The sequence below is a fragment of the Enterococcus sp. 1001283B150225_161107_E12 genome, assembly GCF_015556925.1.
GTDB lineage: Bacteria > Bacillota > Bacilli > Lactobacillales > Enterococcaceae > Enterococcus_B > Enterococcus_B mundtii.
In genome coordinates this window covers 1-81,859 of record NZ_JADNNI010000018.1, presented here as the reverse complement: position 1 = coordinate 81,859, position 81,859 = coordinate 1, and the positions used below count along the sequence as shown (strand labels likewise).

The window sequence follows — 81,859 nt, the reverse complement described above, 5'->3', positions numbered from 1 at the left end:
GGTTTAGGATTGTTTATCGTACAACAACTTTTTGAAAAATATGGCTGGGAGTATTCATTCAAGTCAACTGCTAATTCTAGGATGTGTTTTTCTGTCATTTTTAGTGGAAGAAGCCTAAATTGATCGATGGCATCGCTAAAGGATAAACGATCTGTCGCCACAAGATTTATTGGATATTTTTGTGATAGTAGCGAAGCTAATAGCCAAATTGCACAACTGCTATTTGCCAGGGACTTTGATTTTTTATTTTTACACACTCAACTGGAATGTACAAAACCACACTATACCATACCACTAAATAGTAAGAACAAAATGATCAAAAAACTCACAACGTACTAGAAACTCTTGTAGAAAATTTAGTCCCTGGTAAGTAGCAGTTGTGCAATCAGGTTGTGATAGATTGAAAGAAGTCAGGACTACGTTCGCGCAGTCCTGACTTCTTTTTGTATAGTTTCTTATCATTTTCTGAACACTCTTTTTCCCAATTTAATTATACATATTCTATTACTCAATTTTTAATTTGCTCAACATATCTGGCCAGCAAGAACGGTTTATATTTTTCATCTAGAATAAAGTCCAACAGTGTATAGTCTATTGAACTCCTAATAATGATTCAACGAGTCTAGTTGAGTTTGCTTTTGAACGAAAAAAGCCTTTAACAAAAAAATATTCCTTCGCATTTTAAACAAAATGTTAAAAAGGAAAAACAATTTTTCGCTACCCTATGAAAAAATGGTTTTTTTTTTAAAAGACATAAAATGTTATTATTGCTGAAGTAAGAGATTTCCTTATAGGATTATCCTTGCGTGTTTATTCTAGAAAACCATGATTTTTGAGCCACTTCATATAAAGGAGGAAGGAAATGAAGAGGAAAATTTGGATCGTCATTAGCTGTTTGTTGGGGATCCTAATGGTGGCTATAACATCTACTTCCAGTTATGCATCATCAGTTCAGTCTACAGAGACCGATGGAACAATTCGGTTTACGGGACGCTATGAACCAGAAGGAACACCAGATCCACCACCGACCGGCATTGCCAAGCCGCTTGCTGGCGACAGGATGCCTCAGACTAATACGGTGAATCAACACCATTGGGTATGGCTAGGCTGGTTGGTAATTGGTTTAGTTGCCACCGTCGATGCCAAAAAGAAATACCAAGAACACAAAAAATAGAAAACGAAAGAAGTAATTCTTAATGAAATTTATCCGATTAGTAATAGTTGCAGCTTTGTCTACCACTATTTTAGCAGGAGGCGCTCAAGCGTTTGCTGAAGAAGAATCAAAAGAAGTACGCAATACAACTACAGAAGGTCAAATCACCTTCACACCAGGGGATGACGACACAGTGGTTGCCCCAGGAGAAACTGGTCCAGACGTAGAGATCCCAGCAGTCGTTAATCCAGATGGCAATAACAAAGGACCTTTGACTATTACCTATGTACCAACGATGAACTTTGGTTCCCAAGTTATCTCTACTACTGATGAAACATATAACATGGTAGCTGAAAAGTTTCAATTGACTGGGACTGAAGGCGAAGAAAACATGGTTCCTTATGTGAGTTTGGCACAAGTACAAGATACTCGTGGAACAAATGAAGGATGGGACTTAAGCGTGAGCTTGTCTGAATTCCAAGCAACAAAAGCGACACAAAACGATGTATTAAAAGGAGCGCGCATCAGCTTACACGATCCGCAGATTACTTACAGCATTGATGATGCAGCACAAATGCCAGAAGCACATGAAAACGGCATGGAGTTGATTCCAAATACCACTGCGGTTTCAGTTATGACAGCTGCAGCGGAAAAAGGAGCAGGAACCTCTTCTGTTGTTTGGGGAGATCACGATACACTTGCACAACAAATTGAAGATGGCGCAGAAGTCATAGAAAATGCGGCAATCAAACTATTTGTTCCTGGTTTAACTGCGAAAGATGCGGTGACGTATCAATCTACACTGACGTGGGAATTAAACCTCACACCAGAAAACGAACTTTAAGAAGCATAAAAAACCTTTTTCCTTGTCACTCGTAGTATGGGCAGCGTTGCAGAAACTTGTAGCGCTGCTTTTTTTAAGAAAGGATCATGAATGATGAAGTACAAGAAACACCAGAAACACCAGAAACGAACGCATACCCTTATTTGGTTGTTGGCAGTGAGCTTCTTTTTTCTACCACTCTCTGCACACGCTCAGGAACAAGCATTCAATATCTATGCCATCCCACTTTTTCCGGCGAGTCAAGTCGATGAAGGAAAAGGGTACTATGATTTAAATTTAGCACCGAATCAAAAAGAAATCTTACGTCTTGAAGTCGGTAATACCAGTGCCGAACCCATAAGGGTTCAGGTGACGCCTCATACAGCTTACACCAATGTCTTAGGCAAAGTGGAATACGGGAAGGACGCGATCGAAGCGGATCCGTCATTGAAGTATTTGTTGGCGGATTTAATGGAACCTTCTGAGATGATTGAGTTAGCCGGTAATGAAACAAGAATCGTTGAGATACCTTTACAAATGCCATCAGAAGCCTTTGAAGGATTTTTGGCCGGTGGCTTACGCATTGCTGAATTCAAAGATGAAGTAGAAAAAAGTGACGAATCAGAAGGCGTAGCCATCAAAAATGAATTTGCTTATGTACTCGGTGTTGTTATCAGCAATTCTCGCGACTCTGTCCAGCCGGATTTGGAACTACTAGATGTCTTTGCGGACCAGTTGAACTATCGTAATGTGATCAGTGCTACTTTGCAAAATTTCACGCCGACCTTTGTCAATCGCTTGGCGGTGGAAGCCACGGTGAAACATGTAGGAGAGAACGACGTTCTTTATGAAACCAGCCAAGAAATGATGCAGATGGCACCCAATTCGAATTTCCATTTTCCGATTTCTTTAGAAGGGGATCGATTCCGCAGTGGAGAGTATGTCTTAGAATTAACAGCAACTTCAGGAGAAAATGAATGGTCTTGGACGCGTGAATTTACAATTGAGGCGGATGAAGCACGCAACTTGAACCGAGAAGATGTGACGGTTGATACAAGTATCAATTGGTGGATGGTCGGATCAATCATTTTAACTGTTCTTTTACTGGGGATCGTTGTTTACCTACTTATTAAAAAAAAAGAAATCAAGAGAAAATGAGCAAGAGAAGTGAGAAGGAGTGAATGGAATGCCCAATAGATTAAGAAGACCGATGCTTGTGTTAGGGACGACCATCTTGATCATGCAAGCCGTATTAATGCCTGTTGGCATGGTCTACACAGAGGCAACGATGGACACTGATGAACAAGAATTAGTGGAACTACCAGCAATGAAAAACTATCTTGAAGAAGTACATGCTAGTAACCCGCACTTTTTCTTTACTCGTTCTCGGTTGCAAGGAATGACAGAAGAACCTGTGCAGGTCACATTCTTTTCTGATCAAAAAGTGTCAGAGGCACGAGTATTTTTACCCGAAGAAGCAACACTCTTGAAAGATCAATTAGCAACGGGGATTTCAATTGAGGAAGGAGAGCAGTCTCTTGAATGGATTGTCCACTCAAAGCGTGCGCAAAATACCTTTGTCCTTCCTTTAGTATTTGAAAAATCGGGAAACTATGAACTGTCGGTGGGAGACACGACGGCCCATTTAGAAATTAGTGAGGAAGTTCCGGGTGAAGAAACAGAATCTTCAAATGAGGATCTATTAGCGAAAAAAGATGTAAAAGAAGAAATTGCAGGTTATGGAATTTTAAAAAATCAACTATCAGATATCCCATTTCCACCTCCGCTTGAAATAGGTCATGCTGATAAACCTATGGATCAATTTGACAGATGGGTGTCACTTGATTCTTCAGGGGATATAGAATCTGGCTGGGAAAATATACCTGCTACTACTATATATAGCGCTACTAGCGGCAGTTCTCGCACACTTATAAACGGTAATCCAGTCAGTCACGCTTCAGCTGTCGATTCTATGGGGCCTATAATAACACCAGGTGACATTATAATATTCGAAAATGTAGGAACTGGAGTTGACGACAAGCCATTTCATGCGAGATTTGAAGTGATCAGAACAAGAAATTCAACGGGAATCAATAATGTTATGCGTCTAAATTCTATTGGGTTTAATAACAGAACTGGCGAAGGGACTGCAGATTTTTCAGCAGTTACTTCATTTGTATATAACGATGGAACCAATGTAGATGGAGACGTCCTTCTGAGTTTAGATGGTTCAGCAACAACTAACCATGGGAGTTTTTATATTACGTTATTAAATGAAAATATAAAAGCTGTTCTAGGACAACCAAATAGTCAAAACGGTTGGGGGGAGACGGATGGGATAACTACAACCATTAAGCCAGGTGCATCCCTTAATATAATTGTTCCAGGTGCCCCACATGTTCAGGTTTTTTCACGTGCTGTCAGAAACTCAGTTGTCTTATTTGAACAACAAGGGCCAAGCTTGGATATTTCTTATGATGAACTGAGTGTAAAGGGGGCAATTAATGATGAACGATTTATAAGTGAATTTAATATAATACAGAGAATACCTAAAAATCGTAGAGAAGAGTTAGAAATATATTTAAATGCACCAGATATTTTAAATAAAGATGGGTTAAATATAAGATCTATTATCAATACAGATGGAGATAATTTGATAGAGGATGTAGATGTATATTTTAATGACGAGAGTAATGAATGGATAATTTATTTTTCTCAGGAAATAATTGATAAACAAGCAGGAAAAAACATAAATTTAGCATTAAATTTTACAATTGATAAGGATAACAATCCAGAAAATTATTTGGAAGAAGATTACTTAGAAATTGGCATTGAAGTAATGAATAGTCTCAGTTCAACTATTGCTGCTGACACAGCCTTTACTTGGGCAAGACCATGGGGAGATCCTGTGCCACAAGAGGTTGGGGCGGGGATTTCCACGACTGATTTAGATTCAAAGAAGTTTGTTGATAATCTTTCCAATAAGCTTGAAGGTGATGCTCCATTTGTTGTTGGTTTTTCGGAAGAACAATCATTTTATATCTTAGGCAATACATTTGCTGATGTAATCATCGAATCTGAAATAAGTGGAATTCAAAATATAATAGAAGTACCAGTGACGGTTGTTGAAAAGAACGGTAGTGTATTTGTTCACTACTTAGATAGAGATGGAAATCTATTGGCAGATCCTGATGAATTAGTAGGGAAAATTGGCGAAGTCTATGAAACACATGCCAAGGAAATCCAGAACTATCACGTCGTAATGGAGCCGGATAATGCAACTGGCATTTATGAAGAAAATCAGATTAAGGTAACCTACATTTATGATATTACTCCCATTTCCCCGTTAGATCCTTTGGATCCAGAAGTCGAAGTTGACCCAGAAAATCAGCCTGGGCTTCCAGAAGACCAAGGACTACTGAGTATTGACTTCATTTCATCCTTCAATTTTGGTTCACAAGGCATTTCAGTTCAGGATCAATGGTATTATGCACAACCACAACGATTATTGAATCCGGACGGAACCATAAACGAGGGCGAAGAACGACCAAATTATATCCAAATCAGTGACCGCCGTTCAGAAAACGACCGACATAGCTGGCAGCTGGCAGTGACACAAAATAGTCAATTTACGAACCTTGACGAACATGAATTGGCAGGTGCCCGTTTGCACTTAACGAACCAACAGTTTGCCACAGCACAAGACGGTGTAGAACCAGTCATTCGTCACCAAGAAGGAGTCGTTTTAATTCCTGAGCATAGAACGGAACTTATCACCGCCAAAAACGAACAAGGAACCGGTACATGGATTTATCGCTTTGGTGATGGGACAAGTGCGGGAGAAAGTGTGGCATTAGAAGTTCCCCAAACTGCTTTACCAAGGGCCACCACTTATCAAACAACGCTTACTTGGGAGCTTAGTGCGGTACCAGAAAACGAATAATTGAAAAAAGGGAAAGGACTTCGGTTCTTTTCCTTTTTCACAAAAAGGAGAGGCCGTATTCATGAATTCTTTGTTTAGGCAGTTGATTTATAAGACAAGGACTCGTCGCTGGTTTGAGCTATTGACCTTGTTGGAACAAAAAGAGCACGTGATGGTCAAAGAGTTTGTGGACCAGATGCGCTATACACGACGAACAATACTACAAGATATCAAATAACTTAAGACCTATTTTGGCTTTTCAATCTTTTGGATCGGTGACGAAAACGGCTACCACTTCTCATTACAAGATCCCTATATTTATGAACAGAAAAAACAAAGACTATTGGCAGAGGAACGACTTTTTTGTTCTTTGATCACCTGGCAAACGAAAACCCGTTAGATAATGGCCAATTAGCACAGTTCTTGGACGTTTCGCTTGCCAGCTTTACCCGTTTGAAGCACCAACTCCAAGGAATCTTACGAAAAGACTGTCGGCTCAAATTGGATGCAAAGACCAATCTATTGGTGGGAGAAGAGGCAGATATCCGTCAAGTATTGTACGAGTTTTATTTTACCTTGTCGGTGTATCCAGAAGGATTTTGGAAAAAAGTGAAAGAACTGTGTCAGAATCAAACGTCCGTTCCGGCTGGCAATTGGCAGCTAAACAACACTTGGATGAACCAGTGGTTTCACATTGCAAAGATACGAGTGACCAAAGGAAAGTTTTTGCCAGAAAATAATACAGAGCTTTGTCTACAAGAAACGTTAATTCAGTCATTCGATCGTCAAGTAACGGTGTCACTACCCGACCATCTGTAGTTGGTATGATGCTTCGTTCGACCAAATGATACATCTTAATGAGTGAACCTGACCTTAGAATGCTCGTATGAACACGTTTTTTTAACGTTATTAAAATTCCTCTCTATTAACTAAGGAATAACGTTCACTTCGATAAATGTTGTTTTTTAATATACTCCAATACCTCTAATTCTGCTAAAACCTTACCAACATCTTTTTTATATATACGATAGCTAATAACAGCACAACATGTTGTAAAAATATACCAAGCTAAATAGTAAATCGTGCCTATTATACTAGTGAATTGAACATCTACAAAAAGAAAGTTAGGCAATACTAACGCAAATCCAGAAATAAAAATCACAAGAACTAAATTAAAAAAATTTCTTCTATCGTCTAATTTTATTCTTTTTAATGCAATTAACCAATCTAGATCCACTTCATCTTTTTTTTTATTTTTTCATAATACTCTTTCATTTCCTTTTCATTCATAATAACCATCCTATAAATATTATTTAATCATCTAGTCGACATAACCCTAAATTATATCTAGTTATCATCATTGAATTTTATCAAGCAAAGGTTTAGCCATTTTATCTTCTAGTCCCACGACAGAACCATCTATATATGCACTAGAATCAATAGAAGTAGTATCTATTTTTTCTTGAAATAAATATGTTTTAAATGGACTTTCTTTTAAAACATAAGAAAAAATAAAATATTTATTGTTATCAAGATTGTTGATATAAATTTCATATTCGTAACGCTGACCTTTTGGATAATATTTCATATTAGTTTTTTTTATTTTCTCTTTAGGAATACCTTGTTGGATTGCATAAGAAAACATTCCATCTTCTAACTTTGTTTCGTATGCTTTCTTTCTAATAAAATAAAAAGTAATAGAAAAGAATATGATACATAAAAATACTACCAAAATTTTAAGTTTCTTTTTATCCATATAAATACCGCCTTTTTAAAGTTTACTAATTTTATCATAGTTATATTAACAATTAGTAAACCATATTAAATTTAACATTTAACATGATATAGAATTTTTTCTAGTCCCCTTTTTAATTGGGATACATGGAACATCCGTATGAAATAGTGCGGTATAAAAACGATACAAATAAGGGGGGGCGTTGTAAAATTTGGGTGCACTTAAAATTAACACTTCTTAGCTCAATACACGATATGTTATCGTTATTTATAAACTATATAGTGTATCTAAGGAGAGGAATATGATAGATATACAAGATAATGATCTGATTGATAACTGTTACTGAAGCCAGTCAAAGATGAGGATGCGATTCTGGGTATGTGAGATAAATGAAGAAAAAGTATCCTAAGATAATACCTGAAGGAGAAATTAGATTATTTAGAAATTCGCTATAAATTTTACTTTAAATATATGTGGAGATCAAATAAAGAAAAAAGGTTATATGCGTGTATAAAACACGCATATAACCTTTTTCTTTTATGTGTTTAAAAAACTTTCGCGTACTTATTTTTTGATCTATATAGATCAAAAAAATGACCTAAACACTTTTATATTTAGAAAAATGTATTAAATGGCTCATTCTGTTGAACTGTAAAGATCATGATGGTATTGTTGAATCAAGAAATAGAAAACGATTTCAATAAAAGGGGTGTTCAATGATGGAAATTAAAGAGATGATTGATCCCAAGTTAATTTTATTTGATGAACGAATTAATACTAAAGAAGAGTTATTTGATCAAGCAGCAAGATTATTTAATTCTGTCGGGATCGTAGAAAATATCAAAAAGTATAAAAAGGATTTATTTATTAGGGAAAACCAAACCTCCACAGGGATTGAAGACAGTTTAGGAATTCCACATGCCAAAAGTCAAGCGGTCACAAGACCAGCGATAGCTTTTATCAAATCTGGACCTATTTCAGATTACAAAGCTATGGATGGAACAACAGTCGAATATTCGTTTTTGATTGCGGCTCCAACTAAAGGTTCGGATGAACATTTAATGATTTTAAGCAGTTTAGCAAGACTCCTCATGCATGAGGAGTTTCGAAATAAATTAAAAGAGGCAGTAACCCCAAAAGATATTATAGATATTATAAAAACAAACTACTAGGAGAAGAGGGAATATTATGAAAATTGTAGGTATTTCTGCTTGCCCCACAGGAATTGCACATACGTATATGGCTGCGGAAAAATTGGAAAAGACGGCTAAGGAAATGGGGCATTTTGTTAAAATCGAAACACAAGGTGTAAAGATTGAAAATATATTGACCGCAGATGAAATCGAAGAGGCTGATGTTGTTATCTTAGCAGTGGATAAGAAAGTTGGTACTAATCGTTTTATAGGGAAGAAAGTAAAACAAGTGTCGACAGCTAGAGCAATTAGAGAACCAAAAAAAGTTATTCAAGAAGCATTGGATGGAGAAGATGTTAAAGTTATTTCGCAAAAATTCTCTAAGCCAAATAGTTCAGAAAAAAAATCTGGTATATATAATCATTTTATGAATGGTGTTAACTACATGTTACCTTTAGTGATTGCTGGAGGGATATTAATTGCCTTTAGTTTTGCATTTGGAATCAATGCAGCAGATCCTACCGACCCTACTTATAATCAGTTTGCAGAAGTATTAAGTATAGTTGGAGGTGGAACAGCATTTGCATTAATGGTTCCAGCATTATCCGCAGGTATTGCTACCTCCATTGCTGGTCGACCAGGTTTTGCCGCAGGTTTGGTAGCAGGTACAATGGCTGCAAGTGGTGGGTCTGGGTTTTTAGGGGGAATGATTGGAGGGTTACTGGCTGGATATGCAACTCATTTTTTAGCGAATAAGGTAACGATTATTAAATCCTTCGCGTCATTATATCAACTGATTGTGGTGCCCTTAGTATCAGTAGCATTGACTGGTTTTGCAATGTTTTATTTAATTGATAAACCCATTTCCCTGATTCTTGATGGCCTAACTAGTTGGTTAAATGGGTTAGGTTCTACTAGTGGCGTGTTATTTGGTTTGTTAATAGGAGTTATGATGGCAAGTGATATGGGCGGGCCAATAAATAAAGCTATTTCTACTTTTAGTATCGGGCTTATGTCAGCTGGTGTAAATGCCCCAATTGCAGCTTGTATGGCAGCTGGGATGACACCACCGCTTGGAATCGCACTAGCTTCTCTTTTGTTTAAACGTAAATTTACACAAGAAGAGCGTACTTCCGCTCAGTCTTGTTGGGTTCTTGGCTTATCCTATATTACTGAAGGAGCTATTCCTTTTGCAGTAGCTGATCCAATTCGTGTAATACCTAGCTTGATGGCAGGATCTGCAACAGCTGCAGCAATATCAATGGGAGCGGGTGTTACTTCTCTGGCTCCACATGGAGGTATATGGATTCTTCCAATACCTAATGTATTAAATAAACCGTTAATGTATGTTGTGGCCATAGGATGTGGGATGCTCGTCACAGCAATGATGTTAGGATTTTTAAAAAAACCGGTATCTGAAGAAAATGGGATATCAACAACAAGTGAGACAGATCTACTATAAAAATTGTGGGGGAAGTGTCCTTGCAATAGATTATTATTGTTGCAAGGACTCTTTAAAGATAAAAAATTAAATGGAAAGAGGGAAATAATATGTTATATACAATGAAAGATTTGCTTGCAGTAGCTAAGGAAAATAAATTTGCTATTCCAGCATTTAATATTTGCAGTTTTGATATGTTAAAAGCAATTATGGAAGAAGCTGAAGAGCAAAATGCGCCTGTGATTTTAGAAATTCACCCAAATGAAATTAGTTATCTAGGTGATAATTTTATTGCAACTATTCAAGAATATGCAATAAGAAGTAGTGTACCAGTAGTCATCCATCTTGACCATGGTGGGACACTTTATGATGTCATGCGTGCTATTCGTAACGGTTATACTTCTGTTATGATCGATGCCTCATTAGAAGATTATGAAGATAATAAAAAAATCACCCAGAAGGTTGTTGAGTTAGCACACGAAGTTGGAGTAAGTGTTGAAGCGGAAATTGGAACAATAGGAAATAACGGTTCCGCTGAAGGCGGTACTTCTCAAATCATTTATACAGATGTTGATCAAGCAGCAGATTTTGTGAATACTACCGGAATAGACACACTAGCGATTGCGATCGGTACAGCACACGGGTTATATCCGAAGGATGTTACGCCAAAATTAAATATTGAGTTATTAAAAGAATTGAACAAACGGATTGATATTCCATTTGTGTTACATGGTGGATCTGGAAATCCTGATGATGAAGTCCATGAATCTATAAATCATGGAGTTTGTAAAGTGAATTTAAGTTCAGACTTGAAATCAGTTTTCTTTAATTCATTAAGAAAAGTGCTAAAAGAATATCCGGATATGTATGAGCCAAATGAAGTCTATATCCGGCCCATCGAAGATGTAAAATCTGTTGTTCGTCATAAACTGACTCTGTTGAAAACGGTTGACAAAGCGAGCTTCTACCAGTGATAATGAAAAAAATGAATTGTGACAGTAATTCGTTACACTAACTATCATTGAGAGATTATTTTTAATAACGGTGATCGTTGGTCATATTGAAGAATAGTTGTATATTAATAGATTATTGTTTTTCTTTATTTATTGTCGCTTTTTTTTCAAAAGGAGTTTTGTCATGGCAACAGCAAAAGATGATCGAAAAAAGAAAATCATGGTATATCTGAACAAAAACAAATTTGCTTCTTTAGGGGAATTGGTTGAATTTGTACATTATAGTAGTGCTACTGTCAAAAGAGATTTAATTGAACTAGAGAACGAGGAACAAATCAGACGTACCAGAGGGGGAGCAATATTAATTGATGCTGAAAAAGTTGACGCTGTCTATCTTACAAAAGTGGAAAATTATGTAAACGATGAAGAAAAGCGATCGATTGCTGAAAAAACCATAACATATATAGAAGATTATATGACTATTTTCATTGATAGTTCTAGTACAGCACTCCACCTAATTCCTTATCTAAACAGATTTCATGGTCTACGGGTAGTAACAAATAGCGTTTTAACAGCAACACTTCTCTCCGAACACACAAATGTTGAAGTGACCGTTATTGGGGGAACGGTCACTAAAAAAAAATTTACAGTAAATTCAGTTACAGCAATAAACCAGTTAAACATCTATCAATTTGATCTTGCATTATTGTCTTGTAGGGGATTTGATGAAGACAAAGGAGCAAGCGAAATTTCTGAAGGAGAAGCAATTTTAAAACAATGCTTAAAGGAGTGTACAGATAAAATAATATTAATGGTATTACAATCAAAAAAAAATAAAGTTTATTTTTATAAGAGTTTGTTGCCAGATAATATATATAGAGTTATTGAGAATTTGTGAGTTGATTAGAATAAACTACGTTCATTGCGACAGTATAAAATGGATGTAGTTTATTTTATTTTTCATTGTGCATCCATATACGGATTTAAATATCATTGAAAACTTTTAAATTCACATGATAAAGTGATATTATTAAACTGTTATTGTTATATGTATGATATTTACGGCTGAATTATCGAAAATCTCATACGAAATAGAGAGAATTAGAGATAGCAAATTAAATTCAATATCAAAGGAAAAATAGTAGGAAAGGGTGATTTTCAATGGAAGAATCAGTTTTTTTTAACAGAGGCAATGCTGTAGCACATAATGTGGATTTAAAAGTTATTTATGAAGAAGTTCAGCTAGCTAAGGATAAAAATGGTGAAAAGAAACAATATGTAATCGTCAAGAAAACAGAAGGTTTTGAATATATTTTATATGACAAGAATAGTTTTGAAACAATAGAGAATAAATCAGATTATGAAATAATAGAGTATGTCTAATTATCTGAGATTTTAGTCGATTTATTTATTGATTCTAAGAATCCAATTGTTATTAGATCTACTAACTCGAATTGCTGTGGGGTATATTGATGCCTGAAATTCAAAATCTGTACGATATTGCATTCAAAAAGAACTTTTGGTTATATATAGGATAATACAGATAATTCAGTTGGTTTAAGTATGACCGAATTAAAATTATTTGAGGATTTCTAATTCCAGCTTATTTTTTCACTAAATTTAATGGAAGTGTCCCTTATATGACAGCAAGATCCTATTATCTTTATCTTGCTAAAAAATCCTTGAGTATTAGCTCGCTATAGGAACGAATTTTTTTATTCAAAAAAATGTAGTTTATAGGAGCATTTTTAAGGTAAGGTTCACCCATTGAGACGTATCATTGGTTGAATGCAGTATTCTACCTGCTACGGATAGAAATTTTTTAGGAAGGGAGAAAGCATGTGCAAGAAAAACAAGTAGGCTATACTTTCTGGGGTCGTCCATTATATGGCTTAGAACGAAGAACGGCTGTATCAATTGATTGTGCTTGTGGTGAATTGATTCAACTCAATATTCAAACGAAACAATATCATTGTAAAAATTGTGGTAATTGTTACCAATTTATTGATCAAGACTTCCAACTATTAAACGAAAAAAATAAATAGGTTTATTATAGTCAGACAGTTGTCTGGCTATTTTTTTGTTTAGAGAAGATCCTCGCTGCGAATGCAAACGTACGTTTACGATATGTGAAGTGGGGGAGAAAAACATGCTTGATTACTCAAAAGAGCTAGTCAATGGTTCTACCAAAAAGCTCTTCATATCGTTAAAATATGATTGTTCAGGTCATATTGATAACGAAAGGAAGGGATAAGAAATGGCTAATAAAGCCAATAGTTTAGCCTATACAAAATAGCTATGTAAATACCACATTGTATACACACTAAAGTATAGAAGAAAAATCATAGATAATTAATATCGAGCAAGTATTCAAGAGATTATTAAATGGTTACGTAAATATAAGAGGGAGGAAATATTAGAATGACATGTGGTGCCAGATGACGTTCATCTGTTATGGAGGATTCCACTGATAAAACGTGACTTTCCACGAGTTAAACAGTTTCTTTGGAAAGAAATCTTTTGGTCTAAAAGTGTTTGCCTTTTGATAACTGTTGTCGCACCTATCAATGTCATCAAGAAGTATATTCAAAGTCAGGGAAATAATCTCAAATAGAGAGTAGGTGAATCTTATGGACCGACTAAAAGCTTATGAAGAAACTAAGAATGATTCCTCTAAAAAAAATGAGTATTCCAACGCCTGTAAAATACAAGCAAGATTTTCCGTTCTTGAAAGAAGTGGATAGTCTCGCTTTAGCGAATGCACAACTCAATCTAGATAAGGTGTACAAGAATTTCTTTCGTGATAAATCCGTCGGATTTTCCCATTTCAAAAGCAAGAAAAATCCGGTTCAAAGTTACACAACCAACAATCATAATGGGACAATCGCTTTGGTTGAGAATCAATTCGTCAAACTTCCTAAGTTGAAATCGTTAGTTAAAATTACGCTTCATAGATAACCTAAAGGTTTGATCAAATCTGCTATAATATCACGTTATTCTAGTGGTAAATACTATATTTCTCTGTTGTGTAAAGAAGAAATTAGTGAACTGCCTAAAGCTAATTTTGATATTGATTTAGGTATTACAGATTTCGCAATTCTTTCTGACAGTCAAAAAATTGATAATAATAAATTTACTTCTAAGATGGAGAAAAAACTAAAACGTGAACAACGTAAGTTGTCAAGGTGTGCGTTGTTAGCTAAAAAGAAAGGCATAGAACTTTGTGAAGCTAAGAATTATCAAAAGCAAAAACGAAAAATAGCATGCTTGCATGAAAAAGTAATGAACCAACATACTGATTTTCTGAATAAGTTGAGTACAGAAATGATCAAAAATCACGATATCATTTGTATTGAAGACTTAAATACAAAAGGTATGTTGCGTAATCATAAACTAGCGAAAAGTATTTCGGATGTTTCTTGGTCTAGTTTTGTGACTAAATTACACTACAAAGCTGAATGGTACGGTCGGAAAATCATCAAAGTGGATAAGTGGTTTCCATCTAGTCAAATCTGTTCGTAATGCGGACATAAAGACGGCAAGAAATCTCTCGAAATGCGAGAATGGACTGCCCTATTTGTCATACTCATCATGAACGAGATATCAACGCTAGTATCAATATTCTGACCGAAGGTCTAAGGCTACATTCTGTGGGAATGGCTTAGATCAAATAAACAAGAACCGTAGGAACTACGGGGGTAGCTTGGTCAATAAGTGACACCGCTGTTAGTAACGAAATAAGCTATCAAGTATGCTCTTTTCCCAAGAACCTCCCACTTCAAGCGTTAAGAACCGTCATGTTTAGCTAAGTGGTGAGTAGTTCACTAAAAAAACATATGTAATTAGGAATAAAAAAAACTGGAACAGAACTTATTTTGCTCTGTCCTAGTTAAAATTTTTATTCCTAGAAAAATTTGTATAAATCTCATATTATTTCCCATAAATAATTGAAATAACAAAGTTTATGAAATAGAGATCTTACTTTAATTGGAACATTTTTTTTAATCCCTTAACAACAAATGTCACAATGATTGCAGTTGTTAAGATGATTAACCATGTTGAAGCTTGAATAGGAGTAGTACCTAGTAAATCGTTCATAAAAGGTACGTACACGGCAATTAATTGAAGACCAATAGATATAAGTATTGCAAAAATCAATATTTTATTTTTAAAAAATGATTTATCCAACCCAAAACCACTATTTTTACGAACATTAAATATATGCATTAGTTGTGCAACGGCCATAAAAGTAAATGTTGCTGTTTGTGCATACTCAAGAGTGTGATTAGTGTGTAATAGAATATTAAAAAATCCAAATGCAACTATTCCGATAACGATCCCACTTAATATAATACGTCCTAGGAATTTTTTATTCACCAAACTATCAAATCTGCTTCTTGGTTGTCGTTTCATTATGTCGTCTTCAGCTGGTTCAAAAGCTAAAGCCATTGCTGGACCAATATCAATGACTAGATTTAGAAATAAAACATGAAGGGGAAGAATTGGCATTGGTAATAAAAAAATAACACTTAAAAATATTGTTATAATTTCTACCATGTTACACGAGAAAAGGAATGAAACATATTTTTTTATATTATCAAAAATAATACGACCCTCTTTGATAGCATCGATAATTGTACCGAATCGATCATCTGTCAAAATCATATCTGAAGCTTCCTTAGCAACTTCAGTTCCACGAACTCCCATAGCAATTCCAATATCAGCACCATTTAAAGCTGGTGCATCATTAACTCCGTCGCCAGTCATAGAAACAATATTTCCTGCTTCTTTTAGAGCCTTTACTAATTGTAGTTTGTTTTCTGGAGATACACGAGCAAAAACTGCAGTATCTGCTATGTGCTCTTTGAGTTTCCCGTCTTTGTAAAATCGGTCGATTTCTATACCTGTCATAGTATTAGCATAACCGTTTAATCCTATTTCACGCGCTATCATCGATGCAGTTTGAGGATGATCGCCCGTAATCATTTTGACTTGAATACCTGCTTCTTGAGCTATCTTGATTGATTCTTTAACATCTTTCCGTGGTGGATCAACAATTCCAAAAAAGCCTTGTATCTTAAGGCCATTAAAAGAGTGTATCAACTCATCTTCTGTTAATCCACCTGTATAGTCTTTAATCTGTGCCACAGCCATTACTCTCTGCCCACTTGACGCCAATTCGTGATTGATATGAAAGAATTTTTCTTTTTCTTGTTTCTCAGGGTGAGCAAGCTCGATTAAGACATCTGGTGCTCCCTTTATGATAAGAGTCCTCTTTGCATCTTTTTCGTAAACACTAATCATAAATTTGTTGTCTGAATTGAAAGGTAATTCTCCAATTTTCACAGTGCCTTTTTCTAGTAAATTTTGTCGACTAATTCCTTCTTTTTGACCCAAAACCACAAATGCACCATCAGTTGGATCTCCTAGAATTTCGAAATGTCCATTATCTTCTTTTAAAGTCGATGTAGTACATAATGCTCCATTTAGAATAATTTCAGCTAAATCGGGATGATCATTCACACTAATAATTTTGCCATTTTCCATAAAACTGCCACTGGGTTCATAACCATTACCAGTAACTGTATACTTTTCACCGCTGCTTAAAGTAATTGCAGTCACAGTCATTTGGTTTTCAGTTAATGTACCTGTTTTATCACTAGCGATAATACTAGTAGCACCTAATGTCTCTACAGCAGAAAGGCTTTTAACCAATGCCTTATGCTCAGCCATGATTTTCATCCCACGTGACAAAGTGATTGTTGAAACTGCCGGCATAGCTTCAGGAATAGCTGCTACAGCTAAAATGATTGCAATATGTGCCATTTCAATAAATTGTTGATCTGTTAGTATTCCTGCAATCAAAACAGCAAAAGCCGCAACTAATGCTGCAATAATAATTGCCTTACCTAATTTATCTAACTCAACATCTAATGGTGTTTTACTGTTTTTATCACCAGTCAACATATTACTAATCTTACCAACTTCTGTCTGCATACCTGTTTCAGTAACGATAGCATATCCATTCCCACGGGTAACTGCTGTTCCAGCAAAAATGACATTATATCGATCACCGAGTGGAGTTTCTTCCGTATATATATCTTCTGCATTTTTGTCAGTTGACTCTGCTTCTCCTGTAAGCGCAGATTCTATACAAGCAAGATTCTTACTTTCAATCAAACGGGCATCTGCAACTACTGCATCCCCCTCTTCTAAAAATAAAATATCTCCTGGAACAACCGTAGAAGATTCTACTTCCATAAGGTGTCCATTACGAATAACCTTAGCAGTTGTAAAAATCATTTTTTGCAAAGAATCAATTGATTTTTGAGCGCGTAATTCAGTAATGAAACCAGTAGCTACAGCAATTAATACAGCAATTAATACAGCAATTCCTTCTGTAATTTCTCCCATTGTAAAAGAGAGTACTGCCGCAGCAAATAATAAATAAACAATCAAATTATTCAAATTATGCCACAATAACTTCCATGCCGATGGTGATTTTTGTTGCCGTATTGAATTTTCTCCATATTTCTCTAAATTCTCTTTTACTTTTTCGTCGGTAAGTCCTTGTTTTTGATTTGTTTTAAAGAACTTTGATGTTTCCTTTATTGTTCGTTGATAAAATTTTTCCATATCATTCCTCCTATAATTCCCAGGTAGCTATACTCATAGCTTAGAAACCATATAATCATTTTCAGTTATTTTAATCTGGTTGTTACATTGTATTCTTCGAGTAAGCAGTGAGGTTAAGAAACTTCAATTTTTTTCAATAATTAATTATCCGAATAGAATCCTTCCTGAAATTTCTGTAAACGCAAAGCACATTTATTTACTAACTTAAGGTTACTCTAACACAAAACTATGATGATTCTTAGAAGATAGAGAAATTTATCTGATATTTTGCTTAGCATTTACTTTCGGCATATTCAGAGAAGAAACATTGATGTAGTGATACTAAGGTCCTTGTTTCATATAAAATATAAAGGTTTCTATATTTAAACTTTGAAATGACAATAATGATTTTTATTAAATGTACTATTCAGGTAAAGTAGTAGATGTATAATACACAATGATCAGTGCTCCAATTATTCGATTCCATTTATCAAAATCCATGAATTATGAGCCACTCCATAAAGAGGAGGAGGGGAATGAAAAGAAAAATTTGGATTGTCACTGTCTGTTTATGGGGGGCCTGATCCTAGGAATGCGGCTATGCGTCATCGGTTCAATCTACAGAGACGGAGGGAACGATTCGGTTTACGGTACTCCATGAACCAGAAGAAATACCGAGTCCACCACCATCCAATCCATCTGATAGCCGAGAAATGCCTCAAACCAATACGGCATGCCAATGACACTGGCTTCGGATAGGAGCGCTATTCGTTACCCTAGCAGCCATCGTCGGTGTCAGAAGAAACACCCAGAATACAAAAAATAGAAAACAAAAGAAGAAATTATACATGAAATTTCTTCTTTTAAAAACTGTTACTGCATTATCTACTACCATTTTAGCTGGAGGCGTTCAAGCTTTTGCTGATGGGGGAATCGGAATAAACAAGCGAAGTCCATCAGATGACAACCGAGGATCAAATCACATTCACCCCAGGAGAAGATAAGAATGAAAAAGATTAGTTTAGTAGTAGGTTTAGCAACAATAGGTGTATTGGGATTAGGACAATCAGTGCATGCGGAAGAAACCACAGCTTCTGTATTAGTTAAATCTGGAGGGATTAAAATCTCTGACACTAAAAATATTAATTTCAATGATGTAACCGTAAAAAAAGGTGGAACAACAGCGACAGAAAAAGATAAATCAAGTATTACCATTGAAGACTTACATGGTTCAAGTAGTAAAGGGTGGACATTAACAGCTAAATTAAAGGATGAAAACTTTAAAGGAATGGGATTAAATGTTACAACAAAGATTGAATCAAATGCCACAGTAGCTAAACCTGGATCAGCTGCTTATTTAAATTCTCAGCCACAGATGATTGCAACAGTTGCAGATGCTGACATTAAGAAAACAGACTTTGATACAAATGTTAGTCTGAATGCTAAGTTAACAGTTCCAGAAAAACAATTAGCTACTACTTATACAACGACTATCGTATGGAATTTGGCTGAAGGGTCAGGAACCAAATAAAGTATAAATCATAAAGGGCCTCCATAACAGGAGGCTTTTTATTACAGAGGAGAAAATGATGAGAATATTAATAAAGAAATTTGCATTAGTCCTTATGTTTGTTTTCTCAACTTTCAGTTTTGAACAACTAGCATTAGCTGATAGCAATGATTTCTCTGTTGTACCTGTATTAACAGAAAATCAGAATCCTGATGTTCTAAGCTATTTTGAATTAACTGTCACACCAAATCAAAAACAAACGCTCAAAATAAGAATTAAGAATAACTCTAATGAAAGTGTGAAATACAACCTATATGTAAATACAGCAACTACCAATCAAAAAGGAATTATCGATTACTCTATCACTGATTTTGAAAAAGATGAGTCATTGAAACTATCTTTATAAGATTGTTTAACATTAAAGGAACAATATGTTGACGTTCCTGCAAATAGTGAAAAAGAAGTTTCTCTTAAACTATCTATTCCATAAATCCCATTTGAAGGCATAGCTCTAGGCGGGATTACTGTAGAACCCACTACAGAAGAGGGATCTGAAGGGGTAAACAATGTATTTACACGAACATTAGCAATTCAGCTTGCGGAAACAGCTAAAGACATTGTTCCAAAATTAGAAGGAGGAGAAGTAATAATCTCTCAAGAAAACTTGAGAAATAATGTTAATTTTGAATTAAGAAACATTACACCAACCATCATCTCAAACGTAAAATCAGAAATATCTATAAAAAACGAGGAGAAGAAAACTCCTATTCTTGAACAAACAAAAGATCAATTGAGTTTTGCTCCCAATTCTAAATTTAATCTTATGACAGAGTGGAATAAGCAATTTAATCCTGGAAAATATACTTATAATATTAATCTAACTGATGGAAAAGGAAATAAATGGTCATTTGCGAAAAACTTTAAAATTAAAGCAGAAGTAGCCGAGAAATTGAATAAGTCCTCTGTTTATAAAAAAGAAAAATTCATTGAAAAGTATTTTATGTATATCGTTACTATACTGACTATTCTATTTATTGTGCTTCTATGGTTGATTGTAAGTAGATTTTTTAAAAAAAGTAAATAGATTTATTCGACTCTTGAGAGTATTGTATTTTATGTAATGGTTATGGTGAAAGACTTCGATTGATTATTTTTTGTTCTGAATTGTTTTTGTTAAACTAAGTTCTGAATCAAGCAAAAATACTACGGAAATTTAGAAAGTTACGGTATCCATAAGCGACTCGTTAGATGTTTTTTTATTACAGTAGTAATTTTTACAGTTAAGTCATTGTATAATTGTCTCTACTCATATCTATTCTATAAATATATTATTGATAATTATGAGTTTTTTATTAGATAACTTATTGGAGGAATTATATGACTAGAAAAATTTACGGCTATGCTCGGGTTTCAACTAAACAACAAGATCTTTCGCGGCAATTAGATTTATTAGAAACTTATCACTGTGAAAAAATCTATACTGAAAAAATTAGTGGTGTCCGTGCAAGTCGTCCTGAACTAAATAAACTAAAAAAACGTGTAAAGTCCGGTGATCAAATAGTCATTGAGAGCTTCTCACGGTTTGGACGTAGCACAAAAGATTTAATTAACCTTGTTTATTTTTTTGAGAAAAAAGAAGTTAAAATAATCAGTATAAAAGAAAATTTTGATACTCAAACTCCCCAGGGGAAATTAATGATCACTGTTTTCCAAGCTTTTAGTCAATTTGAACGAGATATTATTGTTGAAAGGACCCTTGAAGGATTAAACTCTGCACGAGCAAGAGGTAAGGTTGGTGGACGGCCAAAAGTAAATCAAGAGGTTCTTCAAGAATCACTCTCATTACATCTTATAAAAGGATTATCTGTCTCAGAAGTTTGTAAAAAAACTGGGATTAAACAATCAACTTTTTATCGCTATTTAAAACAAGAGAGGAATCTTTCTTAATAGAGTTAATGCTCATGGCAAGTATCTATTTAGTGACCAAATAAATATATCACTTTATTTTTAAAAATATTTCTGGTATAGTATAATATAAGTGAAATCAATATATAATAGCTATTGGATTGATTTTATTTCTCAAAAATCTTCGTTTTTAGTAATTTTAATTTGTTATTTATATATAAATAACAAAACCTAATTTAATCACTTTTTCAAGACATCTGATGCGATCGGATGTCTTTTTTTGTCGTCTCCTAAAAAACGAAGATTTTTGAGATATCTAACAAAAGTTATAGGGGGAGGGATATGAAACACAAAAAACGATACATTCTAAGTATAGGGATCTTACTCATTCAAGTGTATGCACCACTAGGTGTTTATGGGACAGAAGTACGTTCGGTGGAAACTGAAGGAACAATTGGTTTCACTGGGGTATATGAAACACCTGGACTGCCAGAGCCCGCACCCGAAGTTGAGGTAAAAACAATTTTTCCCAAAGAAATCGCTCAATCACCATTAGAAGTGAGAAAGAGTAGGCACAAAAGATTACCGCAAACGAATGAGAATCATATGAATATTTTGAAAATGTTGGGGCTTCTGATCACCGTAGTCACACTTAGCTTTTGGTTTTGGAAAAAACAAAAAGAAAAAATAAACAAAGAAAGTAGGATTTAAATATATGAAATTCGTTAGATTAGCAACCATTGCAGCATTATCAACTACTATTTTCGCCGTAGGAGCGGCTTCTGTGTTTGCCGACGAGACTCGTCAAGTGACGACCAACGGAAATATCGAATTTACACCTAGTACAGACGAACCAGAAATCGTTGTTCCACCAGTAGAAGAACCGGATGTAGAGATTGAACCAGAAGTTCCTGGAACCACGGGTCCTTTGTCAATTGTAAAGGCTGCGACAATGAATTTTGGTTCACAAGTGATTTCAAATCAAGATCAAACGTACAATATTATTGCAGAAAGACAACAGAAGACCGGAACGACTGGTGATGAGAATAAAGTTCCTTATGTCAGTTTTGCACAAGTTTCTGATACTAGAGGAAGCAATGCAGGTTGGGATTTGAAAGTCAGTCTAAGTGACTTTCAAGCGGAAAATACGCAAAATGCTATCTTGCGAGGAGCCAAAGTTACTTTAAAGGATCCACAAATTCAATACACGGGGAATAATCAAGAGTTAGCTCCAGCTGCACATGCAAATAATTTGGAATTGGTGCCTAATAGTGGTGCTGTTTCAGTTATGACCGCTGAATCAAACAAAGGAGCGGGACGCTCATCTGTTGTTTGGGGAAATCAAGCAGACTTAGATGCCCAAGTTGAGGCAAATGCAAGTGCGCCTGTGACAAACAATGCCATTCAATTATCTGTACCTGGCGCGTCAGCCAAAGACGCGACCACTTATACCTCAACATTGACATGGGAATTAACGACTACACCAGGTAGCGATGTAGGAGCCTAATAGATTTATGTATCTAATGATGGATTAGGGCGTAAGTCGCACATGACTAAAGTAGCGTTACATAATGTGTAGCGCTGCTTTTTTGAATGAAACATCGAAGGAGTGTGTTTGATGATAAAAAGTACGACATATCAAATAAAGAGGAGGTTTCAATGGGGGGGGCTATTACTTATTATGTTATCGTTTTTGTACTCTCCAATTCTTGTTTCTGCAGAAGAAAATTTAAGTTTTTATGTCACACCAGAGTTTCCAGACAGTCAAGTAGAAGGAAGTGGCCGTTACTTCGACCTTAACAGTGAACCTGGAAGTACAGAGGAATTGACACTGAAAATTCAAAATGCCAATGATCAAGCAAAGACGATTGAAATCACGGCTCATACGGCATTTACTAATGTCCAAGGAGTGGTGGAATATGGTAAAGATGCCGAAAAGGCAGACCCAACATTACCCTATTCTTTAGCAGACTTAATTGAACCCCCGACGCCTATTGAATTGGCCGGAAACGAAACGAAGACTGTCAAAGTAACGCTAAATATGCCTAAAGAAGCATTTTCAGGATTTTTAGCGGGTGGCTTAAGAATCGCAGAGGTGAGCGAAGAGCCACAGGAAACAGAAACAAGTGGAGAAGGTGTGGCGATTAAAAATGAATTTGCCTATGTCGTAGGAGTGGTGGCAAGTAATGACCGCTCTGCCGTAAAGCCTGATTTAGATTTATTGGATGTCTTTGCCGATCAACTCAACTATCGCAATGTGATCAGTGCGAACTTACAGAACTTTACACCTACCTTTGTCAATCACTTAGAAGTAGAAGCAACGGTGCAAAAAGAGGGGGAGAACGATATTCTCTATCGAGCCAAGCAAGAACAGATGCAAATGGCACCTAATTCTAATTTCAACTTTCCAATCTCTTTAGAAGGTGATCGCTTTCGAAGTGGCGAGTATCTGTTGAAAATGATGGCACGTTCAGGAGAAGAGGAATGGCAATGGGAACGGCAATTTACTATTGAAGCAGATGAAGCCCGAGCATTGAATCAGCAAGATGTCACGATTGATACGAGTATCAATTGGTGGCTCGTTGCCGCGGTCATCCTGATTCTTTTCTTGTTGTTGATTATTGTTTGGTTACTTATTAAGAAGCAAAGAGCTAAAAATAAGGAGGACCAGCGAGATGAAAATTAAAAAGGTCTTGGTCATGGCAAGTGTTAGTCTTCTTTGTTTTCCTTCGCTCTTTTTCCCAGTGATTTCAACGAGTATTCCTGTGTCTGCCATTGAGAATTCTGTGGAACTATCGAGAGAATCAGAATTGATAAATCCACTGACCAGTACAACAGAAACAAAGGCGCCTATTTTTTCATTCGAAGAAAATCAAGAGCCACCTATAGCAAATAAACAGTTTCAATTAGTCGTACGTTCCAGTCAAAATGTTTCCGAGTTTGTGTTGAATCTCCCAGAGGGAGTCAGTATCGTAGAAGACAAGCAATCTGCTGATAGTAAGTTCAATAATATAGAAGGAAACCAGTGGCAAGTACGGACGAATTCTCCACAAATGACCTTTTCCATTCCACTAGTTGTAGAAAAAGCAGGAGCATATGAGATAGCTGTCGGAGAATCAAAAATAACGCTTAACATTCAAGCAGAGGAGAGCCAAGAAACAAGTGAACAAGGAGTCACTTCCTCGGAAGAAAAAGAAATAGCGAAGACCGAAGAATCAACAGTCGAAGAAGAAGCGAGTGTATCAAGTGATGAAAAATCATCACCCACAGATACTTCGCAAAATGATCCAGAACAAGTAACAGAAAGCGCTCGGTCAACAAAAGAAGCAAGTGTCCAAGATGTGGCGAATTGGGAAGAGTTCATCCGTGCATTTGTAGATCCGTCAATAACAACGATTAATGTTATTTCTGATTTACAAACACCAGATAATCCTCGACTCAATCTAACGGATATTACGACAGGTGGAACGAATAACCCTAATGGTGGAACAGCATTTGTTTATCTTAATGTAGCTAATATCTCTAGAAATCTAACGGTCGAAGGAAATGGCCATCAAATTGATTTTCGCGCAATCACTTTATGTTTTAACAATATTACGGCTAATTCTTCAACTCCTTGGAATATCGCGTTAAAAGATTTAGAGATATACCACGGAAACTATTATGGACCGTTGACTTTCAATGATTTGAACGTTACGAATCAAACTGCTAGTCAGATCACTTACCATAATATTACGAACTACGGAAATCAACTGATTCATTCACCTTACAGTAGTATTAAAATCTCAGGTAAATCAAGTAGTAAACAAGTATCAGAGTATACTTCCTCTTTTGGTACGTGGCGCATCAATGCACTAGATCAAACGAATATCTATGCTTCAAATTTAACGATAGTTGAAGATGCTGAGGTTGAATTAGAAACAATTAGCGCAGGTAATTTAGATTTAGGAGGAGTAGTACACCCCAATAACAACTTTAGAATGGAAAAAAATTCATCTTTAAATGCTGTATCAAAAGGAAATGCTGGCGAAGCTGATGGAACAAGTTTACTCGTTCGAAGAGGCAGTGTTGAAATAGATGAGGGTGCAAAGCTGAACTTAGTGCCACAAAATCTAAGATCAGCAATTTCTTTACGTACTGTGAACTCATCGCTCAGAATAAAAGAAAAAGGTGTTCTTACCATCGATTCTAAAGGAACAAAGGCGAATGCCAATGGGGCTCTATATAATATTATTTGGATGGCGGCAGGAAGCAATCTACTAGTAGAAAGTGGGAGTATATTGAATATTGTTGCCACTGAAATGGCTGCCTCACCATCAAATATTGTACATGTTAATGGGAATGCGACGGTATCCATCGGCAAAGATGCTACCTTGAATATAAAAAGTGACAGTACTTCAAACGCTCAAAATTTGATGTACTTCGCTTCTGCGGGTTCAACCTTTGAATTTTCTGATGCTCAAGAAGTCAATCTAGAACGAACTGGAACGATCGCCGGAACGTCGACCGCCAACGGATTGATTAATATCGCAGGAAGCACCGGGTTATTAGATATCGATGTCCAATCACTGAAACAATGGGCAAGAGGGAATTTTGAAGCGACACCCGATCATTCATGGACTCCGATCTTTAATTTGAATCTACGCTATACAGGAGTAGTTCCTCGTATTGAGACTGTTTCTTCGATTTCACAAGAAACGGCAGATAGTTTTAAGCAATATTTCACTACGCAAAATGTCCAACGGATTTTATTTGAAAAAATTCCAGATGTCGAAGTCACAATTGATCCGTTAACAGAAGATCCGAATGAATTGAATTCTCATACGATTACTGGAAAGGCGAATCCTAATAGTGTGATCCGCTTCTCAGGCGATCCAGCGATTCCTTCAGGCTCTATTACTTCACCTGATATTTCTGAAAGTGAAAAGTATCATACAACGGCAGATGAGAATGGAGATTATCGCTATGAATTACCGGAAGATCGACGGTTTACTGCTGGGAATACCGTGACAGCCTATGCTTTTTTAAATGGAAAAAATGATACTGCTAGTACAATTGTAGAGGAAAAAATTGTGGTGGCACCAGTGGACCCATTAGATCCTGAAACGGAAATTGCCCCAGAGAATAAGCCTGAAATACCAGAAGATCAAGGACGTTTGAGTCTAGATTTTGTGTCTCAATTTAACTTTGATACGCAAAAAATATCTGTTAGTGATCAAACGTATTATGCACAACCGCAACGATTATTAAATGAAGATGGAACAGTGAATGAAAGCGAGGAAAGACCAAACTTTGTGCAGATCAGTGATCGTCGTGCCGGCAATGAACGCAGTGGTTGGCAGTTATCAGTTACTCAAAATGAACAATTCCGTAATGAAAGCGGACATGAATTAATTGGCTCTGAAATACAGTTATTCAATCAAGAATTAGTGACTGCACAAGGTGGAATGGCGCCTACGTTACAAGAAGAAACTACTCAAAGAATCATACCAAATACAAAAAAAATCTTGTTACAAGCAGATGAAGAATCTGGGACGGGAACATGGATCTATCGTTTAGGGAATCAACAAACGGCAAATAAAAGTGTCGGTCTCTATGTACCGAGAGGAACGAATCCAGAAGCAACTAGTTATTCGACAACGCTGACATGGGAATTAAGTGCAGTTCCTGGTAATTAAAGGAAAGAGAATCGTTCTCTTTCCTTTCTTTGTATAGGAGTAAATTCAGGGAAACTCGTTTTAGTTTTTTTAGAAGGATCAAGTTTGAACTTACATAAATTATTAATATATATAATTTTTACTTAGTAGGATAATTCATATTTAATGAATGAAATTTTGAGTAAGATACGATTATGCTCTAAAAAGAACACTTTATGAAAAAAATAGTTTATCCTTTTATATTCATATTATAATTTTCTTAAAGGAAGGAAATAAAGAAAATAGTGTAAATAGGTTAAAAGAAAAACATATCATTTAAACTGCTGGAATTTCTACTCGATAAAGATAAGATGATGTAAAAAAGTTGATAGAAAGTGATTAAATAATAGAAAGGAATTTCTCAAACATGAATTATTTAAAAGATTATCGTTTATGGTTATGTCTTGTAGGAATCGTTGGGTTAGGATTTTTATCAAGTATTTTTAGTGGCAACCCAGGAGACTATTACTATTCTTTACAATTACCACCATTTGCACCGCCTAGCTGGATATTCGGACCGATGTGGACCCTCCTATATATTATGATGGGGGGCGCGTTGTATTTAATAATAAATCTGCCTTCTACAAAAATGAAAGGCAAATTATTAATCTTATTTACGATTCAGTTTGTTTGTAATTTTTTATGGACGATACTATTCTTTAATTTAAAGAATAGTTTTATTGCAGCTATTGATATCAGTTTACTTTTAATTTTCTTAACGATTTTACTCTATCAATTGTGGGTGAATAGGCGTAACGCCGTGCTATTGATGATTCCCTACTATCTATGGGTAATATTTGCTACTATATTAAATTATTCAATTTATTTTTTGAATTAATTCGCAATAATTCACGTGGAATATACCAACATTAGTCTCTAAATAATAAAATTTTTTGTTGAGTAGAGTATCTTTTGTTGAAATTACTAATACCACACAGACTGAATGATAACTTCAGTTTGTGTGGTATTTTATATAAATAGCCACTTAAATTTAATTTTCAAGTAATTAGTTTTTTCAGACCACGAATGGATACTGGAATAATGTCCCCATTTTCTAAAGTGACTTCCCGTATCTTTTTATTAATCATTTGAATATTCTGGGTATTTACTACAAATGATTTATGGCAACGAATAAAGTGATGGTTTCTATCTTCAATCTCTTTTATGTTGCCATAGAACTGTAATTGACTATAAGGGAGATGTACCTCTAATTTATGAGGTACACCAGGAGAAGTAGAAAAGTATTGGATATCTTTAACAGGTAAAAATTTGATTTCATCGTTGAATTCGATTTTAAACATCTCTTTTTCTAAAGGAGCTATTTGAAGATCTTTAAATAGCTTGCTTAAAATACGTTCGATATTATCTTTTAAATGTAAAATATCTTCCTTGATAATATAATCAGTAGGTTCAATATTATTTTTTAAAATAATCAACGAAAGATCAGTATAGGAAGTGACATAAATTATTTTACCAGATGGATCAAGATCACGAATTTTTTTACCGAGTTCAATCCCATTCAATTCACTGTCTTTTAATTCGATATCTAAAAAATAAATACCGAAAGGAGATGTATTTATTTGAACACTTGTGAGTAAATCTTGGGAATTTGAAGTGACGAAATGGATATAGCAGCCTAAGTTTTCGATCATGATTCGATTCTTTATGACAGTAGTTATCAACTCCAGTTGTTTCGGATCATCTTCACATAGATATATTGGAATCATTAAAAAGCTCCTTTTAATGTGTTTGTATATAAATTGTTTGAGAAAAACGCTGATTTTCAATTGAAGTTTCAATCAATAGATAAGGGTTCGTTTTTGCCAACTCATCCAGGATATGCAGACCTAGGCCTTCATTTTTAGGATTGCTCTTCGTAGAAAAACCCTTTTGTTTTAATTGGTTAAGTGGCAGTGTATTGATAGTTGTATTAACTATTCGAATAACTAACGAATTCTTCTTCTTTAAAATTAACAATTCGATTTTTTTCTTTTTTGTCACAGCAGCTCCTTCTGTTGCGTTATCTAAGACAATACCAAGTATACGAACTAAATTGACCGCATGCTTGGAATCAATTTTGACTTCTTCAGGTATGGTTATCTGTAGAGAGATACCTTTCTCTATTGCCATCATTAATTTTAATGACAATACACTTCTTATTTCCGGTACATTTATTTTATCCAATAAACTAAGATTTGCTGGGGAAAGATTCATTATCTCACGTGTAGGCAATATATTTTGATCGTAATATTTTTTTAGCCCTTCCAGATCCCCTTCAATAATATAACTATTCATCGAAAATAATAGATTCTGATAGTCATGTTTGAATTCCCTAAGTTCTTGATAATTTTTCTCAATATCTCTTATATAATCTTGTTGTAGCTGGATACGTTGCTCCAATAGTTGTTCTTCCATTTTTGCATTTGAAATTTTCCAATAATAAATAAAAATAATTAAACCAATACATAAATATAGAATAAAAAAAGTAGTATTTAACGCAAGTACTTCCGGATTTCCTCCCGAAAAACGAGTATATAAGATAATAATATAATAAGTTGAAAGAATAAATACACCGATTGTACCGATTATTTGGTAATCAATTGCATAAGACCAATTATCAAGGGCTTTTCTAAAACTATAAGCAAGGATAAAAGACAAAAGAGCTGAAAGTGCAATATGAAAGTACTGCGAGGCGTCTCCGGGTTCGATCACGGAAGAACCAAGTACTATAAAGTCTCCTATACTTGCTAGATGATCTCCTAGCAGAGAAGATAATAATCCCAAAGTTAAAGCATAAACTAATTGTCGATGTGATGAAGATAAAAAATGGAATATCATAGCTAACATAAAAATTGCTATTAGTGTAGAAAAAATACCAAATATTGGGTACAAGAAACTTAATAAGATAGCATTTAAGCAAGTAACAATTAGAAAAAGAGATTTATGTACTATTTGATGATTAATGAGTAATATACAAATGGTATAAATGAAATATTGTAAGGCTATAGGCCACAAAAACATAGAATACATCTCCTAATGTGTTTTCTAAAATTATAGCATAAAGCTTATAATATAGTTTTTTAGTAATTAATTTAACCTTTTTAATTGTATAGAAAATTACCGTTTTCTATACAGTTGGATGTTTTACAAGTTATATGGAGTTTAATAAGAGTTTTTCTTTTAGTCATGGTATGTTTTATTTTGATGGTTTATCAATATATATATAGAATGGTATAATATTTATGCTGTCTGCTACCCCGGCCTATTCTGGCAAGGGGAGGAGGTTGTATTATGAATTACCTTTTCGATATGTTTTTTGCAATCGTAGCAGAAGTAACCGCGCATTACATCTGTAAATGGCTTGATTGCAAAATTATTGCCAAAAAAGACAGTAAGCCTACCCGTTAATCTGAATAGAACGTAAAAGAAAACCACTAGCCCGCCAGCTAGTGGTTTTTGGTGTATCATGAATTACCTTTTCGTTAAAACAATTATACCATATCTACTAAAAAATACAATTATTAGATAATAGACGAATTATCATTACCACTTTGATGAAAAAAAACGAATAATCATTTATCAACAAGCTCTTGAAAGGCAGGATCGTACTTTGTTGATGCTTGAGGTATTACTATATCCATCTTATCAATTAAGTTTTTTTGAATTACTGCTTGAATTTTTTTCTTATCTAAAAATCTAAAAAAATGTATCTCCAGGATGTAACCCATTTTCTTTAAGAAACTCCTTTGAAATTGTTAATACTACTGAATCCCCCCATTTCTCTGAATTTTCTTTCTTCAATTGCTATAGTCTTCTCCCTCCCCTTTTCTTTTTGTATATACCGTATATACACTTGTTGATATTAAATCAATCGTACTGTCTCTTATGTCTAATTATATAGAAAGATGAGTCTTTCTTTATAGTTATAGATATAATATTTCTTTTGTAAAAAGGTACTTTATTTGTTGACATACATCGCTTTAATTGGTATAGTCCAATTATAAGTAACTTCCCTACCCTACTTATAAAGAAAGGTTGATTTTAATGAATTATAAAGACACGTATAAAAAAATCGATGAATTATTAAGTCATATGCCAGATTATATAAAAGATTTTGTACAGGCTCGTGATGACCAAGATCAATCCCCACAAACTACACTGGAATATTTAAAAAATTATAAATTATTTTTTAAATGGTTAATTAGTGAAGCTGTTCTAGCAGATACTTCTATTCATTCATTGAGAGAATTGACTCCTTATGAGTTAAATTTATATAAATCATATCTAAAACGACGTTCCAAAGAGAATATAAAAAAAGTATCTACGAAACACTATTTACAAGATAGTAATAATTTAGGATTGTCTATTGCAACGATCAACCGAAATATTACTGCTCTGAAGGTTTTATTCAAGTATCTATCCTCTAGCTCAAATAATCCTAATGGCGTGCCCTATCTAAATACTAACCCTATGGAACATGTTGCGACAATAGCAGACAGAACGACACTTGCAGCTCGAGCAAATGCAATCGAGAAAAAATTATTTTTAGACGAAGATACTCAAAACTATTTAGACTATATAGAGTTTGAATACAAAAATTCTTTGAGTTCTAAGGCTATCTCCTATTATTCGAGGGATGTTGAACGAGATCTTGCTATTAATGCATTGATTTTAGGTTCTGGATTACGGTTATCTGAAGTAGTAAATATAAATGTGGACGATCTATCTTTAGATAAGAATAAAGTTGTGGTGATTAGAAAAGGAAATAAAAGAGATGCTGTAAATATTGCAGCTTTTGCCATGGAGTATTTAGCAAACTATCTAGAGATTCGTAGCAGCCGCTATAAGGCTACTGATAGTGAGAAAGCAATGTTCTTGACTATTTATAAAGGTGAGTCCAAAAGAATGACAGGCATAGCAATTGAGCGTATGGTAGCGAAATATTCAAAGGGGTTCAAAGTACAAGTTAGTCCTCATAAGCTACGCCATACGTTAGCCACAAGGTTATATAAACAAACTAATTCACTAGTTCTTACAGCTCAGCAATTAGGGCATACTAATACTACTACCACGACTTTGTATACGCATATTGATAATGCTGCTACAATTGATGCGTTGAATGCTTTATAAGTAATCGAATTAATTATAAAAATAGTATTGAAGCGGATATTCAAATAAAAGTATTTATAATAGTAATTTATTATGTTACTACTATATTACTATTAAGTTATTTCATGTAAAAATTGCTTAGGAAGAATATATTATATTCTACTACCTTAATTGAATATAAGTGTAGTCCTAGTGTTACTTGTAGAAACGTTGGTGCGATAGTAATAAGAAAGTATATTATATACTACTATTATTATCCGTGTAAAAAGTTACTACCGGAACTAATAATTATAGTAGTAAATAATATAGATAACTTGATATCGTCTATTGATTCAATCTAAAGTTGTCTATAGGTTACAATAGTTGTTTGTGTTAGCTATAAAATTATATAATAAAATAAATTAAGCCCTTAGAGAGTAGGAATTCTCTAAGGGTGTTTTTGTATCTATAGACCGTTTTTATTTTCAATTATGATTTGTTCTAATTCTGGCATTTCATTTGTTACATACTTTCTTGCAAATTCTAAGTTATTAAGCCATTCATTTATCGAGGATCTTTCTATAATTAATGGCATACGATCATGTACTGGAGCTACTGAAGTATTTGGTCTGGTCGTCATTATAATTGATTCTGTTTCAAATCCTGTTTCAGTTTAATGGATACGATAAAAGCCACCAATAAATAAAGTACTGTTCTCCTTTATTTTAAAGAAAAATTTTTGCTTGTTGAGATCCCACTCATAAAAACCAGACATCGGGAAAATACAGCGAGAGTCTCTAAAAGCTTTCGAGAATATTTTCTTTTCTTCTACTGTTTCTGACCGTGCATTGATCATCAGCTGTCCTTTTTTAAATCCCTCAAATCCCCAACGTGTGATACCAGGAACAACTTCAGATTCTTTGTTGATTCCTAGCGTCACTACATGATTTGAAGGAAATACTTCATTGGTAGCAAGTCGTATATCTTTGTCAGCTACTTTTGATTCTACTTGATCGTAATATCTTTTAAGTTTATCATACTCTAAATCAAAAAAATATCGTCCGCACATAGTATTCACCTCCAATAAGATAATTACTTAGTTAAAACTATAGATTTAGTCTATTTCATATGAAAATTGAAAATGATATTAATATTTTATTTTTCTACTATTACAGTTTATCTGAATTATCCTTTCCTAGAAACAAATTAGGCTTCAACAACTTTGTTTTTTGTTTATTATGGTATATTTCTTATTAAGAAGGAAAAATTACTTGATTAAAAAAGCACGAACACACATGTACGAATATATGTGTATATATATATTCGTAAACATAGACATAAATATAAACACGAATATGAAATGAAGCATGAGCAAATGTGTATACTTCTTATAGTTATTATTAATTGGCAATGACGAGTAAAATTCGCATTGATTCCAATTTGTGTCAGTAAGTTACTACCTTAATTCGAAGAGCGGAATATTTTTATTGAAACGTATAAAAAGAAAGACATATACTGGGCATTTGAAACTGTATTATGTACTACTATTATTTTGAATAAAAAGATACTACCATAATTTATAAATTATGGTAGTATCTTTTTATTGTTTATAATTCATTCCCCAGTTGTTACGTATAATCGTATTAGTTTCTGCCTCGATTTCATCAACTGTTCGAATCACAGTACCATCTATATCAGTTTCAGGAATAGTAGGTTTTTTCTTTCTGAACATTTCTACTTCTCTCATAACATTATTAAAAAGGTCTTGTTTATCTTCTTGAGTTAGATGTTGTTTGATGTATTCATCAAGAGCTTTTCTCAATAACTCGTCTCTAGTTAAGTTAGTTTCATATTTTTCAACCATGACTCTAGAGGTTGCGTTTAAAATAGGAGATAGTTTTAAAGGCATTTGTGCAGAAAAAGAACGATCGAACTTTCTTACTGGAGCCCCTACCCCTTTTACCTTCTTTGATGCATCGGATTTTCTCTTAGATTGAATAGCTTTCTTTTCCGTACTTTTAGTAGGACTTATCTGAGATTTTTGAATAGATTCCTTGGTATGATTGCTTTCTACTACTGCTATATTTTTATCTGTATCTTTAGATTGAGTTTCAGATTGTATTTTTTTTATATTTTTTCTAGTTGAGGCACCTGCTCTAATTTTATCTAGCCCCTTATTATTTTTGAAAATACCTAGATCTTTTATATCAGCCATTTAAGTGACCTCCTACTCATACCAGGCTTCATGTTCAAGCAACTCGTCATATATATTGATAAACAGATGATGACAGCGTCTATCCCACTGTTTTAGTTTTCCTGCTTTAGTTAATTCCATCGTAATTCCAGATCCGTCATATCGCTTTAAGCGTGCATTCTTTAATACAACATTCTTCAACAAATGATCGCCATATATTTGTTGTGCTTGTGCATACATTTCTTGATCGACAGCGTCCCCACTCTCTAACATAAAAGGAATCACCCCTGCAACTTTTAGAGACGTATCAAACCCGTCAACAAAGAAATCCATATATTCTAAATACTGCATGGCATTTCTCATCGATTTAACCTGAGTCTGAAGAACAACAATCGCAAAATCGGCTATATACATCGCAGACTTACTATAAATAGAAATTGATGGTGGTACGTCCAGGTATACAACGTCAAATTCATCAAGTAACGGTCCTAATCTTTTTTGCATATAAACAAGCTTATCAGCGGAATCCGAGAATTGATCTTTGATCCAATCGTCGTAAAGTTCAAAACTCATATCTGCGGGTAAGATATATAAATTATCTACTACCTTATATACAGCATCTTTAGGGTCAACTCGAGTGTCATTATCTACTACCTTATTCCAGTCAACTTCCCCATCCGACTCAAGATTTAAATCAATAGGTTCTTTTCCAATTAGTACATCGGTTATTGTATTTTCATAATCAAGAGGTTCTCCGTCTCCCCCACCCTCTTCAGCAGAAAAGTTCATATGGGTTAAACTCATTACGTCAGAAGTATTTCCTTGCATATCTAGATCAACGATCAGAGTTCTTTGTTTTTTTGCTACAGCTGCTTCGAATCCTAACATTTGCGCACATGTACTCTTCCCTACTCCACCTTTGAAGTTTCCTATAACGAATTTCTTTGACAAGTTAAGTCACTCCTTACATTATCTACTACCTTTTTAATAATATTAACATACTACCATAAATAAAGCTATAAAAATTTAATTACCTACTACCTATGAAAATACTGATATAACAGTATTTTTAAAATATATAAATAGCTCCTATTTTAAATTCTATAATTATTAACTACCATACTTCGATGAGCATTAAAATATTTTTTGAGAGTACTGCTTTTACTTAAGCTATTATGTACATAAGTCATTTAGATCAAAACAAATGTAAACTTTTTTGGAACATATAGGCGGGTAGTAATTAAAGAAGGTATAAAGTGTAATATGGTAGTAAGTAATTTGTAGTTTAGGTAGTATTTAATATAAAATATAAGCAATAAAGGTAGTATGTAACAAATGTATAGGGTAGTACATATATAGTATTAAAGTAGTCAATAATAGATTATGAAGGTAGTAATTAATATAAATATTTTAGATAGTATATAATTAAATACTATTTAAAGTAGTATTTAATTATAATATGGTAGTAGATAATTTATAAACTGAAATTCAATTAATTAAACTTGGGTTTTTTAAAAAAATATATTATCTACTACTATAAATATCTGTTTAGATACTACCTTAAACATATTAATGATAAAGGTAGTATCTAAATATCAATAAAAGTAGTACATAATATTAAAATTTAGATTAAAAGGTAGTAGATAATATTTAATTTAAGTAGTATATAATTATAAGTATTTAAAATTAAGGTAGTATATAATCGTTGATAAAGGTAGTATATAATAATAGTTTAGTTCTACTTAAGGTAGTATGTAATATATTTTAGGAGATTTAGTACTTGAACTAAAAGTGGTTATCAGATATTCTTACTTATGAAACCTAAAGCAGAAAAAAAGGGACGGAAAAATAAGTGAGTTGGACCTCACCTATTCTTTTGAATCACATACAGCAACTATGTGTTCACGCTCGTCTCATGATTGTGTAAGTAGGTATATATTTAGTGTTCTAGATCCAATAGTTATGTTCTATTAACGGAAAATCATATCTCTTATTTAGAACCCACTTGTTTAGGTTGCGAAAAGGTTGATATGTAGGCATTCTTTCTTATAGCAGATGTTTTTCCATTAAACTTGCTATTTACAGATTTAAGATTTATGCGGTAAGATATATTAGAAAATTACATAAAAAAAGAGACGGAAATAAAAGATTCTACCAAAATCTATTATTTCTGAATCACATGACCATACTTCATGTGTTCACGCTCGTCTCAAGAATATGTAAGTAGCTACCAACTACTTATATTTAAAAGGATTCGGAAATCAATTCCGATTACCTTTATTTTAACAAAAAAAGGCGAGCAACTCAACATAAAAACGTTTATTTGATGTGCTTTTTAAGAGTATATTAATCAACATTGATGAGAGAACACATAGTATAGCTGTTTCGGCAGATATTCGATGTGTTCTCTTTTAATTTGTGGGAAGGACGTAAAGTTGATGTTGATTAATTTATATACAACGCTTTTGAAAAGTGGTATTAGAACATATAAATATCGAAATAGCACCATTAAGCCTATTCAGTATGAAAATACGAGTAGGAATGGTGCTATCTTTGCGTACCGTACGAAACAATTAATGAATGCTGGACGTGGGATGGTGATCACATCTGAAGAAGCGATTCTTGAAAACGAAAATAAACTGACACATTGGACTCCTAATGTGTATCGATATGGAACGTATGCTGACGAGAATCGATCCGTGGTTAAGGGACATTCTGAAAATAATTTAAGCCAAATCAATACTTTTGTTGTAGATATCGATACAAAAGTTAGTCACGAAGGGGAGATCGTTCTTGCTTGTTTAGATCAGATTGGTTATATGCCAACAATGATTTTAGAGTCTGATCATGGCTATCAAGTGTATTTCGTATTAAATAGCCCAGCTTACGTAACGAAAAAGAGCAACTTCAAGGTAGTCGAAGTTGCAAAACGTATTTCTACAACGATTCGTAAGCAATTAGCAAAGCAATTACCTGGAATCGATGTGGGCTGTAATCACTTTGGAATTGCACGTTTTCCAAACAAAAAAAATATAGTTTTTTACGAGGAAGCTTATCAATACGCATTTTCAGAATGGTTGAATTGGTCAATGAAAACAGCTTCTAGTCAAAAAACTGAAGCGGAACGAGAAGCTAAAATTGTTGTTTTCCCTGAGAAAAAAGAGTATCGACAAGTGGATGAACCCTGGTTCGATCTATTATTACGTAAAGCAGATATTATCGGTGGAGAGGGCCGTTTAGGTCGAAACAATGTGATTTTCACATTGGCTCTTGCTTATTTCTCTTCGGGATATGAGCTGGAAACATGTGAATATAACATGTTCGAGTTTAATGAGCGACTAAATGAACCTTTGGCTGAAAGGGAAGTAAGAAAAATCGTTATGAGCGCTTATTCTGGAATGTACCAGGCAGCGCAACGTGATTTTGTTTTAGAGCTGTGCCAGCAATGGATCTTTGCAGGACTGCAAGAGAAAGATTTGTTTATTCAACGTCGTGGTTGGTGGAAATTTAAAAAGCCAAGAGAACAAAGAAAATATAGTCATAAAAAAGAATGGAAAGAAGATCTATTGGCTTATCTAAGCGAAAAAAGTCATGCTAGTGAGCCTTATTTGAATATGTCTAAAAAAGAGTTGGCTTCAGAACTCACGATGCCCAAGCGAACACTTGATAAGATCTTAACCGAGTTAAGGCATGAGAATAAGGTTTTCTACAAGGTAACACGAGGAAGAAATGGCGGAATGATCATTGCTTCAGTCAAAATGTTGTTCATGAAGGTCATTCAATTAAGAAAAGAAAAAAGATTAGCTTATTCAACAAGGATCACAGAGGTATTTGAATTAAACGGGAGCTTGGTAGAAGAGACATTTAAACAATTATCAGCTACCTTGCCTGCCCTTAAAGAAGTGAATCTTTTTGAATTAGATACAGGATAAAAAATAAAAGATGCAAATTGCCTTTTACAATATATCTTTGATACTGTTTCTTTTTTGCTTGGAGGTTTATAGTTGTCCGCTACTTGCTTTGTTCTACGAAGAGGGGTACTATTATCGCATGTGCAATAATATATCTTGAAGGAGGACTTACTGACCATGAGTGTCAATACTTATGTTTATCCTTATCCTATCAATGTTTTTATTATCGGTGGCTTAGGGATGACTGTAGAACAATTTTGTGAGATTCATGATTATAGACAGTCTACTGTGGCAAGTTGGGTGACCCGAAATCGTTCTGTAGCAACGTTACCTTGCGATTTTTTGTACTGTTTAAGTTTATCATCAGGGCAGTCTATGGGGAGTGTTTATGATGAACTATTAGCCTTGGAGGATAAGTTTTTAAAAGGATTAAATCCAAAAAAGAAAAAGGAAAATATCGATTAATTTTTGATTGATTTTGAAGAAAAAGGTGGAAAATTTCTTTTTTCTTTTCTTGCTATGTATCATTTACAAAAGTGATACAAGTATGTTGAGGTATCAAATGTCAGAGTTTATTATAAGCTAAAAGAAATATATAGGGAAAAATACTATCAAAAGCCAAAGCAGAAAATGAAACTAGTACGGTAGTTATTTTTGAAGATATAGGGAATTACGGAATCAACGCAGCTAATGAATTATATAAAACAATCCTAAAAGCATACCAAAAGCAAAAAACAGAAAAAGTTGATAATATTCAAAACCTTATTTTTGTCTATGTTAAGAACTGGTTTATTGAATATCCGATCGCAATTAAGAAATTTGTAGAATCAACTGAAGGATTACCAGAAGTACCAATGCATAATTGGGTCGAGGGAATTGACTAGATAAATTTGTATGTCTTAGATCTATGTGTGTCTCCGCGAAGCTGTAGTGTCTGTTTTGACTGATGATCAATTAAAAACCTATTTGTCTAATCTATAAAATAGGCTACTTCACCAGGTGTTCCAAAAGTGATTAAATTATTCAGACTGTACAAAGCAATATCAGCAGTAGTTTTAATTTTATTCCTATGATAGTCTGTCATGTTAACAATAAATTCTACTTCTTTTTTGTAATTTTTGGCTTTTTGTAGGGCTACTTCCTTGTCCGCTGGAGTTAATGCTTTGTAGTACTCAATTCTAATTCTGAACAAGGTGAATAATAAGCTGAAATTAAATATTGGCCGAGAGTCTAATATTTCCCCAAGCTTGTTGCAGGCTTCTTCTGCTTTGGCTAATAGATCAAAATCAATATTATTTGGATCTAAAACAGCATGATCGATAAACGAATCGGTTATGTTAGAGATTGCAGAAGGGAGTACGTGTAAGTACTGACAATCAATTGAACTGATACTTTCTACTTCGTAATTTTTTAAGGTTTCTAAGAAAAACTCTAAGTGGGTAATTTTGAACGTTGGAGTAAAATCTGCGATAAGTTGAAGATAATAATTTGTTAAATAGTTTTTGCTTTGTATCTCAGAAAAGAGTGTATCTATTTCTTCGGACGTAATAGGTTCAATAAATTCCGCAATATTTTTAAATTGGTGTTTGACATATAGGTAGCTACGATAGGATCTTAAAGATTTGTCTTTCTCCAATTTAGCAATTTCATATAAATCTTTTAATTCGTCTAAATTTAATTCATTGTCAATTGATTTTTGTGTGACTTCTCTAATCTTTGCTGCGACAGCATTTTCCATGTTTTCGATATCATTGAGATCTGTAATATGCGCATTAAGCCTGTTCATGATTAATTCTAATTCTGTAGAAGTTAAGGCACGTTCGCCTTTTTCAAATCTTGAATAAGCTGAAGTGTCCATAATGTCTTTAGCAATTTCAGATTGCTTCACACCCTGTTTCATTCGTAGTCTTCGTATAAGTAAATGAATGTTCATACCATGTCCTTTCTGTAATGTCAATAAAAAAATGTCCATTTGTGAAATTCACAAGTCAGCAGATTTTTGGAGATTTTTGTAAAAACTTGTTGTATGATTTATATGACGTCAATATTAAAAGCTGTACAGTAATAAAAAAAAGGAGGAGAAACAGTATGTTTCCATTTCCAATTGATCCACGCGACGCACAAGTAACACGTCCTTAGAAAGTTATTTTTATACCAAATAAACGAATAGACCAATTTATTTAAAGATTCATGTGAAACTTTTTATTATCTTTTTTTTAAGTAAATTGTCTAAATTTAGTATAAATTAGAATAACTATTAAAACAAATTATATCTAGTTAGAAAACCTGTAGGTATGCGTTTCTTTCTTAAATTAAATAAGGAATTAGCGGGATTTATCAAAGGATGTTTTTCTTTAAATGAGATAGAATCTGAATAAATTTAGGATAATTTATTGTTGCCAGAGGGATAAGAGCATGTTATCGTTAAAAGGAATTAAACAAAGAACTAGATTTTGTTCGCCGAAAAGGAACTAGACATTTTAGGGTCTGGTCTTGAAATGAAGGCAAACAAAAAGGAGCACCTTTAGCTCTCTCGCTCCAAACTGATTGGCGTCAGTTTGAAGGTCGTTGAGAGTCAAAGGATCCAAACAACATCTTACCCATGTTGCTGGATTGCTCCTTGATAATTGTAGACGAAGTCTACAACGTTGCTAATTATAACAAACATCTGAGTGGTATTCATTCGTTTTTACTTAATTTTTAAAATCTTTTTTTATGAAACATTCCTAAAAGAGATTTACAGAAGGTGAGTAAGGTCGTTTGTGTACTGGTTTAGACTAATACGATTCGTTTTTTTACATGTTTGATTCAGTGGGGGAGTGCGTGTAAAACGAACGATCAAATTAGCTGTTATGGGGCGTTGTCGACAACTACAGTCATTAAGGGGGAATTTCACACATGTGGAATTCCTCCTTTTTGTTTGCCTTTGTTTTCTGATGTTCGCACGAGCAAGCTAGTGAAGGAGTGGTAAAAAATGAATAAGTCTGCACGAATGAAGCCCTGTTCTCCTCGATTGATTTTACAACGAGCGATTACGGTTCGTTTAATTGATGGCAGTATATGGGCAAATCTTGGAAATGGAAAATTTGTTCATCAAACAGATCTAACGGTTAAAGAAATAGAGGTGCTTTATCCCAAAATTAAAACAGTCGTTGAAAGTGGCGGAAAAATTATGGCGAAGAAAAAGCATTCGGCTCAATCACTGGTCATACTTGAACCACCAATGAAAGTGAAGGACTGGGCTTGAAAGATCGTTAAACGAAAGACATAGCTGTTTGTAAAGAACGTTTTTCGTTGTTTACATGATCCTTGAAAACTGGATAGTATCGGACGTTTATCCAGGGCGTAGTGTTTGGCTTTGGAATCAAACGAGAAAGGTCTTGCTGTTTTCTGTCTGGCGAGATAGATACATTCAAAAATGACAGACTGCTTGACTTGGTAACTCAAGCAGAAGATCGTGTCTCTGGCATGTAGCGAGAAAAGTAGCGCAGTTGAACGCCTTAAAAACCAGCTGTTTATTCTGAAAAGAAATACTTTGGACCTCTCAAAATGATGAAGAGAGACAGGTTGTCCGTAATCTTAAAACGGTCAGGTTCCCACTTATCCGAAAAGTGTTGTACCATTTTTACTACTTGTTTGCGGTTCTTTGTGAACAGGTATGTCTTTAGAGCATAAGAAATAGGAGTGAGTTGAATGACTGAAATACAAGTATTACTTACTTTTATGCGGCAGTCTAAGCGTAAGGCAATCAAGCGTCGTAGTTTAGATAGTTGGTTTGAAACGAATGATTACTGGATAAAAGAAAGACAACTCAAACTGTTCCAACAGCTACAGCGTAGCAAGGTATTACGAGTCATGGGAACTGGTGAAATCATTCGAGTCGAGGCAATGCAGGAGTATTTAGCGTTGTTTGATTATATGCAAAATAAAAGAAAGTCACAATTATCGCATGATCACTTTTCTCGATGGTTGACCGATCAATCAGCCTGGCATGCGAAAAAAACGGAACGACTGATTAGACAGTTACAATGCACAGAGACAATGAAAATAACTGAATTTGGTGTGATCATTTCACACGAGAAACAAAAGAGAGGGGAAAATGGATGGCAAAAGGTACAGCAAAAAAAAGTATAAAAGGCAAAAAGAAGCGATTTTTCCAATTGGAGGAACTATTGTTAAAGGAGCAGGACTTGGAGTTTATGATCGGACAAGAAGATTTGTTTGCGAATAATATCCAGTTCAAACATGATGAAGTATTACCTGGAGAACGGGCCTATATTGTCACGCATAAAGTCGTCCAGTCTACCCCCTTATACAAGAAGCAGTTGATCCATTTACGTTACATCCATTCGTTGAGAGTCGTGAACAATTTGGAAGAAGGACGACTGGTGAAGGAAGTCCCAGTAGCAAAAATTATTCGTTCGAAAACAGGGATTTATTTTATCGTCGATCGAGAAAGAGTCACACAGTCGTATTATCAACGAAAACAGCGTAATCAACTTCCAGGAGTCATTGCCGAAGAAACGTTTCGGAACTACTAAAAGATAGAATCACTCTGTCTGATTTATTAAATATGGTGGGATGTTTCTTTTAAATAGATTAACGATATTCTTAAAAAGATAGAGATTGTGGAATGAGAAGAAATAGTGGAAAGGCGAAGTTATGGAAACTTTGAAAGAAGCTTTAAAAAGAAGAAAGATTGAATGCAGAGTTGAAACACCTGACTTTTTCTATTGTGGTTTTGCTAGTGATTTGTTAGAAGAAATTTCGGAAAAAGAGTTGAGTCTAGAAGTGAAAAGAAAAAGACTAGAATATCTCTACGGTGATAAACGTTGGGATATTGAAGTTAATGAAAGACAGAGATAACGGAATAGGGGGGGATAGAAAATTGATGATGAATGCAGAAGAAAGAGTTTGGGAAAGAAAAGAAGAAACATTAACTAGATATAGAAGTTTTGAAAAAGGCTTGGCAGTTGATACAGGTTACGATACTAAGAAACTTGCGAAAGTTTGCGAAGAAGAAGGTATCACCCTAGATAAATTTACCGAATATGCTCAAAAAAGAGTCGGAACTTTTAACAAGTAATTCCACTATTCATTAAAATTAAGAACTAAGAAAAAGAGGTTTTAAATTGCAAGATAAAGAAGATAAAGTATTACTTATTCTTGGAGAAACAGGGACTTTCTTAGTGGTATTAGTTCTTAAGTTCGCAGGAATAATTTACGGCGGATTTGTTACCATGAAGCTTTGGAATGGGATCATTTCACCAACTTTTAGTTTCGATCAGCTGAATTTTTTTCAGGGGTTAGGGTTAGATCTCTTTGTAAGTTATCTCTTTTATAACAGCGGAATCTCTGGAAAATATAAAAGTGAATCGATTTTTGCTCCGATTATTGAGTCGACGATATCTACCACTTTGTTTTGGAGTGTTGGATCACTCATTATGTTTTTTATCTAAAAGTAACTGCTGTTTTCTTGTCGTGGACTTCGAAACAGAAGAAACTCAAAATTTCAGATTAGAGAAGGATAATTAAACGCACACGTAAGAATAAATCAGGAGGATAGAAATGTTTATATTGAAATACAAGTATGAGGTGTTGTTAAAAGTAGTTGTTCATGTGATTGTGTTTATTGGGATTTTATCGATGGCAATGAAAGTACAAACGCAACAGTCAAATTTTGATAATTCGATAAATACTGTCCATTTCTCTCGAAAGTTAGCTTATGACTCAAATCATGAACTTAAAGAATATGTAGATAAAAATTATGTTCAGCAAATTATTTGGAAAACACACCCACTTCTAGGATATCCCGAAAGCATTTCAAGCAGGATTTTGTTCAAAAGAGAAGCAAATCAAAAAAGTATTGATGAGGCGTGGCAAGATGTAATGAGCCTTGTTGAAGATTATGAACAAAAAGAAACTGAATTAGGGCTTCTAAGGGAGAAGTGAACAATCGGTCAATAGGTGAAAGCAATAGAAGTACCAGAAGGAGAGTGTCGCAAATTATGCTTTCAAATGAATGGACATTAGAATACGAACAGCGACTTGAAAAACTGGCAATGTGGTTTTGGCGAATCTTTATCAGTGGATTTTTTACTTTAATTTTAGGATCAGTAGTTTATTGGAATTATTATTTTTTCGGAATTCTGTGGTTTCCGCTAGTCCTATTACTTTTGTGGTACTTTGTTGTGCTTGGTTTTTTAGTGATTTCATTGAAGTTGATTTGATAGTGAAAATAGTTACTGTAGCAGTCATTTTTACATGTAGTTTTAGTACCTAAATTTTTTTTTTAGACTCCTACCGTGCATTTTCCTATGGATGACTCCCATAAACCTCAAAATGTGAATACTTTTACAAAAAAAGGATATTGTAATTAATTATAAAATAAAAATGTTATCTATACTAAAATGGTTGAAAAATATTTTTAAATAAACGCAATATTAAATCGTTTTTGTTGAAGAAAAATAAAATTGGTCTATATTAATAAATAGTTTTATTAAAATTGTATGAAAAGACACAAGATATCATTTGGCGAAATTTATCAGGTTTGATATGCTTAATTTATAGTTATTATAAATAAGTGAATCCTATCTTAATAGTTGCCAGGGAGATCTTTTCAATCCAAATTCTATGTTTAGGTTTTTCCTTTTTAAAGTCTCAAAGAATACTTTACTCTTGAAATATTTCAACGCTAGGCGCCCTTTTCGTGAAGGACGTCCTCCCTGGTAACTACTAAGCTAGGATTCATTCGTTTTCCAATGAATGATAGTTCTTTTGATTATTCATTTTTTCAATTTATTCTTTCTAAGTGCGACTTGCTTTGCATAAGCTTCAATCTCACTTTTTAAGTATAAACGCACTACTGGGGACTCATTGTATTCAACAAAAGGAGTGACCATGTTCGTTCTTACTGCTTGTTGAAAGGCAGGTCCGGACTGACCCGTAATTTTCATAGCACCTTGCTTTGTAACAAGATTATCTAAGATCCATTCTCGCATTTCTTTTGAATCGGTATCTTTCATGTTAACACCCCCTAAGTATCTATAGAAGTAGTATAGATGAAAAAAAGAAAAAAATCCACGATATAATTGTTGACCTATCATTATATGTATATTATGATATTGATATAATACAAAAAGGAAAGAAGGAAGAATAAATGAAAATGTTAAAAGTGTTAGCAATCGGTGTAACCGTTGGAGGAGTAGCGTTAGCTATTCAGACGGAAAAAGCAGAGGCCGCAGAATGGACGCCTCGATCAGTTGAACAAATCAAAGCTGAAATTTCTGGCAATGAATACACGATAAAGTGGGGCGATACTCTAAGCGCCATTAGCGGAGCGACAAATATTTCAGTTCAAAAATTAGCTGAATGGAATAGCATTGGGAATGTAGATGTCATTTTCGAGGGAAATAAGTTAGTATTTGAAGGAAACATTGCTTCTGTACAAGATCAAAGTGGGAACACTATTAGCCAAGCGGTAATCAATGAAAATGACAAAGTAAATCCAGGTCAACCGATCGGACAAGCGCCAGCAACCGGTTCTAGTAATGACCAAGGTTCACCAGCAGCGACAGTTCCTGTCCCTCCTGCAACAGAAGGAAGTGGGGCAACGGATGCTGGAAACACAGTAACACCGCCAACAGGTGCGGATAATGGATCAACAGGCGGAGGAAACACCGTGACACCACCAACAGGGGGAGACAATGGATCAACAGGCGGCGGCAATACAGTGACACCGCCAACAGAAGGCGATAACGGTTCTACTGGCGATGGAAATGAAACTACCCCTCCAGGTGGAGGCGATAATGGTAACGGTGGAGACAATGGCTCTGAAGGCAATGAAACTGATAATATTCCTGTTAATATTGGAAACAGCGGCATTTTTGCAGCTACTCAAGAAGAGGCTAGCGCACAAGCATATGCATTATGGGCTGAGGATAAATTTGTAGAGTTTACTAGATTCCTAATAAATCCTGCCTTAAATGCTAAAGGCGATATAATCGGATGGACAGTTGTATTTTATAATTAAAAAATAATGTAAAAAAGAGGTAAAGCTGAAAAGCTTGCCTTTTTTTTATGTGCTGAGGTGATAAAAGTGAATAATAGATGCCGAAGCCCGTCATATTCGGGAATTGTTGTAAAGGACTAATGAGCTTATCATTGGTCTTTTTTTGTTGCTAAAAGGCTTATGAGGAGACGATTATGAAATATAAGAAAATGAAAAAAGTGATCAGCTTGTTCTTGCTGACTGTTTTGCTCACAACAGGTTTGCCGATAAATAGTATGGCAACGGTACTGTTGGATCAATCTACTAGTCTCAAAATCAATGATGATTCCGATACGAAAGAAATAAATAGCGATAAAGAAACTAATAAACCTATTAGTACTCCAGTTTTGCTACCATTAATGAATAATCGAGATTTTGTTGGATCTATCCAAACCGGAGAGAGCCAACTAGCTAATGACGGACCGGAGTTAATAACTAAAGAAGTACCTGATAATATGAAAGAATTCTTTATCGGAGAAAAAGATCTTCATGAATTGGGATCGTATTCAGAGCAACAGGAATTAGCTGCACAATCAGATGAATGGCAAAAACTTAAAGAAGAGAAAATGACAAGAAGTTCTTCTTATCGTTTGTCTGAAAATGGTCGCTTAGATGTCAATGTCGCACGTTATACACCTTCTGGTCTACATTATACGCATGACAAGATTATTCGTTGGCAAATTGATGGCGACGACGTCTTCTGTATTCAAGAAGGGGTATTTACGGAGTCGGGCATTTTATACGATCAAAAATTAGATCTTAATGATGTTATATCACCAGAAAGTCGCTCAAAAAGACTTCGTTTTATCGGATATTTTGGTTACTATAACCAGCGTAGCATGGAAAATTATGCACTAACACAAATGCTAGTTTGGGATGAAATGGGAGGAAGCTTTATCAACTATGGAACATTTGGTAAAGCAAAATATGATTCGTTCAAAGCTGCTGTCGATAAAAGGATTGCTGAACATGATCTAAATCCTTCTTGGCACAACACTACTGTAACAGTTAAAGCTGGTGAAGAAATACGCGTTCGAGATACTCATAACCGTTTTTCTTCTTGGAATGGTACTGTTTCAACTAATACGGCTGGTGTGAGTGTACGAAAAGATGGAAATGATTTAGTCATTGCTGCTTCTGCAAATTCTAATGATTCAGGAGTAGTTCGACTAACAAAATATGACCCTAATGGATCGGGGATAGGAACCACGTTTGCTTACACGAATGGGACAACACAAGATCTTTCTCGTCTACATTTACCCGATCCAGGAATTGCTGCATTAAATGTTAAAGTTGAAAAACAAGGTCATGCAGCTGTTCGTAAATTAGATGAAACTACTGGAAAACCTTTAGCAGGAGCAGTTTTCCGTTTTACAACAAATGATGGAAAAACGAAAGAAATCACAACGAACAATCAAGGAATTGGTGAATGGCGTGATTTAATCCATGATCAAAAGGTGACAATGGAAGAGATTCAATCACCGAATGGTTATGTGATTAACAGCAAGCCACAAACAATTACAATCAAAGTAAATGAAACAGTCACGGCAACTTTTGATAATAAGCCTCAAAAAGGACAACTAGAGCTTTCTAAAACAGTTGAAACAGGTGTTTCTACAGTTGTAAATGAAAGTGATCATGGCGACTACACGACGATTGAATTCGAACAACGAAATGGGGATGGATTTGGCTTTAAGATTCGCCCAACAGAAGATGTCGTGACCGGTGACGGTACACTGCGTTATGAAGCAGGAAAATTCTTACAAGCAGATGGTGAAGATATCGTTTGGACTACAGGCGAAGATGGTAAATTTACGACAGATCCACTACTGTTTATCGGTAAGTACGAAGTCGTTGAAGTTTCTGCACCCGCAGGTGTTGTTCTTTTAGACGAACCAATTCCGTTCTCAATCGATTATGCAGGACAAACGGTTGATATCACGTCCTCTTCTTTAGAAGTAGAAAACTTCCTACAAGACCTAAATATCTATGGTCTAAAAATGCAAGAAGTTCTAACTGGTTGGGAAGATGGTAAAGCGGTTGTTGAATTAGAAAATGCGAAAAACGGGCAAGTATTTGCCCTACGATTAGCAGAAGAACTACTTGTTGGAGAAGAAGAATTAGCTGCTGATACTACGTTAGGCTATTCAGTAGTCGAAGAAGGCAAAATTGCTTTTGAAGGGCTGAAATTGCCAAATCAAACAATTCCTATGTATATCCAAGAACTCTATGCAGGTCCCGATCATGTAATGGATGACACGAAGCACCATTTTGTATACGATCCAGAGAACAACGATGTTTCTTTTGATATTCAAGTAGAAGCAAGTCAAGACGAAGCTGAAGGTGACGAAGCTGAAGAAGACCCTGACGCTGATTCTGAGGAGGACGAAGCAGAAGGAGTGACAACTAATGCCAATTTAGATGCTGAAACTCCTAGTACTGAAGAGGATATAGATCTGGAGGAAGAACCAGAAGAGGACCTGACAGGCGCAATTATTAATCGTTTAGCTCGTGCAGGTGTTCAAGTTATTAAAACCGATGGAATGGATCAAAAACCGCTAGAAGGCGTTGCTTTTGATTTATACCGAGTGCCAGCACCAGAAATTGATCCTGAAGAAGATAGCGAGGAAGCGCCTGAAGAAAGTGAAGACGTGGAAGAAGATACTGACACTGAAGAGAACGAAGACGCTGTAAAGACAACCAATTCTGATGAAATCGATACCGATGATTCAACTGATTCAGAAGACTCAACGGATCTAGAAGGTGAAGATGAAATCGATGAGGAAACTCTTGAAGAAGCTGTTCTTATTGGAACGTTCTTGACAGATGAAAATGGTGAGATCAATATCGATGGATTGCCAACTGGACATTATTTGTTGGTAGAATCCCAAGAACTACCTTGGTATCATGCAAACGAAGAAGAGTATACGTTTGAAGTTTCACCAGAAAATGATGGTGAAGTTATTGTCTTTGAAGTAGAAAATCACCGTTTAGATTTAGAAGTGGAGACGCTATTTGTGGAAACTGAAACTGGAAGTAAAGTTTTAGATCCAACAAAAGACAATCATTTAACCGACTTTACTTGGATTCGTGGGGGGAAAGAAGACCATGAATATTATATGCTTACGCAATACATTAAAGTCAATAAAGACACAAAAGAGCAAGTAGCAGTTGTTTCCGAAGATACTTCATCGTTTGTATCCACTGGTGACGAAGAACACGAATTACCAATTACATTAGATTTGCCAGCAAACACAATGGAGAGCGGATATGAATTGGTAGCGACTCATATGATCTATGATGATCCTGAAATGGAGAATCTGGTAAATGAGCATTTCGACTTAGAAAATGAGGATCAAACAGTTCTCTTCTTAACTCCAGAAGAAGAACCTGAATTACCAGTTATACCAAAAGATCTAAAGACACCACAAGTTCCGTCAATCCCACAAGCAGGAAATGCAAGTATTTTGGAAGAGCTTAAGGCTGTTTTTTCGAACCTATTTTAAAATCAAAATAGATGATTAAGAAGAGACGAAGGAAGAAATTCCTTGTCTCTTTTTTAGTAAGTTTGATCCAAAAAACGAAAAATTATTTTGGTTCATTTATCTCCGAAGGAAAGGAGCAATGCATTGAAGGAATTACAAATAAAGCTTAGAAGGATTCGATTAAAATTTAAGCAGCACCCGCACAAAAAGAAAATTATTCTTGGGATAGTGAGTGTGGTTTTACTAATAGGAACGATTATCGGCATGATGCACTATCGACAGAGACAGTTTGACCAACAAATTTCAAATCTACAACAAGCTGGACTAAGCGAAATGAGTGGAAAAACGCCATATAGAAGAGTTATTGGTGATTATTCAGGAGAAGATGTTGAAGATTTACGCCCCCAAAATCTTTCGATCGATTCGAAGGATTTGATTCAAAAATATGGGGTGGGAATTATACGGATACCAACGATAGGGTTGGAATTACCAATTCTGGAAGGTATGACACAGGCCAATCTTAGTATTGGAGCAGGAACTGTGAAACCGAATCAACGAATCGGACGAGGAAACTTTGCCCTATTAGGCCATTATATGACCAATAACGGACTATTGTTTGGTGGGTTGAAGAATGTTTCTATTGGTGACGAAGTAGAAATTACTTTCTATGGAAAAACAGCTACGTATGAAGTACAAGAGACACGAATTATCCACCAAAGTGAAGGGCAGTATATGTTGGATAATCCGGAAGAGCCACATTATTTGACCTTGCTGACATGTGATGGAAGTCGGGCTGGTACGGACTATCGATTGATGGTTCGAGCAACAATGACAGAGTGACAGACATGATCAAAATTTAGGAGGTATTTTCAATGGTAATGGATTTATCACAAAACCAACCAGACCAAGAAAAAAAGAATCCAAATGTATTATTTGAGAAGGTAGAAGAGATTGCTATTCTCAATCGTACAAAATGGGGGACGACAGTTGAACTAAATAAAGTTTCTTATAATGGCCGTAAGGCTGTTTATGATTTACGTAATTGGACGCCTGAAGGGGAAATGCGAAAGGGTATCACACTTACTGATCAAACGTTGGCTAACCTCTTAATAGCCTTAAAGAATCATTTAGAAGGCGACTTATCAAAAGATGAATCAGAACACTTGGCAGATTCAGATATTACAGCGCACCTTCCTAATGATTTTTGAAGAAGGAGGCTAGAGTATGAGTCAATCACAACAAGAAGCCTATCAAGTTATTTGTAAGGGGACGCCACAAAAGTTATATCAAGTGTTTCGCTTACTATCTATGTTGAAGCAAGCAGCTAAAAGTAAAGAAATGAAGCAACAAGCAGAACAACTTACAGCGGACAATTGGGAAAAGTTTCAAAAACTTAGAGAACAGCTTGGTCTTCCTGAAAAACCGGAATTAGAATTCAAATTTAAACAATTGCCGAGAGAGAAACAAATGGAATTGATTCGAGACTGTGAGAAAAAATTACTTGTACAAGCTGGAGAAAAAGATTATGAGTTCTTATTATCCTCGAATAAAATGCTAGCAGAGCCACAAATTCTAGATCAAGCAGTAAATTTGGACCAATTAAAAAATATGATGACAGAGTACGGTTTACAATTCCACGTAAAAGAATTTCCTGACATGACGTCAGAAATGTACTTTTATGCCAAAGATGCTAACATTGCTGCTCGTGCGCTTGAGAGGACTGTAGAAACAATCATAAACGATCCAGAAACTGTTACAAAACCAACACTTGAAGCGCTAATTGAAGAGGCGAAAGGAAAGACGAAAGAAAAAGTTGCGGCAGTCGAAGAGGCCAAAGAATCAAGTGTCACTGCTATTAAAGATGGAACAAAAAATGCAGTAGATACCACAAAAGAGGCCAAAGAAAGCCTAGATGCTTTGTCTCTATTTGATGATATAAGCGGAGGGATCGATCTATGACAAAAAAACAGTCAATTATTCCTTACGCGCTTTTTGGTGGTGTCGGAGGTTTTGTAGCCAATCGTGCAACGGAGCTTGCTATGCATGCACCAGAAGGGGAGAAGCTCTTAGCAGCACTTCAGGTGAATAAAGAAATATTTTATAACCCATTCCATTTTTCATTAGAAAATTCTTCCTTACTTGCTTGTGGCGCTGTTTTAACGTTAGCGTCTTTAACCTATCTTGGACGAGATACAAGAGAGTATGAGCCAGGGAAAGAATACGGAAGCGGTCGCTGGGGAACAAAGAAAGAAATGAAGAAGTTCAGGAATAAAAAGAATTTTTCAGACAATATCATTCTAGGGGACGGTTGCTATAAGAATTTCTATGAGGGAAGAAATCCTCGATTAAATCGAAACAACAATGTAATGGTCATTGGAGGTTCCGGATCGTGGAAGACGACATCTTATATCATGTCGAATATTGCTCAAATGAAGTCTAGTTTTGTTCTGACAGATCCAAAAGGGAGAACAGTCAATCGAGTAGGGAAAATGTTAGAACGTAGAGGGTATAAGATCAAAGTTGTTGATTTTGATACGTTGACAAATACCGATCATTTCAACCCGTTTGCTTATGTTAAAGACGAGATCACACTCAAAAAAGTGATCAGTGCATTGATTGATGCGACAAATGCGGATCACGAGAAAAAAGGAGAACCTTTTTGGGACAAAGCTGAAGAGTTGTTGATTACCTCCTTATTTGCTTATCTATATTACCGTTACCGTGGGGGAAGAAAAGGAAATGAAGAAGTGAAAGGGGATGGCATTATGCCTAGCCTGGATCAAATCGGCACCTTGATTCGACTTTTAAATCGTGAGAATAAAGACGTAGAAAGTCCCCTTGAATTTATGTTTAAAAATTTTGCGGAAGAATTTGGCGAAGAAAATTATGCCTACCTCCAATGGCAAAACTTCCTCCGAAACTTTGAAGGAAAGACTAGGGACAGTGTCTTGGCTATTTCGATCACTCGCTTCTCCTTATTTGATTTACAACAAGTCAAAGACTTTATCAAAGAGGATAATCTAGAGATTGAAAAATGGGTTGAGGAGAAGACAGCGGTCTTTTTGAAGATACCGGATATGGACGAGACGTTTAATTTCTTACCCCTCCTTATTTTTATACTTTCTTTTCGAACACTTGAACACAAAATTGATAATGAAATGGGCGGAGAAGCAGATATCCCTATAGAATTTTTAATGGACGAATTTGCCAATCTCGGAAAAGTACCAAATATCAAGCAGGCCTTGTCTGTATTTAGAAGTCGTTTGATGAGTATCACGATTTTATTACAAAGCGTCAATCAAATCGTTGCTATGTACAAAGAGGATTGGAAATCCTTTTTTGGAAACTGCGACGCTTGGGTTTATTTATCTGGATCGACAGAACCAGATACCACAAAGTTTTTTTCTGAAGCAGCTGGAAAAAAAACAATCTATATTCGTAAGCGTGATAAAGGTTCTGTTCGCAGTGAACCCGTTGGGAAAGATGTTATTTCAATCAGTGAAGTCGGTGAGCTTGATCGACTTCATGCCTTAGTAAAAATTGCTTCAGTACCTATGTTTAAAGTACCAAAATACAACTATAAAAATCACCCAAATGCCAAAGAGTTCGGTCACAAAGAAGGTGATCCGAATTGGTATGAGGTGAAAAGATACAAAAACAGCTTAGAAAAATTCGAAGCAAATGTTAAAAAAGAGGCATTTTCAGATCCAGTAGTATTGGATATTGATTTTGCGGCGTAATAAAATATTAAATTGAATGGAGAATGAAAAATGAAATCACTTTTAATGAATGTAACAACAAGTTTGGAACCGCTAGTTGTGGCAAATGCAAATGCAACTGCTCAGACAATTGCAGGAGGCTTGCAGTGGCTGATCGCCGGTGGGGGCGCTTTGTTAGCTGTTTGGGGAATCGTTCAGATCACACAAGCTGGGAGACAAGGAGACTCTCAAGGGAAAATGGAAGGCTCTTGGTTGATCATTGGTGGCATTCTGTTGCTTGCGATTAGTGCGGGAACCATGATCACTGGAGTATTTTCAAATCCTCCAGGTATGTAGTAAATAAATTAAAGGAGGATTCATATGGATTTAGTTGAAGCCCTCACTCAGAATATGGGGGATTTTTCCCAAAGTACATTAAATTGGGTCAACAATATCGTGGCTAAATCAACCCGTGAAGTTGGTCTTTATTTAGTAGGGATACTCTTAATTTTAGAAATTGCAAAAATGTTTGAAAAAGCGAACTCTTCAAACGCAGGAATCGTGACCTTGAAAATGTTTCAAGGTCTTTCTTTTCGTGCGGCTTTGGGGGGAATCATGGTCACTTTTTCGAGTGTCATGTTAAATTTCATTTTATCTATCGGTATTGGAATGGCAAATCTTATTTCCCGAAATGCGAGAGGTGCTTTTGATGTATTTACTCTACCAAGTGTGGAAGTACCAACAGATACACTATCTATTTTGGGGGAATTAATCGGTGCATTATTGAATCCGACAGAGGCACTAAGAAGAGGGATCATGGTCCTTTTATTGGTTGTTATCGGTGCTTTAGTAACATTAGCTGCTTATGTAATGGTATGGGTGATCGTTATGCTTCGATTCTTTCAACTCTATGTCATGTTAGCATTGATGCCTGTTCCTATGGCCTCTTTTGCGTCTGAAGAACATGACAATATAGGAAAAGGGTATTTAAAGCGAATTTTAGCTTATGCCTTTCAACCAGCGGTCATTATGGTCGTGTTCGGTGTTTATCATTTTCTTTCCAATATTGTATTGGATCTGACTGGTTTAGGAAATCCAATCAATCTGGATATGGAAGTACAATTCTTCCAGAATCTGATTTTAGCGATCGTATTCATTATTGTTTTGTGGCAGACACATAAAAAATCTTCGGAAATGTTTGGGGTGTAAGAAATGGAAATCAAAGTGTTCAAAGATGCTTCAAAAAGGGAAAAAACGTTTATTGGTTTAACTGGCGCACAGTGGATTTTTATTGTAAGTCTCATTTTAGTCATCGGATTAGATGTTAGAAATGCTATCTATTCGGTTTTGCCTGTTGGTCTATTTCGATTGATATTTTTCCCCTTGTTAGCACTAAGTGCGTGTAACGCAATGTACAAGCCACATGGCTATACTTTTTCTACTTGGGTGAAGCTGTTTTTAAAATTCCAAACAACGATTCAAGTAAGAACTTATAAAAAAGGAGAAAGGATGAGAATATATCGTGTTCAAGACTTTAAAAAAGGAAAAAAAATCAAAGAAACGACCAAAAAGCCAAAAAATTCAAGCCGCTAGTACGCAAAACTCGTTGTACTATACTTCTTTGTTTGAAGATGGGATCATGCATGTTACAGAAGACCTATTTTCGAGTACGTATACATTAGGTGCAGTTAATTACACAACAGCACATGTAGATAAGCAGAAACAAATTCTTTCACAATATAATAAGGCAATCAATTTATTGTCTGAAAAAGATCATTTTCAACTCACGCTATTGGTAACTAAGAATCCAAAAGGTGAGTACATGAAAAAAACAGCTTATCCTTTACAAGGCGATCCTGGTGATCCCCTTAGAGAAGAGTTGAACCAACTAATTGAGTCTAGTTATGATTCTGGAAGAAATAATTGGAAAGTTGAACGATTTGTGACTTTAGCGACACATGCAACGAACCTTCGCAATGCTCAAAAAAGATTGTTAAATATTGGTGAGTCGTTTGCGGATGAACTGATGAGTATCAAAGGAACAGTTGATGTACAAGATGGCATGGAGCGGTTACGGACGATGAATAAAATCTTGCGACCTGGTAAACCACTTTTTGGAAATTTTGAAGATATTGAACGGAGCAGAAGATCCACTAAAGATTTGATTGCTCCAGGCTATTTAGACTTTAAAAAATCAGGGAAAATTGATTTTCAGGTGGACGATAACTTTGGACAAGTGCTGTATCTACGCGATTTCCCTCGAAACTTATCTGATCATATGTGCAAAGAATTGACAGAAGCAGAAATGGAGATGGTAATCACTATTCACGCAAGCCCGTATTCAATCTCTCAAACAACAAAAAAATTGCGGACAGAAGCGACCAACCTTGAAACAGACGTAATCAAGCGTGAAATGAAAGCAAGCGAGCGAGGATATTCGAGACAGCATATTGCACGCGTAATAAGAGAACATCAACAAGATATCAATGAACAAATAGAATTTGTAGAAGAAACTGGTGATAAACAGCTTTCTTCTACTTTTTTGGTTTATGTATGGGACGAATCGAAGGAAGCTTTATACCATCAAATTGAAAAGGTGAAAGCGGTAGGTGAAAAGTTCGGTGCGGTATTTGAACCATTATATCTTACACAGGAACAGGGATTTAACTCATGTTTGCCGATTGGTAAAAATTATTTAGATTTTGAACGAACTTTTTTACGTGACTTGATCACGCCTAATATTTCGATCAATTCTCCGTTTACTAGTCAAGATGTACAGCATAAAAATGGCACGTACTATGGAACTAATCAGTTATCAAAGAACAACATTCTTATTAATCGAATGGGTAGTGAAATGAAGAATTCCAATGGTGGCATTATGGCTGTGTCTGGAGGAGGAAAGTCGTTTGCAGCTAAGAATGAAATCATAGCGACACGATTGAGAAAACCTGAAGCAGAAATTATCATCCTGGATATGGAGCGTGAGTATCTGCCACTAGCGAACGCATTGGATGGTGAAATCGTCACTGTCGCTCCAGGAAGTGGCACCTCTATTAATATTTTGGAACTAGCAGATGAACAATACCTAGAGGTCGGGGACGATCCAGTTTCCATCAAGTCAAACTTCTTAATCAGTTTAATTTCTCATTTGGTAGGTCATGTCTCAGCTGGGCAACAAACCAAAATTGACTCAGTCACACAACAGACTTTTCGTGAGCTTGAAAAACCAACGCTTCAAGACTGGTATAAAGTGTTGCAACGTGATACCAGTCTTGAAGCAAAAGAGCTGATCGATGCAATGGGGTTATATGTCACGGGATCATTAAACATGTTTGCCAAAGAAACGACCGTCAATACTTCAAAAAATTTAATGATTTATGATATGTATTTATTGAAAAATCAAATGGCGACCTTTGGTTATTTAGCCATTCTAGATCGAATCTGGAATAAGGTGGTAGAAAACCGTGCGAAAGGTATTGAGACTAGGGTCTATATTGATGAGTTTCAAGTTATCATCAATCAGTCACAACCTGAGATATTGCGTGTTCAAGCGGCTGAAATTTACTCACGGATTCGTAAATATAAAGGTTGTCCCACGTTTATGACACAGTCAGCTGAAACGATGCTTTTAACTCCAGAAGGTCGTTCGATCCTGTTTAACTCTGACTTTTTGATTTTACTTGAACAAAAAGGTGAGGTATTGGATGCGTTAGTCGAACGATTTAAATTAACGGAAAAAGAATCGCTCTATCTCGAAAATAATAAGGTAGGAACTGGGCTAATTATCGCTGGTGGTCAGGTGATTCCCTTCTCAAACCTAATCCCCAAAGACACAAAACTGTTTGAATTGATGAATACAAGTCATGCAGATCAACAACCGGCCTAAAGAGTACTTTAAATTACCCAAAGGCACTCGCTTTAAGGGAGAGCAGAGGTCTTTAACTGTTCGTAAGGGAACAATCGCCAAATTCAATCAACGAGCTGCATATGGCTATACACTCGGCAAGCAGAAGAATGAAAGCCGTATAAACTCATTAAAACGAAAAAAAGCACAATCTGAAGAAAAACTAAAGTCAGAAGAGTCTTCATTTTCAAAATTAGAAAAGAAAGGCCAAAAAATTCATGAGAAACGTTCATCGAAACAGTCGTTTCTTACAGATAATGAGTCTGAAACACTAGATTCAATATCAAAAGCAAAGAGAAAGAAGCATCATGATAAAAAGAAGGAACTTGAAAATGATCTAAAGAAAAAGAAAGATGATCTATTTCATACAAAGCAGAAAGAGTCTTTTCACCAAGCAACTAGCAAAAATCAATCGATCAATTCCGACTCAAAAGGCAATTTTGCTTCTTCTGCCAAACAGGTGGTCACGAAGCAATTGATCAATCAAGGATTCAATGTGATGGCTCAAGAGGAAGATGCAGAAGAGCTAAAACAATTTCAATCTAGTGTTAAAGATGGGGAAAGTGTTTTTAAAGGAACGAAAAAAGCGAATAAATTTTTGACAAAAAATCAGAAATTTTCTCAATCTGTAACCATTGGAAAACTTGATGATTTGCGTTTTACTTCAAGTAATACTGTCAAGGCTGCAAAGACAGCGTCAGATGTAGCTGGGAAAGCAGCAACCAAATCGGCTACGCAGCAGACTGCATTCTCACAAGCCTCTTTAAAAGTCCAACAGGCAATCACAAGTGCGACTAGTAAAGCAATGAGCAGTTTCACGGTGAGTAATCCAGTTGGCTGGATCATTACAGGGATAGCACTTCTTTTTCTTGTGTTTGTTGGTTTATTTTTTATCTTTAATAGCCAAAGCAGCGCGTCTTCTGAGGATGGCGTATTTTATGTTGAAAAATGGGACGGCCCCGATGCTTATAACTCTTCACTTTTAGCCCAACGGTATGGAATCACCGCCGAACAAATTGATGGTTTTATAGCCAATGAAGGGTACAAGGTAGATTCGCGAGCAACTGGTCAAGAGTTTTTGCGTCTTCAATCGTTATCAGGAATTGACGTCCGTCAACTTGTAGCATTTGCCCAATGGGAAAGTTCTTTCGGAACAGCCGGTGTTGCCTTGCAGTTTCCGAAAGCAAACATTTTCGGCTATGGTGCATTTGACAATGATCCTAATCAAGGAGCTTCGTGGGACAATACACGAGCAGTCACTGAATTTCGAAATACGCAGATCGATACGTATGGCAATCGAACCTTAGCAATCATGGATGCACGTGCCAAAGCTTTTCATGACAATACATTAAAACCAGGAGAATTTGTTTACTGGACTAAATTAAATGCAGGAAAATCAAGAGCTGAGACAGCAGAAAAATTCAATCAATGGATTGATGATAATGGTGGAACACCGAAGCCACCTGGTGGGTATGGACCTGTTGGCGGTGGTGGCGCTGGTTTAGCTGTATTAGATCAAAGGCTTGGGACAGTGATTGGTGGCGAGTTTGGTGGTTTAACCGGAGAATGCTATGCTGTTTCGGCTTATTATGCCAATTCTATCAATTCGTCCATTATTTTAACAGGTGGGGTTAAAGCCAGTGATATTGGTACTGATTATCCATGGGAAAGTTGGGGATGGTCAGTCATTAGAAATCCTAGCTATAACCAAATTAAAGCAGGTGATATTATCAATTATAATACTGGTGGAAATATGGGTTCCTGGTTTGCCCATTCGATGTACGGTCATACTGGTGTAGTAGGAAAAACGTTAGGAAACAACCAGTATTTATTATATGACCAAAATCCAGGACCATTAAAAACGTGGACAGTGACTTTTCATTCTGGCAGTGTATCGTCAGTAGTTCGTCCACCCAATTAAGCAAGGAGAAAAATGAATGCAAGATAAGCGGAAATTTAGTCTATTAGCAGGGTTGGGTGTGGTTACCTCAGCATTGATCTTTATCGGTTTGATTTTATTAGTTGGTCATTTTATGAACGCTGAACCACCAACCTTGGAAGTACCAAATCAGATTCAGTCTTCTCAAACTGAATCCCAAGAAACAAGAACGGAGGAAAGTAGTCGTGTGGCTTTAGTTGATGGTTCGTCATCAAGCAAAGAGGAGACCATACAGACCACTGAATCGAGTCGGCCGGCAGTGAGAGAAGTAGACGAAGTTTCTAATATCCGAAATTTTTTAAGTGTTTACTTTACCTGGGAATTGCAAGAAGACTCAGTGACCGAAAGGGCTGAATTATTGCAAGAATTGATGACAGAGAAACTCTATGATAAGAAGGAAGTAGAGGCAGATAGTGAAGTTTTGAAGGAGTTGATTGATACGTTCAATGAAACGAATGAAATAAATACTTCCAATTCCATGCAACTCTTGTCCAGTCGCTATCTTTCTTCTCAGATTTATCAAGATACCAACGATGAGACGCTTTATCGAGTAACTGTACGTATGGCGAAGCAGGCACCATATCAAGACGCACCTTTTATGATAGAAGAAGCGTACCATTTACGCTTTGAAGATAACCATGTGACTGATCTAGACGGACCAAAAGATCAATTAAGGAGTGGCACAAATGACTCAGAGTAAATTAGAAAAACTTAAATCAAAATTAGCAGATGCCGAAAAGAAACGAGTGCAGCTAGATAAAACAATTAAAAGATTACAAAGTCAAATCAGTGAAGAAGAGACCAAAAGCTTTCGAATGACGCTGACAGAATTAGACTTGTCTGTTGAAGAGGCCATAAGTTTTCTTAAAGAGAAAAATCGACCATCTGCAGCACAGTTGGCTCATTCATTTAATCAAGCAGCGCCACCAAGTGATTATCAAAATGCCGAAGGAAAGGAGCTAAAGAATAATGTTTAGAAGAAAGCCAAAGTTTATCTATGAACTATCTGAGTGTACCTTATTGAAAGAAGAAGAGATCTTTAATCCGGATGATCTCTTTCAATTTATTCAGGAGGAAGATTACCGGTTTCGAAGAGACTATTTAAAGGGTTCAGTCGTTGTGACTAAAGTGAGGAATAATCTGGAAGGTACGGTTTATTATGCGAAGCGACTTCATCTACCACAGGAAGAAGGATTTGATTGGGTCGCAGAATTAGCTGATTTTTATACGAAAAAACCGCTCAATTATTTTTTAGAGGAGCCGATTGTCGAGTCTGTGAAAGATTCAGAACCTGTTCTTTCCGTGAATTCAGATGAAGCACTCACTTTAGATGATTTTGAAGCCGATATTCAGCCAGTAACAAAAACAGATAAACCGGAACAAACAGAGTCAGAAATAGAATCAGTACTTAGCAGCTCTTCAGATATGGAGCAAGAACAAGTTTTAGCAGAAGAAAACAGTGAAGAATTCGTACAGATTTCAAAAAGTGAACTACAATCCATCAAAGAAGCACTTGACCGTCATCAAAAAGAAATAAAACAATTTAGAGAAGAAAAAGCGACAGAAATCCAATCAACAACTGCTTCTGCAGAAACACTGTCAGAAGATAATATGTTAGAGGAAATGACAAAACTTTTGGATACAGATCCTGTAAAAGGTGAATCACTCGACATTGAAGTTGCTACAGATGAGATTGTACAAGAGGTTCTTCAATCTACGAAAGTGGAGTTTGGACAAGCATTGACCAAATTTATTGAGACAGAGACGAAGAAAATCAACCAAGAGATCCAACAATTAGATAAGCGTCATTTGATCGAGGAATCAGTTACGAAGCGTTTAGAAGCAAAGAAACAAGAAGAATTAGCTAATTTAGAAAGTCAGTTGATCAATCAAAAGCAGCAACAAGTACAAGAAGAAAAGTTGCGACACCAGCAAGCATTACAGAATATCGAAAAGTCCTTTACCACACAGATTGAAGGAGAAACTGCAGCAATTCGAAATAGCTATAAAGAAACAGTTGATCAGACAATCAAAAAAGAGTATGAACAACAAACGGAGCAGCTGTCTCGTGTATTACAAGGGAAAATGGATGAACTAAAACTTCGGCAACATACGGTGAATACAGGTTTAGAAGCGAACTTTAAGGAGATTTTGGAAACATTTAACCGTGAGCATACACAAGTGATTCATGAGGTGGAGCAAAAAAAGCAACAGTCGCCGATCATTTTAGAAGAAAGGAGATTGAGATTACAGGCTTAAATTGATAAAAGGGGAAAGATTTAGATGGCTGGCAAAACAAAATATCTTATTTTAGAAAATCCGTTACTGGCATCGATTCCTAAAAAACGAGCAATCGTAGATGTAATAAGAGGTGGAGAATGAAATGGACAAAAAATTTGTTGAACAAATTAAGGGAGATTTAGATCAACTTGGAATTTCCGAAGATCGAAGTGAAGAACTAATAAACGATGAAGCGCTAAAATTATTTACATTGTTTGAGAATAAGTACGAGGATGTCAGTGACGATAGTGTAGATATTTGTTTGTACAGAGACGGTATTATAGAAATTTCTAATGAAGCATTACCTTTTTCACCACAATCAATGGAAGAACGAGTGTACCTAACTAATTTGTTTTCGGACTCGAATTTTACAGTTACCTCAACGTCAAATCGTTTTATTCATGTAACAAGTAAAATGAGAAAAATTGAAGATTTACAAGAATTAATCCAGGAATATCGATCCTTACGCACGCAGTATTTAAACAAGTATGGCGCAACAACGTACTATGAAACAGTTCTAGAAGACGGATCAATTGGATGGAAACGAAAGCGGGTACCGTTACAAAAGAAAGAATCAAGTATCGATTAATATGATTAAATTATTGTTCAAGAAGTCAGATCCAATCCTTAATTTTCAAGGAATGTATCTGACTTCTTTTTGTTTGGATCTAATATTACCTCAGAAAAAATAATTATTTTCATTAAGGAAGGAGCATATTTATGGCTAACTACAATCCAAATCGATTGATGGAGATGGCCAAACAAAAGAATATTTTGGATGTGGCTAGTTCTTTAGGACTAGAGTTAAAACGTGCAGGTCATCAGTATGTATGGATTGAACATCCAAGTTTTAAAATTCATCCGAGAAAAAACACCTTTTCTTGGTATTCAAAAGGGAATGAACTTCGTAACCAAGATGTGATCAAGATGGTTGAGGTGATCAATAATATGTCGTTCAAAGAAGCGCTACATTATCTCCTTGAAACAGAAGCTGGCGTCTTTGATGGGGCGAAGATTCCAAAGAAAGAACCATTTATTTATCGAGTTAGAGAAGCGAATACATTTGATTATGCCAGGAAGTATTTACGAGAAGAACGCGGCTTATCGGATGAAACAATCGATTTTTTTCTGAATAAAGGGATCATGGTACAGGGCATTCATAAAGATTTCGATACAGGTAAAACCGAACCAATGATTGTATTTAAGCACGTAGATATCGAAGGAAAGATTGTTGGAGGAGCTAGACAAGGAATCTGGTATAATAAGCAACTTTATCCGGAAAAAGGTCGATTAAAAAAGACTCTCTACAATAGTGAGGGGACCAGTGGTGTGATTGTGGATATTGGTGATAAGGCACAATTTAGTAAAGCTACATCAGAAAATCCTTTCACAGTCTACGCTTTTGAAGCTCCTATCGATATGATGAGTTATTACGAATTGCACAAAAACCAATTAACCAACTGTCGATTAGTCGCCATGAATGGCTTAAACAAAGGAATTATTTCACGTGCAGTCGTTGAGGCACTTTGTGCAGATAAAAGTTATGTAAAGAAAATTGAAGACAAAGTGAGTGTCGATCGTTGGTTACAAAAAATTGATGATTTAGCAGGATCTGCAGGCGTAAGACATGAAAAGTTAAAAATTGTTCTTGCTTTGGATAATGATGCAGCAAAATTTAATCCGGAAAAAGGGAAAATCGAGAGACCAGCGAAAGACTTCTATAACAGTTTTGGTATAAACAACATCGATGTAATCCCACACTTTCCAAAATGCCACGAAGGAATGAAGAAAAATGACTGGAACGATGAGTTGAAGTACCAAAAAGGCTTGTTGAAGGGAGTAGAAGCAACAGCTTCTCTACAACAAATGATTAACAATGTCCAACAAGATGTTGCGACGAAAGATCTGGCAGCAATCCAGCGATAGGAGGAAATTATGGAAGAAAACACATTTAATGAAACACAATTCAGTAACTTTATTCTTCGGTTAATCAAGGACTATCAAGAAGGAGAACTGACTGAATACAAAAGAGGAGCGGTTTCAGCTCTTTTACAAGTTTCAGATCAATTCCAAAAAATGGTGATAGAAACGTCCTCTTCTGAGAATTTAATCGATTTAAGAAAGGATGAATATCTAGATACCAAGCAAGCTTTTGATAGAGACTAAGGAAGGGAGCTATGTTAAGTGGAAAATCAATTAACTTCGTTACTCAAAAAGAAATATGGGACAACCACTTCGTCTCCGTTGGTGTTTACTGAGAAGGATACTTTATATACCGCATTTCGAAAGCTGGCCGATAATATTTATAAGAATGGCACGTGGACGCAAGAAGATGAGCTAAGAGCAGTAGACACGTTTATTCGGAATAGAGATGGCTATCCGGTGGGTAAGGAAGACGCGACGTTTCATGACTGGAATGGCCAACCCTGGTCAACGGAAGTTAAGGTAAGACCGATTGATGTAGTTGAAAGTTCTTTTCTCCAAAGTGAAGCCGAGGGAAAGAAAATTTATTCAGCTACCTCTATCAGAAGAAAAGTTAATGGATCTGAGGAACACATCAAAAGTGTTGATGTACTTTTAGATCCAAAGAATAAGAGTGGCACAAAACACGGTGAATTCTATTATTTTTCGTCTAGCAGTTCTAAAGATCCAAGTTATTACGCATTAGGGAATATGAATCGAGCGATTGGGTACGATAAATTACAGCGAGATATTTTAAAAGAATTCGATGATACTGTCCAGGAGTTTAAGTTTGAAAGAAGGGACTTAGAACGATTACTGGAGAGGCTGTCAATTGCAAGTTATACCGGAAAAAAGAATGCTCATTTATTCCAAAAGAATCCTCATGGAGAATTGACGAATACTTTTTTGGTCACACTTCCTAGAGATGAAAGAGAAAAGTATCTTGATAATCCCTCACAAATGAAATCAATGCTAGAAAATAATGAGGTACAAGGTGAAGAACGTCGATTGCTAGAGGAACAAATTGCTGCCAATTGGGGAGATTTATCAAATGATCCGACAAATCCAGTAAAAGTAAATCTAGATAAGTCTCCGTATCTGCTCAAAGAGGGAAACCGAACAACCTCTCTCTATCCGAAAACGATTCAGAACGCTCGGAAACAAAACGAGTTAATCAGTTTTGTAGATGAATATATTCAAAACACCTATGATATTTTTCTTCAACGAGAGTATGAAAAAGATATTGATAAGCAAACCAGGGCTTCTGCATGGCAAACAAAAAAGAATATCAATAAAGATACGCGTAAAATAATGGAATCAACGTCGTTAAATAAATATTTCCAATTTGTTGAAATAGATAACGATGTGGATCTAACGCTTTTTTCACAGTTTGAGAAGGAAATGGAACGTATGCACGACATTCTACCGAAAACTGGCGATAAACTACCAGAATTGCGTTTGAGGAAGCTTGGTAATCATAAAGCTCTCGGACTGTATGTACCTAACAAGAATACGATTGCTATAGACTTTAGAGATACAAACGATGAAATTGGTGGTGTAGGTATACAATCATTTGTTCACGAGTATGGTCATGCATTAGATTATGGTACAGACAATGGTCGTTTATTGAGCATGAGAGACGATTTTAAGCCAATTGTTACAAGATATAGAGAAAACCTTTCACTTAACGGTAAAGGCAGCTACGTAGCCGAGAAGGCAGGATATTACACTGCTCCAACAGAAGTATTCGCCAGAGCTTTTGAGTTATATGTGAACGAAGCTGGACTGAATAGTATTTTTCTTAAATCAAAAGAGACTTATGCAACAAATATTGAATATGCTTTATTTGATCAAAATATGCGTGATAAGCTCACAACTTTTTTTGACAGTGCCTTTCCGAATTTGAAAACTGCAGTCTTAGAATCAAATAAAGAACATATTGATGTAGAACAAGGAACAAGGTTTGATCAAGAGTTACTTAAGACACAAGTTGATACAAAAATAGAAAGTATCAAATCGCTAAAATTTATTCATGAGAACGAAGAACTGAATGTTGGAGACGCTTTGGAAACTTGCGAACTTTCTTTAATAGATAAAGCTTCAGCTATTCAGAAGCAAGAGGAAGTTATTCATTTATATATGAACGCTATTCCTCAAACGGACACTATGGAACAAATTACAGCGATTCACAAGGATTCCTTAGAAGAAATGAAGGAACAGTCTGAAGAGACGCTTTTTTTATATGATGGATCTGAACTTGCTGACTATTCAACGGATTTGAATGAAATGCTGACAATGATTACAGAAAGGGCAGTATTTAATGATGTTTATGGAAATTCGTTGCAGGAAGCATTGTTAGAAGTAAAGGGAAAAGCTGAACAACCACACCAAAACATTAGCGTACACGCACAAACGCTCATTGACAGTAAAGCAGTTACGCCAGAGGAGAAAAATCCAACGCTTTATTTTGTTAACGGATTGAATAAAGTGGCCTTAGAGCTACAAGAAACTGGCGATTTTCTTCCATCTGAGAAATATAAACCTCAAACAGAGACAGAAAAAGAAGTCGTAGGGGCTTTACTACAAAAAAATGAAGTAGGGGATATTAAAGTTAGACGAAATCATAATAAAAAAATAGGCAATCAACCAGCCGAAGGAATAAAAGGAGTGAATGATGTGGCAGAATTACAAAACTTAGAAGAAAGAAAAAGTAAGAAGTATATTGAATTAGGCAATAAAATTAAGACATTGAAGAAAGAACGTGTTGATTTTAAAGATCAATCAAATCTGGAAAAAGTTTCTGAAACTGATTGGGAACTACGAAAGTTAAATTTAGCTGTGGAAACACTGGACAAGAATACTGTCGATCCTATTTCAAGTGAAATAGCTGAATTTGAAATAGATATTGCTGGATTGGAAAGTATCGATAGATCCAATGTTAATTTAGAACAGTCCAACTCTATAGTGGAAAGAATTAATCGTTCAAAGGGTTACATTGAAGAGCTAAAGGCAATAAAGGATGATTATTCTAACTTTTATCAACAAGGACTTGGGGAAGAGATCAAATCTTCACCACAAGATTCAAATAGTTTAGCAAAAGAAGTACAGGGGAAAGAAATGGATGATTCTTTGATCAAGTCAGAAGACCAGCAAGAACAAAATCAGTCGAGCAGTATTGTTTCTTCGAACGAGCAGCCTCAATCTTCTAATCACTCTTTTATCCAGGAAATCAATGTTTCTTTTGATGAAACGAAGCAGGAAATCGATGCCTTTTTTAAACAAGTGGGATATAAAGGAGAACAATTAGGTAGCATGGCCGATATAGAAAACATTCTAGCCACACATTTAAAACAAGTTGAAACCATTGTTAAACAGTCAATAGAGGCAGTGGATGCTTTGAGCGTGCCGACTGAGAATCAGATAAAAGAAGAAACAACCAAAGTAAAACGAACAATTGGTCAAATCTTGTCTGATTTCAAAGAGAACTTAAAACAGTATGTTAGAACACAAAAAAATAATACAGTGTATCAAGTGACGAACACAATGGATGACATTCGTTTAGGTTTGAAAAATTCATTTAATCGCAAACTTTTATCAATCAATGGCTTGTTAAAACAATTGTCAAATACAATTGATCGAAAATTTGTCATTGAGGAAAAAAGAAATCAATCATCTTTAGCTGAGGAAACAAAAGAGGTACAGGAAAACGATTCAAAAGAAGCAACTCAAAAAGAACAGGAGAAGGTTTCAGAGGGTCCTATCGTATCTGAAAAGCATTCAGCAGCTGGTGAACCTGAAACTCAGCCCAATATAAATACAGAGGAAAAAAGAGATCAAGTACCTTTAGCTGAGAAAACAAAAGAGGTGCAGGAAAACGATTCGCAAGAAGCAGCTCAAAAAGAACAGGAGAAGGTTTCAGAGGGGCCGATTGTACCTGAAAAGCAATCGCCAACTGCTGAACCTAAAACTCAGCCAACTATAAATACAGCTGAATCAGTGAGTGATCCCAATAAACAGCATTCGGAAGAACCTACACGACAGAATGAACCTAAACTATCAGATGAGGGAAATGCTCCGGTAATGGCTGAAGAGGCTGAACAATCAACAGCTGAAAGTACAGTAACAGAAGCTGAAAAGAATCAAGCCGATAAGAAAATGAATAATATCGAGTTACAACAATTGAAAAGAATCGAAGATTTAAGCAATCAGTTGGGACTTAAAGCGAGTGAGAAAGAAAAAGATACGATTAAAGATTTAACGCAGACACAAAAATCAGAATTGATTCGATCAATGGAAGTAGCTGTCGAAGAACAAAACAAATCAGTTTCCGTTAAAGAAACAGAGACAGAACTTGAAGTGGGATAAAGGAGGAAAAAAGAATGCCAACATTGTTTCCTGACAATTATGAGAAAGCGAATATAGCAAAAAGAAAAAAGTTGGCCAGAAATTTAAAACTCAAGAATGAATTGTCAGCTTTAGACATTGCGTTGCATGCTCACGACACTTTTAATTATCTAGTCGGAAACGGGGTAGAACAACCCAATAGTATATTTGTGTCATTGTTTCAATATGCAGCAGAGGCGTTAGGTGTGCCATATGAAATAATCGATGAGGCGTTTTTTACACAAACGCCTCTTTCAGAAGAAGAGTTATTTGATCTTTCTTATTTATTCAACCCCAATGCACAAATTATTGCCAAACAAGATTTACCAATTGTTCCAATAACTATCGATTTTTATTCGATGTGCCTTGCCCTGTTTGAAGAACTTCCCGCTTCATTTTGGAAGGAATACGTAAAGGCAGAGGCAATACTGCCTGAAACAAAATTGGATGCTTATGATCTTGAAAAGCTCTTGCAAGCTTTTGTCCAACAAGTATGGTTAAAGACAAAAGAAAGCATAGGAAAACCTGAAGGGAATAAAATCGAAAAAGCACGTCAAATGTTTTTGGCATGTTTTTATCGAAATGATCAAAAGTTTTATCGAAAAGAAACACAGGATATGTTGCTTGGTTTGTTAGAAAATAAAATAGCGGAACAAGTAGAAGAAGATTTTGTTATTGATGCTCATTTACAAAAGTTGTTAGATGAAGGAGATTCAAATAGTATCTATGCCTATGTTATCGATCACTTAACTGACTGGTTAGATGAAAAAAATTATCAACGCTTTTTAAGAAGTATACCTAAGACAAAAAACTTATCGTTAATGAATCAGTTGTTGCTTCTTTATCAACGTGTAGAAGCAGTTGAGTCAAAAGAAGTCCATGATTGGATTCGAGAAAATAGAACGTTGAAGAATAATGCGGAGCCTGTCTTTCTATTTGGAGGAAATCAACAAAAAGTGAATAGTGAAACTGGGGAGATCCTAAAAGAAAAACAAACGCAGCTTACACAAATCACTCATGCCCCAATCGTTCCATATTTTGAAAAAAAAGAAACGCAAGGAAAAGAAGAAACTAAAAAAATAGAAACGAGTCCGAAAGAAGTTTTCGCTATCTTAGAAAAGATTGCGAACCGTACAATTGTTTTTGAAGAAAGAGAAGAATCAATCCTTGAAGATCATACCATTCGAATAAAATCGAATCAGGGAGAAGAACAAACACTTGCTGATTTGATTATTTGCCTTTTGGAAAAAGAGAAACGATCGGCGGACGATATCATTCGATTTGAAAATGAAAGTATTGCGTCTATTGTAATGATTGTTTTTGGATTTAATCCCGTGCCTCTTAATTTAAGTTTGTTAACTCAGTTACGATCCATGAATAACGGAAAAGTGAAATTGCAACAATTGTTTACTGACTTGATTGTTCGAAGTGATACCTTTTTACAAAAGATTGCTGCGCATATGTATGAAAAGGAAACAGAGCTGGTTCGACCAACATTGGAAGAAGAAATCAGACGTGCGCGAGAACTCCAAAGTCGAGCAATGGAAAATGTCGCAACAGACAAGGCAAATAAAAAAGAAGAACGATCTGAGGAAGATTATAATTTAGCGGATACTTTAGAAAAATTAAAAGGCAATTCAGAAAGTAGCGAAGATGATAAAACTGATTAAAAAGCGACCTTTGTGTCAGTATTATCTTTGGAAAGTTTGTCAGCGATTTGAACGAGACGAATCTCAAGAACTTATTCTGCCACCAGTTAAAGCAGTGATTGGTCAGCTGCAATCAGAAAGACGAAACTTAGAAAAAGTTGAGAAAGAATCAATCGCTATTCACATTTCTAGCCTTGCTTTGTTAGAGGAGATACTAAAAAACGAATCTGAGCAATCATTCAGAAAGCTCATTTCAGATCTCGAAGAATTCGGAAAAGGTCAATGATGTAATGAAAGAAAATGGGGTTTGGGGCATGCCCCAAGTTTAAAAACAAAAAAGAGGAAACTCGAAAATCGTAGATTTTCGGGATTTCCTTCTTTTTTATTTTTTCGTGAGGTACATGTACCTCGCTATGCTTGCCACTGTCGAAACTCCGCCCAGAAGGGGCGGAAGATTTTGGTTTGGGAGTGGGCAAGGCACAGCCTTGCTGGCTGATTTTCATGTTAGGAAGCGGGAGAAATATGAGGAAAAAGGAACTGTTTAGAAGCGAATTTGTTCAAGTTTATTTGACGAAGGAAGAAAAGAAGCGGATAAAAGAGAATATGGAGACATCTGGCTTGAAGACGATGACCAATTATGTCCGCATAATGGCGCTTAATGGACTAGTGGTCAAAATAGACTTTACTACTCTGAGAGAATCATTGGCTGAAACAGGGAAATATGTTTCTGAGTTGAATATGATTGGCAATAATATCAACCAGATTGCTCATAAATTAAATCAGACAGATCTTGTAGAAACAGAAGATATCCAGTATCTTGTTTCTGAGTTCGCGAAAATGCAAAACAACTATGTACGTTCGCAAGACATTTTGCTACAAGAAATTCAGAAGTTAACGAGGAGCGAGTGAAGTGCCAACGACTAAAACGCTCACGATTAAGCAAGAAAGATATCTTAAAGAAGCGATAAGATACATTCTAGATCCAGAGAAAACAAAAAACCAAACTTTAACGAGTGGTCATAAAGTTAATGCCGTGAACAATGCTTTTTTTGAAATGAATTTAACAAGAACATTGGCTCAAAGAGTCCATGGAAAAATGAATAAAAAAAAGACTGAGGAAGTAATTGCAAGACATATTGTTCAATCATTCGATCCTGAAGACAATCTCACACCTGAAGAAGTTCATGAAATTGGGAGACAAACTGCGCTCGACTTCTTAGGTGAAGATTATGAATTTGTCATTGCGACCCATGTAGACAAAGAACATTTGCATAACCATATTATTTTTAATACAACCTCAAGTGTTGATTTAACGAAGTTTCGCTGGCAACGAGGAACAGCGGCTCATTTAAGAAATTACTCCGATAAGGTAGCGGACTATCATGGAGCAATGATCCTCGATACGCCTAAAAGAAACTCACATAAAAAGTATCAAGAATATCGAAGAAAGAATGCGTATCGAGTTGAATTAAAAGAACGTTTAAATTTTTTGCTTACCCATAGTACAAGCTGGGATGATTTTTTAGTTAAGGCAAGGCTTCTAAATATTGATGTTGACCCTAATCATAATTCAGAAGAATATGGGAAAGTGATCAACTACAAATTATTGGATCTGCCACAAAAACGTCCAGCTCGTGATTATACGATAAATAAAAAACAACGAATCTACAATGAAGAAAATATTATCGAGCGGGTAAGTAAAAATAAACCGGAAGCGGTTTTCAATGCAATGGATATTGCAAAAAAATATGTAGAACAAAAAGCAGAAAAAGAATCTTTACCCGATCTAACCTTTGTCATTGAACCCTGGCAAATACAAAGAGACACCATGACAGGGATTTATGTTGAGATTGCCTATGGTCGGTATGAAACAGGTGTGGTCAAAGTTCCTGATTACATGTTAGAGAAATTGGAAGACGGACGCTACGAGGCGCATTTTAATTATAAAGATATTTTTTATTTTTGGAGTGATGAAAAAGGACAAAAAAATAAATTTGTTAAGGGAGCGTCTTTAGCAAATTATCTTTCTGGAGAAAGCGGACTGTTTCCAAAACGAAAAAATTCTGCTATTCAAAATGTCCGAGAAATGGTTACAGCTTTAAATATTTTGTCAACCCGTCAAGTAAGCAGCGATCAACTACCACATGTTTTAGGGAAAGACTTTTATGATAATTATGAAATTGTGCAAGAGGCAAGAGCAACTTTGGACGACAAGTTATTTAGAGCGAACGAAAAACTAAAGTATGATCCGTCCAATCTTGAACAAATAGAAAAAGTAAAATCCTTACATGGTGAGAAAAAAGAATTTGAAAAACAAGTAAAGTTGCTTGAGAAACAATTAAAAACTTACGATGCAGCATTGAGTATTTTGACAGAAAAGGCAGTATCCGATTCGGTTGATCTTGATAAATAGACACGAAAAAACTTTACAGTACGCCCTGTACGTGCTACAATATTATTGTCAGGAGGTAGCTTGAAATGCCCATGACAATTAGAGAAGCAGAGAAATTACTCAAAGATGCTGGCTTTGTTGAAGTGAAGGGTGGAAAGGGGTCACACAGGAAATTTATAAAGAAAAATTTTCCTAGACCAGTTATTCTTACCAGTCATTCAAAAGAGTTATCTAGAAGAGTAGAGGATTCTGTTCGAAAAGCAGTGGGCAAATAAGCCCACTGTGTCTATAAGAAAGAGAGGGATAGAAATGAAAAAAGTTTATCCAGCTATATTTGAAAAAGATCCTGTTGGATACGGAATTTATTTTCCTGATGTTGAAGGAGCGGTCACGCAATCGGAAGATATCGCCCAAGGATTAGAACTTGCGGCAGATGCGTTAGGTATTATGCTTGGAGACCTAGTCGAAAAAAATATGCCTTTGCCAACACCTACGGCTATCAATGCCCTTTCTGTAAACCCTGAAACAGAATTTGCGACATTGATTTCTGTCGACTTAAATGATTATTTAAAAGATGTCCAACTTGATAAAAAAACAATCAAAATTCCACATTGGTTGAACGTGCGTGCGACGAATGAAGGAATTAATTTTTCTAAAACGATGACTGAAGCATTAGCTCAAAAATTAAATGTCTGATAATGGAGGTGGTCAACATATGGATACTACGGCACTCGCAAAATTCATTCAATCGTTGGGTAGTTTGAATAATTACGGTAGCTCTGTTTATCAAACGAAAAAAGCTTTAGATTTGAAATCAACGAAACCACTCCGTCAAAATAGAGATGATATAGCTATTTTTGTGGATAGTTTAAAAGGGATCAATGCGATAAAAGAAAAAGGTTTTTCTGTAGATGGTATTATCGAAGTGAACAAGCAATTTGATTCACCGTCTGAAGAACAGCCCAAATTACCTGGTCATTTGCGAAATTCATATTACAATGAAGATGATCGGATAGCTATTGTTCTTGATCAATCTAGTCAAGAACACTATTTCCCTAAAGAGATTATTTCTAGGGACGATTTACAAGAAATCGTGGATCAGTTTGAACAATCTGAACGAACAGAAAAAGATGCCTGGTGGGTTTTCGCTAGACTGGCTAAATTGCAGGCTTTTCAAGATGGCAATAAACGTACAGCGTTAATTTCAGCCAATGCTGCATACGGCACATTGGACAGCGAAAACTATTTGATGGTTCCTTTTCATGATATAAAACGTTTAGAGTTTACTTTTAATCTGATGTCATTCTATCGAGCAAAGGATCATTTAGAAGAAGAACAAGCATTTGAGGGATTGTATCGTACATTACCTTCGAAAAAAGAACGTGAGTTGTATTTGCGTCAACCGATTGAAGAGCGCAATGTGGCCCAAGATCTTTCTACTTTTCGAGTAAAATCTGAACTTCGATCAACGGAAAAAGACAATGAGCCAGAGCTGTGAAGGAAAAATCATGGTGCAATTTATAATAAAAATAATGATGACATAAAAGCATTTCCTACTCATTTTTGAGAGGAAATGCTTTTTTGTATTATGGAGGGACGAATGGAACTTTTTGATGTGGCCAAATATCAATTGCCCAAGGATGTGGATATAGAATGGGAAACCACCAAAGAAAAATTCAGTATATTTCTATCAGAGTATAAAAATTTACGAGAAAAAGTTGGAATTCCACCTACTCCGAGGATTCAAGAAACATATTCGATGATACACAGAGAAAATGTTTCACCAGAAGTAATTAATGATCCATTGTATAAAGAGTTTGAGTATTTGCACAGACTATTTATAAAAGGGTATCTCTCAATCAATCACCCTTATAAGCCTGAAATTACTGACCGAAGAAGGAAAATATTTTTACTTAGATATTTTTATGGCTTGTCAATATCATTAGTCAGCGAGCGAGTTCATTATCAGAAGAATATTATTTTGATTGACTCAAAAAAATCGCTCATTCAGTTTACGTCTGCAATCCAATTACTGGATCAAAAAAAGAGTAGTCTTAAAGCAGAAACAAAAATCTAACCATTTCTGAGACTTTTGAATGCCCTTCTTTCACCCGCACTTTTATTATTCTTATCTTACAAGCTTGAATACAAGAACACAGCTGTGGGAAAGAATATTGAATGAAACAATCGAAACAACTAACTTTTATTGATTTATTTGCGGGTGTAGGCGGTTTTCGGATGGGAATGGAAAAAGCGGGACATAAATGTGTCGGCTTTTGTGAAATTGATAAATATGCTAGACAGAGTTACAAAGCAATCTTTAATACTGAAAATGAGGTGGAAATGCATGATATTACAAGGATCTCAGACGACACTATTCGAGGATTCGGACGTGTGGACATTATCACAGGAGGATTTCCTTGCCAGGCTTTCAGCTCTGCAGGAAAAAGACGAGGTTTCGCAGATACTAGAGGAACTCTCTTTTTTGAGATTGCACGCTTCGCACATATTTTGCGACCTAGCATTTTATTCCTTGAAAACGTCAAAGGATTGCTCAACCACAATGGCGGAACTACGTTTGAAACAATCCTCAGAACACTGGATGAACTGGGGTATGACGTGGCATGGCAAGTGCTTAACAGCAAGGATTTTGTCCCGCAAAACCGAGAACGTGTCTTTATTGTCGGACATTTTAGAGAGTCAGGTGCCAGAAAGTTTTTACCTCTCACAGGAGAAGAAAAATCAGTTGATCAAGAATCAGCAAAAATAAATATAGCTGGGACGACAAATAAACTTAATAACTTAAATACAAATTTGCGAGAACGAACCTATTATACTAACGGATTAATGGGAACTTTAACGGCTACTGATTATAAAATGCCTAAACAAATTGTAGTCGGAAATGTAAATCCTTGTGGGCATGGTATGAATGGTCAGGTTAGTAGTACCGAGGGGATCGCTCCAACTCTTACGACAAACAAAGGAGAAGGAAATAAGGTAGCGATTCCTATAATATCGCCAGATAAAGATGAAGTTCGACAAAATGGAAGAAGAATAAAAAATAATGGAGAAGAAATGTTCACACTTACCGCACAAGATCGCCACGGAATCATAGTAGAAGGAAAGCTTGATGGACGTTATCGATCAGCGGTCAGTGTCTATTCTCCTGAAGGGATTTGTCCAACGTTAAATACCATGCAAGGAGGTGGTCAGCAGCCGAAAATTGTTGTGAATGAAATACGAAAAAATCTGGATGAGGAGCAAAATAATTTAGCACAGAGAGATTTTCAGGTTCGTAAATTAACACCTTTAGAGTGCTGGAGGCTTCAATCGTTTCCAGATTGGGCATTTCTAGCAGCCAAATTCGGCAGCAAACAAGTCGCACAAAAAATTTTGGTTGAACGTATGGATCATTATAACTCTCACTTTGAGCAGAAGGTTTCTGACAGCCAACTATATAAACAAGCAGGAAATAGTGTGACAGTAGATGTGATCTACTATATTGCGAAGCATTTCCACCTTTCATAGGTTTTTAAGCAGACTCAAGAGGGAACAGCTACCCTGTATAGTAAACGTATCAAGACTTGACTAAACCATTGGATTCAGGCCTGAATCATAGAGGAGAAACCTATGATTCAAAAAGATACGATTTACTTTGAAGATTGCTTAGAAGGAATGAAAAAAATTCCGGATGGATCGATCGATACGATCATTTGCGACTTGCCATATGGAACTACTGCTTGTTCCTGGGATACTATTTTGCCCTGGGAAGAATTGTGGTCACAATACTTGCGTGTAGTCAAAGAGAATAGTGCGATCGTTTTGTTTGGAGCGGAACCATTTTCTACACAGTTACGTATGAGTAACTTTAAACAATATAAATATGATTGGTACTGGGTTAAAAATACCGTAACTGGCTTTGCCTTTGCCAAAAAACAGCCAATGCGTTCAATTGAGACGATCTCTGTTTTTTCAAAAGGGTCACCTATTTATTATCCTCAAGGGTTAGAGAGGATGAAACAACCACTTATAAAGAAGAAAAATGAGACTGAAGGGATTTATAATACGAGTTCTCTTTCAGGCAAAGAATATTGCCAAGAGTATACAGGATATCCGAATAATGTTTTGCGATTTGACAAAGAGTCAATGAACACGTTCCACCCTACGCAAAAACCGGTACGTTTACTTGAATATCTGATACAAACTTACACACAAAAAGGAGATGTTGTATTAGATAATTGTATGGGGAGTGGGACAACTGCGATTGCTTGTATCAATACTGAGCGACACTACATTGGTTTTGAAACTAACTTGGATTACTATACTAGGTCTATAGAAAGAATTCAGAATAATGTCACGCAGATGGATCTTTTCAACTACTGATACCTCCTAAAAAAGAGAATAAACCAATTGATAAAGACGGTTTACCGTGCTATAATATTTATAGACGGTAAACCGTCTATAAAGTGTTTTGGGAGGTTACGTTAATTGTTAGAGGAAGCAAAAAGTAGATTAGTGGAAGAAGCAAAGAAACGTTTGGATATATTATCGATCGAAGACCACGTTAAAGCAGGATTCGGGAAAGGAGAGATCTATTGTTCTAGGCGAACTGCAATAATGGTTAATCGCAAGAAGTTTGTACTACCAGTTATTCATAGTGTTACAGATCAACAAAAGAAAATAATTGATAATTACGAGAAAAAATATGGGTTCATTGTGTTTCATACAATAGAAACAAGTACTAAGCATGGATTGCTATTGACTTTACTTCAGGTCAGTCCACATGAGTTTGAGTGGGAAAATGATAGAGAAGAATTACAGGAACAAAAAATGATGCTGTGTTTCACTGTAAACGTCGATTATGAGGAATATTCAGAGTTTAGCTGGTGTTGCTTTAACGAGGTAGGAGGTGGCTTATTATTAAATGGATAACTATGGCAATAAAAAAATGCTTATCCTGCGGACACAGAATAAGCACAAAGTAACAAAACCATAGACCGGAATTGCTACTACTCAAAATATATCATAAAAGTGAGTAGTAGCAAATAATAATAGCTACACTCCAACTCTGGAGGAATAACTATGTATGCGAACAAAGAAAAAATCCAATGGTTACTGACGAAAAGTGGGGAATCAATAGCTGAATTAAGCAAAAGATCCGGTGTTGCAAAGATGACAATCTCGGATCTTAAACATGGAAAGTCGTCGATTGATAGAATGCGCTTTGATAATGCTTATTTGCTTACTAAACTAGCAGAGAAACTGATGGCTGAAGAGAGTGACGAAAAGAGTTAGAGTCCTGTCACTATTGACCTATAGAAGAAAAAGGATCGACCGGCTACTAAAAGAGCATGGAAATATTTATTTTAAGGAAAATAGAGAAATCCGTAATTATATGAAATAAAAGGAGATTGATATGAAACGTAAGTCAAAATTCATACTCGCAGCATTGTTCAGTTTGTTTGGGTTTACTGCTTCTTTGATGGACTTATCTGAAATCGATGTTCAGTTGCCTAGCTTTTTCGGTGATTGGGCCTATCAGGAAGAAATCTCAGCTGAAGAGGTTGAAAATCTACCTGATTTTGATGGTCAGAATGTTGTCATTCAAGTAAACGGAAATTATCCGAGTTTTACAGCTGATGAGATGTCGATGGATGCTGGGACCTGGCAAACATTTTCGGATCTCGATTCACTAAATCGTGTCGGTGTCGCAGATGCACTGTTACACCGATCGATGATGCCAACAGAGGAGCGGGGAGATATATCAAACGTTTATCCGACAGGCTGGAATCAGAAAAAACTAGAAAGTGGTGTGTGGCTCTATAATAGAAGCCATTTAATTGGATTTCAGATGACCGGTGAGAATGATAACTGGAAAAACTTGTTTACCGGTACACAACAGCTGAACCAGATCCACATGGTCCAATTTGAAAATGAAGTGGCCAACTATTTAAGAAAAACCAATAACCACGTCCGTTATCGGGTCACTCCGATATTCAGAGAGCGAGAATTATTGCCCAGGGCGATTCAAATGGAAGCACGCAGCGTTGAAACCAACGATATTCAATTCAATGTGTTAATCCACAACGTGCAAGATGGTTTATCTATTGATTACAGTACAGGCAAAGCGAGTATAAATTAATTTGAGAATATATTTAATATTTCTGTTTTCGCGATATTAAACTAGAAAATATATAAAAGGTGAAATTATATGGATGAAAAAGCAAAACAAAAAATTGTTAAGTTACTTGCTTTAGCAAATGATGCAAACGATGAGGAATCAATGTCAGCACTAGCAAAAGCGCAAGAGTTGATGCTCCAGCACAATATAGATGAAGAAGATGTCTTTAGCTATAAGCAGGAACAAAAAACGGAGACAGTGATTAATACGATCATATACGAGGGACGTCCTCAAAAATGGCTCTATCGACTTGCTTTGATCATTTCTAAGAACTTTCGAGTTCGTTATTACTATGTATCAGGCCCACCAATTGAACTACATTTTGTTGGAATCGAATCAGATGTTCAAATTGCTCAAATTACATTTGAATATGCTCGTGGAAGTGCCAGCTATTGTGCTAGACAATTTTTACAATTACCGGAGATACGCCGGAAATACAAGCGTAAATGGCAGCTGAAGCAAGATTATCTTGAAGGCTATTTACGTGGGTTGACTGAAACTTTCAAGAAGCAGGTGCTAACAAACGGCTATGAACTTGCCTTACAAGTGCCGGAAGTTGTACAAACCGCAGTTGAAAAGATTGGGCTTGTTCCTGGAAAAGACACGTCCCATAACGTAAAAGATAGAGAAGCATTTTACTCCGGATATGCAGATGGGGTTCGCTTTACTGAGAAAGAGAGGTTAACTGTTTGAAGATATTCTGATAAAGTATCAAAATAAATGCCATGGAAAATATGATTGAGAGGAATAAAAAATAATAATGGAATGTATGAGGTCAAAAACTTAAAAAAGTTTTTGACCTATTTTTAAATGCTCATTGCTTAATTCTTTCAGTAGCTAATCTAATAGAGTTCAGTAAGACGTAAATTTAGAGTCCAATAGACTATGTACTATTTGGCTTTTTTACTTGTTATGCTAAAATTGGAAGTAATAAGCGATTAATTAAGTTATAAAAATGAATATATTGTCAGTCTAACTAGTATTATTAATAATTGTATTTATTAAAAAGTCAGAATTGTGTTTAAAATTATATCAATAGAATTGATCAGAGGAGGCGAGAATATTTGACAAGATTATTTATTATTGGTAACGGATTTGATAGGGCGCATGGCTTACCGACTAGTTACAAAGACAACCTAAAACCAATTTTAAAAGAAGAAAATCTCGAGTTATTTAATTTGATAAATAAACTATACTTTGTTTTTGATAAAAACGAACAAGACTATTGGTCGGAATTTGAGAAGTATCTAGGAAAGATATCTGAAGAAGAAAGAAAGTTATTAATACAATTTTTTGAAAATCAAATCGAACTTTACTTTCAAGAATTACCAAGTATAGACGAGTATTCTTTTTCAAGTGATGATGATAAATTTGGCGATAGTTTTACAGCAAGGCAATATGCTATATCCGAAGTGGAAGAACTATCACCATCTTTCGATAATTTTTTATTAAATAATATTAATAAAATTAAAGACTTTATTTCTGTTGGTTTTAATATAATGATTGATCAGGCGAATGAATATTTGAACTCAGGAGAAGCACAAAAAAAAGAAAGTATAAATTTTAATTCTGATGATTTATTTATCAATTTTAATTATACGAACACCTTGGAATCGTTATACGGAATTGATTCAAAAAATATTCTTTATATTCATGGTAATAGAAATAAACAATTAATTTGGGGGAATGAGCAGAATGTAATAGATGACTTAAATGATATTATTAAACAAGATATTTCCAAAATTGATATCAATAATCCAAATGACCCTTTTAAGCACAATATTCTAGATCATATAAGATCACAGGTAAATAATGGTAAACTCCGTCACAGTGAAGCTGCCGAGGCCATTGTATATTATGAAGAAGTTTTAGAAGATGAAAGCTACATGTCTTATTATGAGAATTCAGCTGTTAGTGATGAAGACTTAAGAAGGGTAGGAACCAGTATCTCTAATTTAAGCTGTTCAATGGTCAAAGAGCCACAATTAAATCATTTATATAAGTGGATTGAAGATCACGCTATTAGTGAATCATATCTTAAAGAAATAACTGTTTATGGACATTCAATAGGGAAAGTTGATAAGATATATTTTGAAAAAATTGATTCTTTACTAAATCCCTATTTGTGGGAAATATCTTACCACGATAAATCTGATGTTGTTCTAGAAAACTTATGCCAATTGAGTTTTAAAAATAAAATAGAACCCTTCGTATTCTAGATTTAAAGAGAAAATTAATTGTCACTTTGTGAAAGGATTAGAATATTTCCTATGATTAGTAAACTTAAAAAAATTGCCTTCATAAAAAAAATTATAGAATTTTTGGATGAGTTTTCTGAACTGATTTTGTATCATTCTGTAATATTTGGTTTGGTTATTTCCTTAATAGCAATGTCTGAAACGACTGTAACCATTAATCCTTATTTGTATTCCTTTTTTTTTATACTTACCATTAACTACCTATTTAAGTACTTGCTCAGCTGCAAAGAGATCAAGGACTTGGAAAGGAATAATAGAGTGCCGCTCTTCGTTTTTGTTCTAGGAGGTTATCTAGCCATTATTGGACTGTGGTCGATAATCAATATGTTAACGCAATCATTTTATGGACATACTGATATATTAAACCAGAAAATGGTAGATCTAAGGTATCTAGATAACAAAGCTTTGCAGATTCCACTGACTGTTCATTCAATCGTTTTTGCGCCTATTGTAGAGGAAATTATTTATAGAGGGTTGCTGCTGAATGCTATAATGTTTTTCGGATTGAAGTATAATTTTCAGAAAAAGTACTTATTACTAGCGTTTTTGTCATTGACGTCTGTTTTATTCGGAATGGCCCACTTATCTGATAATTTTTTAACATTCGTCGGCTTCGCTTTATCAGGATTGATTTTAGCTGTTCTTTACTTATTGTCTGGACATATCATTGTTCCTATGGCCGTCCACTTTATAAATAACTTAGTAAGTTCATTCGGAATGGATGATCGAATGAAGCTAGGAATTGTAATGATATCTCTGCTATTATTAATAGGATTAATCGAATATTTATCTCCAAAAGTAAAGAATTTTTTTTTAGTACGCTACAAAAATGCTAATTCATAGAAAATTTAAACCTCTCTATGTAAATTGAAGCATTGAATAGTAAGGAGAAAGAAATGCATAATTCAGGAATCTCCGTCACATGATTATTCACTTGTAAACTACAAAGTTATCATCAAAAAAACTACTTAGATCCTCAACAATGCTTTTGCATACTAAGCGATGTTGGGGATCTTTTGTGTTATAAACTCGTAAACAAATCATTGTTCATTAAAAACTAAGTTTAATAAGTATAATATTCTTTGAAGATGTCAGAAACTTAAAAGTTTTTGATCCCTTTTTGACTCCTCATTTCATAGATCTTTTGGTGGCTCAATTAGTTAGGTCAGAAAGTTACTCTCTTTAGGGGTCAACAGAGTATACCCTGTTGGACTTTCTATTTCGCTTTTAAACACTTAAATTAGAAAATGACATCGAAGTTGAGCAAGAAAAATAAAAGATAAGGATCAAAAAACTTAAATATTTTTGATCCTTACCTTTTATTTTTTTTTGAGCACTAATTATTTTCTCCCATTCATTCTGATGAATCAATGATTTCATTTGTTTTTTTTGGTTATTTTCTAGATATGCATAACGAGGTGAAAATTGTGATTTTTAATATTGTATAAAATATTATAAGATAATAAATATAAAGAAGGTTGAAAGATAAGCCTTTTTTGTTCACTAAAACTTATTAAAAACCATCATTTTTTGGAATAACGAAATACTTATATGTGCTAAGTTAACGAAACCCCAATTTAACAACATTACTTTAGACAT

General features: G+C 35.4%; 74 protein-coding genes and 4 pseudogenes. 68 read left to right on the top strand and 10 right to left on the bottom strand.

The genetic code is table 11. From position 1 onward, the window contains the following. The first annotated feature begins 862 nt into the window (after positions 1-862). From I2F89_RS12805 to I2F89_RS12780, 6 genes are all read left to right on the top strand, one after another. Positions 863-1,174, top strand: coding sequence for a hypothetical protein (locus tag I2F89_RS12805; protein ID WP_086335686.1), 312 nt, complete (start codon positions 863-865; stop codon positions 1,172-1,174). 22 nt (positions 1,175-1,196) lie between these two features. Beyond that, the gene (locus tag I2F89_RS12800) at positions 1,197-1,997 is read left to right on the top strand and encodes a WxL domain-containing protein (RefSeq protein WP_086335688.1); all 801 of its coding nucleotides are present in this window, start codon (positions 1,197-1,199) and stop codon (positions 1,995-1,997) included. A 90-nt stretch (positions 1,998-2,087) separates the two neighbouring features. Beyond that, complete coding sequence (locus tag I2F89_RS12795) at positions 2,088-3,134, top strand: DUF916 and DUF3324 domain-containing protein (RefSeq protein WP_195514469.1); 1,047 nt, start codon at positions 2,088-2,090, stop codon at positions 3,132-3,134. Positions 3,135-3,162: 28 nt separating this feature from the next. Further along, entirely contained in the window at positions 3,163-5,919 is a 2,757-nt protein-coding gene (locus tag I2F89_RS12790) for a WxL domain-containing protein (RefSeq protein WP_195514468.1), read from the top strand. A 61-nt stretch (positions 5,920-5,980) separates the two neighbouring features. Next, the gene (locus I2F89_RS12785) at positions 5,981-6,136 is read left to right on the top strand and encodes a hypothetical protein (protein WP_176285355.1); all 156 of its coding nucleotides are present in this window, start codon (positions 5,981-5,983) and stop codon (positions 6,134-6,136) included. Positions 6,137-6,261: 125 nt separating this feature from the next. Further along, positions 6,262-6,717 carry a helix-turn-helix domain-containing protein gene (locus I2F89_RS12780; RefSeq protein ID WP_176285356.1) on the top strand — a complete coding sequence of 152 codons (456 nt, stop codon included), beginning with the start codon at positions 6,262-6,264 and terminating at the stop codon, positions 6,715-6,717. A 538-nt stretch (positions 6,718-7,255) separates the two neighbouring features. Here the strand turns inward: I2F89_RS12780 and I2F89_RS12770 are convergent. Beyond that, on the bottom strand, positions 7,256-7,654 hold the full coding sequence (locus I2F89_RS12770; RefSeq protein ID WP_195514466.1) for a hypothetical protein: 399 nt from the start codon (positions 7,652-7,654) through the stop codon (positions 7,256-7,258). 698 nt (positions 7,655-8,352) lie between these two features. On the opposite strand from I2F89_RS12770, the gene I2F89_RS12765 reads away from it, so the two are divergent. The 9 genes and pseudogenes from I2F89_RS12765 to I2F89_RS15675 all read left to right on the top strand — a co-directional run. Continuing rightward, positions 8,353-8,805: a PTS sugar transporter subunit IIA gene (locus tag I2F89_RS12765; protein WP_195514465.1), complete on the top strand. Its 453-nt coding sequence runs from the start codon at positions 8,353-8,355 to the stop codon at positions 8,803-8,805. 16 nt (positions 8,806-8,821) lie between these two features. Next, positions 8,822-10,228, top strand: coding sequence for a PTS fructose transporter subunit IIC (locus I2F89_RS12760; RefSeq protein WP_195514464.1), 1,407 nt, complete (start codon positions 8,822-8,824; stop codon positions 10,226-10,228). A gap of 89 nt (positions 10,229-10,317) precedes the next feature. Beyond that, the gene (locus tag I2F89_RS12755) at positions 10,318-11,181 is read left to right on the top strand and encodes a ketose-bisphosphate aldolase (protein WP_195514463.1); all 864 of its coding nucleotides are present in this window, start codon (positions 10,318-10,320) and stop codon (positions 11,179-11,181) included. A 163-nt stretch (positions 11,182-11,344) separates the two neighbouring features. After that, complete coding sequence (locus tag I2F89_RS12750; protein ID WP_195514462.1) at positions 11,345-12,058, top strand: DeoR/GlpR family DNA-binding transcription regulator; 714 nt, start codon at positions 11,345-11,347, stop codon at positions 12,056-12,058. A 263-nt stretch (positions 12,059-12,321) separates the two neighbouring features. Beyond that, positions 12,322-12,543 carry a hypothetical protein gene (locus tag I2F89_RS12745; protein ID WP_071868022.1) on the top strand — a complete coding sequence of 74 codons (222 nt, stop codon included), beginning with the start codon at positions 12,322-12,324 and terminating at the stop codon, positions 12,541-12,543. 458 nt (positions 12,544-13,001) lie between these two features. Next, positions 13,002-13,205: a DNA helicase UvrA gene (locus I2F89_RS12740; RefSeq protein ID WP_071868023.1), complete on the top strand. Its 204-nt coding sequence runs from the start codon at positions 13,002-13,004 to the stop codon at positions 13,203-13,205. Between the two features lie 266 nt (positions 13,206-13,471). Beyond that, positions 13,472-13,582 (top strand): annotated as a pseudogene (locus I2F89_RS15805) (IS200/IS605 family transposase); the annotation flags it as partial. A 45-nt stretch (positions 13,583-13,627) separates the two neighbouring features. Next, a pseudogene (locus tag I2F89_RS15800) lies at positions 13,628-13,774 on the top strand (transposase); the annotation flags it as partial. A gap of 10 nt (positions 13,775-13,784) precedes the next feature. After that, a pseudogene (locus I2F89_RS15675) lies at positions 13,785-14,825 on the top strand (RNA-guided endonuclease TnpB family protein); the annotation flags it as partial. A 313-nt stretch (positions 14,826-15,138) separates the two neighbouring features. Here I2F89_RS15675 and I2F89_RS12725 read toward each other — a convergent pair. Further along, a complete protein-coding gene (locus I2F89_RS12725) occupies positions 15,139-17,796 on the bottom strand; it encodes a cation-translocating P-type ATPase (RefSeq protein ID WP_195514461.1) in 2,658 nt (885 codons plus the stop codon). 985 nt (positions 17,797-18,781) lie between these two features. Between I2F89_RS12725 and I2F89_RS12720 the strand changes: the two genes are divergently transcribed. The 9 genes from I2F89_RS12720 (at position 18,782) to I2F89_RS12680 (ending at position 27,724) form a co-directional block, all read left to right on the top strand. After that, positions 18,782-19,306 (top strand): hypothetical protein, encoded by a 525-nt coding sequence (locus I2F89_RS12720; protein WP_195514460.1) that lies wholly within the window; start codon positions 18,782-18,784, stop codon positions 19,304-19,306. A 58-nt stretch (positions 19,307-19,364) separates the two neighbouring features. Beyond that, on the top strand, positions 19,365-19,691 hold the full coding sequence (locus I2F89_RS12715) for a WxL protein peptidoglycan domain-containing protein (protein ID WP_195514459.1): 327 nt from the start codon (positions 19,365-19,367) through the stop codon (positions 19,689-19,691). An 84-nt stretch (positions 19,692-19,775) separates the two neighbouring features. Beyond that, on the top strand, positions 19,776-20,369 hold the full coding sequence (locus I2F89_RS12710; RefSeq protein ID WP_081367478.1) for a DUF3324 domain-containing protein: 594 nt from the start codon (positions 19,776-19,778) through the stop codon (positions 20,367-20,369). Between the two features lie 293 nt (positions 20,370-20,662). Next, positions 20,663-21,232 carry a recombinase family protein gene (locus I2F89_RS12705; RefSeq protein ID WP_086335701.1) on the top strand — a complete coding sequence of 190 codons (570 nt, stop codon included), beginning with the start codon at positions 20,663-20,665 and terminating at the stop codon, positions 21,230-21,232. A 300-nt stretch (positions 21,233-21,532) separates the two neighbouring features. Further along, the gene (locus I2F89_RS12700) at positions 21,533-21,901 is read left to right on the top strand and encodes an LPXTG cell wall anchor domain-containing protein (RefSeq protein ID WP_071867338.1); all 369 of its coding nucleotides are present in this window, start codon (positions 21,533-21,535) and stop codon (positions 21,899-21,901) included. A 4-nt stretch (positions 21,902-21,905) separates the two neighbouring features. Further along, positions 21,906-22,697, top strand: a complete 792-nt coding sequence (locus tag I2F89_RS12695) for a WxL domain-containing protein (protein ID WP_195514458.1) — start codon at positions 21,906-21,908, stop codon at positions 22,695-22,697. Between the two features lie 111 nt (positions 22,698-22,808). Continuing rightward, complete coding sequence (locus I2F89_RS12690; protein ID WP_195514457.1) at positions 22,809-23,876, top strand: DUF916 and DUF3324 domain-containing protein; 1,068 nt, start codon at positions 22,809-22,811, stop codon at positions 23,874-23,876. Further along, positions 23,866-26,868 (top strand): WxL domain-containing protein, encoded by a 3,003-nt coding sequence (locus I2F89_RS12685; protein ID WP_195514456.1) that lies wholly within the window; start codon positions 23,866-23,868, stop codon positions 26,866-26,868. Before I2F89_RS12690 ends, I2F89_RS12685 begins: the two co-directional genes overlap by 11 nt. A gap of 385 nt (positions 26,869-27,253) precedes the next feature. Then, positions 27,254-27,724, top strand: a complete 471-nt coding sequence (locus I2F89_RS12680) for a TspO/MBR family protein (RefSeq protein WP_071867342.1) — start codon at positions 27,254-27,256, stop codon at positions 27,722-27,724. Positions 27,725-27,884: 160 nt separating this feature from the next. On the opposite strand, the gene I2F89_RS12675 is transcribed toward I2F89_RS12680, so the two are convergent. The 3 genes from I2F89_RS12675 to I2F89_RS12665 all read right to left on the bottom strand — a co-directional run bounded on the left by I2F89_RS12675 (position 27,885) and on the right by I2F89_RS12665 (position 30,614). Next, positions 27,885-28,613, bottom strand: coding sequence for a LytR/AlgR family response regulator transcription factor (locus I2F89_RS12675; RefSeq protein WP_195514455.1), 729 nt, complete (start codon positions 28,611-28,613; stop codon positions 27,885-27,887). A 13-nt stretch (positions 28,614-28,626) separates the two neighbouring features. Continuing rightward, on the bottom strand, positions 28,627-29,907 hold the full coding sequence (locus tag I2F89_RS12670) for a GHKL domain-containing protein (RefSeq protein ID WP_195514454.1): 1,281 nt from the start codon (positions 29,905-29,907) through the stop codon (positions 28,627-28,629). A 551-nt stretch (positions 29,908-30,458) separates the two neighbouring features. Beyond that, the gene (locus tag I2F89_RS12665; RefSeq protein ID WP_229078130.1) at positions 30,459-30,614 is read right to left on the bottom strand and encodes a hypothetical protein; all 156 of its coding nucleotides are present in this window, start codon (positions 30,612-30,614) and stop codon (positions 30,459-30,461) included. Positions 30,615-30,930: 316 nt separating this feature from the next. On the opposite strand from I2F89_RS12665, the gene xerS reads away from it, so the two are divergent. Next, on the top strand, positions 30,931-32,016 hold the full coding sequence (xerS, locus tag I2F89_RS12660; protein WP_195514453.1) for a tyrosine recombinase XerS: 1,086 nt from the start codon (positions 30,931-30,933) through the stop codon (positions 32,014-32,016). A 424-nt stretch (positions 32,017-32,440) separates the two neighbouring features. On the opposite strand, the pseudogene I2F89_RS12655 reads toward xerS, so the two are convergent. The 3 genes and pseudogenes from I2F89_RS12655 to I2F89_RS12645 form a co-directional block, all read right to left on the bottom strand. Beyond that, positions 32,441-33,043: pseudogene (locus I2F89_RS12655) on the bottom strand (SOS response-associated peptidase). Between the two features lie 531 nt (positions 33,044-33,574). Beyond that, positions 33,575-34,189, bottom strand: coding sequence for a hypothetical protein (locus I2F89_RS12650; protein WP_195514452.1), 615 nt, complete (start codon positions 34,187-34,189; stop codon positions 33,575-33,577). A 12-nt stretch (positions 34,190-34,201) separates the two neighbouring features. Further along, complete coding sequence (locus tag I2F89_RS12645) at positions 34,202-35,119, bottom strand: ParA family protein (protein WP_195514451.1); 918 nt, start codon at positions 35,117-35,119, stop codon at positions 34,202-34,204. A gap of 1,487 nt (positions 35,120-36,606) precedes the next feature. Here I2F89_RS12645 and I2F89_RS12640 point away from each other — a divergent pair. After that, a complete protein-coding gene (locus tag I2F89_RS12640) occupies positions 36,607-38,100 on the top strand; it encodes a primase C-terminal domain-containing protein (RefSeq protein WP_195514450.1) in 1,494 nt (497 codons plus the stop codon). Between the two features lie 156 nt (positions 38,101-38,256). After that, entirely contained in the window at positions 38,257-38,544 is a 288-nt protein-coding gene (locus I2F89_RS12635; RefSeq protein WP_074801917.1) for a type III secretion system protein PrgN, read from the top strand. Positions 38,545-39,049: 505 nt separating this feature from the next. On the opposite strand, the gene I2F89_RS12630 is transcribed toward I2F89_RS12635, so the two are convergent. Next, on the bottom strand, positions 39,050-40,012 hold the full coding sequence (locus tag I2F89_RS12630; protein WP_267473333.1) for a helix-turn-helix domain-containing protein: 963 nt from the start codon (positions 40,010-40,012) through the stop codon (positions 39,050-39,052). A gap of 1,041 nt (positions 40,013-41,053) precedes the next feature. On the opposite strand from I2F89_RS12630, the gene I2F89_RS12625 reads away from it, so the two are divergent. From I2F89_RS12625 to I2F89_RS12595, 7 genes are all read left to right on the top strand, one after another. Next, positions 41,054-41,326: a hypothetical protein gene (locus I2F89_RS12625; protein WP_195514448.1), complete on the top strand. Its 273-nt coding sequence runs from the start codon at positions 41,054-41,056 to the stop codon at positions 41,324-41,326. Positions 41,327-41,772: 446 nt separating this feature from the next. Continuing rightward, a complete protein-coding gene (locus I2F89_RS12620) occupies positions 41,773-42,213 on the top strand; it encodes a hypothetical protein (protein WP_195514447.1) in 441 nt (146 codons plus the stop codon). Continuing rightward, complete coding sequence (locus I2F89_RS12615; protein ID WP_195514446.1) at positions 42,183-42,620, top strand: hypothetical protein; 438 nt, start codon at positions 42,183-42,185, stop codon at positions 42,618-42,620. Before I2F89_RS12620 ends, I2F89_RS12615 begins: the two co-directional genes overlap by 31 nt. A 121-nt stretch (positions 42,621-42,741) precedes the next feature. Beyond that, positions 42,742-42,945 carry a hypothetical protein gene (locus I2F89_RS12610; RefSeq protein WP_195514445.1) on the top strand — a complete coding sequence of 68 codons (204 nt, stop codon included), beginning with the start codon at positions 42,742-42,744 and terminating at the stop codon, positions 42,943-42,945. 25 nt (positions 42,946-42,970) lie between these two features. Continuing rightward, positions 42,971-43,165 (top strand): hypothetical protein, encoded by a 195-nt coding sequence (locus tag I2F89_RS12605; RefSeq protein ID WP_195514444.1) that lies wholly within the window; start codon positions 42,971-42,973, stop codon positions 43,163-43,165. Positions 43,166-43,211: 46 nt separating this feature from the next. Then, complete coding sequence (locus I2F89_RS12600) at positions 43,212-43,538, top strand: hypothetical protein (protein ID WP_229078129.1); 327 nt, start codon at positions 43,212-43,214, stop codon at positions 43,536-43,538. Positions 43,539-43,647: 109 nt separating this feature from the next. Next, the gene (locus I2F89_RS12595) at positions 43,648-44,031 is read left to right on the top strand and encodes a hypothetical protein (RefSeq protein WP_195514443.1); all 384 of its coding nucleotides are present in this window, start codon (positions 43,648-43,650) and stop codon (positions 44,029-44,031) included. Positions 44,032-44,864: 833 nt separating this feature from the next. Here I2F89_RS12595 and I2F89_RS12590 read toward each other — a convergent pair. Beyond that, positions 44,865-45,104, bottom strand: coding sequence for a hypothetical protein (locus tag I2F89_RS12590; RefSeq protein ID WP_023520641.1), 240 nt, complete (start codon positions 45,102-45,104; stop codon positions 44,865-44,867). Between the two features lie 134 nt (positions 45,105-45,238). On the opposite strand from I2F89_RS12590, the gene I2F89_RS12585 reads away from it, so the two are divergent. From I2F89_RS12585 to I2F89_RS12420, 34 genes are all read left to right on the top strand, one after another. After that, a complete protein-coding gene (locus I2F89_RS12585; RefSeq protein WP_195514442.1) occupies positions 45,239-46,111 on the top strand; it encodes a LysM peptidoglycan-binding domain-containing protein in 873 nt (290 codons plus the stop codon). A gap of 173 nt (positions 46,112-46,284) precedes the next feature. Beyond that, the gene (locus I2F89_RS12580) at positions 46,285-49,635 is read left to right on the top strand and encodes a prealbumin-like fold domain-containing protein (protein WP_023520643.1); all 3,351 of its coding nucleotides are present in this window, start codon (positions 46,285-46,287) and stop codon (positions 49,633-49,635) included. Positions 49,636-49,848: 213 nt separating this feature from the next. Further along, positions 49,849-50,454, top strand: a complete 606-nt coding sequence (locus I2F89_RS15545) for a class A sortase (protein ID WP_324250212.1) — start codon at positions 49,849-49,851, stop codon at positions 50,452-50,454. A 32-nt stretch (positions 50,455-50,486) separates the two neighbouring features. Beyond that, positions 50,487-50,822: a PC4/YdbC family ssDNA-binding protein gene (locus tag I2F89_RS12570; protein ID WP_195514440.1), complete on the top strand. Its 336-nt coding sequence runs from the start codon at positions 50,487-50,489 to the stop codon at positions 50,820-50,822. A 16-nt stretch (positions 50,823-50,838) separates the two neighbouring features. Beyond that, complete coding sequence (locus tag I2F89_RS12565) at positions 50,839-51,573, top strand: hypothetical protein (RefSeq protein WP_195514439.1); 735 nt, start codon at positions 50,839-50,841, stop codon at positions 51,571-51,573. Next, a complete protein-coding gene (locus I2F89_RS12560) occupies positions 51,570-53,354 on the top strand; it encodes a VirD4-like conjugal transfer protein, CD1115 family (RefSeq protein WP_195514438.1) in 1,785 nt (594 codons plus the stop codon). The genes I2F89_RS12565 and I2F89_RS12560 overlap by 4 nt, the downstream gene beginning before the upstream one ends. Positions 53,355-53,384: 30 nt before the next feature. Next, positions 53,385-53,669, top strand: coding sequence for a hypothetical protein (locus I2F89_RS12555; protein WP_077152012.1), 285 nt, complete (start codon positions 53,385-53,387; stop codon positions 53,667-53,669). Positions 53,670-53,693: 24 nt separating this feature from the next. Beyond that, a complete protein-coding gene (locus tag I2F89_RS12550) occupies positions 53,694-54,521 on the top strand; it encodes a type IV secretion system protein (protein ID WP_195514437.1) in 828 nt (275 codons plus the stop codon). A 3-nt stretch (positions 54,522-54,524) separates the two neighbouring features. Further along, the gene (locus I2F89_RS12545) at positions 54,525-54,905 is read left to right on the top strand and encodes a PrgI family mobile element protein (protein ID WP_195514436.1); all 381 of its coding nucleotides are present in this window, start codon (positions 54,525-54,527) and stop codon (positions 54,903-54,905) included. Continuing rightward, entirely contained in the window at positions 54,835-57,198 is a 2,364-nt protein-coding gene (locus I2F89_RS12540; protein ID WP_324250211.1) for a VirB4-like conjugal transfer ATPase, CD1110 family, read from the top strand. The genes I2F89_RS12545 and I2F89_RS12540 overlap by 71 nt, the downstream gene beginning before the upstream one ends. Further along, complete coding sequence (locus I2F89_RS12535) at positions 57,176-59,137, top strand: CHAP domain-containing protein (protein WP_195514435.1); 1,962 nt, start codon at positions 57,176-57,178, stop codon at positions 59,135-59,137. Before I2F89_RS12540 ends, I2F89_RS12535 begins: the two co-directional genes overlap by 23 nt. A gap of 16 nt (positions 59,138-59,153) precedes the next feature. Beyond that, a complete protein-coding gene (locus I2F89_RS12530; protein ID WP_195514434.1) occupies positions 59,154-59,855 on the top strand; it encodes a hypothetical protein in 702 nt (233 codons plus the stop codon). Continuing rightward, positions 59,842-60,132, top strand: a complete 291-nt coding sequence (locus I2F89_RS12525; protein ID WP_066025990.1) for a hypothetical protein — start codon at positions 59,842-59,844, stop codon at positions 60,130-60,132. The genes I2F89_RS12530 and I2F89_RS12525 overlap by 14 nt, the downstream gene beginning before the upstream one ends. Next, positions 60,125-61,414 carry a hypothetical protein gene (locus tag I2F89_RS12520; RefSeq protein WP_195514433.1) on the top strand — a complete coding sequence of 430 codons (1,290 nt, stop codon included), beginning with the start codon at positions 60,125-60,127 and terminating at the stop codon, positions 61,412-61,414. The genes I2F89_RS12525 and I2F89_RS12520 overlap by 8 nt, the downstream gene beginning before the upstream one ends. Positions 61,415-61,538: 124 nt before the next feature. Then, a complete protein-coding gene (locus tag I2F89_RS12515) occupies positions 61,539-62,024 on the top strand; it encodes a hypothetical protein (protein ID WP_126133788.1) in 486 nt (161 codons plus the stop codon). 131 nt (positions 62,025-62,155) lie between these two features. After that, a complete protein-coding gene (locus I2F89_RS12510; protein ID WP_195514432.1) occupies positions 62,156-63,361 on the top strand; it encodes a toprim domain-containing protein in 1,206 nt (401 codons plus the stop codon). A 9-nt stretch (positions 63,362-63,370) separates the two neighbouring features. Beyond that, on the top strand, positions 63,371-63,601 hold the full coding sequence (locus I2F89_RS12505) for a hypothetical protein (RefSeq protein ID WP_195514473.1): 231 nt from the start codon (positions 63,371-63,373) through the stop codon (positions 63,599-63,601). An 18-nt stretch (positions 63,602-63,619) separates the two neighbouring features. Next, entirely contained in the window at positions 63,620-67,762 is a 4,143-nt protein-coding gene (locus I2F89_RS12500) for an LPD1 domain-containing protein (protein WP_195514431.1), read from the top strand. Positions 67,763-67,776: 14 nt separating this feature from the next. Beyond that, positions 67,777-69,450: a hypothetical protein gene (locus I2F89_RS12495; protein WP_195514430.1), complete on the top strand. Its 1,674-nt coding sequence runs from the start codon at positions 67,777-67,779 to the stop codon at positions 69,448-69,450. Further along, the gene (locus tag I2F89_RS12490; RefSeq protein WP_169059116.1) at positions 69,434-69,715 is read left to right on the top strand and encodes a hypothetical protein; all 282 of its coding nucleotides are present in this window, start codon (positions 69,434-69,436) and stop codon (positions 69,713-69,715) included. The genes I2F89_RS12495 and I2F89_RS12490 overlap by 17 nt, the downstream gene beginning before the upstream one ends. 236 nt (positions 69,716-69,951) lie before the next feature. After that, positions 69,952-70,338, top strand: coding sequence for a plasmid mobilization protein (locus I2F89_RS12485; RefSeq protein WP_195514429.1), 387 nt, complete (start codon positions 69,952-69,954; stop codon positions 70,336-70,338). A gap of 1 nt (position 70,339) precedes the next feature. Then, positions 70,340-71,842, top strand: coding sequence for a relaxase/mobilization nuclease domain-containing protein (locus I2F89_RS12480; protein ID WP_195514428.1), 1,503 nt, complete (start codon positions 70,340-70,342; stop codon positions 71,840-71,842). Positions 71,843-71,907: 65 nt separating this feature from the next. Continuing rightward, a complete protein-coding gene (locus tag I2F89_RS12475) occupies positions 71,908-72,096 on the top strand; it encodes a type II toxin-antitoxin system HicA family toxin (protein ID WP_023520664.1) in 189 nt (62 codons plus the stop codon). 34 nt (positions 72,097-72,130) lie between these two features. Beyond that, positions 72,131-72,517, top strand: coding sequence for a type II toxin-antitoxin system HicB family antitoxin (locus I2F89_RS12470; protein WP_034690421.1), 387 nt, complete (start codon positions 72,131-72,133; stop codon positions 72,515-72,517). A 19-nt stretch (positions 72,518-72,536) separates the two neighbouring features. Beyond that, complete coding sequence (locus I2F89_RS12465) at positions 72,537-73,319, top strand: Fic family protein (protein ID WP_195514470.1); 783 nt, start codon at positions 72,537-72,539, stop codon at positions 73,317-73,319. A gap of 102 nt (positions 73,320-73,421) precedes the next feature. Then, positions 73,422-73,898 carry a transcriptional regulator gene (locus I2F89_RS12460; RefSeq protein WP_195514427.1) on the top strand — a complete coding sequence of 159 codons (477 nt, stop codon included), beginning with the start codon at positions 73,422-73,424 and terminating at the stop codon, positions 73,896-73,898. 101 nt (positions 73,899-73,999) lie between these two features. Next, positions 74,000-75,349, top strand: a complete 1,350-nt coding sequence (locus I2F89_RS12455; protein WP_195514426.1) for a DNA cytosine methyltransferase — start codon at positions 74,000-74,002, stop codon at positions 75,347-75,349. Positions 75,350-75,451: 102 nt separating this feature from the next. Next, positions 75,452-76,204 (top strand): DNA-methyltransferase, encoded by a 753-nt coding sequence (locus I2F89_RS12450; RefSeq protein ID WP_195514425.1) that lies wholly within the window; start codon positions 75,452-75,454, stop codon positions 76,202-76,204. A 105-nt stretch (positions 76,205-76,309) separates the two neighbouring features. Continuing rightward, positions 76,310-76,753: a hypothetical protein gene (locus I2F89_RS12445; RefSeq protein ID WP_195514424.1), complete on the top strand. Its 444-nt coding sequence runs from the start codon at positions 76,310-76,312 to the stop codon at positions 76,751-76,753. Positions 76,754-76,903: 150 nt separating this feature from the next. Continuing rightward, entirely contained in the window at positions 76,904-77,116 is a 213-nt protein-coding gene (locus I2F89_RS12440; protein ID WP_195514423.1) for a hypothetical protein, read from the top strand. A gap of 121 nt (positions 77,117-77,237) precedes the next feature. Next, on the top strand, positions 77,238-77,963 hold the full coding sequence (locus I2F89_RS12435) for a DNA/RNA non-specific endonuclease (RefSeq protein WP_195514422.1): 726 nt from the start codon (positions 77,238-77,240) through the stop codon (positions 77,961-77,963). Positions 77,964-78,032: 69 nt separating this feature from the next. Next, complete coding sequence (locus I2F89_RS12430) at positions 78,033-78,695, top strand: DUF2786 domain-containing protein (RefSeq protein ID WP_077151992.1); 663 nt, start codon at positions 78,033-78,035, stop codon at positions 78,693-78,695. Between the two features lie 371 nt (positions 78,696-79,066). Further along, complete coding sequence (locus I2F89_RS12425) at positions 79,067-80,221, top strand: AbiH family protein (protein ID WP_195514421.1); 1,155 nt, start codon at positions 79,067-79,069, stop codon at positions 80,219-80,221. A 51-nt stretch (positions 80,222-80,272) separates the two neighbouring features. After that, entirely contained in the window at positions 80,273-81,103 is an 831-nt protein-coding gene (locus I2F89_RS12420) for a CPBP family intramembrane glutamic endopeptidase (protein WP_195514420.1), read from the top strand. Positions 81,104-81,859 lie beyond the last annotated feature (756 nt).

Coding starts and splice junctions, on each gene's coding strand:
- I2F89_RS12805 (WP_086335686.1), top strand. CDS start 863: ATGAAGAGGAAAATTTGGATCGTCATTAGCTGTTTGTTGGGGATCCTA.
- I2F89_RS12800 (WP_086335688.1), top strand. CDS start 1,197: ATGAAATTTATCCGATTAGTAATAGTTGCAGCTTTGTCTACCACTATT.
- I2F89_RS12795 (WP_195514469.1), top strand. CDS start 2,088: ATGATGAAGTACAAGAAACACCAGAAACACCAGAAACGAACGCATACC.
- I2F89_RS12790 (WP_195514468.1), top strand. CDS start 3,163: ATGCCCAATAGATTAAGAAGACCGATGCTTGTGTTAGGGACGACCATC.
- I2F89_RS12785 (WP_176285355.1), top strand. CDS start 5,981: ATGAATTCTTTGTTTAGGCAGTTGATTTATAAGACAAGGACTCGTCGC.
- I2F89_RS12770 (WP_195514466.1), bottom strand. CDS start 7,654: ATGGATAAAAAGAAACTTAAAATTTTGGTAGTATTTTTATGTATCATA.
- I2F89_RS12765 (WP_195514465.1), top strand. CDS start 8,353: ATGGAAATTAAAGAGATGATTGATCCCAAGTTAATTTTATTTGATGAA.
- I2F89_RS12760 (WP_195514464.1), top strand. CDS start 8,822: ATGAAAATTGTAGGTATTTCTGCTTGCCCCACAGGAATTGCACATACG.
- I2F89_RS12755 (WP_195514463.1), top strand. CDS start 10,318: ATGTTATATACAATGAAAGATTTGCTTGCAGTAGCTAAGGAAAATAAA.
- I2F89_RS12750 (WP_195514462.1), top strand. CDS start 11,345: ATGGCAACAGCAAAAGATGATCGAAAAAAGAAAATCATGGTATATCTG.
- I2F89_RS12745 (WP_071868022.1), top strand. CDS start 12,322: ATGGAAGAATCAGTTTTTTTTAACAGAGGCAATGCTGTAGCACATAAT.
- I2F89_RS12725 (WP_195514461.1), bottom strand. CDS start 17,796: ATGGAAAAATTTTATCAACGAACAATAAAGGAAACATCAAAGTTCTTT.
- I2F89_RS12720 (WP_195514460.1), top strand. CDS start 18,782: ATGAAAAAGATTAGTTTAGTAGTAGGTTTAGCAACAATAGGTGTATTG.
- I2F89_RS12715 (WP_195514459.1), top strand. CDS start 19,365: ATGAGAATATTAATAAAGAAATTTGCATTAGTCCTTATGTTTGTTTTC.
- I2F89_RS12705 (WP_086335701.1), top strand. CDS start 20,663: ATGACTAGAAAAATTTACGGCTATGCTCGGGTTTCAACTAAACAACAA.
- I2F89_RS12700 (WP_071867338.1), top strand. CDS start 21,533: ATGAAACACAAAAAACGATACATTCTAAGTATAGGGATCTTACTCATT.
- I2F89_RS12695 (WP_195514458.1), top strand. CDS start 21,906: ATGAAATTCGTTAGATTAGCAACCATTGCAGCATTATCAACTACTATT.
- I2F89_RS12690 (WP_195514457.1), top strand. CDS start 22,809: ATGATAAAAAGTACGACATATCAAATAAAGAGGAGGTTTCAATGGGGG.
- I2F89_RS12685 (WP_195514456.1), top strand. CDS start 23,866: ATGAAAATTAAAAAGGTCTTGGTCATGGCAAGTGTTAGTCTTCTTTGT.
- I2F89_RS12680 (WP_071867342.1), top strand. CDS start 27,254: ATGAATTATTTAAAAGATTATCGTTTATGGTTATGTCTTGTAGGAATC.
- I2F89_RS12675 (WP_195514455.1), bottom strand. CDS start 28,613: ATGATTCCAATATATCTATGTGAAGATGATCCGAAACAACTGGAGTTG.
- I2F89_RS12670 (WP_195514454.1), bottom strand. CDS start 29,907: ATGTTTTTGTGGCCTATAGCCTTACAATATTTCATTTATACCATTTGT.
- I2F89_RS12665 (WP_229078130.1), bottom strand. CDS start 30,614: ATGGGTTACATCCTGGAGATACATTTTTTTAGATTTTTAGATAAGAAA.
- xerS (WP_195514453.1), top strand. CDS start 30,931: ATGAATTATAAAGACACGTATAAAAAAATCGATGAATTATTAAGTCAT.
- I2F89_RS12650 (WP_195514452.1), bottom strand. CDS start 34,189: ATGGCTGATATAAAAGATCTAGGTATTTTCAAAAATAATAAGGGGCTA.
- I2F89_RS12640 (WP_195514450.1), top strand. CDS start 36,607: ATGTTGATTAATTTATATACAACGCTTTTGAAAAGTGGTATTAGAACA.
- I2F89_RS12635 (WP_074801917.1), top strand. CDS start 38,257: ATGAGTGTCAATACTTATGTTTATCCTTATCCTATCAATGTTTTTATT.
- I2F89_RS12630 (WP_267473333.1), bottom strand. CDS start 40,012: ATGAACATTCATTTACTTATACGAAGACTACGAATGAAACAGGGTGTG.
- I2F89_RS12625 (WP_195514448.1), top strand. CDS start 41,054: ATGAATAAGTCTGCACGAATGAAGCCCTGTTCTCCTCGATTGATTTTA.
- I2F89_RS12620 (WP_195514447.1), top strand. CDS start 41,773: ATGACTGAAATACAAGTATTACTTACTTTTATGCGGCAGTCTAAGCGT.
- I2F89_RS12615 (WP_195514446.1), top strand. CDS start 42,183: ATGGCAAAAGGTACAGCAAAAAAAAGTATAAAAGGCAAAAAGAAGCGA.
- I2F89_RS12610 (WP_195514445.1), top strand. CDS start 42,742: ATGGAAACTTTGAAAGAAGCTTTAAAAAGAAGAAAGATTGAATGCAGA.
- I2F89_RS12605 (WP_195514444.1), top strand. CDS start 42,971: ATGATGAATGCAGAAGAAAGAGTTTGGGAAAGAAAAGAAGAAACATTA.
- I2F89_RS12595 (WP_195514443.1), top strand. CDS start 43,648: ATGTTTATATTGAAATACAAGTATGAGGTGTTGTTAAAAGTAGTTGTT.
- I2F89_RS12590 (WP_023520641.1), bottom strand. CDS start 45,104: ATGAAAGATACCGATTCAAAAGAAATGCGAGAATGGATCTTAGATAAT.
- I2F89_RS12585 (WP_195514442.1), top strand. CDS start 45,239: ATGAAAATGTTAAAAGTGTTAGCAATCGGTGTAACCGTTGGAGGAGTA.
- I2F89_RS12580 (WP_023520643.1), top strand. CDS start 46,285: ATGAAATATAAGAAAATGAAAAAAGTGATCAGCTTGTTCTTGCTGACT.
- I2F89_RS12570 (WP_195514440.1), top strand. CDS start 50,487: ATGGTAATGGATTTATCACAAAACCAACCAGACCAAGAAAAAAAGAAT.
- I2F89_RS12565 (WP_195514439.1), top strand. CDS start 50,839: ATGAGTCAATCACAACAAGAAGCCTATCAAGTTATTTGTAAGGGGACG.
- I2F89_RS12560 (WP_195514438.1), top strand. CDS start 51,570: ATGACAAAAAAACAGTCAATTATTCCTTACGCGCTTTTTGGTGGTGTC.
- I2F89_RS12555 (WP_077152012.1), top strand. CDS start 53,385: ATGAAATCACTTTTAATGAATGTAACAACAAGTTTGGAACCGCTAGTT.
- I2F89_RS12550 (WP_195514437.1), top strand. CDS start 53,694: ATGGATTTAGTTGAAGCCCTCACTCAGAATATGGGGGATTTTTCCCAA.
- I2F89_RS12545 (WP_195514436.1), top strand. CDS start 54,525: ATGGAAATCAAAGTGTTCAAAGATGCTTCAAAAAGGGAAAAAACGTTT.
- I2F89_RS12535 (WP_195514435.1), top strand. CDS start 57,176: ATGCAGATCAACAACCGGCCTAAAGAGTACTTTAAATTACCCAAAGGC.
- I2F89_RS12530 (WP_195514434.1), top strand. CDS start 59,154: ATGCAAGATAAGCGGAAATTTAGTCTATTAGCAGGGTTGGGTGTGGTT.
- I2F89_RS12525 (WP_066025990.1), top strand. CDS start 59,842: ATGACTCAGAGTAAATTAGAAAAACTTAAATCAAAATTAGCAGATGCC.
- I2F89_RS12520 (WP_195514433.1), top strand. CDS start 60,125: ATGTTTAGAAGAAAGCCAAAGTTTATCTATGAACTATCTGAGTGTACC.
- I2F89_RS12515 (WP_126133788.1), top strand. CDS start 61,539: ATGGACAAAAAATTTGTTGAACAAATTAAGGGAGATTTAGATCAACTT.
- I2F89_RS12510 (WP_195514432.1), top strand. CDS start 62,156: ATGGCTAACTACAATCCAAATCGATTGATGGAGATGGCCAAACAAAAG.
- I2F89_RS12505 (WP_195514473.1), top strand. CDS start 63,371: ATGGAAGAAAACACATTTAATGAAACACAATTCAGTAACTTTATTCTT.
- I2F89_RS12495 (WP_195514430.1), top strand. CDS start 67,777: ATGCCAACATTGTTTCCTGACAATTATGAGAAAGCGAATATAGCAAAA.
- I2F89_RS12490 (WP_169059116.1), top strand. CDS start 69,434: ATGATAAAACTGATTAAAAAGCGACCTTTGTGTCAGTATTATCTTTGG.
- I2F89_RS12485 (WP_195514429.1), top strand. CDS start 69,952: ATGAGGAAAAAGGAACTGTTTAGAAGCGAATTTGTTCAAGTTTATTTG.
- I2F89_RS12475 (WP_023520664.1), top strand. CDS start 71,908: ATGCCCATGACAATTAGAGAAGCAGAGAAATTACTCAAAGATGCTGGC.
- I2F89_RS12470 (WP_034690421.1), top strand. CDS start 72,131: ATGAAAAAAGTTTATCCAGCTATATTTGAAAAAGATCCTGTTGGATAC.
- I2F89_RS12465 (WP_195514470.1), top strand. CDS start 72,537: ATGGATACTACGGCACTCGCAAAATTCATTCAATCGTTGGGTAGTTTG.
- I2F89_RS12460 (WP_195514427.1), top strand. CDS start 73,422: ATGGAACTTTTTGATGTGGCCAAATATCAATTGCCCAAGGATGTGGAT.
- I2F89_RS12455 (WP_195514426.1), top strand. CDS start 74,000: ATGAAACAATCGAAACAACTAACTTTTATTGATTTATTTGCGGGTGTA.
- I2F89_RS12450 (WP_195514425.1), top strand. CDS start 75,452: ATGATTCAAAAAGATACGATTTACTTTGAAGATTGCTTAGAAGGAATG.
- I2F89_RS12440 (WP_195514423.1), top strand. CDS start 76,904: ATGTATGCGAACAAAGAAAAAATCCAATGGTTACTGACGAAAAGTGGG.
- I2F89_RS12435 (WP_195514422.1), top strand. CDS start 77,238: ATGAAACGTAAGTCAAAATTCATACTCGCAGCATTGTTCAGTTTGTTT.
- I2F89_RS12430 (WP_077151992.1), top strand. CDS start 78,033: ATGGATGAAAAAGCAAAACAAAAAATTGTTAAGTTACTTGCTTTAGCA.
- I2F89_RS12420 (WP_195514420.1), top strand. CDS start 80,273: ATGATTAGTAAACTTAAAAAAATTGCCTTCATAAAAAAAATTATAGAA.